This is a genomic window from Nonomuraea sp. C10 (genome assembly GCF_008017515.1).
Lineage (GTDB): Bacteria > Actinomycetota > Actinomycetes > Streptosporangiales > Streptosporangiaceae > Nonomuraea > Nonomuraea ferruginea.
Genome location: NZ_VPFF01000003.1, coordinates 1,526,925 through 1,639,776, shown reverse-complemented (window position 1 = coordinate 1,639,776; position 112,852 = coordinate 1,526,925). Strand labels below are relative to the sequence as shown.

The window sequence follows — 112,852 nt, the reverse complement described above, 5'->3', positions numbered from 1 at the left end:
CAGCTGGCTGTGGACGGCTTGTCTGCTGAGGCCCGCGGCGCAGCCCAGGGCCTCCAGGCGGGGCGGGACGTCGGCGGCCGTGTTGGCGTGGAGGGTGCCGCAGCCGCCCTCGTGGCCCGTGTTGAGGGCCGCGAGGAGGTCGACCACTTCCGCGCCTCTGACCTCGCCGACCACCAGGCGGTCGGGGCGCATGCGCAGGGCCTGGCGGACGAGGTCGCGCAGGCCCACGCCTCCCGCGCCCTCGACGTTGGCGGGTCTGGACTCCAGGCGGACCACGTGCGGGTGGAGCGGGCGGAGCTCGGCGGAGTCCTCGACCAGGAGGAGGCGTTCGCCGGGGTCGGCCAGGGACAGGAGGGCGGAGAGGAGGGTCGTCTTCCCCGTGCCGGTGCCGCCCGAGATCAGGAAGGCTCTCCTGGTGGTGACCAAGGTGGTGAGGATCGGGACGGCGGCAGGGGTGATGGTCCCCGCCGCCACCAGGTCGGGCAGGGTGAACGTGCGGCGGGGCGGCAGGCGCAGCGAGACGCAGGTGCCTCCCGAGGCGATCGGAGGGAGGATCGCGTGGAGGCGGACGCCTCCGGCGAGGCGGGCGTCCACGTACGGGGAGGCGTCGTCGAGGCGGCGGCCCGCCGCGGCGGCCAGGCGCTGGGCGAGCCTGCGGACCGCGGCGTCGTCGGTGAAGGTGACGGGGGTGAGGCGCAGGCCCCTGCCGTCGTCGACCCATACCTCGCGGGGGCCGTTGACCAGGACGTCCGTCACTTCGGGCGCGGCCAGGAGCGGCTCCAGCGGGCCCGCGCCGATGAGGTCGGCGCAGAGGGCCCGGGCGACGGCGAGGATCTCAGCGTCGCCGTAGACCGCCCTCTCGGCGCGGAGTGCCACGGCCACCTGGGCGGCCGTGGGTTCGGCTCCCGCTCTGGCGAGGCGTACGCGGACGGCTTCCACGAGCTCGGGGGTTACCTGCACGGTGGTCTCGATTCGGGTGGGATCGCGGGCGGTGGCCGAAGGGGTCACGCCGGGAGGAGGTCGTGGAGGAGCGTCGTGCAGAGGGCGCCGAGGGTGGTGCGGGGGCCCAGTCTGGGGAGTTCGCCGCGGTTGAGCGTGGCCGTCAGGCGGGGGTGGTCGGGCAGGTGGGCGGCGGCGGGGATGGACAGGGAGGCCGCCGCCGCGTCGGCGCCGAGGACGCCGGGGCGGATGACGGCGCGGATGTCGGAGGTGTGCTCGGCCGCCTGCCGCAGGACCTGGGCGGCGGACAGGACCCCGCGGACGTCGGCCGTGACCACCAGGAGGGTGGTGGTGGCCCTGCCCAGGGCTTCGGCGGCGGCCGCGTCGAGGTGGCGGGGAAGGTCGACGATCACCAGGTCGAAGCCCCGGCGGCCGGCTTCGAGGACCGAGCGCATGGCCTCCTTGGGGATGGGGCGGACCTCGCCCCGGTGGAACGACAGGACCGCGAGGTCGCCGAAGCAGGGAAGGGCTCCTTGAAGGGCCGAGGAGCTGATGCGGCCCTGCCTGGCCACCAGGTCGGCCCAGCGGGCCCCCTGCGTCTCCTCCTGGCCCAGAAGGGCGTCCAGGCCGCCGCCCAGCGGGTCGGCGTCGACCAGGAGGGTGCGGAGGCGGTCGCCGGAGGCTCTGAGCGCCAGGCACGCCGACAGGACGCTGGCGCCCGCGCCGCCCCGGCCGCCGATGACGCAGAGGACCGCGCCGGACCGCGGGTGGGGCTCCATGGCGTCGGCGAACTCCTCGACCAGGCGGCGCTCCTCGTCGGGGAGGGGCACGACGGCCTGGGCGCCGACCGAGACGCAGCGGCGCCAGGTGTCGGGGTCGTCGGGGGCGCGGGTGACGAGGAGCACGCGGTCTCTGGCGGGAGGGGCGCAGGCGGCGACGGCGTCGGCGAGGTCGGCGCCGACGACCACCAGCGGGGCGAGGCTCCAGAACGGGCGGGCGTGGGCCGGCGCGTGGGCCACGTCGATCTGGGCGCCGGCCGCGGCGGCGACGCGGACCAGGTCGTCGAGCAGGTCGCGGTCCTCGGTGATGACCAGTGGGCGATTCATCGGACTCCCTCGGGGTCGGGGAGGTCCGACCATGCCCGGGACGAGGCCGGGCGCGGGGAGGCGAACGCGGTTCTGGGGATGACGGCGCAGGCCGTGCACAGGCTGTGGACGACGGCTACGGGCGAAGTCCGGAAATGGGGCGACCCCCGCCGGGGGGGAGAGCGGGGGTCGCCTGTTCGGTCCGGCTCCGGGGGGGTAGAGCCGGTCCCGTTTCAGAAGAAAGCTTTCATCACTTCACCGGAGCATGGCAAGGGACTTGGAAACCCAACCCATGCGCAGTCACTCCAGTTTCTGGTGATACCACCGTATGCTGCCCGATCCACTCGAGTTTCGTCGAGGCGCAATCTGGTATTTCCGCCAAGTTTTTTCGTAATCGCATAACGATCACATAAAGCCGATCACGGACAGTGATCATCACGGCTTGATAACCACGCCCCGTACCGCGACGCCGATCCGCCACACCGGACACGCGGCCAACCTCCGGTAAAGGTCTTGCTCCCGGGGGTTCCCATCAGGGCTGATCCGTCATAGAAAGGTGTCACGGACCAGTGGTCCGGGTGCATCAACCGGGTACCCACGCGCGACCAGCCGCGGGAGGCGCGTCGTGACGGGCTTGACCCGCTCCGACGAATTGAGGTGCACGCTTGGTAACCCGGCGTGATGCACCGGCGGACGGCGTCTCTTGACAGAGGCGCCGTCAGCTACGTTTCTCAGCCTCTTTGCATGGCTTCGCAGATGGCGACCGCTTCCCGCACCCCCAGGCTTACCGCAGAGGCACATTGCTGTATCCACTGGGCCACGCCCTCGGGTGTGCCGCTCAGATAGGCCCGCAAGCCCTCGGCGTACGGCAGCTCCAGATGCCCCACCTCGACGGCCACCAGCGACTTGGGGTCGAGCCCGTACTCCACCAGCGTGAGCCGCTCGGCGGCGCGCGCCACGACGCCGTCGGCCGTGCCGAAGGGCCGCAGCACCGCCAGCTCGGCGTGCACGACGGCGGCCAGCACCAGCGCCGGGGCGGCCTTGGTGGCGCCGTCCATCAGCAAGATCAGGCGCTCCATCCGGGCCGCGGTCTCCTCGGCGGACGGCGCCGCGCCCAGGCCGAGCGGGTCGGGAGCGGAGTCGGCGGTCCGGGGCCGGCCCAGCGCCTCCTGGCCGGTCAGTCCGGCCGCGGCGACGGTGTGCAGGCGGGCCAGCACCTGCCTGGGGGCCTTGCGCCAGGTCGGCCCGAGGCGGCCCAGCTCCGCGGAGGCGCGCAGCGCCCCCTGGACGACCGGGTCGTGCGCCTCGTCCCTGCGCAGCGCGTCGAGCGGGACGTCCGCGCCCTCGATCGCGGCGGACGCGCGGGCGCCGCGCAGCGACGACTCGGTGGACACGGCCGGGCTCGCCCGGCGCAGGACGCGGTGGCGGTAGAGCCGGTCGACGGCCTCCCGTGCGGCGTCGACCGCTTCGGACACACCGGGAAGCCGCGCGAGGGCGGCCAATGGGTCACTCACGGATATCGACCATACCCGCGGGTAGAGGATCACCCTCGCGGGGCCCATAAAGCCGCCTCCAATTGGCGCGCTCCAAGCAGGACATTTCAGGATGACAACGTTTCAATAGCTTTTGTCATTCAAATCGGCAAGCTGTCGACTTCCTGCGCCGAACGGTACAGACCTGTCTAGACCTCTTGTGTGGGTGTGCTGTGACCTGGTGAAGTGGGACATGACCTACCCGATCTGGCCCTAGAAGGAGCGCGAAGGTGGCCCCGGAGACCCCTGGCAAAGAGAACCAGGCCCTGTCCAACTTGCTACAGGAGAACCGCCGGTTCGCGCCACCGGCCGAGCTGGCGGCGGCCGCGAACGTCACCGCCGCCGCTTACGCCGAGGCGGACGCGGATCGCCTCGGCTTCTGGGAGCGTGTCGCCGAACGGCTGACCTGGGCCAAACGCTGGGACACCACGCTCGAGTGGAACGCGCCCTTCGCGAAGTGGTTCGTCGGCGGCGAGCTGAACGTCGCCTACAACTGCGTCGACCGGCACGTCGAGGCCGGCCACGGCGACAAGGTCGCCTACTACTGGGAGGGCGAGCCCGAGGACGACTCCCGGGTGATCACCTACGCCGAGCTGCAGGACGAGGTCTGCAAGGCCGCCAACGCCCTGCGCGAGCTGGGTGTGGGCAAGGGCGACCGGGTGGCCGTCTACCTGCCGATGATCCCCGAGCTGCCGATCACCATGCTGGCCTGCGCGCGCATCGGCGCCGTCCACTCGGTGGTCTTCGGCGGCTTCTCCTCGGCGGCGCTGAAGAGCCGCATCCACGACGCCGACGCCAAGCTGGTCGTCACCGCCGACGGCGGCTACCGCCGCGGCGCCCCGTCGGCGCTCAAGCCGACCGTGGACGAGGCCGTCGCCGAGAGCCCCCAGGTGGAGAAGGTCCTGGTGGTCCGGCGCACCGGGCAGGACGTCGCGTTCGGCGACAAGGACCTGTGGTGGCACGACGTCGTCGACCGCCAGAGCACCGAGCACACCGCCGAGCCGCACGGCGCCGAGGACCCCCTCTACATCCTCTACACCAGCGGCACCACCGGCAGGCCGAAGGGCATCCTGCACACCACCGGCGGCTACCTGGCCCAGACGGCCTGGACGCACGACGCGGTCTTCGACCTGAAGCCCGAGACCGACATCTACTGGTGCACCGCCGACATCGGCTGGGTGACCGGCCACTCCTACATCGTGTACGGCCCGCTGGCCAACGGCGCGACGAGCGTGATCTACGAGGGCACGCCCGACACGCCCCACCGTGGCCGGTTCTGGGAGATCGTGCAGAAGTACAAGATCTCGATTCTCTACACCGCGCCCACGGCCATCCGCACGTTCATGAAGTGGGGCGACGACATCCCCGCCAAGTTCGACATGTCGAGCCTGCGCGTCCTGGGCTCGGTGGGCGAGCCGATCAACCCCGAGGCGTACGTCTGGTACCGCGCGAACATCGGCGGCGACCGCTGCCCGGTGGTCGACACCTGGTGGCAGACCGAGACGGGCGCCATCATGATCAGCCCGCTGCCCGGCGTGACCCACGCCAAGCCGGGCGCGGCCATGCGCCCGCTGCCCGGCATCGTCGCCGACGTGGTCGACGACCAGGGCAACAGCGTGCCCGACGGCGGCGGCGGGTTCCTCGTCATCCGTGAGCCGTGGCCGGCCATGCTGCGCACGATCTGGGGCGACGACCAGCGCTACATCGACACGTACTGGTCGAGGTTCGACGGGATGTACTTCCCCGGCGACGGCGCCAAGAAGGACGAGGACGGCGACCTGTGGCTGCTGGGCCGGGTCGACGACGTCATGCTCGTCTCCGGCCACAACATCTCCACCACCGAGGTGGAGAGCGCGCTGGTCAGCCACCCGAAGGTGGCCGAGGCGGCGGTCGTGGGCGCCACCGACCCGGTGACCGGCCAGGCCATCGTGTCGTTCGTCATCCTGCGCGGCACGGTCGAGGAGAGCGACGACATCGCGGCCGAGCTGCGCGCGCACGTGGCCAAGACGCTGGGCCCGATCGCCAAGCCCCGCCAGATCCTGGTGGTGCCGGAGCTGCCCAAGACCCGGTCCGGCAAGATCATGCGGCGGCTGCTGCGCGACGTGGCGGAGAACCGCAGCATCGGTGACGTCACGACGCTGGCCGACAGCACGGTGATGAACCTGATCTCGGAGAAGCTCCCGTCGGCCAAGGCCGAAGACTAGAAGCCCTCGTACGCGACCCCCTGCCCTGGATCATCCGGGCAGGGGGTCGCTCGTGTGCCGGACCGGCTCGGCGCTATGTTCTCGGATCGGGTAGATCTGGGAGTGATTGCGGGGCGCGTGGTGGGCAGGTTCCTGGGATGTTCGGCCGGGGCGGCGAGGCAGTCAGGCGGGCTCCACGGGTGGGACGCGGCGGTGGGGCCGGGTCCCATACGGTATGCGGGCGTCGCATCCCGCTGACGATGATTGACACGGCCGTCAGGCCTCGATAGGAGACGTTCATGCCGCAGACTCCCGAGGAAGAATCGCTGGGCTCGCTCGTCGCCCAGGCGAGCGATCACATCTCGACTCTGGTCCGTTCGGAGATCGAGCTGGCCAAGGCCGAGTTCAGGTTCGACGCCAAGCGGGTCCTCACGGCCGGGGGCCTGTTCGCCGCCGCCGCCTTCATGGCCCACCTGTGCCTGATCCTCGCCTCCTTCGCGATCGCCTTCGTGCTCGCTCAGTGGATGCCGACGTGGGTGGCCTTCCTCGCCGTGACCGTCTTCTACCTGCTTGTCGCGGGTTTGCTGGTCTACGTCGGAGTCCGCAAGCTGAAGGGGCTGGCCGGGATGAAGCGGACCGCCCGGTCGCTGAAGGGCCTCAAGGAGATCGCCCATCCGGACGAGGTCCCGGTGGCGGACGACCGACCGGTCCCGGTCAAGAGGCCGGTGACACCCGGTGGCGTCTGACGAGGCCGTCGTCCAGATCGAAGGCCCTTGGACGCACCGCACGGTGCACGCGGGGGGCACGCGGTTCCACGTCGTGGAGGCCGGCGACGGCCCGCTGGTGCTGCTGCTGCACGGCTTCCCGCAGTTCTGGTGGACGTGGCGGCACCAGCTCAGGTCGCTGCCCGAGGCGGGCTTCCGCGCGGTCGCGGTCGACCTGCGCGGCTACGGCGGCAGCGACAAGCCGCCGCGCGGCTACGACCTGCCGACGCTGGCCGCCGACGCGACCGGGCTGATCAAGGCGCTCGGCGAGACCGGCGCGATCGTGGTCGGCCACGACTGGGGCGGGCTGCTGGCCTGGACGATGGCGGTGCTCGACCCCAAATGCGTGCACCGGCTGGTGACCGTGTCCGCCCCGCATCCCCTGCGGCTGCGCAACGCGCTGCTGACCGACCCGTTCGGCCAGCTCAGGGCGAGCCGGCGGGCGTTCGGCTTCCAGCTTCCGCTGCTGCCCGAGCGCAGGCTGACCAGGCGCGGCGGCGCGCTGGTGGGCAGGCTGCTCGACGACTGGTCCGGGCCCGGGTGGCCGGACCAGGAGACCTCGCGTACGTATCGCGAGGCGTTCACGATCCCGGCCGTGTCCCACTGCGCGCTGGAGTATCACCGGTGGTTCGGCCGCTCGCAGCTCCGCCCCGACGGGCGGCGGTACGCCAGGGCCATGCGGACCGAGGTCGAGGCGCCGACGCTGCAGCTGCACGGGGCGCTCGACACCTGCACGCTGCCGCGCACCGCGCAGGGGTCGGGCCGCTACGTGGCCGCCCCGTACCGGTGGCGGCTGTTCGAGGGGGCGGGCCACTTCCCGCACGAGGAGATTCCCGACGTGTTCGACACCGAGCTGCTCGGCTGGCTCGACGACCCGGAGCCCGACCGATGAGAGACCGAGATCCGGAGGGCCGCCCGCGCAACGCCCGCCCGCGTGACGCGTTCGGCCGGCCGCTGCCGTACGGCTCGGAGGGCATGCCGAGGGTGCCCGACGACTACGCGCCCACCACCGGGCAGGCGCTCGCCGACGGCCGCCGGTTCCTGGAGGAGGGCCTGCCGTTCAGCGCGCACGAGGTGTTCGAGGGGCGCTGGAAGTGCGCCCCCGAGGAGGAGCGCGAGCTGTGGCAGGGCCTCGCGCAGATCTGCGTGGGCCTGACCCACCTGCAGCGCGGCAACGCGCGCGGCGCGCTGACGCTGTTCGCCCGCGGCGCTGCCCGGGTGCAGTCGTACGGCGACCCGTACGACGCGGTGGGCAGGGCGGCGTCCGGCCTGCACGACGACAGCGACGCCGCCGAGGCGGTCGCGCTGATCCTGGCCGAGCTGCCGGAGCCGGACGACCTGACCTAGTCGCACTGCTGGGTGTCGGCCGGGCTGGTGTCGTTCTTGCCCTGCTCGGCGTCCGGGCGGACCTCGTCGGCGGTCAGCGCGTAGCCGGTCTCCTCCTGGCTGACCGCGGCCGCGAAGATCACCCCGTACACCCGGCCGTCGACGGAGAGCAGCGGGCCGCCGGAGTTGCCGGGCAGCACCAGGCCGCGGATCGCGTACACCGAGCGGGTGACGTTGGTGTCGCGGTAGATGTCGGGGCTCTCGGCGTTGTTGATGCGGCTGCGGATGCGGGCCGGCTCGGCGGAGAAGCCCTGGCCCTTCGGGAAGCCGGCGATGATCGCGTTGTCGCCCTTCTCGGCCTCGCCGTTGAAGGCCAGCGCCGGGAGGTCGAGCCCCGGGACGCGCAGGACGGCGATGTCGCGGCGCGGGTTGTAGCGGACCACCGTGGCGGCGTGGCGCCGGCCGCTGTGGTCGACGATCTGCAGGTCGCGGGTCACCCCGGCGACCACGTGGGCGTTGGTCATGATGCGGTCGCGGGCATAGACGAAGCCGGTGCCCTCGATGTGCTTGTTGCAGCTCTCGGCGTTGCCCTGCACCTTGACGATGGCGCGGGTGGCCCGCTCCAGCTTGGCGCCCTTGAGGATGCTGCGGGGGGCCGGTTCGACGTCCACGAGCTGGCCCGCGCCGATCGCGTCGAACACCGGCGGGAACTCGGAGCGGTCGATGAACTTCTTGAACGGCTGCTGCCAGTTGCGCGCGGCCTGCGGGATCGCCTGGTCGACGGTGGTGAGCAGCAACGACCCTTTGACCTGGTCGACCAGCGGGGTGAACGAGGTCGAGACGATCAGCGACCCGATCAGCCACGCGATCACCAGCACCGACAGCGCGCTGGCGAACGTGCCCCCGACCGCGTCGGCCACCTTGGCGGGCTCCCACGTGACGTGCGAGCGCACCACGGCCCCGATGGTCGAGGAGGCGAACTGGCCGATCGTCGCGGCCAGGAAGACGATCACGATGGCGAGCAGCGCCTGCGGCGTGTCGCCGTCGACGACGGTGCGGGAGATCGGCGGCGCGATGAACACCCCCAGGACGGCCCCGCCCACGAACCCGACGAAGCTCATCACCCCGATGATGAAGCCCTGCCGGTATCCCGAGATCCCGAAAGCGATCACGAGGCCGATCAATATGAGGTCAAGCAGATCACCGCGCACGCTTCAAAGCTAACCAGGGTCTGGGTCAAGTGTGCATGTCTTCTGCCAGGACCGCCCGCGGCCCGTGGCTAACGTGATCCGCATGCCGCCGTTCGAGGGAACAGTTCGTGGTCTCATCGAGGCAGCTCTGCGCGACACCGACCCGGACGGGCCGGTGCGCTGGCAGATGATCAGCCGGCTGCGGGAGCGCGGCGATCTGGAGTGCTTCATCGAGGCCCGGCGGCTGTGCGCCGCCGACGGGACCGCCGAGCGGCTGCTGGGCGTCGACATCCTGGGCCTGCTGGGGGCGTACGTGGACCGCGCGTTGCCGATCCTGCGCTATCTGGCGGCCAGCGAGGACGACGCGGTGGTGCTGTACTCGGTGCTGATCGCCTTCGGTCATCTCGGGGACCCGCGCTCGCTGCCGTCGGTGATCGACCTGGCCGCCCATCGCGACCCGCGGGTGAGGTACGGGGCGGCCTACGCGCTGCAGCACGTGCTGGGCGACCCACCCGACCGTACAGGGCTGGCCGCGTTGCGTTCGCTGACCCTGGACGCCGACGCCGACGTGGCGGGCTGGGCCTCGCTCGGCGTGGCGCTAGCCACGGGCCGCGAGCTGTAGCACCTCGGGCGGGATCTCCTCCACCCGGTCGCGGTCCCACGGCAGCTCCAGCGCGCCCTCGCGCAGCAGCCCGTCGAGCACCGCCGCGGTGAACCCCCACACGAGCATCCCGCGCACCCGGAAGGCCGGCCCGGCGAGCCCGGCCCGGTGGCGCAGCATGAGGCGGTTGGCCGGGTCGGTCAGCTCGGTCACCGGCACCCGCTCGACGGAGTCGACCTCGTCGGGCGAGGCGGCGTGCACCGCGCACGGGTCGTGCCACCAGCCGAGCACGGGGGTGACCCGGTTGTCGCTGTGGGAGAGGTAGAGCTCGGGCATGGTGGCGAGGACGGTGACGCCGCGCGGGTCGAGGCCGGTCTCCTCCTCGGCCTCGCGCAGCGCCGCGCCGATCGGCCCGTCGTCCTCGGGGTCGACGCCGCCGCCGGGGAACGCCGGCTGGCCGGGGTGCCGCCGTCCGCGCGTGCTGCGCTGGATCAGCAGCACGTCGGGGCCGTAGGGGCCGTCGCCGAACAGCGCCAGCACCGCCGCCCTGCGTCCGCCCCGCACAGGCGGGCGCAGCCCCGGGGGGACACGGGTCTGTACGGCGTTCGCGGCGAGCTGGTCAAGCCAGTGGGGCACCTCGGTCACGACTTCTCCAACACCGCGGGGATCACCGAACTTCCCCGCTCAGGAGAAGGGACCAGAACGCACCAGTTTGCGCGCCTCCTCGACGGCGGTCGGGCCGGTGCCGTACGAGGGACAGAGCGCCGCCAGCGGGCAGACGCCGCACGCGGGCCTGCGGGCGTGGCAGATGCGGCGGCCATGCCAGATGATCCGATGGGAGAAGACGGTCCACTCGCGCTTGGGGATGAGCTCGCCGACCACCTGCTCGATCTTGACCGGGTCGGCCTCCTCGGTCCAGCCGAAGCGGCGCACCAGCCGCTGGAAGTGGGTGTCGACGGTCAGCCCCGGCACCCCGAAGGCGTTGCCGAGCACCACGTTGGCGGTCTTGCGGCCGACGCCGGGCAGCGAGACGAGATCGTCCATCTTGCGCGGCACCTCGCCGCCGAAGCGGTCGCGCAGCCCCTTGGCCAGCCCGATCAGCGAGCGGGTCTTCGCCCGGAAGAACCCGGTCGGCTTGATGATCGTTTCGAGGTCCTCGGGGTCGGCGGCGGCCATGTCGTCGGGCGTCGGATACTTGGCGAACAGCGCGGGCGTGGTCAGGTTGACCCGCACGTCGGTGGTCTGCGCCGACAGCACGGTGGCGACCAGCAGCTCGAACGAGTTGGTGAAGTCGAGCTCGCAGTGAGCGTCGGGGTAGGTGTCCGCGAGGATCCGGTTCATCTTCCTGGCCCGCCGCACCAGCCCCAGCCGGGTCTCCGGCTTGCGTCCGCGGGCGCCCGCCACGTTCGTCGCCATGCCGCAAGGGTATGGCCACCCGCCGCTTCCCGGGACATGACGCTTTCTTTCCGCGTACGAGGGAGCCAGCCATGAGAAGGAAGATCATAAATCCCCTCTTCGGGGGATTGGGCCGTTTTTATCGGTGTATGTAACGGACTGGAGGGCTCTGAGCGGGGGATGAGTAAGCATGTTGACGGTTTTGTTCGTACACTTCGGCAGGAGGATCGCACGGCTCGTCGTGGGGGGAACCATTTCGAGCCCGGCACGCGGTTCATCCAGCCGCTGAGCGGCACCCCCGGGCGAGCCTGGCTCGCCAGGTGTGCCGCCCGGAGTGGTGTGCGTCACAATGGCAGCAGAGGAGGCAGAGTGAACACCGAAGACGTGCTGGGCAAGGCCCCCCTGTTCGCCGCGCTCGACCGGGAGAGCGCCGCGGCGCTCAGGACGAGCATCACCGAGGTCCAGTTGTCCAAAGGGCAGACGATCTTCCACGAGAACGAGACGGGCGACCGGCTCTACGTCGTGCTCGAAGGCAAGGTCAAGCTCTCCCGCACCTCCCCCGACGGCCGGGAGAACGTCCTCAGCGTGCTCGGCCCGAGCGAGATGTTCGGCGAGCTGTCGCTGTTCGACCCGCGACCGCGCACGGCCACCGCGACCGCGCTGACCGAGGTGCGCCTGGCCGGGCTGGGCCACGACGACCTGCGCCCCTGGCTGACGGGCCGCCCGGAGGTGGCGCTCCACCTGCTGCGGGCGCTCGCCCAGCGGCTGCGCCGCACCAACGACGTGCTGGCCGACCTGGTGTTCACCGACGTGCCCGGCCGGGTGGCCAAGCAGCTGCTCGACCTGGCCGAGCGGTTCGGCACCAAAACCGACGACGGCATGCGCGTCCACCACGACCTCACCCAGGAGGAGCTGGCCCAGCTCGTCGGCGCCTCCCGCGAGACGGTCAACAAGGCCCTGGCCGACTTCGCGCACCGCGGCTGGCTGCGCATCGAGGCCAAGGCCGTGGTGATCCTCGACCACGACCGGCTCTACAACCGGTCCAGATAGTCGAGCTGGGCCCGCACCGACATCTCGGCCGCGGGCCAGAGCGACCTGTCGACGTCCGCGTACACGATCCGTACGATCTCCCGCGGCGTGCGCGCGCCCTGCCGCCGCGCCTCCCTGATCTGGTCGAGGCGCACCCGCCGGTGCGCGATGTAGCTGTCGAGCGCGCCGATCGGGTCGGGCAGCACGGGGCCGTGCCCGGGCAGCAGGGCCTGCGCCTCAAGGCTCTCCGCCGCCGCCCTGAGCCGGTCCAGGCTGCGCAGATAGTCGGCCAGGCCGCCGTCCCCCGCGATGATCGTGGTGCCCCGGCCGAGCACGGTGTCGCCGGTCAGCATGGCCCGGTCCTCCGGCAGCCAGAAGCAGAGCGAGTCCGCCGAGTGGCCGGGCGTGCCGTACACGTGGATCTCCAGCCCGTCCACGACGACCACGTCACCGTCGGCGAGCCCCTCGTCGCCCAGCCGGTGGCGCGGGTCCAGGGCGCGCACCGGCGCTCCGACGAGCCCGGCGAACCGCCTGGCCCCGCCGCTGTGGTCGAAGTGCCCGTGAGTGAGCAGGATCTGGGTCACCCGGCGATCCCCCAGGTGGTCGCGGACCCGGAGCAGGTGCGCCTCGTCGTCGGGCCCCGGATCGACCACGACGACCTCCCGGCCGCCGATCACCCACGTGTTGGTGCCGTCGAGCGTCATGATCGACGGGTTGGGCGCGAGGAGGTTCTCCGCGTGCGCGGTGCGCGACCCGTCGGGCGTGTCGAGCGGGATGTGCAGGCCGCTCATGCCGACTCCAGCCGGAACTCGCCGTCGACCTCCACGACCCTGGGCAGCACGGTGACGATCTCCCGCCGCTCGCCCAGCACCGACTCCACGCCGTCGTGGCGGGCCAGGTCGCCGAGGGTGCGGTACGTGGGGGGCATCAGGAAGATCTCGCCCCGGTCAGCCATGGCGAGGGCCTCGGCCGGGCGGCGCCACTCGACCTGGTCGGCCTCGCCGCCCACGTCGCGGGTGCGCTGGCCCTCGGGCAGCACGGCGACGAAGAAGCGGGTGTCGAAACGCCGCGTCTCGGCCTCGGGCGTGATCCAGTGGGCCCACGGCTTGAGCAGGTCGGACCGGAGCACCAGGCCGCGCTTGGCGAGGAAGTCGGCGAAGCCGAGGCTCCTGTCGATGAGGGCCAGCCGGTCGGCCTCCCAGTCGTCGCCCCGGGTGTCGGCGACCACGGATTCGGGGCCGGGCCCGGCGAGCAGCACCCCCGACTCCTCGAACGTCTCGCGTACGGCCGCGCACACCAGGCCCCTGGCCACCGCCTCGTCGGCGCGGAAGGCCCGCGCCCACTCGGCGGGCGACGGCCCCGCCCAGGCCACGGCCTGGTCGGTGTCGCGCGGGTCGACCGACCCGCCGGGGAAGACGTACGCGCCGGCGGCGAAGGCCATGGTCGCCTTGCGCCGCAGCAGGTAGACCTCGATGCCGCCCGCCCGGCCCGCGCGGAAGAGCGCCACGGTGGCGGCGTCCCGCGCGCGGACCGGGGCGACACGCCCGGACAGCACGTCTCTGATGTGTTCGGCGTGTTCCCGAGAGAACCGAAGACCAGCCACGATGACCTCCAACTAGAACATCACTCGGTCATAGTGACATATCCGGCTTTCAGGACACCTCGGCGATGAGCTCCACCTCGACCGGGACGTTCAGCGGCAGCGCCGCCACCCCGACCGCGCTGCGCGCGTGCTTGCCGGCCTCGCCGAACACCTCGCCCAGCAGCTCGCTGGCCCCGTTGGCGACCTGCGGCTGCCCGGTGAAGTCGGGGGCGCTGGCCACGAACACCACGGCCTTGACGATCCGCTTGACCTCGGCCAGGTCACCGACCTCCGCCTTCAGCGCGGCCAGCGCGTTGAGCGCGCAGATCCTGGCCGCCTCCTGGCCGTCCTCTACGGTGACGTCGGCGCCGAGCTTGCCGGTGAACCGCACCTCGCCCTTCACCACCGGGACCTGGCCCGAGGTGTAGACCAGGTTGCCGGTCCGCACGGTCGGCACGTACGCGGCCAGCGGCGCGACCACCTCGGGCAGCTCCAGCCCGAGGTCGGCGATCTTCTGCTCCGGAGTCACTGCTTCTCCCGCTTGAAGTAGGCGACCAGCTGCTCGGGCGTGGCGCCCTGAAGGATCTGGACCAGCTCCCAGCCGTCGGAGCCGAAGTTGTCGAGGATCATCTTGGTGTTGTGGATCAGCACCGGAGCCGTGAGGTACTCCCATTTCTTCATGGCCATCAGCGTAGTGTGAGCAATCTCCGGGGCACTCGTGGGCTTGCGTCAAATGACCGTTCGGTAGCCTCGAATCGTGGACTCTCGGGACACGGATTGGGACGGTGTGCGACTGCACGTCGTCACCGGCAAGGGCGGCACCGGAAAGACGACGGTGGCCGCCGCTCTCGCGCTCGCCCTCGCCTCGGGCGGGCGCAAGGTGCTGCTCGTCGAGGTGGAGGGCAGGCAGGGCATCGCCCAGATCTTCGACCTGCCGCCGCTGCCGTACGAGGAGCGCCGCATCGCGGTGGCCCCCGACGGGGGCGACGTCTACGCGCTGGCCGTCGACCCCGAGGAGGCCATGCTCGAATACCTGGAGATGTTCTACGGCATGCGCAGGGCGGGCCGGGCGCTGACCAAGATGGGCGTGCTCGACTTCGCCACCACGATCGCCCCCGGCTTCCGCGACGTCCTGGTCACCGGCAAGACCAGCGAGGCGGTGCGCCGGCGCGGCAAGGACGGCAAGCGGGTCTACGACGCGGTGGTCCTCGACGCGCCGCCGACGGGCCGCATCACGCGCTTCCTGAACGTCACGGAGGAGGTCGCGGACCTGGCGAGGGTCGGCCCCATCAAGAACCATTCCGATCTCGTACGAGGCGTCGTGAAAAGCCCGGAAACAGCGGTGCATTTCGTGACTTTGTTGGAAGAAATGCCCGTCCAGGAAACGCTCGACGGCCTCGCCGATCTTCAGGCGGCCGGCCTGCCCCCCGGCGGCGTCTTCATCAACATGGTGCGCGAGCCGCTCCTCCCCCAGCCGGTCCTCGACAAGGCGGTCAAGGGCCGCGTCGACACCGCCGAGCTCGTCGCCGGTCTGGAGGCCGCCGGCCTGGCCACCGGCGGCGACGCCAAGGCCCTGGCCGAGGCGCTCGCCGAGGAGCTCGCCGAGCACGCCCGCCGCACCGAGATCGAACGCGACGAGCGCGAGACCCTCACCGCCGCCGAACGGCCCAGCTACGAGCTGCCGCTGCTGGCCGACGGGGTCGACCTCGCGGGCCTGTACGAGCTGGCCGAGAGCATCCGCACCCAGGGAGCAGCGTGAGAAAGCCCGCCACCCTCGACATCGACGCCATCCTCGACGACAGCGGCACCCGCATCATCGTCTGCTGCGGCTCCGGAGGCGTCGGCAAGACCACCACCGCCGCGGCGCTCGGCCTGCGCGCCGCCGAGCGCGGCAGGTGCGCCGTGGTGCTCACCGTCGACCCCGCCAGGCGCCTGGCCCAGGCGATGGGGCTGAGCGAGCTCGACAACACCCCGCGCCGCATCGTCGAGTGCGAGAGCGGCGGCCAGCTCTTCGCGATGATGCTCGACATGAAGCGCACGTTCGACGAGATCATCGAGGCGCACGCCGACCCGGATCGGGCCCGCCAGATCCTGTCGAACCCCTTCTACCAGTCGCTGTCGTCGAGCTTCGCCGGCACCCAGGAGTACATGGCCATGGAGAAGCTCGGCCAGCTCCGCCGCTCCGACGAGTGGGACCTGATCATCGTCGACACCCCGCCGTCGCGCTCCGCGCTCGACTTCCTCGACGCGCCCGAGCGGCTCGGAAGATTTCTCGACGGGCGGTTCATCCGGCTGCTGACCGCCCCGGCCAAGGCCGGCGGGCGCAGCGCCTTCCGGATCTTCAACGCCGGGTTCGGGTTCGTCGCCGGCGCGCTGACCAAACTGCTCGGCGCCCAGGTGATCAAGGACCTGCAGACGTTCGTGTCAGCGCTCGACGCCGTCTTCGGCGGCTTCAGGCAGCGCGCCGAACTCACGTACAAGCTGCTGCAGGCGCCCGGCACGGCCTTCCTCGTGGTCGCCGCGCCGGAGCGCGACGCCATGCGCGAGGCTTCCTACTTCGTCGAGCGGCTGGCCGAGGAGCGCATGCCCCTCGCCGGCCTGGTCGTCAACCGGGTGCACGAGTCACCGGCCGCGACGCTCTCAGGAGTGAGGAGCGCCGCGGCCGCCGAGGACCTGCAATCACGGGGCGAGCACGAGTTGACCGCCGCTGTGCTGCGGCTGCACACCGGGAGGATGCAACTCGCCGCTCGCGAGCACCGGGAGCAGGACCGCTTCGTGACCGCGCACCCGACGGTGCCGGTCGCCCAGGTCGCCGCGATGTCCGAGGACGTGCACGACCTGGCCGGCCTGCGCCGCATCGGCGAGCTCATGGCGAAGGCATAAGAGTGCGGCCGGCGTCTTCGCCGGCCGCGCCTCGCCTGGACCGATCAGCCGGCGATCAGCTCGTTGGTCCGCTCGTACTCTTCCTTCGCGGACTCGAGCAGCTCACGCCACGAGTCCACGTCGGGTCGCCGCCGTAGCAGCGCACGCCGTTCGCGTTCGGTCATACCGCCCCACACCCCGAACTCGATGCGGTTGTCCAGCGCATCGGCGAGGCATTCGGTACGGACCGGGCATCCTCGGCAGATCAGCTTCGCCCTGTTCTGCGCAGCCCCTTGGACGAACAGCGCGTCCGGGTCCGCACCTCGACAGGCGGCACGGGAGGTCCAATCCGTGATCCACATTTTCGACCCCACTCCCCTTAGGTGGTCAGTCGTCATTTGGGGCCGACGGGCGCGGGCGCCGAGCCTCCGTATTCAGTTGCCGCAGGGAGAACGTACGCAACGAGACCTTCGGACCGACAGACCCCAGAGGACCAAATTCTCGCTGGACTCTTGACCGGGAATGACTAGTCACCCCTACCAGTCAAGGCGAAATGGTGTGGTGTTACCGTTAGCCTCACGCTTTCGACGTAGGCTTGGGACCGTGCAAGCTCAGGGCAAAGATCGTTTCGCGCCGATCCTGAACGTCATCAAACTGACGACGGCCGGCGTGGCCGCGGGCGTGCTCGCAGCCGCCGTCGCGCTGCCCGCCGTGGGCGGCGCGGGCGTCTCCGCCAAGTCGGCCGTGGGAGCGCTCGACCTCAAGCCCGAAGAGCTCGAAGAGCCACCGCTCTCCGAACGCACCAAGCTGGTCGACGCGAACGGCAAGCAGATCGCGCAGTTCTACTTCGAGAACCGCCAGTCGGTCAGCCTCGACAAGGTCGCCCCGATCATGCAGAAAGCCCTGATCGCGATCGAGGACTTCCGCTTCTACAAGCACGGGCCCATCGACATCGAGGGCACCGCCCGCGCTCTGATCAAAAACCTTACCACCGGCGGTGTCACGCAGGGCGGTTCTTCCATCACTCAGCAGTACGTCAAGCAAGTGCTGGTCAACGCCGCCGAGACCGACGAGGAGAGGGCCGCCGCCACCGCCACGACCGTCTCACGCAAGCTCAACGAGCTGCGCTACGCCATGGCGATCGAGCAGAAGTACACCAAGAACGAGATCCTCGAGCGCTACCTCAACATCGCCTACTTCGGCGCGGGCGCCCACGGCATCCAGGCCGCCGCCCGGCGCTTCTTCGACAAGCCCGCCTCCGAGCTCAGCCTCGCCGAGTCCGCCACCCTCGCCGGCGCGGTGCAGAACCCCGCCCGCACCGACCCCAACGTCGGCCCCAAGTCCAGGGCCCTGCTGCTGGAGCGGCGCAACGTCGTGCTCGACCGCATGGCCGAGGTCGGCGCGATCACCCGCCCGGAGGCCGACGAGGCCAAGAAGAAGAAGCTGGGCTGGAAGGACGTCGAGATGCCCGGCGGCTGCGAGGAGAGCTCATACCCGTACTTCTGCCTCTACGTGCAGAACGAGATCCTCCTCAACAAGGACTTCGGCAAGACCGCCGAGGAGCGCCTCAAGCTCCTCCAGCGCGGCGGCCTGACGATCAAGACCACGATCGACCCGAAGATGCAGAAGGCCGCCGAGAAGGCCATCAAGAAGTACGTGAGCCCCAAGGACAAGCCGGTGGCCGCCCAGGCGATGGTCGTGCCGGGCACCGGCGAGATCAAGGCCATGGCCGCCTCACGCAAGTTCGGCAACTCCAAGAAGAAGAACGAGATGTCCTACAACCTGGTCGCCGACGCCGCGCACGGCGGCGGCCGGGGCTTCCAGCAGGGCTCCACCGCCAAGGTCTACACGCTGACCGCGGCGCTGGCGGAGGGCATGAAGTTCGCCGACGGCTTCCCCGCCCCCAACGGCTACCGCGCCACCGGCTACAGCTCGTTCAAGGACTGCAAGGGCAACGGCGTCGGCGACCCCTCCCACACCGTCAACAACTCCAGCGAGGGCGGCGGCGGCTTCAAGACGCTGGAGAGCGGCACCTGGGGCTCGGTCAACACGTTCTTCATGAAGCTGCAGCAGTCCGTCGGCCTCTGCGACACCGTCAAGACGGCCAAGAAGATGGGGCTCAAGCGGGCCGACGGCGGGAAGCTGGGCGAGTTCGAGACCTTCACCCTCGGCATCAACGAGGTCGACCCGGTGACGGTCGCCAACACCTACGCGACCCTCGGCGCCCGCGGCAAATACTGCGCTCCGCTGGCCATCACCGAGGTCAAGGACCGCGACGGCAAGGTCACCCGGTTCAAGCCCAAGTGTGAGCAGGTCCTGGACGAGGAGGTCGCCGACGCGGTCAGCGCCATCCTGTCCGGCGTGTTCACCAAGGGCACGATGAGCGGGGTCGGCGGCATCGGCCGCGACGCCGCCGGCAAGACCGGCACCACCGACAACTACACCGCCGCCTGGTTCGCCGGCTACACGCCCAACCTCTCGTCGGCCGTCAGCATCGGCGACCCGCGCGGCGCCTTCAGCCACAACCTGATCGGCGTGACCATCGGCGGCCGCTACTACTCGTACGTGTACGGCGCCTCGATCTCCGGCCCCATCTGGAAGGAATCGATGATCTCCGCGCTCAAGGGCGTGGAGCCGGCCAAGTTCCACTCGGCCGACCGGTCCCGCTTCGGCGGCTGCAGCGACAAGTGCGCGCCCAAGCCGAAGAAGAAGGAGCGCGACGACCGCGGCGACCGCGACTTCGACGACCTGCGCGACCTGTTCGACCGCGACAACGACCGCGGCGACCGGGGACGCGGCGGCGACAACAACCGCGGCTGGGGCGACTGGAACGAGACCGGCCTGGTGCCGGCCGACTGACTGACGGACGGGCCCTCGCCACCGGAGGCCCGTCCAGCCACGACGTCAGCCCGCCAGCCTGGCGCGCACGGCGGCGGCCACCCGGCCACCCTCCGCCCGTCCGGCGACCTTCGGGTTGACCGCCTTCATGACCTGACCCATCGCCTGCGGGCCCGAGGCGCCCGTCTCGGACACGGCCTCGTCGACCAGCCTGCCCAGCTCCTCGTCGGACAACTGGGCGGGCAGATACTCCTCCAGCACCGCTTCCTCGTCGCGCTCCGCCTGCGCCTGCTCGGCGCGGCCGGCGTTGCCGAACGCCTCCGCCGCCTCCCGGCGCTTCTTGGCCTCCCGGGTCAGCACCTTGATGATCTCCGCGTCGGTGAGTTCTCTCGCCGCCTTGCCGGAGACCTCCTCGACGTTCACCGCCGCCAGGGCCATCCGGATGGTCCGCAGCCGGAGCTCGTCCCGATTCTTCATCGAGGCCGTCAGGTCGGCCTTCAGCTTGTCTTTCAGTCCGCTCATGCGGTCCATCTTGCCGCGTGCGCGGACGGCCCGTGCCGGATGTCGGGCATCATGAAGAGGTGAGGAAAGCAGTCGCAGTGCCGCTGTCAGTGCTCGGGCTCGGCGTGGCCGGCGTGGCCTACGCGTCGATCGTGGAGCGCAACTCGTTCCGGTTGCGCCGGTTCGACGTGCCGGTCCTGGCGCGGGGCCAGCGCCCCGTACGGATCCTGCACCTGTCCGACCTGCACCTGACGCCCCGGCGCACCATGCTGATCAACTGGGTGCGCTCCCTCGGCGCGCTGGAGCCCGACCTGGTGGTCAACACCGGCGACTCGATCGCCCACCCCGACGCCGTCCCGTCGCTCCTGCACGCCCTGGAGCCCCTGCTGCGCCGCCCCGGCCTGTTCGTGTACGGCTCCAACGACCTGTACGCTCCGCAGCCCAAGAACCCCCTGCGCTACCTCTGGCGCACCTCGCGCAACGAACGCCGCCAGCACACCCCGTCGCTCCCCTGGGAGGAGCTGGGCGCCGGCATGGCCACCGAGGGCTGGCTCGACATGAACAACACCACCGCCCGCGTCAAGGTCGGCGACCTCGACGTGGCGGTGGCCGGCATCCACGACTCCCACATCTCCCGCGACCGCTACGACCTCGTGGCCGGCCCCGCCCCCGCCGACGCCGACCTCCGCCTCGGCGTCATGCACTCACCCGAGCCGCGCAACATGACCCGCTTCGCCGACGACGGCTACCAGCTCCTCCTCGCCGGCCACACCCACGGCGGCCAGCTCTGCATCCCGTTCTACGGCGCCCTGGTCACCAACTGCGGCATCGACAGGAAGCGCGTCAAGGGCCTCAGCCGCCACGACTCCTCCTGGCTCCACGTGTCCGCCGGCCTCGGCACCAGCCCGTACGCCCCGGCCCGCTTCGCCTGTTTCCCGGAGGCGTCCCTGCTCACCCTCGTGCCCCGGCGCTGAGGCGGGGCCGAGTGGTCACAAGCACCCGCGAAGTCGGCTAGACTTTCCACGCACATGCAAGACGGTGTGCACCGGGGTGTAGCGCAGCTTGGCAGCGCGCTTCGTTCGGGACGAAGAGGTCGTGGGTTCAAATCCCGCCACCCCGACAGTGCAGTAGCAGGTCAAGGGCCTGATCGCTGGAGACAGCGGTCAGGCCCTCGATCGTTTGACCGTATGTCTGAACTCCGGGTTCCGCAGTCGGTAGTCACACGTGAGCCCGAAATTGAGGGTTGACCTGGGGGAAGGCGTGCAGGACCGTAGAGGGTCGTGTGCCTACGCCCTCCGCAGCCACGCGCCAGTCGGGTCAGGCCGGTTCGAAGACGGAGCCCCGGGCTGGCGGCGTGATGGAAAGTGTCTGTAGACGGCTCGTTGTACGGGTCGTAGCGGGGTCGTGTGGACGACGGTTCCAGCCGGTCCGGCGAGGGTTACCTGGGACAGACGGGACAATTCGCGGTTGATCCGGGGCTATCTTTACCCACATCCGCGCTCGGCGACCCGGGTCCGCAGCAGGGCCAGCCAGCAGATCAGCACGTGCGCGCGGATGCGGTGCTCGAGTCGGTGGAAGACCGGGCGCAGGAGCAGTTCGGATTTCATGCATAGAGTAATCAATAAACCACTCATTGTCAGGGCGCTTGATGGGTTCTAACGCTCGCCGGACAACTCCACGATCACGATGTCACCGTCCGCCGCGTGCGCTCCGATCTCCGGAGCCGCGGCGCTGTCGACCACGACCGTGACCATCGTCGTGCCGTTGCGCTGCTCGACCACGCTGTCCACCAGCGCGCTGGGCGCCAGAAGCCGGGCCTGCCACGTGTGGTGGGCGTGGATGATCTGCACCCGGTATCCCGGTTTCAACTCGCTCGGCACCTGACCCGGCTTCAGGGCCAAGCCCACCCGCGCCTTACCCGCGGCCAGTTTCTCGCTCGCCGTCGTGGTCATCGCCCGGGTGAGCAACGTGTGGGGAAGGATCGTCACCGCGGCCACCGTCCTGGCGATCTGCTCGCGTTCCGACCACAGCACGTACTCCCCGCCGGCGTCGGCGATCAGCGCTTCCTGCATGACCGCCGGCCGGAATCCCTCCCCCGAGCCGACCTGCTGATTGATCCGGATCACGGAGATCCGCTGATCAGCGCGCTGCACGAGCAGCGTGGTGGCCAAGGCACCCCCGAGCACGAGCAGGACCGCAAGGGCGGCGAGCCCCGGCCGTCGTGGACGTAGCATCGCAGGCAGCCCACGCTCCTTCGAAGCGGTGAACGGAGTCGCCTCACTCGTGGGACGGAACGGTCTTTCGGTCGTCGACACGATCCGCAAGTCTGGCGGAAGTAACAGGCCTTGCCCTCAGAGGATGGGGGAAGTCATCAAGAACGTCATCCTCAGGCGTATAAGTTTCTACCCGATCCTTCTGGTCACTCCACCCGCTACCTCTCCAGCCGTCGGCTTTCGCGGCGAATTTCATGCGGGAACATAAGAAAAGCGCTTATGACCTGGGATGATAGGACTCATCCATACATGCCGAAATCACAAGATTGAGGCTGGGCTCGTACGATGAGCGCCGGGAAGACCTTGGTCCTGTGGGACGTCGACCACACTCTGATCACCATCGGCGGCCTCAGCCACAACATCTACGCCGAAGACTTCCAAGCCGCGACGGGCCGGGCCATGCGGCAGCTCGCCGACATGACCGGCCGCACCGAACGTGCGAGCACGGCGGACACCCTGCGCCTGCACCACATCGAGGTTTCGGCTGAGCTGCTGCACTCGTTCGGCCTCGCCCTCGCCGAGTCCTTCCTGACCTTCGAGGAGGAGATCAGGAAACGCGGCCAAGCCCAAGCGCCGGGCGACGAACCGTCCCTCCAGATGATCGACCGCACCGTCGAGCGTGGACACCAGCCGGAGACCGGGCAGGTGTTCGGTCATGGTCTCGATGGACGGGCCCCCGCGTACATCCCCATGTGCCCCAGCCCTTCGCTGAAGAGCAGATCGCCGGGTTGCAGGGCGTCCAGCGGAACGCGCCGGTCGGCGCCCCAGCTCCATTGAGACCATGCGGTGCGGGGCTGCCGGAGGCCTGGCCGGTATAGACCATGCCCTTGCTGTTGGGGTCACCGGTGCGGAAGGCGCCGAGCCGCCGCAGGAGCTTGGTCTGCGCGTCGACCATCTTCTCTACCTTGGCCTTCCCCGCGCACCTTGTCGTGGGCTGTCTCGGTCTCTGCCGCGCCGCGCGTCAGGCGCAGCAAAACATACTATTCCACATAGTGAATGATTCGGTATTGTCGCTATGAGATACGCGTGGCCCGCCCGGAGCGTTCAGTGCGGCGGACAACGGGTGACGCCGTGAAGATCGTGCCCGCTCAGCAGGGCCGCCGTACCCGTGATGGTCAGGCCGGACCCGTCACTCAGCAGGGCCGCGCACGCCTTGAACAGCCCGGCCGGACCGTGCCCCACGACCTCGGCCGGCACGGCGAAGGCCGGCGCGGCCAGCACGACGGACGCGACCACCGAGGCGGCCGCCGCCTGCCACAGCGCGATCACCGCCCAGGCAGTGGCCCTGCGTCCTAACCGGGGGAGGTACACGGCGGCGGCGATCGTGTAGATCACCGGACGAGAGAGGCGATCAGGCCCGGCCACCCCGGTTCGGGAACACCTGCAAGGCCGCCTCAAGCGCTGCGGCTTCCTCCGGAGTGAGCCGTTCCAGGAAGTGGACGAGCGTGGCCGCCTGGTTGTCACTGCCCGCCAGCGCCTTGCGCATCAGCTCGGCGGTGTAGGCCTCTTTGGACGCGATCGGCTCGTAGACGTAGGCGCGGCCGACGGGCTGCCGCTTGAGCAGGCCCTTCTTGTGCAGGTTGTCCATCACGGTCATCACCGTGGTGTAGGCGATCGTCCGCTCCTGGCGAAGGCCCTCCAGCACCTCACGCACCGAGGCCGACCTGCGCCGGGCCCACATCCAATCCATGATCGTGGATTCGAGCTCGCCCAGGCCGCGCAACATGCCGTAATACTACTGGTGATCGTCGTCACACCGTTTCTTGAACGGTTCCTTCGGACCGTTCACCGCGACTGCTCCGGCCCGTCACAGGTGAGCCGGGGCTCCGCGTCGTACACGGTGTGGAACTTCTGCTTGCGTACGACCTTCCCGTCCTGCTTGAAGATCCGCCACACGTCGATGGTGAACCCCTCCGCGCCTCCCATCGGGATGCAGTCGGGTCCCGAGTCGGTCAGGCTGGGGACCGGCTTGACGTCGTAGCGCGCCGAGCTCTCGGACTCGATCTCGTAGCGCTTGGTGCTCCAGAACTGCACGGTGATGGAGGTGTCGGTGTACGAGGTCTTGATCAGCACGCCGTACGGTGAGTCGTTGCGCCAGCGGAAATCCGGCTGGGGATAGGAGACCGTGGACTCCCGCCCGGCCGGGTAACGGGAGATGTAGTACTGGTGCGGCCTGTGCTGGACGTCTTCGAAGCCGCCGAAGAAGACCGCGTTGAACATGGTGGTGGCGAACTGCGAGATGCCTCCGCCCACGTCGTTGACGAAGCGGTTGTTGAGGATCATCGGAGCTTCGACGAAGCCGCGCGCCTTGTCGCGCTTGCCGACCACGCCGTTGAGCGAGAACGTCTCACCGGGCTGCACCACATAACCGTCGAGGATGTCGGCGATGCGGTGGATGTTGGTCACGCGAGGAGCGCAGCACGGGTGCTGCGTGGTGTACGAACTGACCTTCTCCTTGACGCCCAGCTTCTTCGCCTCGGCGGTGGTCACCCGCGGCTGTCGTGCCACGGCGGGCAGCTCGACGGTGCGCTCTCCCGCTGCCACGGCCTCGGCGATCGCCGGGCCGATCGCCTTGGTGTCGACGCCCCGCCCCGGCCGGGAGGGGACGACCTGCGGCTTGCCCTTGACGATTTTGAAGGAGGCGTCCTTCGGTGGCGTCGCCAGCAGTGCCTTGCCCAAGGCCGGAGCGATCTCGGAAGCCTTGAAGGACGGGCGCAGACCACCCTGCCCGTCCGAGACGAAACGCAGGCCCGCGGCCAACTGCTCTCTGGACACGTCGGCTTCCTTGCCGCCACTGGTAAGCGTGAGCGGCGACGCGACCGCCGTGCGTCCGGTGGTCGTGGTGACACGACGGACCTCGGCGGCGGTGACCTTCGGCGGCGTCGCGCGGACGTCCAGCTCCACTGACGTACGGCCCTGCTCGAAGGCCGCCCGTACGGCTCGCGCCGCCTGGTCGAGGTCGAGCGCACGGCCGGGCTTGGGCAGGACAGCTCGCGGCTCCAGTCCCCGGTAGCGGACACTGCCTTCCCTGGGCTTCTGGTGCACGCTCTCGGCCAGCTCTCCGAGTGCGGCGGTGAGCCGCCCCTGATCCACGGTGACCTTGGGAGGAACCTCGCGACTGCCGAAGAGCGAGCGGGCGACGCCGACCGGGGTGACGGCGCCGTCCATGGCGACCTCGACCGTCGCCCCGGTGTCGAAGCCGAACCCCAGCTCGGTGGGCGTCACTTGTTCCCGCTTCTTCCCTGCGATCAGCGTCAACGGCTCCTCCACCCGCTTCCTCAGCTCCTCGTCCAGCCGGGAGCGGGCGGCCTCGGGTGACATTCCGCCGACGTCGACTCCGTCCACCCGCGTACCGGGTGGAACCTCGCCGGCGAGCAGAACGGCCGGCACGGCGTAGGCCAGTATCGCGACGAGGACGGCGACGGCCGGGATGAGCACGCGACGCGAGCGCAGGCGGCTCCGGTCCTGGCGCGGGTGATGATCGCTCATGTGCCCGCCGGTCGGAAGGCGACGGCGATGTCGCCACTCTTGGTCCGCGGCTCGTGGACAGTGCCGTCTTCGAGGGCGGCGAGCAGCCGGTTGCCGTCAACGGCGGCGAACGCGGCGGCCCGCCCCGCGCAGCCGGCCTGCCGGGTGCGCCCGCCGTCACAGCTGGTCTGAACGCGTCTCTCGGCGTCCACACCCACCGGCGGAGTCCAGCTCTCGCCGTCGCCGGGACTCGACCGTACCCGGCCGGTCCGGCTCTCGTGGGCGTACAGCTTGTCGCCCGCGGTTGCGGCACGAAGCCGTGGATCGCGCATGACTCATCCTACTAGCCAATATAGTAATTCAGCCCACGCCGTCGACCCTGCCGCCTGCATCGCGGGCTTTACTGGACCATACCTGCACCAATGGACCGATATGTGCGGCAGTAGTGGCGCAGGCCCCAGTACGGCGGGCTGGTGACGATGCAGTCCACCGAGCCTGCGGGCATCTCTGCGAGCACCTGGCGGGCGTCTCCCCGGTAGATCGCCATGCATCGTGCTGCTGCTCAGTTCGCTGGTTGCAGGCCGGCCAGAAGGTTGAAGGCCCCGGTCAGCAGGTTGAGTGTGACCACGCCGACGATCTCCGCGATGATGCGGTCGCTCCAGCCGTGCGCGCGGAGGTCTGCGACATCCGCGTCGGTGATGGAGGACGGCTCGGCCATCACCGTACGGCCACGGCGATCAGGGCTGCCTCTCTGGCGTCGGTGGACGTGCCCTGCCGGGCCAGGGCGATGTCGGCCTCGCTGAGCCCGGCCGCGCGCCCGGCCTCGACGTGCGCCTGCATGCAGGTGCCGCATCCGATCCACTCCTGGACGGCAAGCGAGACCTTCTCGCTGAGGGCGCGGGGCAGCTTGACCCGCTTCATGGCGCGAGAGAAGTTCAGGTAGCCCTCAAGCAGCGCCGGCGAGTGCGCCATGGTGGCGACCATGTCCCCCACGCTTCCTCTCCTGTCGAGGATGTCGTTCAGCAGTTCCTTGGACCTGCCCGGGGCGTCGGCAGGCTCAAGCGGGACGAGACGTCGCATATGTCCTCCTCAAGACTCTCGATGTACCATACCCCCCTACCGTATAAGGAGGAAGGTGTGGAGCGATGGCTCGTTGAGCATCTGTCCCACTGGCTCGGCGGCTGGCCCGCAGTGACCGAGCTGGACATCATCGGCGCGGACGTGCGCGATCATCCCGGCTGGGACGGCAAGATCCATCCCGCGATCGGAGTGTCCAGCCCCGAGGCAGGCGTGTTGTCGCTTCCTCCACACGCCGTCACGGCCGCGACGAAGCTGTACGCCGAGGACAGGGACCTCGCCGTGCTGGGGCCGCGGGTTCCCGCCCTGGCGGGCTTCCCCGAGCGCGGCTGGTTCACCGCCGTCTACCGCTGGACCACCCGCCCCGAGCCCTTGCCCGACGCCGGTACCTGGATGGCCGCGGACGCCCCCGGCGTACCGGACTGGCTGCTGCCCTTCGGCGGGGATGTCCTGGTGGCCATGGACCCCGCAACCGGCGAGCACCTGGCCGGGGTGGGAATCAAACGGCACGACGCCTACGGCCGCGAACTGGCAGTGGTGACCGCTCCCCCGGCCCGCGGCCGGGGCCTCGCCCGCCGCCTGGTCGCCCAGGCGGCCAGACGGGTGCTGGACGAAGGCGCCCTGCCCACCTACATGCACGACCCCGCCAACCGGGCCTCCGCGGCGGTGGCCGAAGCCGCCGGCTTCCCCGACCGGGGATGGTTCGCCTTCGGCGCCGCCGAAGCCCGTTGATCACACTGCTTCACGGCGGGGCACTCCGCCGCGTCAGAACAGATCGCGCTGCACCGCGCATGCTCATCTACGACCGTCACATCGCCGTCTTACAAGCCGATCCAGAGTCCCTGCAGGCCGGCACTGTGCTGATTCGCGGCGGCAGCCGACTCGGCTGGCTCGACCCCGGCTGACCGGTGAGCGGCGGAACCCTCCTCCCACGAGGTTCAGCCATTGACGTCGACGACGAACCCGCTGGCTGCCAGTTCGGTCAGGAAGGCGATCGGGTCCACCAACTGCTCGATGTGGCGGACGCCGACCGGCAGTCCGGGCAGGTCGCGGACGAGCAGCGCGGCCGCGCGGCCGGTCGCACAACTCTGTGAGTGCCCGCCGAACGACGCCTGAGCCGCTCCGGCGCTGACCGTCACCGCGAAGCCGTCGCTTCCGAGGTGGACCTTCGCCAGCGTCTTGAGCAGCAGCTCTCGTATCCGGGGACGGCGCAGCAGCCCTGCGATGGCAGGGCGCCGGGCGGCGGCCAGCAGCGTGGTGAACAGGCGGGAGTCGAGGCACAAGCCCGTGCGGGCGGACGGTACGGCGATCGTCCGGGGCAGCGTGTACTGGTCGGAGAAGGGGAAACGATGCACGATACGGGCACCGTACGGCTCGGGGAAGGCCATCGTCCACGAGCCTTCGAGCGCGCCCAGCCCGTCCAGTGTCCAGGCGATCGCCGCCGAGCCGTGCTGCTCCCCCGAGCCGAGCAGCACGCCGATGTGCAGGTCGCTGCCCGGTGACCGCTCGGCGACCACGCGCGCCAGCAGGTTAGTGACGCCGGGAACGAGGCCGACGCTCAGGACGGCGGTCGCGCCGCGCGCCGCGGCGAGATCGTCCAGTTCCTCGATCGCGGCCAGTACGTCATGGGAGGCCGACACGTCGGCATAGCCGATGCCGCGCTCCAGGCAGGCGCGGGCGACGGCGGCATTGTCGATCTCGGCGCACATAAGCACCGTCGTGATTCCCTCCAGTGACCTGGCCAGGTCAGCGGGGTCGGCGGCGTCCACGCGAACCGACGTCACACCGGCAATGGGCCGGGCACGGCCTGGATTGCGCCCAGCGACGATCACCTCTGTGTCGGGACGTCCTGACAGAGCCAGGGCGGCCTCGCGGCCGACCGCACCATATCCGCCGAGGATGAGGACGGCGCTCACCGACGGGCCCCTTCCGCGACCGGCCGCCCGAGAATGAACGTGGTGTTCACTGGTTCGCCACTTCGTAACCGGCCTCTTCGACGGCGGCGGTGATCTTCGCTGGGTCGACGGGGCCGTCGCTGTTCACGGTCAGCAGGCCGGTCGCCAGGTCCACCTCGACGTTGGTGACACCGGCCACTTCACTGACCTCCTCCTTGACGGAGCTGACGCAGTGGCCGCAGGTCATGCCCTTGACGGTGTAGGTGGCGGTGCTCATATCGATCTCCCTTTCAATCCGGTCGGTCAGGAACGAACAAGCCGTGCGATGGCGTCGGAGGCCTCCTTGACCTTGGCCTCCGCCTCGGGCCCGCCCTTCTGCGTGGCCTCGGCGACGCAGTGGGCCAGGTGCTCTTCGAGCAGCGCCAGGGAGAACGACTTCAGCGCGCTGGCCGCTGCCGACACCTGCGTCAGGATGTCGATGCAGTACTTGTCGTCCTCGACCATGCGCTGCAGGCCGCGGACTTGCCCCTCGATACGGCGCAGGCGCATCGCATGGTTCTGCTTGCTGTGGCTGTATCCGGCCATGTCCACTCCCCTCTGGTTCGGTTGTTCGGAATAACACCATACCCCCCTATGGTATTTCTGCCATTCGCGGGTGGCCCTTGTCGCCGGCCGTACACGATTGAAGGAGTCCATGCCGCACATGATCCGCAAGCCAGGCGTCCTCGGCGGGACGTCGCTGGCCGTTTCCTCGCCGGAGTTCATTTCGTCAATGACGCGATCACCGCGATGCTCGGAGCCCTGCTGCCGACGTTGCAGGATCGCTTCGGGCTCGGACCGGCCCTGCTGTCCGTGCTCGTGCCAGGGTCGCTCGATCGGCCCAGTCCGGTTCCGCACGACGATCTGACACCGCAGTACCGTCACCTCATGCCGGAGCACCATGATCTCGGCGTCCATGGCCGCCTCGCTTCGGCCCAGGAGGACCAACCAGCCGAATACCCGGACCACGATCAGATACAGGAGATGGGCTGACACCAGAGCCGATCTGGGCCGTTGGGTCGGGCACGGGCGAACTCATGAACTGGGGCGCCGAAAGGCCACCCCCGGCGGGAAGTGGCCCTCGGGGAAGAGCGGCGGTCAGGCTCGGGCGGTCACCAGGGTCACCGCGGTCTCCGAGTGGACGCCGGTCTCATCCGTGCAGTGCGCCAGATTCGCGCGTACGGCGGCCGCGAGGTCGGCGCGACGCGAACCGATGTACGGGCTGACCGCGGAGAAGTCGAACAGGCAGCAGATCGCGTCAGGCCCCCCGGGAAGGGTGGCCGGCAGCGTCCATTCGCGGAGTTCGATGTCCACGAAACCGGCCTCCTTCGCCAGCATGGCGACCTCGATCCCGGGCAGGGACCACGGTTCCTCGAAGAGGCCCGCCTTGTCGGGGCCGAGGACGGTGGCGACGGCGTCGTGCAGGGCGCGGAAGAGGGGGTTGCGGCGCAGCGGCTGCCACGTGGCGATGGCGATCCGCGCGCCGGGGCGGGCGGCCCGCCGCATCTCGGCCAGCGCCGCGCCGCGATCGGGAACGAACTGCAGGACCTGCTGCATGGTGATCAGGTCGAACGCTTGGTCGGAGACGTGCAGCGGGGTGGCACCGCATTCCACGTACTGGATGGGGGCGCCGTCGAGGGCAGGCAGTTCAGCGGCGAGGGCGAGCATGGCGGGGTTGAGGTCGGTGCCGACCACGGCGCCGGTGGGGCCGACCGCCTTGGCCAGCACCCTGGCGACAGTGCCGGGGCCGGTGCCGACGTCGAGCGCCTTGGTGCCGGGGGCCGGCGCCAGCGCCTCCACCATGTACTCCGCCCACGGCTGGAAGATCGACGGGAGCAGGATGTCCTGGTACTGCCGTACCAGGCTGACGTCGAAGGAGGTGCCCGCGGTCACGGCGGCCCGGGACCTCGTGGCCGTTTCGAGGGTCTCGGCGAGGATGTCGACCTCGTCGGGGGAGTTGTACAGGTAGAACGAGGCCCGGATCGCGGCGGGGACGCCGAATCGGCTGCACGCGAGCTGCGCGCAGTGGTTGCCGGACCGGACGGCGATGCCCGCCTCGTCCAGACTCGCGCGCATGCGCTGGAGCGGGATGCTGTCCACCACGAACGACAGGAGCGGCAGCCGGTTCGCGGTGTCGGTCGGGCCGATGAAGCGGATGCCGGAAACGTCGCCGAGCCGGTCCAGGGCGTACTCGATCAGGGCCTGGTCATGGGCGGCGATCGCGTCCATGCCGATGTTGCTCAGGAAGTCGCAGGCGGCGCCAAGGCCGACGGCCTGCGCGACCGGGGGTGTGCCGGCCTCGAACTTGAGCGGGGGCGCGGCGTAGTGCATGGCGTCCACCGCGACGTGCTCGATCATCTCGCCGCCGCCGAGGAAGGGCGGGAGCTCTTCCAGAAGTTCGTACCTGCCCCACAAGGCGCCGATTCCGGTCGGGCCGCACATCTTGTGGCCGGAGAACGTGACGAAGTCGGCTCCCAGCGCGGAGACGTCGATGCCGAGGTGCGGGACCGACTGGGCCGCGTCGACGACCATCAGGGCGCCGACCTCATGCGCGCGGGCGGCGATCGTTGCGACCGGGTTCACCGTGCCCAGGATGTTCGACGCGTGCACGACCGTGACGACCTTGGTCCGTTCGTTGAGCTTCTCGCTCAGGTCGGAGAGGTCCAGGCGGCCGTCGTCGGTGATGCCGAGATATCTGACCTTCGCACCCACCCGCTCGGCCAGCAGCCGCCAGGGGATCAGGTTGGAGTGGTGCTCCATCTCGGTCAGGACGATCTCGTCGCCGGGACCGACGCGGAGCCGTCCGTCCGCCCAGATGAATGAGTTGGCCAGCAGGTTGACGGCCTCGGTCGCGTTCTTGGTGAAAACGATCTCCTCGGCTCGCGGTGCGCGCACGAACGCGGCGATCTTGCTTCGCGCCCCTTCGTACAGGTCGGTCGCCTGTACGGCCAGCCGGTACACGCCACGGTGCACATTCGCATTGGTGCGGATGTAGTAGTGGTTCAACGCGCCCAGGACAAGGGCGGGTTTCTGCGTGGTGGCGGCGCTGTCGAGGTACACGGGTGGGCGGGAACCGTCAAGGGCGGTTTCGAAGAACGGGAATTCCTTCCGAATCGACTCGACGTCGATCGCCATCGTGGTCTCCTCCTGCCGAATGGTGTAGCGGCATTGTCGGCGGAGCCCGACCGGATAGATCCAACTGGAGTTGCTTCGTGGCGAACCCTTCAGCGTAACCCACATTTCACGAAGGTCGAGCGGCAAGGAGTCGCCGTCATTTCCGGCCACCGAGGGCCTCGAATTCCTCACTTAATGTGGCGGCATGGTCGGCGATTTCTTGGTTGACGGCGCGCGGATCATGGCCAGGCGCCGTTCGCGCGGCCTTACCCGGAGAATTCTGGCCGACCTGGTCGGCTGCAGCGAGGAATGGCTCCGCCTGGTCGAGAACGGGGTGAAACCCCTGGATCGGCTGTCGACCATCATGCGGATCGCCGAAGTGCTCCGCGTCGAGGATCTCTCCGAGTTCGTCGGCGGCCGGACGAAACTCCCGCCCGCCTGCGAGCACGGCGAATCCGACGAGGTCGGGAACGCGCTGCTGCTGCCCGGCCGGTTCACCGGCGAGGCGACCGAGAGCGTGCTGCGGGTGCAGCACCACGTGATGACGGCGTGGGAGATCTGGCAGCGCTCGCCCCACCGCTACACCGAGACGCGGCGCCGCCTGCCGCCGCTGCTGTCGATGGCCGACCTGTCGGCCAGGGGCTCCACCGGCGCGGACCGGGAAGCCGGTACGGCCGGCCTCACCCAGGTGTACCGGCTGTTCGCGGCGCTGCTGCGAAGCTGCGGCCAGCACGCGCTGGCCCTGGTCGCCGCCGATCGCGCGGTGGCCTCCTCGGCGGGTTCGGCGATCACGAAGGCTGAGGTGGCGGGCGTGCTCGTCTCGCTCGGCCGGTACGCCGACGCGCGCTGGCTGTGCCTGGCGGTGATCGACGAGCGGCCCGAGTCGCTGGAGGTCACCGGGCTCTGCTATCTGACGGCCGCGCTCGCCGCCGCCGAGGAGAGCGACGTGCTGCGGGCCGAGGAGCTGCTGAACCACGCCCGTAGGATCGGCGACCGGCTGGGCACGGAGTTCGCACTGGAGGTGGACCTGCACCGAGTCGCGGTCGCGGTCCGGATGGGCCGGTGCGCGCAGGCGATCCGCCTCGCCGCGGGTGTCGACGCCGACCGCCTCCCCGACAGGGACCGCCAGGCGCGGCACCTGCTGGCCGTGGCCACCGCGCACGCGATGGACGGCGACTCGAGCGCGGCCATGGCGCTGCTGTGGCGGATCGTCGAGGGCTGCCCGGAGGAGCTGCGATTCAACGCGGACGCCGGACCGGTGCTGGCCCGGCTGCGGGCGATGGACTGCGAGTCGACCCGAGGGGAACTTCGGCAGATGACCCGGATCACCTCTTGATGCATCAACGTCGGGGCATGGACGACGCGTTTCTCGGCCGTTCGGGATGACCACGCCCGTCGCCATCTCCGCGAACACCGACTTCCCCCTGCCGGATGAGGACACACCGCACGGCAAGACCTGGACGTACCTCAGCCTGAAGGGCGGGCCGTCGAGGCCGGGGTCTTGGCCGGATGGGGATGGGCTCCCAAGGCGACATACCAGCGCTGATCCTGGCGGGTGAGCACCAGGGTCTCTTGATACTGCCCGGAGATGCCGCGTCCGACGAGCCGGGCGGTCGCCATCTTCGGCGAGATCTCGCTGCTGATGTCGACGTTCTCAAGCCGGATCTGCCGGCCGCCGTGCGTCTCCAGCCGCCGCTGGATGTCGGCTGCCGGGTCGTTCCCGATCGGGGCCAGCAGGGCGAGCCGCTGCGCGTCGTGCTGGTTCAGCCCGGTCACGTAGGCGTCCACCGCGGCCCGGGGGCTGGCGGCTCCTCCGGGCGCCTCCGTGATGCCGCATCCGAGCAGCAGCGCGCATCCGGCGAAGGCTACGACAAGCCTCCGCCGGATGTCCGAGATGATGCTCATGTCTGCCGTGTCACGTCCGATGTGCGTAGAACCATGCATCGGGGGTCGCCGCGATGATGCTGCTCAGTCTCTTGTTCAGAGTATTGGTGCTGTGGTAGGTCATGTACAGTTCGTCGGCGTTCTGTCCTGAACCATCGCGGCCGGTGACGAACATGGAGTGGCTGATGTTGTCGTTCCGGTCGAAGTCGATTTGCAGGACGTCGCTGACGCCCATTTCCCAGATGTAGTCGAGCGGCTCCGTCCGGCCGGAATTGAAGGGGCTGGCGAACCAGTACCAGTTCTCGGCCGCCGCCCAGGTGTAGGTGGTGGTCCAGTTACCTTCGTGCCCGTAGTACCACTGGTCGGGGAGGGTCCGGTTCTCGCCTGGCCAGGAGCCCGTCTCCGCCCAGCCTCCGGCCTTGACTATCTGCGACAGGAAGTTGGTGCAGTCGCCGCCTTCACCGCCGTAGGTCCGGTAGTTCGGGTTGTAGTTGCTCCAGTATTGGAGGGCGTATCTCGTCATCGCGCCGTAGTCGTAGGCGAGTGTGGAGTTTCCGGGAGCACGATAGGTGGGGGACGATTTGTCGGGCACCGTGCCCTGGGACGTCGTCCGTGGCCGGGATGTGCTGCTGAGCTTCTTACTGGATGGAACGGCTTTGGACGGTACGGTTCCTGCGGTGCTCGGGTAGGTGTCGGGAGCGAGGTCTCCCACGCGGATATCCGGCGCGTCATGGCTGAGCACCCACTGGCTTCCCTCCAGGGTGTACGTCAGGGTGTGACGCAGCTGGTATTGCTCGGCCTCCGGACTGCCTGGCGTCGTGCGGGCGTAGAACAACGTGGTGTTCTCGGTCAGCTTGACCGTCGCGGTCTTGCCGCTGGTCGATATCTGCGTGTCGGAGACGGTGACCTCGCCCCGGCTGTGCCCGCCGTTGGCTGATCTCAACTTCTCGCGGCGTACGTCGATCGCGGCGGAGTCGGCTCGGAGCGTCTCCTTGAGCTGCTCGCTCGCCGGCATCGCGTGGAGTGCGGTGCCCCGCGAGTCGCCGGTCAGTTGGGCGACTCGCGATTTCAGGTACATCAGTGCGGTGGTTTCGAGGTCTTCGGCCGAACCGTGTGTGTCAGCCGAATACGCGGGCGTGCTGATTGCCATCAGACAAGCGGTGGCCGCGGCCACCCATAAGTGCCGTTTCCTTGAACGCACGATGCCTCCCCGTAACTATTGTCATGACAATTCGTTGATCGCTTCGCAAGGATCTCTTGCGAGGGGATATCCGTCAACACTGCGCATGCCGGAAAACACATGTCGGTGCCGCATGGACGAGTAACCGTCCGGGGCGGCCAGGGTGTCAGCTCCGGTGGTCAATCCTTGATCCGTGCCGCGCTAAGATCATCCATGCTTCCGGATGGTTTCTGGCGGGTTATCAGGATTGGATTAGTAGGCCTGGTTCTTGCGGCGACGGTCGCGGGCCTGCTGATCGGTGATGCCTGGCTCTGGGTGGCCGTCGAATGGGCGCCGCCGGCTTATGCGGGCTTCGCCGGGCGAGAAGGGTTCGACGCCCCGACGGTCGTGGCGCTGCTCGTGGCCGCCCCGGTGAAGGCCGCGTTCCTGTGGCTGATCCTGCGCGCTCCTGCGCGGGGACCGCTCGACCGCAGGGAGAAGGCGCTGCGCGGGGTGCTGTATCTGGCGGTGGCGGACGGCCTCGTGCTGTGGTACCCGATCGCGCTGCTCCCCGACGCGGTCGACATGGCCTTCCAGCTCGCGCTGTGGGCCGCGATCGATGTTCTCTTCCTGCTCGTCATCCGCTGGCGGTCCGGCATGCTGCGAGCGGCGGCCGGCGCGATGTTCGCCGTCGAGCTGGTCGTGATGACCGACGAGCTGCTCGACGACCTCGACCTCCCAGAGCTCGGCGCGGGCGGCATCGTCGCACCGATCTTTATGCTGGGCGGAGTGGCGGGGATCCTCATCACGGTCATCGGGCAGTGGCGCGACGGCCGATGGAGCCGTGGCACGCTGACCGCCGGTTGGCTGTCGGTGGGCGTCTACGCGCTGGTGCTCCCGCTCGACATTCTCCTCGACACGATCCCCGGCGACGGTCTGGCGGTGTCGGTCCTGATGGAGGCGGTGATCCTCGTCAGCACCGTGTGGATCGCGGCGACCGCCCGCGAAATGCCCAAGGAGGACCGCCTGGCGGACCTTCCGCCCGCGGGGCAGCGCGCGATCCGCGTCGCGGTGGCGGCCGTGGCCGTGCTGCCGGTCATCGCGCAGATCCACCCGGAGCAGGCCGCGCACCTCACCCACACCGGCTGGTCGATGGACTGCTATGACCGGCCCAGCTTCGGCGACCTGAAACCTGAGGAGCGCGACGCCGCGTTCCTGTGCCTGGCGCGGAGCAGAGACGGCGGGGTTCCACCCATCTTCCCGGACAGCCTGTCGGACCAGGGCGTCCTCTCGTACGCGCGAGCACTGTGCCGTGCGAAGGACCGCGGCGAGCAGACGGCGATCCTGACGCGGGCCGGGAGCGCGCGGCCCGCGTGGGGCGCGGACCCGTGGGACCTCGTCTACGTCTGCCCCGAGATCATCGGCGCGACCCATCCCGAGCTGCTGCGGTCGACCGCGGAGAAGAAGGCGGCGAGCGACGCCTACCTCGCCGAGAGGAACGCGAGTTGCCGCGACCCGTGGCCCCGGACGAAGGGTGTCGTCCAGGCCACGGCCACCTACTTCCTGTTCGCCGACGGCGATGCCGGATATCTGGTCCACGATCCCGGCGACCCGGCGGCCGGCGAGGCGGCGGAGCGGGCGACGGACAAGGTCTACGACGACAGCGCCGGCATCGGGGTGGCCCGCAGCGCGGTGCTCATCGGGCACATCGAGGACGTCATCGATCTGTGCCTCACCGTGAAGGCCCTCCGCACCGCGCCGCCCCGGCGGACGGCCGGGTGGGATCAGGTCAACGAGGTGCCGATCGTCAGCCGCAGCGGCCGGCTCACCGTGCCGGAGATGGGCGACGGAGAGGTGGGCGCGGGTGCCCCGATGCCGAACCTGGCGATCGCGGGGAAGGGCCGCTACCGGCTCCGCGTCTACGTGCGGGTCGGCGACGCGGGTGAGGAGCACCTGGTCGTGGTGTTCCCCGGCGCGTCGAGGAAGAGGGTCGAGCTGAAACGGTGGACAGCTCGGTGATCGCGATCTCCGGTGCGATGGCGCTGTCGACCACGTGGAAACGCCGAGATCTCGTCCATCGTCGTCAGGAGGTGTGCGGCATGCGGCCGATGCCGGGCAGGAAGCGGCCGACGCGCGCCGCGTACCACAGATAGGCGGCGCCGTGCACGCGCCGGAGATACGGTTCTTCGACGGCGCGGACCTGCAGCTCGATCGCCACGACGGCCAGAACCAGCGCGGCCAGGGAGATCAGGTTGGGGACCATGGCGGCCAGCCCGGCAGCGGTGGCGATCATGGCGGCGCCAGCAGGGCCCAGGCGAGATAGATGACCAACGCGGTGACGGGCATGTCAGTCTCCCGGGCAGGAGCAGCCGGGGGCGCAGGCCTGGGTGGTCACGCAGCAGGCGTGGCCGCGCCAGGCGTCGCGGCCTTCCTTGACCGCGACGGCGGCGATGACCAGGGCGGCGATCGGGTCGGCCCAGGACCAGCCGAAGGCGCTGTTGAGCGCCAGGCCCACGAGCAGCACGGCGGACAGGTACGTGCACAGCAGCGTCTGCTTGGAGTCGGCCACCGCGGAGGCGGAGCCGAGCTCGCGGCCGGTGCGGCGCTGCGCGGCCGACAAGAACGGCATGATCACCAGCGACAGCGCGGCCAGGACCAGGCCGGGGGTGGAGTGCTCGGCCTCGCCGCCGCCGAGCAGGGCGCGCCCGGCGTCGAAGGTGACGTAGGCGGCCAGCGCGAAGAACGAGACCGCGATGACGCGCAGCGCGGCCTTCTCCCGCTTCTCGTGGTCGGCGGCGGAGAACTGCCAGGCCACCGCGGCGGCGGAGGCGACCTCCACCACGGAGTCGAGACCGAAGCCGATCAGGGCGGCGGAGGAGGCGACGGCTCCGGCGGTGATGGCCACCACGGCTTCGATCACGTTGTACGTGATGGTCGCGGCGACCAGGAGCCGGACGCGGCGCCGCAGGACGTCCCGCCGCGCCGGGACGGTGACGTTCGGCGCGGTCACGACACCGTCTCCCCGGCCTCCCGTACGGGACACAGCGCCACGGCGTGGCCGGTGGCGGCCAGCAGCTGCTCGGCCGAGGCGAGCAGGTCCATCAGCTCGGGCCGGGTCAGGGAGTAGAAGGACTGGCGGCCTTCGGCGCGGTAGCCGACCAGGCCGCAGTCGCGCAGGCAGGCCAGATGCTTGGACACCGTGGACTGGGCCAGCCCGAGCTGGGTGGTCAGGTCCACCACGCGGGCCTCGCCGCGCGCGAGCCGCTGCACGATGCGCAGCCGGGTCTCGTCGGCCAGGGAGTGGAACATCGCCGCCGCCGGGGAGACGCCGGCGGCGATGTCCGCGCTGACACAACGGCCACCATCAGAATCAATCGCCATATGGCGATGTTAGCCCGATACCACGATGCATACGCAAGAGGCACGGGCTGCGCTCCTGAGCGGGCCGGTCAACCGGCTCGCCCGCGCGGCCGTACGACGGCGACCGGGCAGGAGGCGTAGTGAAGCACCCCGTGGCTGACCGAGCCGAGCACGGCTGAGCGGATCGCTCCCCTCCCCCGGGAGCCCACGACGACCAGGTCGGCACGCACGGACGCCTCGCACAGCGCCGCAACGGGATTGCCGCGGTAATCCGAAACGGTCACGGCCACGCCGGGATGCCGCTCCGACCATGGCGACAACATCCTCTGGACCTCTTCTCGCCGCGCCTCGGCGATGATGTCGAAATCCCGTGGGAAGCCCCGGCCCAACCTGCTCGACGGCAGATCCCAGGCGTGCACCACCCGCAGCCGGGCACCATGCGCCTCCGCCTCCTTGAAGGCGTAGTCGATGGCCGGGTGTTCGGGATCCTGAGGATTCAGGCCGGCCACGATCTCGCCCCGCATCATCGCGGGTGAGCCACGGACCACCACCACAGGACCCGCTGCGTGCCCGGCGAGGCCCAGGGCCACCGAGCCCAGCAGGAGCCCGGTGAATCCACCCAGGCCGCGACTGCCGACCACGATGGCCGAGGCCTCGTCGGCCTGCGCACGCAACACCTCGGCGGTATCACCGTAGAGCAGCTCGGTGCTCACGCGGACGGTGCCGCGGAACCCGGCGGCCACCGCTGCGGCCTCCTGCAGCTGCAGCTCACCTTCCTCACGCGCCGGGTCGTCGGCTGAACGCTCGTATGCCCGCCCGCCGTGGACGAACGGCTCTACGACGTGGACGATACGCAGGTCGCAATCGCGTCGGGCCGCGTCGTCGGCCGCCCACACCACCGCGGCCAGCCCTCCCCGGGAACCGTCCACCCCTGCGACGATCGGTTCGGCCATGTCATAGCCCCCTCCACTCGGTTCCGCCGACCGCCTCGGCAACCGGTCGAGCACGTACGCAACCGCCCCTCGCAGTCACCCTGACCGGAGGAACTCCAGCAGCCGGTCGACCGGCCAGGTGTTGATGACCCGTCCGGCCGTGAGCCAGCCCCGCTGCGCGGTACCGACGCCGTACCGCATGTTGCCCAGGTGCGGGACGGCATGCGCGTCGCTGCCGATGGCGAAGAGCGCGCCGAAGTCCAGCGCTCGCCGGACGAGGCCGGCGGGCAGGTCGAGGCGGTCGGGAAAGGCGTCGATCTCCAGAGCCGTTCCGGTGCGGGCACACGCCCGGAAAACCTCATCCCAGTCCGCGTCGACCGGTTCGCGGCCGCCGATGATCCTGGCGGTGGGATGGCCGATGATCTTGACGTACGGATTCTCGCAGGCCCGGACGATGCGCCGGGTCATCTCGGCCCGCGGCTGCCCGAAGTGCGAATGCACCGCCGCGAGGCACAGATCGAACTCCGCCAGGAATTCCGCCGGCCAGTCGACGTCTCCCTCCGGATCGATGTTCAACTCGGTGCCGTGCAGCAGTCGCAGCTCCGGGTAGTCGTCTGCCAGCCGGCGGACCCGTTCACGTTGAGCCAGGGCCTTCTCGCGGGTCATCCGCTGCATGTACAGGTTCGGGGCGTGGTCGGTCACCGCGTAGTAGCCGTAGCCGCGCTTGGCCGCCGCCGCGACCATCTCCTCCAGCGGCGCCACCCCGTCGGTGAGATCAGTGTGGGTGTGCAGGTCGCCGCGGATGTCGGCCTCGCTGACCAGCACGGGCAGTTCTCCCCGGAGCGCGGCCTCGATCTCGCCGCTGTCCTCCCGAAGCGTCGGCGGGATCCATGGCAGGCCGAGCCGGCCGTAGACCTCCCCCTCGTCGGCCGAGACGATCCTCTCTCCGGTCTCCACGTCGAACAGGCCGTACTCCGAGAGCTTCAGCTTCTGGTGCAGTGCGATCTCGCGGGTGTGGATGTTGTGGGGCTTGGAACCGGTGAAGTACTGCAGTGCCGCCCCCCAGGAGTCCTGGTGAACCACCCGCAGATCCACCTGGAGGCCGGCGGGGGTGCGGATCGAGCTCTTGGTGCCGCCACTCGCGATCACTTCGGCGGCGAGTGACGAGCCCGTGAACGCCGCCATCAAAGCCGCGGAGTCCCCGGACGTGGCCAGTACGTCGACATCGCCGATCGTGTCCTTCATGCGGCGCAGCGATCCGACGAACGAACACCGCCGGCAGCCGCCGACCGCCGACAGTTCCGCGACGACCTGCTCGGCGACGCCCATCGCGACATCGATGTGGACGCGCCGGCCCGTCTTGTTCATCAGCTCAATGCCGTGGAGCAGGTTCTCCTCCGTCTTCGCGCCGAATCCGCGCAGCCCGTGCAGGGTCCCGGCCCGGATCGCCTCCTCGAGCGCTTCGACCGAGCCGATCCCGAGTTCCCCGTAAAGGACCATGGCCTTCTTCGGACCGAGTGAGGGAATCGTCGTCAACCGGCGTACTCCGGCCGGCACCTTCACCCGGAGTTCCTCCAGTTGGTGAATGACACCGGTCTGGCGGAACTCCTCGATCTTCCCCGCGATCGACGTGCCGACATTGGGTATGTGGCGCAGTCCGGCCGCGTCGAGGTGGGTGATGTCCTGGGCGTACCCGCCGACCGACCGCGCCGCCTTCTCGTACACCCGGACCTTGAACGCGTCGCCCCCGGTGATCGCTATCAGGTCGGCGTACTCCTGCAACAGCGCGGCGACCTCGTCGTTGATCCGATCCATCTGAAGCACCTCGTTCCGTGCGGCCGGGTCTCATGGACCGCCGGCGCGGCGGGGCCGCCCGCGCGGACGCGGGCGGCCGCCGCGCGTCAGAGATCACCCTGGCGCAGCGGTTTCAGTGGGAGGTCGCCGAGATCGCTTCCACCAGTACGCCGACCTTGTCCTCGGGCAGCTTCGCCGCGAGATCGGCCTGGCTGATGATGCCGACCAGTTCCTCGTTCTCCAGCACCGGCAGCCGGCGGATCTTGTGCTCGGCCATCTGGTGCAGGACTTCCTCGATGTCCGCGCTCGCGTCGATCGACCACACCTGCTCTGCTTCGATGAGCTGCCCGGCGGCGAGCGTGGCCGGGTTCTCGCCTCTCGCGACGCACTTCACGACGATGTCGCGGTCGGTGATGATGCCCTTGAGCCGTCCCTCCTCACAGACCGGCAGCGCACCGACGTTCATGTCCGTCATCCGGCGCGCCGCCGTGTCGACGGTCTCGTTGATCTGAAGGCATTCACAGCCATGGTGCATGACATCACGCGCTGTCGTCATGTCGCTTCCTTCCCTGTGACGTCCCCTTCGATGTCGTGCTACTCAGCCCGCGGCCCGTGAAACCCGCCGAAAGCATCTTTGACCTGCAATTTCTGCAGCATCCCCATCAAATTTTTGCCGACCGGCCGTGGTGAAGGGGCGTCGAGGTGGGGAGGGTGGCAGCGAACTCAGGAGGTGGACCGGTGTTCGTCGATCGTCATGACGCGGGTGTCCGTCTGGCCGAACGAGTGAGGGAAGCCGTCAGCGACGAGAACGTGGTCGTCGTGGGGCTGCCCCGAGGGGGCGTGCCGGTGGCCTTCGAGGTGGCCCGGGCCCTGGGCGCGCCGCTGGACGTGATCGTGGTCCGCAAGCTGGGGGTGCCGTTCCAGCCCGAACTGGGGTTCGGCGCCATCGGGGAGGGGGGCGTACAAGTGATCAACGCGGGGGTTGTCCAGATGGCGCATCTGACGCGGGGGGAGATGGCCGGCGTAACCGAGGACGAGCAGGCCGAGGTCATGCGCCGCGCGAGCCGCTTCCGCCGTGATCGGGCGCCGGTCGACCTGGCGGGCCGTACGGTCGTCGTGGTGGACGACGGGATCGCCACGGGTGGCACGGCCCGGGCCGCCTGTCAGGTGGCTCGTGCGCACGGAGCCGGGCGGGTGATCCTGGCGGTGCCGGTCGGCCCGCCGGAGACGATCGAGAGCCTGCGCGCGGACGCCGACGAGGTGATCTGCCTGGAGACGCCGGCCGACCTGTTCGCCATCGGGTTCTGGTACCGCGATTTCACCCAGACCACGGACGACGAGGTGATCGAGCTGCTGGGGCGGTCCACAGGCGGGTGATCCTCAGGCTCGGGCGAGGAGTTCGGCCAGGTGCAGCGGGCGGTGCCGGGTTCCGGCGTGTTCGATCTGGGTGCGGCAGCTGAAGCCGTCGGCCAGGACGATCGTGCCCGGGTCGCTCTGCCGGATGGCGGGCAGCAGCTCGTGCTCGGCGCAGGCGAGTGATGTGCGCAGGTGACCGGCGGTGAAGCCGAAGTCGCCGGCCAGGCCGCAGCAGCCGCCGACCGTGCGCAGCTGGACCCCGGCCTGCCGGAGCACCTGCTGATCGGCCTCGTAACCGAGGACGGCGTGCTGGTGGCAGTGCGGCTGGGCGACGGCGGCGAGGTCGATGCGCGGCGGCCGCCAGCCGTCGGTGCCGGTGAGGAGCTCGGCCAGGGTCCTCGTCTGCTCGGCCAGCCGGGTGACGTCGCGGTCGCCGGGCAGCAGGTTCGCGGCGTCGTCCCGGAAGACGGCGGTGCAGCTGGGTTCGAGCCCGACGATCGGGATGCCGCGCCGGAGCAGGGGCGCGAGCGTGTCCAGGGTTCGTCGCAGCACGCGGCGGGCGATGCCGAGCTGCCCGGTGGAGATCCAGGTCAGCCCGCAGCAGAGGGTGCGCGGTGGGACGAGCACCCGGTAGCCGGCGCCTTCCAGGACGGTGACGGCCGCGGCCGCGATGCGCGGGGCCAGGTTGTCGGTGAAGGTGTCCGGCCACAGCAAAACCTCGCCGCGTTCGCCGCTGCCGTGCGGCCCCCGTCGGCGGTAGGCGTCGCTGAAGCGGATCCCCGCGAAGGACGGCAGGGGCCTGGACGGCTCCATCCCGCCCAGCCGCTTGACGAGCCGGGCCAGGCCGGGCGCGTGGGTCACGGTGTTGACCAGGCCCGGGGCGAAAGAGGCCAGCCGTGCCCACACCGGCAGCCAGCCCATGCTGTAGTGGGCGGCGGGCCGGAGCCGGCCCGCGTAGTGGTGGGCGAGGAACTCGGCCTTGTAGGTGGCCATGTCCACACCCACGGGGCAGTCATGCTTGCAGCCCTTGCAGGCCAGGCAGAGGTCGAGGGCGTCGTGCACGGCGGTGGAGCGCCAGCCGTCGGTCACGGCGGAGTCGCGGTGGCCGTTCAGCATCTCGAACAGCAGCCGGGCACGCCCTCGGGTGGAGTGCTCCTCCTCCCCGGTGGCCCGGTAGGAAGGGCACATGACGCCGCCCTGGTGGCTGCGGCACTGGCCGACGCCGACGCAGCGCATCACGGCCCGCTGGAAGCTGCCCTGGTCGTCGGGGTAGCCGAACTCGGTCTCGGGCTCGGCGGGCGTCCAGGCGCTGCCCAGCCGCAGGTTCGTGGTGATCCCGTACGGGGAGACGACCTTGCCGGGGTTCATCCGGTCATCGGGGTCGAACACCGCCTTGACCTGCTGGAAAGCGCCGACGACGGTGGGCCCGAACATCTTGGGCAGCAGCTCGGCCCTGGCCTGGCCGTCGCCGTGCTCGCCCGACAGGGAGCCGCCGTAGGAGACGGCCAGATCCGCGGCCCGGTCGAGGAAGGCGCGGAAGGCCGTCACGCCGTCGGCGGTGAGCAGGTCGAACGGTATGCGGGTGTGCACGCAGGCATGGCCGAAGTGGCCGTACAGTGCGGCGTCGCCATATCCGAACTCTTCCAGCAGGCGGCGCAGGTCACGCAGGTAGTCGCCGAGGCGGTCCGGGGAGACGGCCGAGTCCTCCCAGCCGGGCCAGGTGTCGGGCATGCCGGGGCCGCGCGCGGTGGCGCCGAGCCCTGCCTCGCGCAGCTCCCACAGTTGCTGCTCGGCGGCGGGGTCGTCGAAGAACGCCACGTCCGGGGCCTGCTCGCCGCGGCCGAGCTCCTCCACGAGGGCGCGTGCCCGCTGGTCGGCGTCCTCCTGGTCGTCGCCGGTGAACGACACCATCAGCCAGGCGCCGCCTTCCGGCAGACGGGCGACCGCCTGCCGGTGCATGTGCTTGCGGGTCTCGTATCCGACGAGCTTGTCGTCGATGCCCTCCAGTTGGAGCGGCCGGTGGGCGGTGATCCGCGGCACGGCGTCGGCCGCCGCCGCGATGTCGTGGTAGCCGAGCACGAGCAGGCTCTGCGCGGCCGGTACGGGCACGAGCGCCAGTTCGGCGCGGAGCACGGTGACCAGGGTGCCTTCGGACCCGACCAGGGCGCGGGCCAGGTCGAACGGGCCGTCTGGCAGCAGTTGGTCGAGGTTGTAGCCGGAGACCCGGCGTGGGATGTCCGGGTATCGGCGGCGGATCTCGTCCGCGTTCTCGCCGGCGATCTCGCGCAGCCTGCGCAGGATCTCGGCCGGGCGGCCTCCCTCCGCGATGATCCGGTCGTACTCCTCGTCGCTCGTGGGGCCCACCCACATGCGCGTCCCGTCGTAGGTGAGGATCTCCAGCCGGACGACGTTGTCGGCGGTCTTGCCGTACAGCTGGGCGGTGGATCCGCAGGAGTTGTTGCCGATCATGCCGCCGAGCGTGCAGTGGGAGTGCGTGGACGGGCGGGGGCCGAACATCAGGCCGGTCGGTGCGAGCCGCCGGTTGAGGTCGTCCAGCACGATGCCCGGCTCCACCACGCAGGTACGGGCCCGCTCGTCGACGGAGACCAGGCGGTCGCAGTACTTGGACCAGTCGATGATCACGGCGGTGTTGCAGGTCTGGCCGGCCAGGCTGGTCCCGCCGCCGCGTGAGGTGATCGGCGCCCGGTGCTCGCGGCAGACCGCCACCGCGACGGCCGCGGCCTCCACCGTGCGCGGCACGACGACGCCGAGGGGCACCTGCCGGTAGTTGGAGGCGTCGGTGGAGTAGGCGCCCCGGCTGCCGGGGTCGAAGCGGACCTCGCCGTCCACCTTGGCGGCCAGGTCCCGTTCCAGGTCGCGGACCCGCACGTAGGGCTGCCGGCTCCTGAGGCCGGAGTCGGGGCGTGTCATCACTTTGAGCGTTTCCGCGACGATACGGGTCACGCCTGCGGTCCTGCCCTGCCCGCCGGAGCGGAATGCTGACGAATGTGGAAAGACTTCGCACGGGTGTCAGAGGGCGGCCAGCGCGGCGGCGGTGTTGATGACGGACACGTGGCTGTAGGCCTGCGGGAAGTTGCCGATCTGCCGACGGCGGGCGGTGTCGTACTCCTCCGAGAGCAGCCCGACGTCGTTGCGCAGGCCGAGCAGCCGGTCGAACAGGTCGCGCGCAGGGCGGCGGCGGCCCAGCATCGCCAGCGCGTCGGCCAGCCAGAACGAGCAGGCCAGGAAGATGCCCTCGCGGCCGGGCAGCCCGTCCACGCCTTCGTGCTCGGGCCGGTAGCGGAGCACGAAGCCGTCCTCCACCAGCTCGCGCTGGATCGCGTCCACGGTCCCGGCCACGCGCGGGTCGTCCGCCGGCAGGAAACCGAGGCGGGGGATGAGCAGCAGCGCGGCGTCCAGACCGGTGGAGCCGTAGTACTGGGTGAAGGTGCCGCGGCCGGCGTCGTAGCCCTGCGCGCACACCTCGTCGTGGATCTCGCGGCGCAGCGCCCGCCACCGGTCCACCGGCCCGCCCAGCCCGAACGCCTCCACCGCCTGGACCATCCGGTCGGCGGCCACCCAGGCGAGGATCTTGGAGTGCACGAACTGCCGACGCGGGCCGCGCATCTCCCACAGCCCGTTGTCGGGCCGCCGCCAGACGCCTTCGAGATAGTCCATGATGCTCCGCTGCAGGTCCCACGCCTCCTCTACCACCGCGAGCCCCGACTGCCTGGCCAGGTGCAGACAGTCGAGGGTCTCGCCGTACACGTCGAGCTGGAACTGGCCGCTGGCGGCGTTGCCGACGTTGACGGGGGACGAGCCCTCGTAGCCGGGCAGCCAGTCCACGCTCCATTCGGGGATGCGCCGGGCCCCCTCGACCGTGTACATGATCTGCAGGGCGGCCGGATGCCCGGCGACGGCGCGAAGCAGCCAGTCCCGCCAGGCGCGGGCCTCGGCGTCGTAGCCGGCCGACATGAGCGCCTGCAGGGTGAACGAGGCGTCGCGCAGCCAGCAGTAGCGGTAGTCCCAGTTGCGGGAACCGCCGATCTGCTCGGGCAGTGACGTGGTGGCGGCGGCGACGATCCCCCCGGTCGGCGCGTACGTGAGGGCTTTGAGCGTCAGCAGGCTGCCGCGTACGGCGGCGCCGTCGTCGCCCCGGTAGCCGCAGCCGCTGATCCAGTCGCGCCACATGCGCTCGGCTCCGGTCAGGGACTCCTGCGCGTCGATGGCGTCCGGGCGCGGCAGCCACGAGTGCTGCCAGGTCAGGACGAACGGCACCCGGTCACCTGGCCCGACCGTGAACTCCGCGGTGGTGCGCCGGGCGTCCTCGTCGACGCACAGAGGGACGGGAGTGCGCAGCCAGGCGGCATCGGGCCCGGCCACGGCGGCGAAGAGGCCGTGCTCGTAGCGCAGCCAGGGCTCGTCGCGCCCGTAGTCGAAGCGGAGCATCAACTCCATGCGCATCCCGACCCGGCCGCGCACGCCCTCGACGATCCGGACCACGTCGGGCGCCTGCCCGCGCGGCGGCATGAAGTCCAGGATCCGCACCGCGCCGCCGTCGCACTCCCATGTGCTTTCCAGGACCAGCGTGTCGTCCAGGTAGCGGCGGGAGGAGCACGGGCCGCCGGACGCCGGAGCCAGCAGCCACCGGCCCGCACCGGGCTCGCCCAGCAGGGCGGCGAAGCAGGCGGGAGAGTCGAAGCGCGGCAGGCACAGCCAGTCGACGGACCCGTCACGGGCGACCAGGGCGGCGGTGTGCATGTCCCCGATGAGGGCATAGTCCTCGATCCGCATCCCGGTCACCTCCTGGTCCTACGCGGTGCGGTACGGCCGCGCGGCGTCGGCGCGCAGGGTCAGGCCGTGACCCGGTTCCCCGGTGACCGGGCCTGCCAGCCCGCCGGTGGGGTCGGCGGCCCCGTCGAACAGCTCGGCCTCGATGCGCTGGTGGTCGTGGAACCACTCGATGTGCCGCAGGTTGGGCGTGGCGGCGGCGGCCGGCAGGTGCAGGTTGGGCGCGCAGTGCGCGGAGACCTGCAGATTGTGCCCGGCCGCGACCGCGCAGGCGGCGAACCAGCCGGTGTAGCCGCCGCAGCGGGTGGCGTCGGCCTGGAGACAGTCGACCGCTTCCGCCTGGCACATGCGGGTGAAGTACGCCACGTCGCTCCCGTACTCCCCCGCGGCCACGTCGGCGGTGACCTGCCCCCTGACCAGCCGCAGGCCGGCCAGATCGTCGGAGGAGACCGGCTCCTCGAACCAGCGCACGTCGTGCTCGCGCATCTGCTCGGCCTGCCGGACGGCCTGCTTGGCGGTGTAGCCGCCGTTGGCGTCGACGTACAGCTCGGCGTCGCCGCCGATGACGCGCCGGGCCAGCGCGATCCGGTGCAAGTCGCGGTCGGGTCTGGCGCCGGACGACTCGCCGATCTTGATCTTGACGCGGCCGATGCCCAGCTCGTGGACCCAGTGGGTGAGCTGCGCGACGGTCGCGTCATCGTCATAGGTGGTGAAACCGCCCGACCCGTACAGCGGCACCCGCTCGCGGGCCGTCCCGAACAGCCCGGCCAGGGACGTCCCCAGCAGTCGCGCCTTGAGATCCCACAGCGCGACGTCCACGGCGGAGACGGCGTACCCGGCGACGCCGGGACGGCCGGCGTTGCGCACCCGGCGGATCATGGACGCCCAGATCGCCGGGATCGCCAGGGCGTCCGCCCCCGTGACCACCTCCGCCAGGACATCGCCGATGAATCCGGCCGCGGCCGCGGGCGCGTACGTCCATCCGGTCCCCGTCATGCCCTCGGCGCGGACCGTGGCGACGACCAGGGTCGTGGCGTCCCAGGCGAGGGTGCCGTCCCCTTCGGGCTGGTCGGTCGGCACCCGGTAGGCGGCGGCGGTCACCCCCTCGATCCTGCTCATGCGAGTGCGTGCTACCCCGTCCTACCTGGACAAACGGGCGTCAGCCGGTCCGCACGAGCTGCCACTGCTGGTTGTCGCCGCCCCAATCGTCGTACTGGACGATGTTGGCGTTGTCGGCGGTGGAGGCGCCCTGGACCTCCAGGGCCTTGCCGCTGTTGCGGTTGATCAGGCGGAGGTAGCCGCCGGAGTCAGCCGTCCGCCACTGCTGGTTGGCGCCGTTGTGGTCGGCCCACTGGACGATGGATGCGCCGTTGGCGGTCGACCAGTTGTAGACGTCCAGCACCTTGCCGGAATGGCGGGACTTCAGGCGGTAGTAGCCGCCGCCCGAGTCGACGAACTGCCATTGCTGCTGGTTGCCGTTGTTGCGGGTCCACTGGGTGATGCGGCCGCCGTCGGCGGTGGACAGGTTGTAGACGTCCAGGGCCTTGCCGCTGTTGCGGTTGACCAGGACGTACCAGGCACTGGTGTCGATCCCGCCAGGGGACCCGGTCACGCCCGTGACGAAGGTGGTCACGCTTCGGGCGGGGAGCGTGACGGTGAAGGAGCCGTTGGACACGCCGGTCGTGCCCTGGGGCGCGACGTTCCTGCTCGCGTCGGTGAGCCAGGACGAGACGCTGGACGCGGTGCCGTTCGCCAGGGTGAACTGCTGGCTCACCCCGGAGGTTCCCTTGTTGATGGCGACGACGACGACCGTGGAGTCACCGCCCCGGTAGGCCGAGACGTAGACGTTCGACGCCGGGTTCGCCGTGGCCTCGATCCGCACGTACCCGGGGCGGACGAACCTGGCGAACTGCGCCATGTTGGCGCCGCGCTTGCTGATCTGGCCGTCCTCCCGCATGGGGCCGTACCCGCGCCGGATGTACCACCAGATGTAGGCCTGGAACTCGGCGTCCACCATCGCGCGGTGGATGTGCTCCCCCACGTCGAGCGCCTGGGGCCAGAGGTCGGCCGAATCGCTGCTGTTGGGGTAGTAGACCTCGGTCATCCAGAGCTCCTTGCCCGCGCCCTTCTGCTTGAAGAGGGGGTACGGGAAGTTCGCGAACGACGTGCCGTAGAGGTGAGCGCCGATGATGTCCACGTTGGCGAGCGCCGAGGGGTCGTTGAGTATGGGGTCCGACATGTTCTTCAGGTACTGGAAGGACTCGGGCGCGATGACCCTGGTGCCGATCGAGCCGGCGTTCTCCCGCAGGAAACGCACCATTTCGGCGGGAGTCCACCACGTCCATTCGTGGGCGTAGTCGGGCTCGTTCTGCACCGAGATGCCGTACAGGTTCACCCCGTTGTTCCGCAGGAAGCCGTTGAAGTCGTTCAGGTGCTGGGCGTAGGCGCCGTACATGTCGTACCTGAGGCGCCGGGCGTTGGTCTGGCTGCCGCGTACGAAGGTCTCGACCATGTGGGCGGGAGGGTTCCACGGCGAGGCGATGACGGTCGCCCCGAGCTCGATCGCGCGCCGCGCCGTCGCCAGGTCACGGCTCCAGTCGGCCTGGTTCTCGGGGACGGGGATCCTGAGCACGGAGAACCCCAGGCGGCCCTCGCCGGTGCCGAACGCCGTGTCCCGCTGGGCGGACGTCAGGTCGCCGATCCAGGCGGAGTGGGTCATGCCGCCGAAACCGCGGATCGTCTGCCGCCCCGCCGACGGATCGATGACCGCCGCGGCGGCGGCCGTCGCCCCCGCGGGCCGCGCCGTGGCCGCGATGACGGGCAGGGCTCCCATCGTGGCCAGCATGGTCCTCCGGCTGACGGGTCCGTTCCGCATGTTGCCTCCTCTTTTGGGAGCGCTCCCAATTCGGCGTACGCACGTACATGTCGGGGAGGGAAGGACTATCTCGGAGCGCCGAGTGTTCGCGCTAACATCTCTGGCTGGAAGGTAGAGCCCTCGCCCCGGCGCGTCAACCGTTCACCGGGAAGAAACTTAACCAAGATCATGACCGGAGGGTGGCCGTGCTCTGGCGGACCACGAGCTCGGTCCCCAGCTCCACCCGTTTCTGCTGGAGCGTCTCCCCCTCGGCCAGGCTGATCAGCATGGTCGCGGCCGTGGCGCCCATCTCGCGCAGAGGCTGGTGGATGGTCGTGAGCGGCGGCTGCGCCCAGCGCCAGACCGGCATGTCGTCGAAGCCGATCACGCTCAGGTCGTCGGGAATGCGGAGTCGCAGCTCGTGGGCCGCGTGGTAGACGCCGATGGCCTGACCGTCGTTGGCGGCGAAGATCGCGGTGGGCGGCTCGGGTAATTTCATCAGCTGGTGAGTGTGGGCCACCCCGTCCTCGATCTGAAAGTTTCCCTGACGGATGAGAGCCGGGTCGATCGGCACACCCGCGGCGTCGAGAGCGGCGCGGTAACCGTCCAGCCGGGCCCGGCTGGAGAGCGCGAACGAGGGTCCGGTGATCATCGCGATGCGCCGGTGGCCGAGTTCGAGCAGGTGACGGGTGGCCTCCAGGCCGCCGCTCCAGTTGGTGGCGGCCACGGACGGCACGCCGAGCCCCGGATTGCCCGCCGGATCCAGCACCACCAGGGGGATCTCCTGGGTCGCGAGGCGCACGCGCTGATCCTCCGCCGGCCCGGAGAACACGGTGATCACACCGGCGGGACGGCGGGTGAGCAGGTCGCCGATCCATTTGGGCTCGGGAGTGTGCCGGCCGCCGAGCTCGGAGACCACCACGCTCAGGCCGTGGGTCCAGGCGACCCTCTGGACCCCCTTGACGATCTCTATCGGGTAGTCTCCGGCGAGCTCGTGGAAGACGACCTCGATGAGGCTCGCGGGTTTGATGCGACGGCGCTGCCGGCGGTAGCCGTGTTCCTCGATGAGCCTCTCGACCAGCGCGCGGGTCGTCGGGCCCACCTCCGAGCGACCGTTGATGACCTTGGAGACCGTGGCGGTGGACACTCCTGCCAGTTCGGCCAGCTGAGTCAGGGTCAGTGGTACCGAAGGTGCCGATTCGCCGATGGGGGGTTCTCCGGTCGAGGCCATATCCGGAGTTTATCCAGGTACTTTTCGGTCGCCTCTCGGAGAGGAATCAAGTTAACCCGGCGCCTTCGTGGTTCACGGGGGCTGTTCTCTGAAACTTTCACACATGGGTGTCCTGCCGTGTGCGCTTCTTTCCGGCGAATGCGCAGGCGAAGCGACATCCGGACGGCGACACCTCTGTGCGCGAGTGGTGGTCCCTCGTTGACGACGGACGGGGGCATCGGATGTACTCCGCGACAACGTACTCGTCGAAGAAGGCCGCGCGGTTTCACGCGGCAGAGTGTTAACGCTAACAAGTTTCGTGGTGATTTTCGTCCAGGCAAGCGGCCAACGGCTCTGGAGGTCTCTGTGAGGCGCGTGCTCGCGGTTCTCTCGTCACTGCTGCTGGTGGGCGTGTTCCTCACGCCACAGGCGTCGGCCGCGACGGTCGACACCAACGCCTGGTACGTCCTGGTCAACCGCAACAGCGGCAAGGCCCTGGACGTCTACAACCTGTCCACCGCCGACGGCGGCCGCATCACCCAGTGGACCCGCAACAACGGCAACCAGCAGCAATGGCAGTTCGTCGACTCGGGCGGCGGCTACTACCGCCTCAAATCCCGCCATTCCGGCAAGGTGCTGGACGTCTACAACTGGTCGACCGCCAACGGCGGCTCGATCGTCCAGTGGGCCGACCACAACGGCACCAACCAGCAGTGGCGGCTCGCCGACAGCCCGGACGGACACGTGCGGCTCATCTCCCGCCACAGCAACAAGGCACTCGAAGTCCAGAACGCCTCCACCGCCGACAACGCCAACATCGTCCAGTACGACGACTGGGGCGGCAACAACCAGCAGTGGCAGCTCGTCCCGATCGGGAGCGACCCGAATCCGGGCGGCACCTACACCAACCCGGTCGTCTGGCAGGACTTCGCCGACGGCGACATCATCCGGGTGGGCGACGCCTACTACTACTCGGCCTCGACGATGCACTACTCGCCGGGCGCGCCGATCCTGCGCTCCTACAACCTGGTCGACTGGGAGTACGCCGGGCATTCGGTGCCGAGGCTGGACTTCGGCTCGGGCGCCTACGACCTCAACGGCGGCCGGGCGTACGTGAAGGGCATCTGGGCCTCGACCCTGAACTACCGGCCCAGCAACAGCACCTACTACTGGATCGGCTGCGTCGAGTTCAACCGGACGTACGTCTACACCGCCTCCGCCGTGGACGGCACGTGGAGCAAGCGCTCGCAGATCAACAACTGCTACTACGACGCCGGCCTGCTGGTCGACACCGACGACACCATGTACGTCGCGTACGGCAACGGCACCATCAGCGTCGCCCAGCTCACGGCCGACGGGCTCGGCCAGGTCCGCGCCCAGCAGGTGTTCCAGACCCCGAGCAGCGTCGGCACCCTGGAGGGCGCCCGCTTCTACAAGCGGAACGGCTACTACTACATCTGGCTGACCCGCCCCGCCAACGGCCAGTACGTGCTCCGCTCCACGTCGCCGTGGGGTCCGTACGAGATGCGCCAGGTCCTGCTCGACATGCCCGGCCCCATCTCCGGCGGCGGCGTCCCCCATCAGGGCGGGCTCGTCCAGACCCAGAACGGCGCGTGGTACTACATGTCCTTCGTCGACGCCTACCCCGGCGGGCGGGTCCCGGCGCTCGCGCCGATCACCTGGAACGGCGACTGGCCGACCGTGCAGACCGTCAACGGCGGCTGGGGCGTCACCTACCCCAAGCCGAACATCCAGACCAGCCGGACCGTGGCATCCATGATCGGCCCCGACACCTTCACCTCGGGCAGCCTCGGGCACCGCTGGGAGTGGAACCACAACCCCGACACCAGCCGCTTCTCCACGGGCAACGGCCTGCGCCTGCAGACCGCGACCGTCACCGGCGACCTCTACAACGCCCGCAACACGCTGACCCACCGCATCCAGGGCCCGTCGTCGACGGCGACGATCGAGCTCGACTACTCGCAGATGAGCAACGGCGACCGCGCCGGGCTGGCCATGCTGCGCGACCAGTCGGCCTGGATCGGCGTCAAACGCGACAACGGCGTCAACCGGGTCGTGATGACCAACGGGCTCACCATGAACAGCTCGTGGCAGACCACGGGCACCGGCACCGAGGCGGCGAGCGCGAACATCTCGGGCGGCCGGCTCTGGCTGCGGGTCAGCGCCGACATCCGGCCCGGGTCCGGCAGGCAGGCCCGCTTCTCCTACAGCACGAACGGCAGCGACTTCGTGAGCCTCGGCCCGGCCTTCGCCCTGAACAACGCCTGGCAGTTCTTCATGGGCTACCGCTTCGGGATCTTCAACTACGCCACCCAGTCACTCGGCGGCGCGGTGACCGTGCGCCGCTTCGACCTCACCACCCCTTGACCTCGACCCCTTGACCTCGACCCCTTGACCTCGACGCAGAAAGGCGCGAACCCGTCCATGAAGAACAGATTCCTGGCCGTCCTCGCGACGGTGGCCGCCTTACTGGCGAGCCTGCTCGTCGCCCTTCCCGCCGCCCACGCCGCCACCGTGGACACCAACGCCTGGTACGTCCTGGTGAACCGCAACAGCGGCAAGGCCCTGGACGTCTACAACCTGTCCACCGCCGACGGCGGCCGCATCACCCAGTGGACCCGCAACAACGGCAACCAGCAGCAATGGCAGTTCGTCGACTCGGGCGGCGGCTACTACCGCCTGAAGTCCCGCCATTCCGGCAAGGTGCTGGACGTCTACAACTGGTCGACCGCCAACGGCGGTGCGATCGTCCAGTGGGCCGACCACAACGGCACCAACCAGCAGTGGCGGCTGGCCGACAGCCCGGACGGATACGTGCGGCTCATCTCCCGCCACAGCAACAAGGCACTCGAAGTGCAGGGCGCCTCCACCGCCGACAACGCCAACATCGTCCAGTACGACGACTGGGGCGGCAACAACCAGCAGTGGCAGCTCGTCCGGGTGGACGGCGGCGGCGGCGACCCGGGCCAGTGCGACCTTCCCTCGACGTACCGCTGGACGTCGACGGGCCCGCTGGCGCAGCCGAAGTCGGGCTGGGTCTCGCTCAAGGACTTCACCGTCGCCCCCTACAACGGCAGGCACCTCGTCTACGCGACGACGCACGACACGGGCACCAGGTGGGGCTCGATGAACTTCAGCCTGTTCACCAACTGGTCGGACATGGCCTCGGCCAGCCAGAACACGATGTCGTCCTCCACCGTCGCGCCCACGCTCTTCTACTTCGCCCCCAGGAACATCTGGGTGCTCGCCTACCAGTGGGGCAGGACCGCCTTCTCCTACAGGACGTCGAGCGACCCCACCAACCCGAACGGCTGGTCGTCGGAGCAGCCGCTCTTCTCCGGAAGCATCTCGAACTCCGGAACCGGCCCCATCGACCAGACGCTCATCGGTGACAGCACGAACATGTACCTGTTCTTCGCCGGCGACAACGGCAGGATCTACCGGGCCAGCATGCCCATCGGGAACTTCCCCGGCAATTTCGGCACCACCTCGACCGTGATCATGAGTGACACGACGAACAACCTGTTCGAGGGCGTCCAGGTCTACAAGCTCCAGGGCCAGAACAAGTACCTCATGCTCGTCGAGGCGATCGGCTCCCAGGGCCGCTACTTCCGCTCGTTCACGGCCACCAGCCTGAACGGTTCGTGGACGCCGCAGGCCGCCACAGAGGGCAACCCCTTCGCCGGCAAGGCCAACAGCGGCGCCACCTGGACCAACGACATCAGTCACGGCGAGCTGGTCCGCGCCAACGCCGACCAGACCTTCACCGTCGACCCCTGCAACCTGCAGCTGCTCTACCAGGGGCGCAGCCCCAACTCCGGCGGCGACTACGGGCTTCTGCCCTACCGCCCGGGTCTGCTGACCCAGCAGCGCTGATGGCGTGACCTCGAAGGCGGGCCCTGCACAAGGGCCCGCCTTTGACATGCCGTGCCGCTTCCCTGATGATAAGCGGCAATGAAAACGGTTTTCGTTCCTAAGCGGCCGTCCGAGGCACGCGAAGGCCCGCGCGTCGGCGTGATCGTCGTGTCGCTGGCCGTCGCCCTGGCGGTGTCGGTGCTGCTGGCGATCGGCTCGGGGGCCGCGGCCGTGCCTCCCGGCCAGACGCTGCGCCACCTGTGGGCGGCCGTCACCGGCGGTGCGATCTCCGCCGAGGAGATCACGGCCTACCAGATCATCTGGCAGGTCAGGACGCCGCGGGTGCTCCTGGCCGTGCTGGTGGGAGCCGGGCTCAGCGCGGTCGGCGTGGCGGTCCAGGCCATGGTGCGCAACGCGCTGGCCGACCCGTTCGTCCTGGGGGTCTCGTCAGGGGCGTCGGCCGGGGCCGTCCTGGTCACGGTGTCCGGCGGGCTGGCCGCGATGGGGATCTACGCGGTCTCCGCGGGCGCCTTCCTCGGCGCGCTGCTCGTCTCGGCCCTGGTCTACCTGGTCTCACGTCGAGGCGGCGGGCTGGAGCCGCTGCGCCTGGTGCTCACCGGGGTGGCGATGGCGTTCGGGTTCCAGGCGGTCATGAGTCTGATCGTCTACTTCGCCCCGGACGGCGAGTCGACCAGCACCGTGCTGTTCTGGTCGATGGGCGGCCTGGGCGGGGCGACGTGGGGAGCGCTGCCGGTGGTGACGGTCGTCACGACCGTCACCGTCGTGGTGCTGCGGCGGCTCGGCCGGAGCCTGGACGTGCTGGCTCTGGGCGACGAGACCTCGATGAGCCTCGGGGTGGACACCGAGACGCTCCGCCGCGGGCTGTTCGTCCTGACCTCGCTGCTCACGGGCGCGATGGTGGCCGTCAGCGGCGCGATCGGGTTCGTCGGGCTGGTGATGCCGCACGTGGTGCGGCTGTGGGTGGGGGCCGCGCACGTGCGCGTGCTGGCCGTCGCGCCGCTCGCCGGCGCCGTCTTCATGGTCTGGGCCGACCTCATGGCGCGGACCGTGGTGGCGCCGCGCGAGCTGCCGATCGGGGTGATCACCGCGCTGGTCGGCGTGCCGGTGTTCGTCACGCTGCTGCGCCGGCGCGGCTACCTCTTCGGGGGCCGGTCATGACGGCCGACCTGAAGGTGGACGGCCTGTCGGTGTCGCTGGGCGGCATCACCGTCGTCGAGAGTCTTTCGCTCGCCGTCGGGCCCGGCCAGGTCGTGGGGCTGATCGGGCCCAACGGCTCGGGCAAGACGACGGCGTTGCGGTGCGTCTACCGGGCGCTGCGGCCGTCGCGCGGCGCGATCTGGATCGACGGTCAGGACCTGTCCGCCATGACGCTGCGGGACAGCGCGCGCGTGGTCGCCGCGCTCACCCAGGAGGGCGGCGCGGATCTCGACTTCACGGTCGAGGAGGTGGTCGCCCTCGGCCGGGCCCCGCACGTACGGGGCAACCAGGCGCTCGGCCCGCGCGAGCGGGAGCTGTGCCGGCAGGCCATGGAGCGGATGCAGGTCCTCCACCTGGCGGGCCGGGGGGTGTTGTCGCTGTCCGGCGGTGAACGCCGGCGGGTGCTGGTGGCCCGCGCGCTCGTCCAGGAGCCGCGGATCCTCGTGCTGGACGAACCGACCAACCATCTCGACCTGCGCCACCAGATCCGGCTGCTGTCGATGCTCAAGGGCTCCGGCCTCGGCGTGCTCGTCACCCTGCACGACCTCAACCTCGCCGCCTCCGCCTGCGACCACCTGGTCGTGCTCGCCGCGGGCGAGGTCGTCGCCTCCGGCACGCCCGGCGAGGTCCTCACCGAAGCTCTCCTGCGCGACGTCTTCGACGTCGTGGCCAGCGTCGTCCCCCATCCACTCACCGGTGTGCCGCAGGTGCTCTACGACCTCGGCCCATGAAAGGAACCACCGCATGATCGCGCGTACGTCCCGCTCTTTCCGTCCGATGGCCGCCGTCCTGACCGGGACACTCCTGCTCGCCGGCTGCGGCGCGCGGATCCAGGACGGTACGGCGTCCGTACGGAAGGTGACCGTCAACCGGTGCGGCGAGCAGGTCGAGTACACGACGCCGGCCCGCGCCGTCGTGTACGAGGCGGGCAGCGCCGACAAGCTGTTCGCCCTCGGTCTCACCGAGCACGTGCACGGCTACGTCATGCCGCCCGCGAACCCTCCGGTCGAGGAGTCCCCTTGGGCCGCCGAGTACGCCGAGGTCGAGTTCCTCAGCGACGACCTGCTCAACCGCGAGCTCGTGGTGGACGCCAGGGCCGACTTCGTGGTCGCCGGCTGGCGTTCGGGCTTCAGCGACCAGCGCGGTATCACCCCGGCCATCCTCGACGGGCTGAAGATCCAGAGTTTCATGCACGCCGAGTCGTGCTTCAACTATCCCGGCCATCCCGAACGGGTCACCCCCTTCGAGGGCCTCTACACCGACCTGGAACGCCTCGGCCGGATCTTCGGCGTCGAGGACCGGGCACGGGCCCTGGTCGCCGGATACCGGGAGCGCGTCGAGGCGGTGCGGGCGCGGGCGCCGAAGGGCGACCCCGTGCCGGTCTTCCTGTACGACTCCGGCACCGACAAGCCCTTCACCGCGGGCGCCCAGGTGCCGCCCAACGACATCATCCGCTTCTCCGGCGGCCGCAACGTCTTCGCCGGGCTGGACGCCCGCTGGAGCGAGGTGACCTGGGAGGCGGTGGTCGAGGCGCGGCCGGAGGTGATCGTCATCCTCGACTACGGCGACAAGCCCGCCCGGGAGAAGATCGCGTTCCTGAAGGAGTTCCCCGCCACCAGCGCACTGCCCGCGGTGGTCCACGACCGCTTCTACGTCCTCGACTACAACGAGGGCATCAGCGGGCCGCGCAACATCGACGGTCTGGAAGGCTTCGCCGCCTACCTCCGCGACCTGGAACGGTGACCGGGCCCACCGTCGTCAGGGGCGCCCCGCCAGGGTCAGCCGCAGGGCGAACTCCGCGTAGGTGTCCGCGACCTCCTCGGGTTCGTACGGCATGGCGGAGTCGTACCAGTTGGCCACCCGCATCCCCATCCCGCTGATCGCCGTGACCGCCAGGAAGGCGTCGGGCACGTCGAAGACGCCCTCGCTGATGCCCTCGTCGAGGATGTCGATCAGCAGCTGGCGGCCGTCGGCGCGGAGCATGAGCGCGGGGCCGGCCAGCTCGGCGGAGAGGGCGTGCAGTTCGTTGTTGGCGACCACCGCGAGCATGGGGAACTCGGCGTGGACCAGGACGTGCGCGCGGGCCACGCGGCGCAGGCGCGCCTCGGGGTCCGCCGGCCCCGTGGAGGCCGCCTCGACGAGCCGGCGGTGGTGCTCCTCGTGACCGATGCGGACCAGCTCCGCCAGGACGTTCTCCTTGGCGGGGAAGTGGGAGTAGAGGGTCGCCGAGCGGATCCCGCAGGCCGTTCCGAGGTCGCGGATGGACGTGCCGTAGAAGCCCCGCTCGGCGAAGAGCAGCAGCGCCTCGCGCAGGATCCGGCCGGAGGTGCCCTCCAGCAGGACGTGCTCCGGGAGCCGGACCTGGGAGGCGGCGAACCGTCGCTGGGTCGCGAGTGCTGCCGATCGATCGTTAGTCACGACCTCATTCTGCCGTGAGGTCGCTCCGGCTGGTCTCCTTCAGCGCCAGCGTGCAGGCGAGCGACACCAGCAGCGAGGCGCAGACGTAGGCCGCGACGGCCCAGATCCCCCAGGCGGCGAGCAGGGCGGTGGCGATCAGCGGGGCGAGGCCGCCGCCGAGCACCGCGCCGATCTGCCCGGCGACCGAGGCGCCGCTGAAGCGCACGGCCGTCGGGAACTGCTCGGCGATGAAGGTGATCAGCGGCGAGTACATGATGGTCACCAGGCCGAAGGCGAGCGCGTAGGCCAGGTAGATCAGGGTGGCGCCGCCGGTGGCCAGCATGGCGAAGAAGGCGAAGCTGAACAGGGCGGTCAGGGCGGAGCCCGTCACGATCATCGGGCGGCGGCCGAAGCGGTCGGAGAGGCTGCCGCAGAGCGGGCCGAAGACGATCACCATGACCGAGCCGATGGCCACCGCGACCAGCGGCACCTGCGCCGGGTGCCCGAGCTGGGTGCCGGGGCGCGAACTCGGTGGTCATCAGCACCGCGCCGGTGACCTCGCCGCCGGACCAGGGCGGTCATGAAGCCGTAGAGCAGGAAGTCGTACTGCTCGATGACGGTGCCCACGAAGCTGCCGATGGTCACCCGCAGGAGGGCGGGTCTTGGCCGGCTTTCGACGGTCATGGGGGGTTCTTTTCCGAGCGATCGATCGGTAGGGCGAACGTAGCCTACCGATCGATCGGCAGGAAGATCAGCGGGGGACGCGGGCGTTGCGGCGGACGTCCGACCAGGTGACGCTGTCGACGCAGATGCCGCAGTTCGGCCCGTAGAACAGGGCGCGGGCCTGGAGGTCGTCCATGAGCTGGAAGCGCCACCAGGCGGTGGTGGGCGCGGCGAACGGGCCGGGGTCGCCGACGACGGTGAAGTGGTCGGCGCCGCGCACCTCGCCGTAGATCGCCGGGATGTGGTCGGCGGCGTTGTAGAACGCCTTGACCAGCGCGGGCCAGACGATGGAGTCACGCTGGCCGGCCATCAGGAACGCGGGGCCGTGGACGTCGTCGATGTCGGCCAGCGGGCCCGGCTGGATGGGCAGGATGGTGTCCACGCGGGAGTCCGCGCCGACGACGATGACGGCCGCGCCGCCCTGGGAGTGTCCCGAGGCGCCGATGCGGGTCAGGTCGACCTTGCGGTGGAAGACGCTCGACGGGTCGGCGTCGCGCTGGGCGAGGGCGTCGATCCCGGCGCGCATGGAGATGCCGAGGTTCGACATCGGGGTGTTGGCGGCGGAGACGATGAAGCCGTGGCTGGCCCACTGCAGGAGCAGGTCGCGGTAGACGAGCGGCGCGCCGCCCGTGCCGTTGCCCCAGACGATCACCGGGTGCCGGCGGTCGCTCCCGGCGATGTCGCGGGGGTAGTAGAGGGTGTTGACCGCGCCGATCTCGACGGCGGTGGCGTAGGGGCCGGGTGCGCCCCAGTTCGTGGTCGCGGCACTGGCGGGAGCCGTGCCGAGGGTGAGTACGAGGAGCAGGGGGATGAGCAGGCGTCTGAACAAGGCGGCCTCCTGGCTGGGGGTTCACCCGCCATCCTGGTTGCGCCGGGGGCCGCCGTCTTTGCGCACTTGGGGCAAGGATTGACGGTGCGGTTTGGGCAATGTGACGATCCCGGGATGTCCGACCTCCACAGCCGGATGGCCCCGAGGGTGCGGGAGCTCACTTCCGCGGTGGTCGCCCGGTGCGCCGCCGAGATCCCGTTCTACCGGGACCTGCCGCCGGAGATCCTGAGCGGTGAGGTGACCCGTTCGGTCTCGGCCGTCCTGGCGATGCTGCTGCGCACGCTCCGCAGGCACGACGCGGTGGGGCCGGGCGATCTGACGCGCATCATCGAGTGGTCGGCGCGCCGGGCCGAGGAGCGGCTGCCGCTGGAGGCGGCGGTGAGCGCCTACCTCATCGGCGCCGAGGTCTGGTGGCGGGCGCTGACCGAGGCGGCCGGGCCCGGCGAGCTGGCCGAGGCCGGTGAAGGGCTGCTCGGCTACCTGCGTACGGCGATGCCCGCCGTCGCCCTGGCCCACCAGCAGGCGCAGGAGGACATCAGGAGCGAGGACAAGCGGGTGCGACGGGCGCTCATCGGCGCGCTGCTGAGCGGCCGGCCGTACGAGAGCCTGGCCGAGGCGGCGGGCGTGGAGGTGGGCCAGGCGCACGAGGTGGTGCTCTTCGACTTCGGGCAGCCCGCGCCGCCGGCCCGGCTCGTGCAGTCGGCGATGGACGCGCACACCGGGTCGCTGGTGCTGATGGACCACGTCGACGGGGTCGCGCTGCTGCCTGACGGGTGCCCGCCGGAGCCGCTCGCGGACAGGCTGGCCGACGTCGTGGGACGGCCCCTGCTCGTCGCCGCGGCGCTGGCGGAGGAGCCCGCGCGCATCCCGGAGGCGGCGCGGGAGGCCCGCGCGGTGATGGAGCTGGTGCGCAGGCTCGGCAGGCCGCCGGGCCTCTACCGCTTCGACGACGTGCTGCTGGAGCACCAGCTCGCGCGGCCGGGCGCGGGCCTGTCACGGCTGGCCGCCAAGCTGGCGCCGCTCGACGGCCATCCCCACCTGCTGGAGACGTTGCGCGCGTTCGTCCACCGAGGGCACAACCGCCGCCGGACCGCGCTCGACCTGCACATCCACCGCAACACGCTCGACTACCGGCTGCGGCGGGTGAGCCTGCTGACCGGGCTGGATCTGGCGGTGCCCGCGCAGGCGCGGCTGCTGGAGGCGGCTCCGGCGTCGTCCACGCCCCCAGGGACGAGGAGCTCAGGATCTGGCTAGATCGCGAGCGGTGACCAGCCCGGCAAGTCGAAGACCATGACGGGCCGGGAGGAGTCCCACCGCTGCCAGCCCGGGTCGCCGGTCTTGGCGAAGGCGACCCAGGCCCGGTGCATGGCGTCGGCCAGCTCCTGCGGGGCGTCGTCGCCGGCCAGCTCACGGCAGTGCCGGAGGTTGTCGAAGACGAAGCCGATCTCCAGGCCGTGGCATGCGCCCAGGTCCATGACCGGTGAGCGCCAGGCGAACTCGTAGACGTGGGCCCGTTCCACGGAGTCGGCCAGGCGGTTGAGCGGGCCGCGCATGAGCAGGTCGGTGGCCATCTCGCCGAGGATCTCGCCGGGCCTGGCACCGGGCCGGGCGGACCTGTAGAGCCGGGCGGCGCGGGCGGGGATGCGGAACTTCAGCAGGGCCAGGCGCAGGGTCAGGCGGCTGACCCGGTCCACGGCGCCGGTGGGCACGAACCAGAGGCGGTACTCCTCCCGGTTGGCGCCGATGAGGAGGTCGGCCTCGACCGGGGCGGCCCCGGGCTCGGCCACGATGTGGAAGGCGGGGCCGCCGGTGATCGGGTTCGCCTTGCCGACGACCTCGGCCTGGGTGTCGAGCAGCCGCTCGCGGTCGACGGCGGCGAAGGCCCCGGCCGTGGCGGGGACGCCCAGCTCGGCCGCCATCAGCTTGACGATCTTGGCGGCCTCCTCGCGCGTGGCCGTGTGCGGGGGGCCGCTCTGCATGATCGCCCGGTGGAACAGCCTCTTCGCCCGCGGGCTGGTGAGCAGCGCCCCGATGCTGATCGCCCCCGCCGACTCGCCGAACACGGTGACGTTGCCGGGGTCGCCGCCGAAGGCCGCGATGTTGTCGCGTACCCATTCCAGCGCGGCGACCTGGTCGAGCAGGCCGCGGTTGTCCGGCGCGTCCGGGAAGACGCCGAAGCCCTCCACGCCGAGCCGGTAGTTGATCGAGACCAGCACCACCCCGTCGCGGGCGAAGGCGTGGCCGTCGTACAGCGGCATGCTCGACGAGCCGTTGCGCAGGGAACCGCCGTGGATCCAGACCATCACCGGGCGGGCGCCGTCGTCCACGCCCGGTGTCCAGACATTCAGGTTGAGGCACTCGTCGCCGGGGATCGGCTCCTCGGGGATGAGCCGGTCGAGCGGCGGCCGGTAGGGACGCTTGGGCGCGGTCGGCCCGAACCGCAGCGCGTCACGGACCCCCTCCCAGGGGCGCACGGGCGCGGGGGCGCGGAAACGTTCGGCCCCGAAGGGAGCGGCCGCGTAGGGGATGCCGCGGAAGACCGGGATCCCGTCCTGGAGATGGCCACGCACCTTGCCGTGCCGGGTGACCGCGATGATGTCCATGGCCCGAATCCTACCGATCGATCGGTCGGAAACAAGGCGCCTACAGGCCGGTCATCACGAGGCTCATGTAGTACCAGTAGCCGCTGCCGAAGATGTGCTGCGGGATCTCCTGGACCTCGCCCGTGGCGAGCGTGGCGCAGGTGAAGCCCCAGGCGGTGACCGAGCCGAGCACGTCGCCCTGGCCGACGACGGGCAGGGTGACCTCGCGCAGGCTGAACAGCGCCGACCCGGTGGTGCCGATGGTGGTGGCCGGGTTGGCGAAGTTGCCGGAATAGGCGCGGTCACCGTTGTTCATGGCGACGTACCGGCCGCCGCCGGGGTACATGTACCCGGCGAGGTTGATCCGGATCTCGTCGCCGTTGTTCTCGTCGGTGTCGTAGGCGTCGACGAAGTTCAGCTCCACCCGACAGGTGCCGGCCGTGCTCGTCGCGGCGGCCGGGGCCGCGGACACGGCCAGGCCCACCGTCAGCGCGAGCGCGAGGACGAGCTTGTGAGATCGCATGCCGTTACTCCCTCTGGTCGACCGGCGTTCCACGGCGAAACGCGGGCAACCTCAGGGTGCGGCAGGCGGTGTGGCAGGTCAGTGGCCGAATGCACACTCCGTCCGTGCCCTTCGGCGCGGTGAGCCGTGTCAGTGTGCGGTGAGCGCCTCCGGGCTGCCGGCGTACAGCTCCAGGTGCCGGCGGGCGCTGGCGGTCCACGTGTAGCGGTCGGCCAGGCTCAGGCCCGCGGTGCGGAGCCGGGCGCGGAGGGCCTCGTCGTCGAGCACGGCCGAGAGCGCGCCGGCCAGCGCTCCCGCGTCGCCGACGGGGGTCAGCAGGGCGTCGCGGCCGGGGACCAGCCACTCCCTGAACACCGGGATGTCGCTGGTGACCACGGGAAGACCGGCCGCCATCGCCTCCAGGGCGGCCAGGCCGAACCCCTCCTTCACGGAAGGGAACGCCAGCACGTCCGCCGCCGCGTACCACGCCGCCATCTCGCCCTCGGGCACGGTGCCGAGTTCGACGACGTCCTTGCCCAGGGTCAGGCCGAGGGCGTCCAGGCTCGCCAGCACCTTCTCCCTGTAGGCGCGGTGGTCCTGGAAGGAGTGGCCGCCGAGCACGGCCAGCACGGGCGGCGGCGTACGCTCGCCGACCAGCCTGGACAGCGCGGCCACCAGCGTGTCGCTGCCCTTGCGCGGCTCGATGCCGCCGACGGACAGCAGCAGCGGCCGGTCGGTCGCGCCGACCCGGGCCCGCAACCGTGCCACGACCTCCGGGGAGTGCCGGCTGTAGCGGGCCGGATCCACGCCGTTGGGCACCACGTCGGCCAGGACTCCGTAGTCCTCCCGCAGGATGTCCTGCCAGATCTTGGTGACCACCAGGATCTGGTCCGGCTCCAGGATGGCCTGGCGCTGGCAGTCCATCAGGATCTCGCTGTCGAAGTCGTCCACGTGGTGGACGGTGCGGACGACCCTGCTGGGGATCCCGGCGTCGCGCACGCGGGCCGCCGCACGGGCCGCGATGCAGTCCTGGGTGTGCAGGATGGGGTAGGCGGAGGCGAGGTCGGCCAGGGCCGCCTCCAGGGCGTCGATGTTCGCCGCGACCTTCTCCTCCAGCCCGCCGGTGGTGACGGGCGCGGTGACGACGTGGGTCGGGGCGGCGACCGGCCGGAAGAACCCCTTGCCCGGGTCACCGAGTCCGACGATCAGGACGTCCTGGCCGAGCGCGTGCATCGCCTCGCCCAGCGCCAGCGTGTGCGCGACGCCGCCCCTCGGCCGGGTGCTGTAGGTGATCAGGGCGACGGGAGGAAGGCGGAGGTGTTCTGTCACCGGTGGGACTCCGTTAGTTCAGGGCGGCGGCTCGCGATGGCCGCCGCCGTGTACGCGGCGCGCGCCGCGGTCTCGGTCACCAGGCAGCCGATCCCCTCCAGCGTCGCGCGCTGCCTGGCGTAGCCCTGGGGATCGGTGTCGGAGCCGAGGACGTACGCGACGACCTGCGGGCCGCCGTCGGCCATGATCTCGCCGAGCACCGGTGCGAGCTGCCCCGCCGGGTCCTCGTGCGAGCCGTAGCCGAGCACCACGTCGAGCAGCACCACCGCGACCTCGGGATCGCGGGCCTCCTGGCGGAGGATCTGAATGCGGTTGCCGGGGTCGATCATCGGATGCGGCCTGCCGACGGTGTACTCCTCCGCGCCCAGGTCGAGCAGCACGTTCGCGCCGGGCGGGGCGGGGACCGTGTTGCCGGGCAGGAGCGGCTCGTTGGAGTACACCTCGCCCAGCAGCTCGTTGATGATCACCTGGGCCTCGTAGCAGAGCGTTCCGCCGGAGTAGTAGCCGCGGACGGTGCGCCGCTCGTCGCCCAGGGCGCCGAGCCGCTCCTCCACCTGGGCGCGCAGGCCTTCGGAGGTGGCCGGGGGCGTCTTGCCTGCGAGCCGGGCGGCGGTGAGCGCGCCCTCCTCCAGCGTCCGCGCCATCCGCACCCCGGACGGCGGCTCCATCTCCGAGAGGCCGAGGAACGCGGCCACCGCCGGGGTGGACCCGCACTCTTCCAGCACGCTGTGGGCGACCGCCTCGCTCGGCGGCTTGGACACCAGCAGGATCACCTCGGTCTCGGGGTCCTCGTCGAGAGCGCGCACGGCCGCCTTGGCCATCCGCCCGCCGATGGCCTCGGACAGGTCACGGCCGCCGACGCCGATCACGTGCGAGACGCCGACGCCCCAGCGGTCGAGCAGGGCCGACACCTCCTGCGCCCCGGTGCCGGCGGCGGCGACGACGCCGACCGGCCCGCGGCGTACCGCGTTGGCGAACCCGAGACCGGTGCCGGAGATCACCGCGGTGCCCGCCCCCGGCCCCATGACCAGCAGGCCGAGCTCGTTCCCCCGCTTCTTGAGCTCCGCTTCCTCGTCCAGCGAGACGTTGTCGCTGAACAGCAGGACGTGCAGCCCCTGGGAGAGCGCGTGGTGGGCCTCCAGCGCCGCGTAACCACCGGGCACGGAGACGATCGCCACGGACGCGTCCGGCATCTGCGCGACGGCTCCGCTGACGGTGCGGGGCGCGGCGGCGGCGGCCTCACCGGACTCGGCGCGGGCGTCCTCGAACGCGGCCTGCTCGCCGGCGGCGAGCGCGGCCTCCGCCGCGGCCTCGTCACCGGCGCGCACGGCGAGTACGAGGTCGTTCGCCCCGGCCTGGCCGACGGACTCCGCGCCGAAGCCCTCGGCCTCCAGGTTCTCCCGGCCTGAAGGCGTCGCCATCACGGCACCCGCCCAGGTGACGCCGCCCTGTTCGGCCATGACCGAGGTGGCGACGAGCAGCCGGAGCGAGTCGAGGTAGGTGTCACGGACGACGCGGACGCGGGCGAGGTTGTCGTGGGTGCTCATGCGATGCTCATTGCTTCTTCGCTCATTGCTTGCTCGGGAACGATGTGCGTGCCGACACGGTTCTGCGGGTCCAGGGCTTCGAGCATGCGCTCCGCCGAGGTGATGACGGTGGTCCCGCCGCTCTCCCGTACGAAGTCGGTGGCCGCCCGGATCTTGGGCCCCATGCTCCCGGCCGGGAACTGGCCCTCGGCGAGATACCGCTCGGCCTGCGCGAGAGACAGCTCGTGGACGGCGCGGGCCCGCGGGGTGCCGTAGTCGACCATGACCGCGTCGACCCCCGTCACCAGGATCATCATCGTGGCCTTGAGTGATCCGGCGAGGCGTGCGGCCGCCGAGTCCTTGTCGATCACGGCGTCCACGCCGTGATAGCGGCCCTGATCGTCACGGGCCACGGCCACTCCGCCGCCGCCGGCGGCGAGGACCACCTTGCCGGCCGCGAGCAGGGGCGTGACCGCGGACAGCTCCAGCATCTCGGTGGGATGGGGCGAGGGGACCATCCGCCGGAAGCCCCGCCCGGCGTCCTGTCTCATCTCCCAGCCGCGCCGCTCGGCCATGGCCGCGGCCTCCGTCTCGGTGAAGAAGGGGCCGATGGGCTTGGTGGGCGTACGGAAGGCGGGATCGTGCGGGTCGACGACCATGTGCGAGATGAGGCCGACGGCCGTGCCCGGCCCCCGGATGGTGTCGATCGCGCGCACCAGGACGCTGCCGAGCTGCCCTTGTGACATCGCGTTCAGCGAGTACAGCGGCTGCGGTGGCACCAGATCGACGCTCCCCTCCTGTTGGATCGCCAGATGGCCGACCTGCGGGCCGTTGCCGTGGACGACGACCACCGACCAACCCGCCTCGCATAGGTTCGAGATCCCCGACGCCATCTGGGCGGCGTTGCTCTCGATCTGCTCGGCTGTACCCGGCTGATCCGCGCGGGTCAGGGCGTTACCGCCGACAGCCACCACAGCTACGTTGCTCACTGCTTGGTCGCCCCTACCTCAATATCCGATACTAGATGTAACGTTTAGTATAGTGAACTGTCCAGGAGGAAATATCAAATGTCCGAGACTGAGGGTGTGCGTGACCCAGGACCCGCACCCGACGCCCGGCAGGCCGCGAGCGAGCTTCTCCGCCTCTGGACCGCGGCCGCGGAGCGGGCCTTCGCCGGAAGCGCCCACCAGCCGGACATCTACCTCAGGACCACGCGCCTGGTCGGCGCGGTCGCGCAGCGGCTCCGCGAGTCCGGGCGGGGCCTCGAACCGCTGGTCGAAGCCTGGGCCGAGCACCGCGAGCTGGTGCGCCGGGTGGTCGAGTCCAGCGAGCTGCTGACGTCCGACGGCCTGGACGTCGAGGCCGTCGCGGGCGCCGCGTTCGCGATGCGTTACCGGGAGGCGCTCGAGGAGGTCACGCTGGACGACCGCCTGGCCGCCCTCGCGCAGGCCGCCCCGGGCGCCGGATGGCTGGTGCTGGAGGAGTCCGGCTACCGTCCCGGGGACCCGTTCGTCCCGTACCGGCGGCTGGAGGTCGACCCCGCCACCGGGCGGGCGCTGCTCGTGACGACGCGACCGGACGAGACGTTCACCGTCTGCGTGCACACCGTCGAGCGGGGGCGCATCGACCTGGAGACCGGCCGGCTCGCCTCAGGCGAGCCCGGCGACGGGGGACACGTCCTTCACGAGGCCGCCTCCGCGGAGGAACGGGAGGTGTGGGTGACCCGGCTCAAGGACTCCTGACGAGACACGCCACAGACCGGGCGATTGTGGGCATACCCGGTCATTCACTGACGCCTAGTTGCCACTCCCTACATTCTTTCTATAGTAGTCAAAGAGTAGTTTCCTATAGTAAATGCGTCATCCTTCATGGCGGTCTAGCCGAGCACCGTTAAGAGTCGGCCCGGACAAGGAGCCACATCATGACCGAGGCACCCGACACCCACCGGACCCTCGACCAGGAGGAACTCGCCGAGTTGATCGCCCGGTTGCAGAGCCGGGGGTTGCGGACCGAGATCTCCATGGAGGCGCGGAAGGGCGGCGCCGGTCCCGCCGACGCGGGGATGCTGTGGATCGACGGAAGCCCGGCCACGGTTCCCACCACGGCCGACTACGTGCGTGACTCCCCGTATGCCCTGCGGCAGGAGGACGACGGTTTCGGCATCTACGAGGGCTCGGTCCGGTTGGCGGACGCGGCGTTGGCTCCCCGGCCGAAGTACTACGACTTGAAGACGGCCGACGGCGTCCCCTACTGGCAGATCGCGCTCATGCACCTGGACTCCATGGCCAGCACGGTGCTGCAGACCTGCGCCTACTGGGGCAACTCCGACCAGTGCACGTTCTGCGGGATCGGGGTCTCCCTCGCGGCCGGTCGCACGATCGCCAAGAAGACGCCCGAGATGCTCGCGGAGGTGTCGGTGGCGGCCCGCGACCTGGACGGCGCCGTCGACGCCACGCTCACCACCGGCAGCACCGCCACCCCGGACCGCGGCGCCCTCTACGTCGGCAGGTGCGCCCAGGCCGTGAAGGAGGCGTCCGGGCTGCCGGTGCAGGTCCAGTTCGAACCCCCGTCCGACCTCGACGTGATCAACCGGGTCCGCGGCATGGGCGTGGACTCCGTCGGCATCCACGTGGAGACCTTCGACCCCGAGGTGCTCGCGCGGGTCGCGCCGGGCAAGGCGCGCTGGGGCATCGAGGCGTACTTCTCCGCCTGGGAACGCGCGGTCCGGGTCTTCGGCGAAGGACAGGTCTCGACGTACGTGATCCTCGGCATGGGCGAGGACCCCGACCTCACGGTGGACATGTGCCGCCGGGCGGTGGACATGGGCGTCTACCCGTTCATCGTCCCGCTGCGCCCGGTCCCGGGCAGCCTCATGGAGGACGAACGGCCCCCGTCAGCGGACTACGTCGAGGGGATCTACCGGCAGGTCGTCCCGCACATGCTGCGACGCGGGCTCACCGCCACCGGGGTCATGGCGGGATGCGCACGCTGCCAGGCGTGTTCGGGGCAGGCCGCCCTGGAACGTGCCGGTTCTGGTTCGACGAAGGGTGGGGTGCCCGATGGGCGCGTCTCTCTCCCGCTCGTTTTCTGACCAGGCCGCGCCGCATCACGTCTGCCGTACGGTGACGGCGGCGGAGGAGCTGGAGGAGCACCTCCGGATCCGGCGATCGGTCTTCGTGGCGGAACAGTCGCTGTTCGAGCAGACCGACCAGGACGAGTTCGACCGCGATCCCAGCGTCCACCACGTGCTCGCGTTCGCCGACGGCGTGCCGGCCGGCACGGTCCGGCTGTACCGCTACCCCGCGCCCGACGGCGAGAGGCTGTGGAAGGGGGACCGGCTCGCGGTGCTCCCGGAGTATCGGCACCTGTGGCTGGGGGGCCCGCTGGTCAGGTACGCGGTGGAGACCGCCGCGGCCGCCGGCGGCGCGCGCATGATCGCGTACGTCCAGCTCGGCAACGTGAGCTTCTTCCGGCGGCTCGGCTGGTCGAAGGTGGGCGGCCCGGTCGCCTACGTCGGCGTGCCCCACCAGCAGATGAGCATCGACCTGACGTGATCACTTCGTACGTCAGGAAGGCCGGGCATGTGTCAGCGGCCCAGCCGGGTGACGGACTCCTCGTTCAGGTCGAAGACCACCACCGAGCCGGAGGCGTCGCGCAGGCGCACCTCGCCGGTGTCGTCGAGGGTGCCGAGCCGGCGCGCGGTCAGCCCTCGCGCGGTGAAGGCCTTGGCGCACTCCTCGACCCGGTCGTCAGGCGTCGTGAGCAGGAAGGCGAAGCAGGGGAAGCAGGACAGCCAGTCGGCGACCGGCACGCCCTCGGGCACGGGGAGCTCGTCCATGTCCACCTGGACGCCCAGCCTGTTGGCCTCCAGCAGCATGGCCAGCGAGCCGATCATGCCGGCCATGCTGACGTCCTTGGCGGCCACCGCCGCGCCCGACTCCGCCACCTCGGCGAGGGCCCGGACGTCGCCCGCCAGGCGGTCGCCCCGCTCGTCGAACGACGGGAAGAACAGGAAGTCGTCGCGCATGCGCCCGTCGAGGCAGCAGGCGAGCATCAACGCCTGGCCGGGGGCGGCGTGCGTGGCCGACAGCACCTTCTCCGCGGTGCCGAGACCGAACGCCGACAGGCTCGGCGGGCCGTCGCTCTCGGTGAGGTGCCCGCCCACCACGGGCACCTGGTAGGTCTCGCCGGCCCACTTGAGGCCCTCCAGGATCTTCCTGGTGACCTCGCGCGGGCCGACGATCGTGTCGACGATCGCGAGAGGACGGGCGCCCATGGCGGCGAGGTCGTTCACGTTCGCCAGGACGGCCGCCACCCCGGCGCCGTAGGGGTCCTTCGCGACGAAGGAGGGCAGCATCGCCTCCCCGCCGACGATCAGGTTGCGCCCGCGATCGTGCACGACGGCTCCGTCGTCGCCGGGACCGGACCACCAGTCACCGCCGCCGAACACGTCGGTGACCGCCCCGATGGCGCTCTTGGCCGTCACGCCCGGAAGGCCGCGCAGCCGTTGTGCCAGGTGGTCGAGGTCGTTGATCGGCACGATGAGTTCTCTTCCATGCGGTGGGTGGCGCCGGCAGACAGAGCAGGCGCTGAAGACGTCATTCTAGTGAGGAAGCCTTTCCCGTGACAGGACACCCCGTTCGCTACCGTGAAGCGTCGCGCGGCCAGACATCGCAGGTCGCCGGCTTTCTCACCCTTCCGGAGCGCACGACCAAGCCCCGCCGGCGCGGCATCTCGCACGTCCTCGACAACGGCATGTCGGTGGCCGAGGCCGAGCTCCGGCTGTCCTCCGCCGCCGCGAGCATCGACGTGTGGAAGTTCGGCTGGGGCACCGCCTACATCGATCCGGCGCTGGACGCCAAGCTCGACCTGCTGGCCGCGCACCAGGTGCTGGCCTGCACCGGGGGGACCCTGCTGGAGGTGTCGTGGCAGCAGGGCGTGCTCGACCGGTTCATGGACTGGGCCGAGTCGGTGGGGTTCCCGTGCATAGAGGTGTCGTGCGGCTCGGTGGCCATCCCGCGCGACGACAAGAACGCGATGATCAGCGCGGCGGCGTCCCGGTTCGTCGTGCTCTCGGAGATCGGGGTCAAGAACCCCGACACGCCTCCTTCGGCCCGGCAGTGGGGCGCCGACGCGCGGGCCGACCTGGAGGCGGGCGCGCGCTGGGTGGTGACCGAGGGGCGCGAGAGCGGCACCGTCGGGCTGTACGACCCGGCCGGCGAGGTGCGCACGGAGATCGTCGACGCGGTCGTCTCGGCGGTGGGCCTGGAGAACGCCCTGTTCGAGGCGCCCCTTCGCGCGCAGCAGGCCTGGCTCATCCGGCGTTACGGCGCGAACGTGAACCTCGGCAACATCGCTCCGGCCGACGCCCTGGCGGTCGAGACGCTCCGGCTGGGGCTGCGCTCCGACACCATGGGAACTTTCCCTCTCCCTCCGCACGACGCAGGACTGGAGGATTCACCATGATCCCGCATCAGTATCGAACCGTGGCGTTCACCGACGTCCCGGTGGATCTCGACGAGCGTTCCCTGCGGGAGTTCTTCCTGAGCCGCCAGGTGTACCGCAGGACCCGGTTCGTGGTGGCACGCAACGACGACGGACTGGCCCTGGTCGAGGTCACCAAGGCAGGCGAGGAGGAGCTGTTCGTCGACGTCACCGACGTGCGCGTGCTGGCGTCGCCCCAGGAGACGATCCTCGTGGACCGGGCCGACATCGACACCGCCGTGCCCAGCCAGCTGCTGCGCGCGGCGTCCGGGATCGCCGACGCCCCGCGCTGCGTGGTCGTCCGCGGCCGTTACGGGCACGTCAACTTCATGCTGGACGCCGTCCCGCGCCGGGTGCACGTGCTCGACGTCGCCCCGCCCTGGCCGGCCAAGCTGGTCGACCAGGTACGGCGCGTCCTCGACACCGCCGAGGAGCTGCCGGCGACCGAGTGCGTGTCAGAGGTCGTCGACCTGGAGGAGATGGCCGCCCGCGAGCCGGCCGGCCACTACCTGCTGCCGTGCCGAGGGGGCGGCATCACGGTCCCCGGGGCGGAGGTCTCCTATCTCGACGAGGTGCCGCCCGAGGCGGACTGGCTGCTGCTGGGCTGCGCCCGCTCGCGCGCCATCCACGACCACTTCTATCCGGATCGGGCGGCGGGCGTGACCCAGGTCGACATCTGCCCGGCCGCGCTGGCGGCCAGCAGGCCGCTCCCTCCCGGCGAGGCCCGGCTCACCAAGTGCTGCCTGCTGGAGGAGCACATCGAGACCCGCGGCGACACGGTGGTGGTGCCCTGGGGAGCGTCGTTCACCCTGGTCTCGGCGGGGCTGGCCGCCGCCTCGGACCTGGCCGAGGAGCTTCGTACCACCGAGGAAGGGCGGGAGAACGCGACGTGAGCGCGCGCATCTCGGACTCGACGGTCTACTCGCACCTGTGGGGCACCGACGAGCTACGGCAGATCTTCGACGAGCGGGGCCGCCTGCAGGGGTGGCTCGACGTGCTGGCCGCGCTGGCCAGGGCGCAGGCGGCGGAAGGGCTCATACCCGCAGGGGCCGCCGAGACCATCACCGCCGAGCTGCGCGTCGACCGGCTCGACCTGGACCGGGTCGCGCGCGGCACCCGCGAGACCGGCCACTCGACCCTGGGCCTGATCCACGAGCTGCGCCGGGTGCTGCCCGAGCCGGCCCGCGAGCACGTCTACGTCGGCGCGACCGTCCAGGACGTCACCGACACCTGGACCTCGCTGGCGACGCGCGCGGTCGGCGGCATCGTCTGGCGCGACCTGCGCCGGATCGAGGACCGCCTGCTCGACCTGGCCGTGGAGCACCGCGACACCCCGATCGCGGGCCGGACGCACGGCCAGCCGGGAGCGCCGGCCACCTTCGGCTGGAAGGCGGCGTCCTGGGCGGACGAGATCCGGCGGCATCTCGACCGGCTGCGCGAGGGCGCGCCGCGGTGGCTCGTCGGGCAGCTCGGCGGCGGCATCGGGACCCTGGTCGCGTACGGCGACCGCGGACTCGCCGTACGGGCCCGCTTCTGCGCCGACCTCGGGCTGGCCGACCCGGTCATCTCCTGGCTGAGCGCCCGCGACCGGATCGCCGAGTTCGGCGGCCTGCTCGCCCTGGTCACCGGCACGCTTGCGCGGATCGGCGAGGAGGTGTACGAGCTGCAGCGCCCCGAGATCGGCGAGCTGGGCGAGCCGCGTCCCGAAGGGGTGGTCGGCAGCATCACGATGCACCACAAGCGCAACCCCGAGGGCAGCGAGCACCTGAACACGCTGGCCCGGCTGGTCAGGGCCAACGCCGGGGTGCTGCTGGAGTCGGTCGTCAGCCAGCACGAACGTGACGGGCGGGCCTGGAAGGCCGAATGGGTGGCGCTGCCCGAGGTGTGCCTGCTGTCGGGCACGGCGCTGAGGCTCGGGGTCCAGCTCGTCGAGGGACTCGAGGTGCGCTCGGACCGGATGGCGGCCAACCTGCGCACCCACCTGGGCGGCACCCAGAACCCGTCCGACGCCGGCGCGGCCGCCGCCATGGTCGACCTCGTGGTGGCCCGCGCCCGCCGCGCCAGGTCGGAGGAGTCGCCCTCATGGCCGTGACACCGGATCACCGGGAGAACCAGGGGGTGGCGCCGCCCCGGGCCGAGCTGGCCGTGCTGCCCACTCCCCTGGTGGAGGCGCCACGGCTGGCCGAGGCGCTGGACGTGCGCGGGCGGATGCTGCTCAAGCGCGACGACCTCACCGGCTTCGCGGTGGCCGGGAACAAGGCGCGTCAGCTGGAGATGCTGATCGCGGCCGCCCGTGAGTCCGGTGCGCGTGTGCTGGTGACCGGCGGGACGCCCGGTTCGAACTTCTGCCAGGCCGCGGCGGCGGCCGCCGCCTGGGCGGGCCTGCGCTGCGTACTGATCTACGCCGGATCGCCTCCCCAGACCTCGCACCCCAACCTGCTGGCGGCCCGCCACTGGGGCGCGGAGATCCGATGGACCCACGACCCGGACCGCGCCTTCGTCGACGTCGCGATCGAGAGAGCGGCCGGCGAACTCGGCCAGACCGCCTTCGCCGTACCACGCGGCGGCGCGACCCCACTCGGTGCGACCGGCTTCCACCTGGCAGCCCTCGAACTGGCCACCCAACTCGTACCCCAAGCCGCGCCCCAGCCCGGGGAGCAAACCGCGGCCCAGCAAGGGCCTCACTCTGAGGGCCGGTCCGGGGCACAAGCCGGGGCTCACGTTGAGGGCCGGCTTGTGGGGCCCGTTGTGGTTGTCGTGGCGGCGGGGTCTGGAGGGACGCAGGCCGGGCTGGTGTCCGGGGCCGTGGCGTCGGGGCGCAGGATGCTGATTCGTGGCGCCTCGGTCAGCCGGCCGCCGGATGAGACCGCCCGGCGGATACTCGAGCTGGGCGAAGGATGCGCCCGGCTGATGGGGACCGAGATCCCGGAGGCGTCCGATGTCGTGGTCGAGGACGCCCGCGGCCCCGGGCACGCCCGCCCCTCGGAGGAGGGCGAGCGCGCCGCGCGGCTGGCGTTGCGCGCCTCAGGGGTCGTCCTCGACCCGGTCTACACCGCGAAGGCGCTGGGCGCCCTCCCGCGCATCCTCGGCGAACGACGCCACGACCCCGACCTGACCACAGTTCTCTGGCACACCGGCGGCCTGCTCGACGCCGTCGCCGGATGGGAGGCACGATGATCGACGACGGACTGCCGTCCGCACCCTCGGCGCACCACCGGGGCGGGCTCGACCGCCTGGGCCCACCGGTGGAAGGCCCGGCCCAGGAGCTGATCGACAGCGGGTTCGCGCTGGAGAACGCCGACTCGCCGCTGCTGCACGCGGGCCTCAACCTCGCCGACCTCGCGCACCTCGTCGATCTGCACGAACGCGGGGTGGTCCCCTACAGCGCCGCCGAGCAGCTCATGCGGGTGCTGCTCCGGGCCGTGCGCACCCCGGCCGAGGACTTCCCCTACGACCCGGCGTTCGGCGAGCCGTACAACTCGCGGGAGCGGTACTTCACCGCCCAGATCGGTGACGACGCCGGGTGGCTGCACGCCGGCCGGCCGCGGCGCGAGGCCGTGCGCATCGCCCTGCGGCTGCACGTGCGGAGCGTCCTGGAGGACCTGATCGAGGCGTCGGCGGAGCTGGCGCAGGCCATCGCGAAGGTCGCGGCGGGCAACAGCACGACGTGGCTGCCCGACCAGACCTACCTGCAGCACGCGCAGCCCTCCACGTTCGGCCACTACCTGGTCAGCTTCGCCTACCCGGTCCTGCGCGACGCCGAGCGGCTCATGGACGCCCTGGCCTGGGTCAACACCAGTCCGGGCGGGGCGGGCTGCGTCAACGGGAGCCGGCTGCTGGCCGACCGGGGCAGGGTCGCCGAACTGCTCGGCTTCGAGGGTTTCATCCAGCACACGCGCGACGCCATGTGGCAGATCGACGGGCTCATCGCGGCGCTGTCGCACGCGTCCAGCCTGCTGACCACGCAGAGCAAGCTGGCCGAGGACCTGGAGATCTGGGCCAGCAACGAGTTCGACTACATCACCATCGCCGACGGGTTCAGCCGTTCCAGCGTGCTCATGCCGCAGAAGCGCAACCCGTACGCCCTCTCGATCATCCGCGGCGCCTCCGGCACCCTGATCGGCCGGCTCACCGGGTTCCTCGCCGTCAGCAAGAGCCCGTCGGCCCGCAGCGACAACCTGATCTACGCGTACGGCGAGATCCCCCGCGCGCTGGACCTGGCGCTGCGTACGACGAGGCTGACCAGCGGGGTCATCCGCAGCATGACGGTGAACGCCGACCGGATGTGGGAGGCCCTGGAGTCGGGCTTCAGCCAGGCGACCGACCTGGCGGAGTTCGTCATGCAGACCTGCCGGGTGGACTACCGGACCGCCTACCAGGTGGTCGGGATCGCCGTGCGGGAGGCGAGCAGGGAAGGGCTGCGCGGCATCGACCTCGACGCGGCCCGGCTGGAGTCCGCCGCCCAGCAGTACGCCGGGATCTCCCTCGGGCTGGAGGGCCGGGACCTCACCGAGATCCTCGACCCCCGGCACATCGTGGAGACGCGGACGCTGGCCGGCGGGGCGGCCCCGCCCGTGGTCGAGGCGATGGCCGCCGACTGTCTCGCGGAGGCGACCGCGTTGCTGGGCCGCGCGCGGGCGGCGCGCGCCTCGTTCGAGCACTCCGAGGCCGCGCTGGTCGCGCTCGCGGAGAACTTCATCAAGGGGGACCCCGCCGAGGGGAACGACATCAAGGGAGAAACCGATGAACGCCACTGATACCGCCACCCCGGTGCGCCTTCCCGGGGAGGTGAACGTCGTCAACATCGGCCTGCCGCTGTTCGCCGAGGCGATCGCCGAGCAGAAGCGCCCGGTGGTCCAGGTCGACTGGCGGATTCCCGGTGGCGGTGACGCCGAGGTGGTCGCGGCTCTTCGCCGCCTCTACGGCCGGCACGCGGCGACGATCGACGCCGCCAACAAGGAGGTCTTCCGGCGGCTGGACCGGGGCGCGCCGCAGCTGGTCGGCGTGCGGACCGCAGGCGAGGTGATCCCGATCCTGGCCGAGGGCCGGGTGCTCCTGCACTGCGGGCCGCGCATCGCGATCGAGGACACGGTCGACCCGCTGCGCCGTTCGATGCGCGCCGCGGTCTGCGCCGAGGGGTGGGCGCGCGACCCCGATGAGGCCGACGCCCTGCTCCTTGACGGTTCCGTACGGCTGGAGCCGGCCAACGCGCACGGCGTGGTCGTGCCGATGGCGACGGCGATGGGGCCGGGCACGCCCGTGTGGGCCGTCGAACTCGCCGACGCCGGCGTCACCACCTACGCGCCGATCGGCCAGGGGCCCGGCGACGTGGCGTGGTTCGGCCGCGACACCCCCGGCGCGATCGACCGTCTGGTGCTGCTGCGCGAGGTGGTCGGCCCGGTGCTGGCCGCCGCCCTGGCCGAGGCCGGGCCGGTCGACGTGATGTCGCTGGCGGCGCAGGCGGTCGCCATGGGCGACGACGTGCACGTCCGCACGCAGGCCGCGACCAACCTGCTGCTGCGCAACCTGCTGCCCGCGCTGGTGTCGGGCGACCACCCCCGCCGGACGGAGGCGGCGACGTTCCTCTCGGGCAACCACCTGCTGTTCCTCACGCTGGCCATGGCCGCCGCCCGGGCGCTGACCGCCTGGGCCGCCGAGGTCGAGAACAGCTCGGTCGTGACCGGCATGGCACGCAACGGGACCGACTTCGCCGCCTGGCTGGCCGGGCCGTCCTCCGACTGGCACCTCGCGCCCGCGCCGATGGTGGAGCGCGCGCTCTACCACCCGGGGCGAAGTGAGGCGGACGCCGCCCCGGACATCGGGGACAGCTCGGTGCTGGAGCTCGTGGGCCTCGGCGGCGCGGCCGCGGCCGGTTCGCCGGCTGTGGCCCAGATCGTCGGGGGGACCATGGCCGCCGCCGCCGAGCTGACCACGCAGCTCGACCAGGTGTGCGTGGGCAACTCCAGCCGGTTCATGATCCCGGTGTGGGGGATGAAGGGCTCACCGGTGGGCGTCGACGTGCGCAAGGTCGTCGAGCTCGGCATCACCCCGCAGGTGACGACGGGGATCCTGCACAACGCCGACGGCAGCGGCCAGGTCGGCGCCGGTGTGGCCACGGCGCCGGTCCAGGCGTTCGTCGACACGATGATGGCGCTGGACGCGAAGCTGGGGGGCTGACCCGGAGGCGAGGCGTGCTCCGCGCGGGGCGCGCCTCGCCTCAGGCGCAGATGTCGGCCTGCCGTACGTCGATCTTGGGGACGTGGGCGAGCGTGTTGGAGACGTAGCAGACCCGGGAGGCCGGGGCGAGCAGCGGTTCCAGCTCCTCGATCGGCAGGCTGGTGTTCACGGTCAGCCTGATCTCCTTGAAGCGCGGGCCGTCGTACTCGCCGACCGCCGACACCTGGAGGTCGGGCAGTTCGATGCCGCGTTTGCGCGCCGACCACGCCAGCGCCAGCGCGTAACAGGACGCGAGCGACCCGAGGAAGTAGTCGGTCGGCATCGGGCCGGTGTCGGTTCCGCCGGCCTCCGGGGGCTCGTCCACCGGGAACGAGAACGCCCCGGCCGTGACGGTCGCCCGCCAGTCGCCCTCCCACTTGGCGATGACTTCTTGCGATTCTCCGGATCTTGCCAAATCTGCTCCCTTGGTGCAGCGCATAGATGAGAGACCGCGGGCCCCGGGGCGGCGCCCCGGGACCCGCGGCCCCCTGTGAGTCAGCTGTACAGGCGGTCGAAGTTCTCGTTGAAGACGAGGTCCGCCAGCTCACCGTCGCCGACGGCTTCGATCATGCGGTGGTACTCACCCGCGAAGTCGCCCCACGGCAGGTCGGAGGCGAACAGCACGCGGTCGCCGCCGATCCCGCGCCGCTCGATCTCCTGCGCGAGCCAGTACGGAGCGAACCCGACGGACCAGGTGAGGTCGGTGTAGACCTTCTTGCCGGCCTCGATCCAGTCGAAGAACCTCGTGCCGATGAGCTTGATGTGGCCGCTCACCCCGCCACCGAAGTGGACCAGGTGGACCGGCGTCTCGTCGGCGTACCGGTCCACCAGCTGGCCGACCTTGTCGATGTCCGACTGCGCACCCGGCGAGGTGTGCACGTGGACGACGAGGTTGTTGGCCTTGGCGGCGGCGAAGATCTTGTCCAGCTGGACCTGGCACTCGGCGTCCTCGACGGACCCGCCGAGCAGGAAGCTGATCTTGAGAGCCTTCACCCCGGTCTCGCCGACGAGCGTCAGCGCCTTCTCGGTGAGCTCGGCGTCCTGCGGTCGCGGAGACGCCCACACCGCGGCGCGGAGCCGGTCGTCCCTTGCCGCCGCCTCGACGACGAGCTCGTTGAGCTCGAACGAGTGCTTGGGATCGGGGACCCCGTAGTTCGGGATCACCAGCGCCCGCTCGGTGCCCTCCGCGTCCAGGTCGGCGAGCAGTTCGTCGACGGTGGCGCGGGCCTTCACGTCCGGGTTGACGGGCGGTCCGCCGTAGAACGGGAAGGCGGGCAGAACTCCGATGTGCCGGTGGGCGTCAGAGTGCCGCGATGGTGCTTTCGTCATCACATGGTCCAAGTGTTGAGCTGGAAGTGGCCCTCCCGCCATGCCGTCAGGGCGGAGTCCAGGACGTCGAGCGGGTTGAACGCCTTGATCCCCGGGATCAGGTCGTCCTCCCGCATGCCGTACAGCGCGCCCATGGCGAAGCGGCAGGCGTAGATCGTGGCGCCCTCGTCCAGGAGAGTCTGGAGCTGCCTGTTGACCGCCAGGTTCCCCGGGAACCCCTCCTTGCCGACCGCGGGGTAGCCGCGACCGGCGGCGCCGAGCAGCACGGCGGGGCCGTAGAGGACGACGGTCAGCTTGAACCCCTTGCGCTGCAGGCGCGTGGACGTCATCAGGTTGACGAGGGAGACGGACCCTTCGAAGGGCACCGAGTGGATGAAGACCGTGGCCTTCTGACCCTCTTCGGCCCGGATGTCTTCGAAGACCTTCTCGCTGGTGTCCCAGAGAACGTCGCCTTCGGCGGGAGTCGCGACGGTTACCGTCTTGGTGGACATGTCACTCCTTTGTGAATAACTCGCTCTATGGTTGTCGGCCTATGCGGTCAGACCGCGGGTCCTTTTCGTGGCGGTTGCTGCTTCCACTGCTTCTGGTGACTCCCCGGCATGCGCGCGATGACCGCGTTGCGCAGCTTCAGAGGCAGCCGGTGGAAGACCGGGACGTAGATCCGGCGCCAGAAGATCTCGACGCCGCGGGGCGGCAGAGGACGGGTGGCACCGAGACGGGCGGCCACCTTGTCCTGCGCGTCGATCATCAGGTAGTGCTCGGACGTCTGGCGTACCCAGCGAGTCAGCCCCATCTCACTTCCCCAGCTTCGACAGGGCGTTCTGCGCCGCGAGCGAGATGGGCTCGTTGAGCGCGCCGATGGGCGGGCTGTAGACGTTCTCCATCGTCGCCAGGTCGTTGATCGTGATCCCGGTGCGCACGGCCATGGCCAGGAAGTCGGCGCGTTCCTTGATGCCCTCGCCGCCGACGAGCTGGGCTCCGATGAGCCGCAGATGCTCGGGCTCGGCCAGGAGCTTGACCTTGACCGGCTTCACGTCGGGGTAGTAGCGCGCCCGGGAGATGCCCTGCGCGTTGCCCACGACGAAGGGGACGCCGAGCGCGGTCGCCAGCGTCTCGCTGAAGGAGACCCCGCCGATCATCCACTTGCCGGCCACCATGCCCCAGGGCACGTAGACGGCCTGGTACTCGCGGGTGCCGCCTGCCGCGTTCACCCCTGCGACCTTGCCCTGCGCGTAGGCGTGGCTGCCGGAGAGCCCCTGGATCGGCACGTTGGAGACGCCGTGCGGGATCTCGGTGCAGTCGCCGGCCGCGTACACCCCGCTCACCGAGGTGCGCATCCGGCCGTCGACGATGAGGCCGCCGCTCATGCCGGTCTTGAGACCCGCGGCGGTGGCGAGCTCGACGTTGGGGACCTTCTTCGTGGCGACGACCACCAGGTCCGCCTGGATGCCGCCCTGCGACGTGGTGACCTCGCGCAGCTTGCCGCCGTCGCCGACGAAGCCGGTGACCTTGGTGTTGAAGTGGAGCTTGGCCCCCATCTCGATCCAGGACTCCTGGACCGGCTCCATGATGTCCGGGTCGGTCGCGGACGACATGGCCCAGGGGGCGGGGTCGACCAGGTGGGTCTCGATGCCGCGGTGGGCGAGCGCGGTGACCATCTCGGCTCCCAGCGGCGTCGCCTCGTCGACGACCGCGGTCTTCACCGTGTCGAGGACCTTGTCCCACTCCATCGCCTGGCGGATGTTCTTGACGTAGTAGATGCCGCCCAGGTCGCTGTTCGGCACGTCCGGGTCGGCGTAGTCGAAGCCGGTGGCGAGCACGAGCGAGTCGTAGCGTTCGACGGTGCCGTCGGTCGTGGTCACCGTCTTGGCCTTGACGTCGATGCTCGCGACGGTCGTCTCGTAGCGGATGTCGATGCCCTGGTCGACGTACTGCTGCTTGGTCGCCATGAACAACGACTCGAAGCTCGCGATCTCGCGGCCGTGGACGTAGGGAATCCCGCAGGGGCTGTACGCAGCGTCCTCGTATCCGGTGAAGACGATGACCTCCGCGCTCGGGTCCGTGCCCTTGGCGGCACCCGCGGCACCCATCCCAGCGGCTCCACCGCCTACAACAACGATTCGCCTGGTCATCTCCCGCTCGTCTCCCATCGGAACGCACCGCGTTGAGCATGCTCAAATTTCTATTCACCATACTTGACGTAGCTCTGAGGTACCGTCAAGGTGTGTACAAGGACTGGTTGAGAACCCGAGAAACGCGTGAGTTTGGCGGAGGGTCTGCGTGATCGCACGAGTGGCCGAAGTCGTCTCCGGTATCGGCCCGAAGATCAAGTCACTCCGCAAGCAGAACGGCTACTCGCTTCAGTCACTTGCCGAGCGCGCCGATGTGTCGGCGGCGACGATCCACAAGATCGAGCAGTCGGACATGGTCCCCACCATCACGACCCTGCTCAAGATCGCCGGAGCGTTCGAGCTCCCCGTGTCCTACTTCGTCGAGGACGACGACGACCACCTGCCGACGGTCCACACCCGGGCCGCCAACAGGCGCCCGATCTACACCTCCCACGCGGGGCTCGATCTGGCCGGGATCACCGGCCCGTACGGCGACTTCCTGATGGCGGCGGCCGTCGCGACGGTCCTCCCCGGCGCGAGCAGCGGCAGCAAGCCGATGGGACACCCCGGCGAGGAGCTGCTCTACGTGATGTCGGGCAAGCTGGCGTTCACGGTCGCCGACACCGCTTACATGCTGGGCGCCGGCGACTCGCTCCACTTCCGCACCCAGCAGCCCCACTCCTGGCGCAATCCGGCGGAGGAAGACTGCGTGGTCCTCTGGATGGCGCTGCGCCCGCAGCAGTGAAGCCGTGCGTCTCCTCCCTGGAGACGCACGGCTTCCGTCGTGCTGGTGACGTCAGGCGTAGCCCCACGCGCCGGCGTACTTGGCGAGCCGGGGCGAGAGCGTGGCGGTGCCGAAGGTGCGGGCCGGCTGGATCCGGCCGGACTTGATGTTGTCGCTGCGGTCGCCCAGGTTCGGCAGGTACCTGCCGTGGTCGTGCTTGCCGTAGTCGAGCATCTCCGGCTCCCACGGCACGCCCAGGTAGTCGCAGACCTCGCGGGTGACCCGCTCGGGCTCGGCGGTCAGCTCCTCGTAGCGGAGCGTCAGGCCGTCGAGGGTGGTGCGGGCCTTCTCCAAGGGCTTGAAGTACTTCAGCGCGTTGGCTTCCAGGGCTTCGCGCGAGCTGGTGTTGCCCTTGCGGTTCTCCAGGGAGGAGACCACGCCCTCCGGGTGGCGCAGCAGGAAGAGGAACTTCGCCTTCGGCCAGGCGTACTTCAGCCGCTCCCAGGTGAAGACGTTGCCCGGGGTCTTGTCGACGATGACGTCCTTGCCGCTGCGCTGCAGCTCCAGGTGGAGGATGCGGTCCCACAGCACGTGCTCCAGCTCCACCTGGTCCAGGCCGAGCTCCAGCATGGACTCCTCGGAGAAGCCGGGGGCCGGCTGCACCCTGAGCGTGCGCAGGTGCAGCTCGTGCGGGGCGCGGACGCGGGAGTGGCTGTTGAGCAGGCTGCGCAGGAGCGTGGAGCCTGAGCGGACCGAGGCGATCACGAAGACGGGTGACTCCACCTGGCGCGGCATGATCGGGACGCTGTAGTCGACGACCTGCACGCGTTTCGGCGGGCGGGGGGAGTCGGCGCTCCTGGGCCTGTTCGCGTCCATCGCCTTGGCCGGTTTCGGGGGACGCAGCGCCTCACCCAGAAGCCGAACCCTTCGCCTGATGCCGGTTTTCACGACGCTCATGCGCGACCTGCCGCCTTTCCGTCCGCGTGCTTCCCTCTCCCCCGATTCGGGCGTCCGGAACAAGAGTTACGGTCGCCGTAGTGCGACAAACGTAACTTAAACGGTAGATAACGGCAAAAATCCCCCATGATGGCCCCGCTCGTCCGCGGGGAGATCGGCGGCGGCGTCTGGGCCGGCATCACATACGTCCTTACCTGGGGAGGGGTCCCGACAACCTATCTCCGCACCCCCCGCGCGGCTATCCGAACGGCTACTACTCCCAGGGAACCTGGAGCCGCCGCTAGCATGCCGGTACGGCGATCAGAAGGAGATCAGCGATGCCCCAGCACTCCCCGGTCCGTCGCACCCCCCTCGACGCGGCGGAACGGGCCCGCGCCGAGGCCGGCTTCGCCTCCCTGGTCACCGAGCACCTCCTCACGAGCGGCCGGTTCAGGGTGAGCGCCGACACCCCGGAGATGGTCGGCCTCTTCCAGGGCGTGGCCCGCAGGGTGGGCGAGCGGCTCGGACGGCCCGTGGTCAGCTACGCCAACGGCCGATACATCGTGATCGCCTTCAGCCAGGAGGAGACCGCCGCCCTGGCCTGAAAGTTTCACCTCCACGACGGGCGTCGTCGCAGGTCGCGGGCTCTGACCTGCCGCGGTCGTTGAGGTCTCGCGCCACCGGTGCCTACGGTGCTGGCGTCCGCATACGACGATCCCGCCAAGGAGCCCGTCATGCGCGCCCGTCTCGTCCCCGCGCTCGTCATGGCGCTGGTCGCCCTGGTCCTCACCGCCCCCGAGGCGCGCGCCCAGGTGGTCGGCGGGTTCGACTTCGATCGGGCGGAGGTGTCCGTCACGGGGCTGCAGGTGCCGTGGGGGCTGGCCTTCCTGCCCGACGGCAGCGGGCTGGTCTCCGAGCGCAACACCGGGCGCATCATGCGGGTACGCCCCGGCCAGGCGCCCACGCAGGTCGCCACGGTCGCCGGGGTGAGCGCCTCGGGTGAGAGCGGGCTGCTCGGCATCGCGGTCAGGGACGGCTGGGTGTACGCGTACTTCACCAGCACCGCCGGCGACAACCGCCTGGTCAGGTTCGAGCTGACCGCGCCGCAGACGCAGACCGTGATCCTCTCCGGGGTGCCCAGCGCGGCGATCCACGACGGCGGCCGCATCGCGTTCGGTCCCGACGGCATGCTGTACGTGGCGACCGGCGACGCCGGCACCACCTCGAACGCGCAGAACCTCAACAGCCTCGCGGGGAAGATCCTGCGCATCACGCCCACCGGCGCGATCCCCGCCGACAACCCGTTCCAGGGCTCCCGGGTCTGGAGTTACGGTCACCGCAACGTCCAAGGGCTGGCCTGGGACGCGCAGGGCAGGATGTACGCGACCGAGTTCGGCCAGAACACCTGGGACGAGGTCAACCGGATCGTCGCGGGCGGCAACTACGGCTGGCCCACCTGCGAGGGCGCCTGCGGCAGCGGTTCCTTCCGCAGCCCGATCGTCACCTGGACCACGGCCGAGGCGTCGCCGAGCGGTCTCGCGTACGCCAACGGCACGCTCTTCGCGGCGGCGCTGCGCGGCCAGCGGCTGTGGGCCGTGCCGCTGAACCCGGACGGCACGGCGGGCACCCCGCAGGCCGAGTTCACTTCGGAGTACGGGCGGCTGCGCGCGGTCGCGGTGGGCCCCGACGGCTGGCTCTGGGTGGCGACCAGCAACCGCGACGGCCGCGGCAACCCGGTCGCCCAGGACGACCGGATCGTCCGCGTCCCACCGGCCTCGACCGGGGGCGACACCACCCCGCCGACCGCCCCGGGCAACCTGACCGCGACGGGCACGACGGCCACCGCGACCACCCTGACGTGGGCCGCCTCCACCGACGACACCGGCGTCACCGGTTACGACGTGCTGCGCGCGCCGGGCTCGTCGGGCGGGTCGTTCGCCCAGGTGGGCACCTCCGCGACCACGACCTTCACGGCCACCGGACTGGCGCCGCAGAGCACGTACCGCTTCCAGGTCCGCGCCCGCGACGCGGCGGGCAACCTCTCCCCCGTCTCCGGCACGGTCACCGTCACCACCACCACGGGCGGCACCACGGGCGGATGCGCGGCGGTGGCCACCACCCAGACGCAGTGGCCCACCGGTTACGTCGTCCAGCCCGTCACGGTGACCAACACCGGGACGTCCCCCATCACCGGCTGGCGGGTCACGGTCACCCTGCCGGCCGGGCACCAGATCACCGGCTCGTGGAACGCCGCCAGGTCCGGCGCGGTCTTCGAGAACGCCCCCTACAACGGCGCCCTCGGCCCCGGCCAGAGCACCACGTTCGGCTTCCAGGCCACCCGGTCAGGCGCCGACGCCGGGCTGCCCTCCGGCTACGCGTGCGAAGTGCGCTAGCTTGCCCGGATGGAACGGACACCACCCATCTTCACCGGTGACGAGCGCGCCGTGCTCAACAGCTGGCTCGACTGGCAGCGCGAGACGCTCGCCGCCAAGTGCGCCGGGCTGAGCGAGGAGCGGCTGCGCGAGCGCGCCGTGCCGCCGTCGGGCCTGTCCCTGCTCGGCCTGGTCAGGCACATGGCGCACGTCGAGCGGGCCTGGTTCCGCCAGATCATCGACGGCGAGGACGTGCCGCGGCTGTGGGGCAAGGACACCCGCCAGGACGCCGACTTCGACGAGGTGGACACCGCCTCGGCCGAGGAGGCGTTCGCCACCTGGCGGGCCGAGATCGCGCGGGCCCGGGAGATCTCGGCCGCCCTGCCGCTGGACGCGCTCGCCAAGCGGCAGCGCCACGGCCAGAACGTGTCGCACCGGCGCACGCTGATCCACCTCATCCAGGAGTACGCCCGCCACAACGGCCACGCCGACCTGCTGCGCGAGCGGATCGACGGCACGACCGGGGAATAGCGCGTTGGCCTCGGCCCCGGGGAACCGCAAGAATGGCGCGATGAGCGTGGCTGACAGCACGGAGACCGACTGGGTGTCCAGGTTCGCGGATGAGGTGATCTCCGAGGCGGAGCGCCGCGCGCCGGGCGAGCCCATCGTGTGCGCCTCGGGCCTCAGCCCGTCGGGGCCGATCCATCTGGGCAACCTGCGCGAGGTGATGACCCCTCACCTGGTCGCCGACGAGATCCGCAAGCGCGGGCACGCGTGCGTGCACCTGCTGTCGTGGGACGACTACGACAGGTTCCGCAGGGTGCCGGCGGGCGTCGACCCGTCGTGGGCCGAGCACGTGGGCAAGCCGCTCAGCTCGGTGCCCGCGCCTCCGGGCAGCGACCACGCCTCGTGGGCCGACCACTTCAAGGCGCCCATGATCGAGGCGCTGGCCGAGCTGGGCGTCGACTACCGCGGCATCAGCCAGACCGAGCAATACACCTCGGGCGCGTACCGCGAGCAGATCCTGACCGCCATGCGCGAGCGCGAGAGCATCGACGCGGTGCTGGCGCGCTACCGCACCAAGCAGGGCGAGGAGCGGCCGGGCGCCTATTACCCCTATCGCCCGTACTGCGAGATGTGCGAGCGCGACCTGACCACGGTCACCGCCTACGACGACGACACCACGGAGCTCGCCTACTCCTGCGCGTGCGGGTTCGGGGAGACGGTGCGGCTGGCCGAGCACGACCGCGGCAAGCTGGTGTGGAAGGTCGACTGGCCGATGCGCTGGGCGTACGAGGGCGTGGTGTTCGAGCCGTCGGGCGTCGACCACCACTCGCCCGGCTCGGCCTGGGTGGTCGGCGGGGAGATCGTCGGCCCGGTGTTCGGCGGCGAGCGGCCGATCGGGCCGATGTACGCGTTCGTCGGCATCACCGGCATGGCCAAGATGAGCAGCTCGAAGGGCGACGTGCCGACCCCGGCCGACGCGCTGCGCATCATGGAGGCGCCGGTGCTGCGCTGGCTCTACGCCCGCCGCAAGCCGTCCCAGTCCTTCAAGGTCGCCTTCGACCAGGAGATCCAGCGGCTCTACGACGAGTGGGACGCGCTCGGCCGCAAGGTCGCGCAGGACGCGGCGCAGCCGGCCGAGCTGGCCGCGCACGCCAGGGCCGTGCGCACCTCGCGCGGCCCGCTGACCGCCACCCCCCGGCCCGTGCCGTACCGGACTCTCGCCTCCATCGCGGACGTCACGACCGGCGACACCGGCCAGATCGGGCGCATACTCGGCGACCTCGACGGCGTCGCCGCGCTCGACGAGGTCCGGCCGAGGCTGGACCGGGCGCAGGCGTGGATCGACACGCACGTGCCCGCCGACCAGCGCACGCGGGTGCGCGAGTCGCCCGACGAGGAGCTGCTGGGCTCGCTCGGCGAGGACGAGCGCGAGTCGCTGCGCATGCTGACGGAGGGCCTCGACGAGCACTGGTCGCTGGAGGGGCTGACCACGCTGGTGTACGGGGTGCCGAAGCTGCGGGCCGGGCTGGCGGCCGACGCCAAGCCGACGCCCGAGGTGAAGGCGGCGCAGCGGGCCTTCTTCGCGCTGCTCTACCGGCTGCTGGTGGGCCGCGACACCGGGCCGCGGCTGCCGACGCTGCTGCTGGCGGTGGGCGCCGAGCGGGTCCGCAAGCTGGCCGGCGTGTGAGCGCCGTCTACCTGATCACCGGCATCCAGGCGGCGGGCAAGTCGACCGTGGCGCAGGCGCTCGCCGAGCGGCTGCCCAGGGCCGCGCACGTGCGGGGAGACGTGTTCCGCCGCATGGTGGTCACCGGCGGCGTGCCGATGACCCCCGGCGCCGGCGAGGAGGCGGTGCGCCAGCTCCACCTGCGCTACCGCGTCGCGGCCGCCGCGGCCGACCTCTACGCCAGTGAGGGGTTCACCGCCGTGGTGCAGGACGTGGTGCTCGGCCCCGACCTGGAGCTGTTCACCCGGCTGGTGACCACCCGCCCGCTGATGGTGGTGGTGCTCGCGCCGGACGCCGCCACCGTGGCGCGACGGGAGGCGGACCGCGCCAAGACCGCCTACGGCGCATGGACCGTGGCCGAGCTGGACGCGGGGCTGCGCCGCGACACGCCGCGCATCGGTCTCTGGCTCGACACCTCCGCGCAGACCCCCGCCGAGACGGTCGACGAGATTCTGGCGCGTACGAACGAAGCCTCGATCTAGCGCATGGGACGGCTCGTTGTCAAGCTGTCATGACCGGATGGACGATCGCCGGTAAGAACACCTTTTTCCGTATATGTTCGCAGGTCACGGAGTGGTCACCGACACAGAGATCCGCGACTGATGCAAGGCGTCGTCAAGTGTCTTGCATGCGCGTGAAGGGATCTTTGCCTGCATGAACGAGCAGCCCTTCCCCGCCACCGTCAGCGTCATCGTCCCGGCGCTGAACGAGGCAGACAACCTCCCCCACGTCTTCGCCACCCTACCGGCCTGGATCGACGAGGTGATCCTGGTCGACGGCGACTCGACCGACGACACGGTGGCGGTCGCCCGCCGCCTCCGCCCTGACCTGCGCGTGGTCGCGCAGACCCGGCGCGGCAAGGGCAACGCCCTGATCGAGGGAGCGGCGGCGGCGAAGGGCGACATCATCGTCATGATGGACGCCGACGGATCGACCGACGGCCGCGAGATCCGCTCGTTCGTCAACGCGCTCGCCGCCGGCGCCGACTTCGCCAAGGGCTCGCGGTACGCGCCGGGCGGCGGCTCCGACGACCTCAGCCCGTTGCGCTCACTCGGCAACCGGGCGCTCACCGTCCTGACCAACCTGATGTACGGGACGCGCTACACCGACCTGTGTTACGGCTACAACGCGTTCTGGGCACGCCACCTCGACGCGCTCGCCCTCGACTGCGACGGCTTCGAGATCGAGACCCTGATGAACATCCGCGCCGCGAGGGCCGGGCTGGTCACCAGGGAGGTGCCCAGCCACGAGCGCTGCCGCATCCACGGCGAGAGCAACCTGCACGCGCTGCGCGACGGCTGGCGGGTGCTGAAGACCATCTTCCGGGAGCGATTTCGCGCCTCCACGGCCTCCCCGGCCGAGGTGGCGCTCGCCAAATGAAAGGTGACACCTCCTAACATGCGATATATCGTGATCGGCGCGGGAGCGGTGGGCGGCACCATCGGGGCCCGGCTCCACCAGGGCGGCCACGACGTGCTGCTGGTCGCACGCGGAGCCCACTACGAGACGCTGCGCGAACGCGGCCTGCGCCTGATCACCCCCGGCTCCGACCAGGTCATCGACATCCCCGCGACCGACGGCCCGGTGCCGGCGCGCGACGGCGACGTGCTGATCGTGGCCACCAAGTCGCAGGACACGGTGGCCGCGCTCGACCCGTGGCCCCGCCACCTGCCGGTGGTGTGCGCGCAGAACGGCGTGGCCAACGAGCGGACCGCGCTGCGCCGGTTCGAGAGGGTCTACGGCATGTGCGTGTGGCTGCCGGCCCTCCACACCGAGCCCGGCGTCGTGGCCGCCTACGGGTGGCCGCGCTCGGGGCTGCTGCACGTCGGCCGCTACCCGTACGGCTCCGACGAGCTGGCCAAGCAGATCGCCACCGACCTCGACCGCAGCCACCTGGTCGGGGTGACCTCCACCGAGGTCATGCGGTGGAAGCACGGCAAGCTGCTGACCAACCTGACCAACGCCGTCGAGGCGCTGTGCGGGCCCGACCCCGCCGCCCGGCCCCTGCTGGACCAGGCCAGGGCCGAGGGCGTCGCGGTGCTGGAGGCGGCCGGGATCCCGTACTCGACGCCGCGGGAGGAGCGCGAGCTGCGCGGCGACCGCGTCGACATGCGCCCGATCGGCGGCGAGGCGCGCGGCGGCGGCTCGTCCTGGCAGAGCCTGGCCAAGGGCTCGGGCTCCATCGAGGCCGATCACCTCAACGGCGAGATCGTCCTGCTGGGGCGCGAGCTGGGCCTGCCGACCCCGGTCAACGAGGTGCTGCAGCGCGAGGCCAACCGGTTCGCCCGCGAGCGGCGGCGGCCGGGCTCGATGACGGTCGAGGAGCTGACCGCGCTCATCGGCGCGCGTTCCGCATACGGATTCCGCTGAACTCCAGGCTGCTGCCGATCACCTCCTCCCAGAACGGCCAGAGGCTGTCGAGCAGCCGGAGCTGGATGCCCGCCCGCTCGTGCAGCTCGACCAGGTCGCCCACCGGCTCGGGCGGGCCGAGCGGCGTCACGGGCACCGTGGACACCACGGCGTGCGGCGGGTCGCCGATCGGCGCGAAGCCGTCCGCGGGCAGCCGGTAGGCGTAGAGCCTGGTCTCCAGCATGGGCCTCAGCCAGCCGTACTCGATGGCGTGCACTCGGTCACCGCAGCCGGCGCCGATGATCCGTACGGCGTCCTCCGCGGTGGTCCCGGGCCCCGTCCAGGCCAGCGCCCGCGGGCAGGCGCGCGGAAACCAGTAGTCAGGGCACCGGTCGGCCCCCACCGCCCACACGTACGGCTCGCTCTGCCTGGACGTCGGCGCCACGTGAGGGACGAACCGCTCGATCGTCGGATCCTCCGAGAAGTGCAGAACCTCGCCGGGATCGGGTCTCATTCCTTGATCCTCGCGCATATCCCCACGCTCCTTGGGCAGTTGGACGTCGCTTTGACGACAAGGGGTGAGTGCAGATGATCTTCATGGGTCTGTTACTGGTGATTCTCGGCGTCGGCGCGGCCATCCTGGTCCTCGCCGAGGAAGGCACGAGCTACAACCTGTTCGGCTACACCTTCCAGCCGAACCACGTCGAGATGTTCCTCGCCGGCGCGGCCGCGGCCGCCGTGCTGCTGCTCGGGCTGTGGCTGATCGCGCTCGGTTCGCGCAGGTCCGCCAGGCACCGCCGCGCGCTCCGCGGCGCGCGGGCCGACGCCTCCCACCGGGTGGCCGAGCTGGAGAGCGAGAAGCGCCGGCTGCAGGAGAAGCTGGAGAAGGAGCACGCGGCCAACCAGCGCACCGCCGCCGACGAGCGCGCGGCGGACCGGCGCACCACCGCGGACGAGCGCGCGGCGGACCGGCGCACCGCCGCCGAGGAGCGCGCGGCCACGGCCGAGCGCGCCGAGGACGACCGCCTCGTGGCCGGCCGTCCCGAGCAAAACCAGGCGATGACCGCTCCGGGCGCGGGGGCGTCGAGCCCCCGCGCCGGCGCATGACCCCGGATCGCGCTGGGGTGTAATCTGCGAGGCGCCCGCACATGCCTCCGGAGGTCGCATGCCCCCCACACGTGGCCGTCCCATCGCGATCAAGCTGCTCATCCTCCTGCTCGTCCCGCTGACCTCCCTGGTCGGGCTCTGGGCGTTCGCGGCGGGTCTGACGGCGGGCGACGGCATCCAGATGCTGGAGACCGACAGGCTGACCACCAACCTGGCCGAGCCCTCCAGCGAGCTGACCACTCACCTGCAGAACGAGCGGCTGTCCTCGATCCAGTTCATCTCGGCCAAGCGCAATCCGGAGACCCTGTTCCTCCAGCGCACGCTGACCGACGGAGCGGCCAAGGAGCTGCGCGAGCTGGCCGGGCGGCAGGACGACCTCACCCCCGCGATGAGCGCCCAGCTCAACGCGCTGTTCAGGCAGCTCGACCGGCTCACGCAGATCCGCCGCGACGTCGACGCGCCCAACCCGTCCCAGCTCGACCTGATCAACGGCTACAACCAGATCGTCGACGCCTCCTTCCGCATGTACGACGCCCTGGTCCTGGTGCCCGACCTGGCCCTCTACCGCAACGTACGGGCGCTGGCCATGCTGGCCGAGGGCAAGGAGATGCTCTCCAGGGAGCGCGCGATGATCGCCGTGGTGCTCAGCCGGGGCCGGGTGACCAGCGCGGAGCGTGAGGCGTTCGCCGAGTGGGCGGCGACCAGGCGGCTGCTCTACTCGCAGGCCCTGACGCAGCTCGACGGCGAGCTGCGCACCCCCTACCAGGAGCTGATCAGCTCTCCCCTCTACCAGGAGTTCCTGGAGGCGGAGGACGCGATGCGGGGCCAGGCCGTCGTCAACGGCCTGCCCGCGGAGGCGGCCACCTGGCCGGTCGACGCCAACAACCTGTGGAAGGCCGTCGAGGCCAACCAGCGCACCACCAGCGCCGCGTACGCGCAGCGGCTGGCGCCCGCGGCCACCGGCATCCTGATGAAGATCGCGGTTGCGGGCGGGGTGGGCCTGCTGGCGGTGCTCGCCTCGATCCTGCTGTCGCTGCGCTTCCGCAAGCGGCTCGTACGCGAGCTCGCCGGGCTGCGCGACGCCGCCACCCACCTGGCCCAGGTCCGCCTGCCCGAGCTGGTCGAGCAGCTGCGCACCAGCGCCAAGCCGCCGGTCGGCACCTCGGTGGAGCCGCTGGAGGTCAAGGCGGAGACGTCCGAGGTGCACGACATCGTGCACGCGTTCAACGACGTGCAGTCGACCGCCGTCAACGCGGCGCTCAGCCAGGCCAACCTGCGCCACGGCGTCAACCAGGTCTTCGTCAACCTCGCCCGCCGCAACCAGTCGCTGCTGCACCGCCAGCTCATGCAGCTCGACGGCATGGAGCGGGGCACCGAGGACCCGGTGATGCTGGAGGACCTGTTCAAGCTCGACCACCTGACCACCCGCATGCGCCGCCACGCCGAGAGCCTGATCATCCTCTCCGACCAGCAGCCGGGCCGGGGCTGGCGCAACCCGGTGCCGATCGTCGACGTGCTGCGGGCGGCCGTGGCGGAGGTCGAGGAATACCAGCGGGTCGAGGTGCTGCAGCCGCCGCCGGTCTCGCTGCTGGGCACGGCCGTGACCGACGTGGCCCACCTGATGGCCGAGCTGGTCGAGAACGCGACGCTGTTCTCGCCGCCGCGCACCCGCGTCGACCTGCGCACCACCTCGACCCCTCACGGTCTGACGGTCGAGGTGGAGGATCGCGGGCTCGGCCTGCCCCGCGAGGAGCTCGACCAGCTCAACACGCGGCTGGCGGAGAAGCCGGAGTTCGACCTGGCGCAGAGCGACCGGCTGGGCCTGTTCGTGGTCGGCCGGCTGGCGTCGCGTCACGGCATCAAGGTGACGCTCGCGCCCTCGCCCTACGGAGGGCTGACCGCGCGGGTGATGCTGCCGGCGAGCCTGCTGGCCGATCAGCCGGTGCTCGCCGGCCGGTAGATCACCTTCAGAGCCGTACGAACGGCTCCTCGAAGTGGGCGGTGGCCAGCAGCGCCCGCTCGGCCCGCAGCCCGGCCAGCACCTCGGCCCGGGTGGCGGCCGCGCGCTCCTGGTCGTCGTCGTAGACGTAGCGCACGGCCGGGTCGGCGAGCTGCGCGGGGTGCAGCACGAGGTCGCCGGTCATCGCCAGGTCGCCGAGCCGCACGATCTGGTGGCCGGGCGTGTGGCCGGGGGTCAGGTGGACACGCACGCCGGGCGCGACCTCGGCGTCGCCGTCGACCACCTGGAGCTGGCCCTTGATCACGTCGATCACCTGGCGGAGCATGGCGCCGCCGGCGGCCTCCAGCTCGGCGTCCTGGAGCACGTAGCGGGCGTTCTCGAACACGGGCCGGCCGTCGGCGACGGCCCCGCTGGCATGGTCGCTGTGGAGGTGCGTGAGGATCACGGTGCCGACGTCGGCGGGCGCGACGCCCGCGGCGGCCAGTTCCCCGGCCAGCGAGCCGGGGACCGGCGCCCAGCTGGACGCCGGTGAGTCGGTGCCGCCTATGCCGGTGTCGACCAGGGTCAGGCGGCCCGCGCGGTCGCGGAGCAGGTAGCAGTGGAAGTGGAGGATCCACGGCTCTTCCGGGAGGTCTGCTCCCGGGAACGTCTCGGCGAGCGGGCGTCTGATCGCCTCGCCCATGGGGCCGACGGCGTCGCAGAGGGGTGTCACCTCGACGCCGGCCACGTGCAGCGGTTGGTGGGGCATACGCCCCAGATTAGGCGGCCACGGGCTGGCGCGGAACGAACTCGTTCTCCAGGTCCGCGGCGAAGACCGCGCGCCGGCAGGTGGCGCACCGGTACATGATCGGGCCCTCGTCGAGCTCGTTGTGGCATCGCGGGCAACGGGTGCTGTTCATGTCATCCCCCAAGGATCGTCTGCGTATAGGTAACCTCGCCGTCATTGCAAAGGTCCTGCAGGGCGCTTGCGGAATCCATGTCCGGATCGGACAGGACGGCGAGAAGAACATTGTTACGGTCCACGGCGCGTTTCACGCGCGAAGACACGAGAATGCCCCGGGAATAGCCCGAGAGGGCTAGACGTTTCATGGGCAGCGACGTGTGGTACGTTGCCGGTGGCGTTCGAGCTCAAGCTCCGCCGCTCTCCTCCCTCCCGATCTGCCCCTTCCGCGGGCCTCGGGTTTCCTCACCTACGCGCGCCGGTGCTTCTCTTACCGGCATGCCCTCAAAGGGGTTCATCATGTCTGTTCACGTCATCAGCGGCTTGCTGGACGTGCGGGACAAATCCGCATTCCTCCGCACCCGCCATCTACCCAGCTCCGGTGACCTGCGGCTGACCGCCGACCGGGTCAAGCAGCTCGGGCTCCGTCCCGGCGACCACGTGACCGCCAAGGCCGACGGCGGCAGGCTCGTCGAGGTCGAGACCGTCAACGGCGAGAGCCACTGGCGCGACCGGCCGCGGTTCGCCGAGCTGACGCCGGTGCATCCCGACGAACGGCTCCACCTGGAGACCGAGTCGCTCAGCACCCGGGTCATCGACCTGTTCGCGCCCATCGGCAAGGGCCAGCGCGGGCTCATCGTGGCCCCGCCCAAGGCCGGCAAGACCATGGTCCTCCAGGCCCTGGCCGCCGCCGTCACACGGAACCATCCCGAGGCGCACCTCATGGTCCTCCTGGTCGGCGAGCGGCCCGAAGAGGTCACCGAGATGCGCGCCGGCATCCAGGGCGAGATCTTCGCCTCCACCTTCGACCATCCCGACCGCGACCACACCGCGATCGCCGAGCTCGCCGTCGAGCGCGCCAAGCGCCTGGTCGAGCAGGGCCGCGACGTGGTGCTGCTGCTCGACTCGCTCACCCGCCTGGCCCGCGCCTACAACAACACCGCGCCGGGCAACGGCAAGACGCTCAGCGGCGGCCTCGACGCCGCCGCCGTCTACGCGCCCAAGCGGTTCTTCGGCGCCGCGCGCAACGTGGCGGGCGGCGGCTCGCTCACCATCCTCGCCAGCGCGCTCGTCGACACCGGCTCGCGGCTGGACAACAGCCTGTACGAGGAGTTCAAGGGCACCGGCAACATGGAGCTGCACCTGGTGCGCGACCTGGCCGAGCGCCGCGTGTTCCCGGCCGTCGACCTGGACGCCTCCGGCACCCGCCGGGAGGAGATCCTGCTCCCCGCGCGGGAGCGGCAGGTGGTCTGGCGGCTGCGCCGCTCGCTGACGGGCCTGGAGCGCCACCAGGGCATGGAGATGCTCGTCGGCAAGCTCCGCGAGACCGCGTCCAACGCCGACTTCCTGGTCCGGGCCGCCGCCACCGTCTGACGGCGCTGTCTGACGGCCCCTCGGCGCCCAGGCGCGACAGTAGGCCGCGACAATGGGCCGCATGCTGGCCGACATCGCCGAACACCTCGCCTGCCCCGTCTGCGGGCAGTCAATGCGGCTCGACCCCGGCGCGCTGCGCTGCCCCCGGGGCCACTCCTTCGACGTGGCCAGGCAGGGTTACGTGAGCCTGCTCGTCGGGTCCCGCCCGCCCGGCACGGCCGACAGCGCGGAGATGGTCGCCGCCCGCGACGCCTTCCTGTCCGCCGGTCACTTCGCGCCGCTGGAGAGCGCGCTGGCGGAGGCGGTCTGGAGCGCCCATGCCGAATCGTTCTCACACTCGCCTGACGGCGGGCGCGCGAAGGCGTACGGTGGTTCTGGCCATGGGGCCGAGCCGGTCATCGTCGACGCCGGCGCGGGCACCGGCCACTACTCGGCGGCCGTCCTCGACGCGGCGGGACGCGGCGTCGTGATGGCGTTCGACGTGTCCAAGCACGCCGTGCGGCGGGCCGCCAGGGCGCACCCAAGGGTGGGGGCGTTCGTGGCCGACGTGTGGCGGCGCCTGCCCATCGGAGACGGGGTCGCCGACGTGGTGATGAACGTGTTCGCGCCCAGGAACGGGCCCGAGTTCCGGCGGATCCTGCGGCCCGGTGGGCGCGTCGTCGTGGTGACGCCCGCGCCCGGCCACCTCAGCCCGCTGGTGGAGGAGCTGGGGCTGCTGTCCGTCGACGCCGGCAAGGAGCAGCGGGTGGCGCGGAGCCTGGAGGGGTTCGCCGAGGTGGAGCGGCGGGTGGTGGCGTTCGACATGGCGCTCGGGCCTGACGAGGTCCGGGCCGTGGTGGGGATGGGGCCGAGTGCGTGGCACCTGGGCGAGGAGGAGCTGGCGGAGGGGATAACGCGAGTTTTCTCCCGCAATAACGCGAAAAGGCTAGAAAAAGTGGTTACGAAGGCAGAGTTCCACCTATCTACCTTCGAAGTGACACCTGGCGCAAGGTCACCCTCTTGACGGGCATCTGAGACTGGTGTTACTGATGGGGCGTTTAGTACCAAATTCCCCCACATTTCCGGAGTATTTCCGCGACGCAAGCGCAATACTGGACGGCAACCCGTTGCCGATGAGGACGGCGAGGGGCGCCCATGGGAGGGGAGCGCGGCGGATGAAGGCCGAGGAACGCTGGCAGGCCAGGTTCCGCGCGTCGCGCATGTCGCTGCCGTCCTACGCCCCCCTGGCCCCGAACCGCTCGATCTACCGCTCGAACGCCACCGGCACGTGGGAGGTCTACGCCTGGGACCGCGCGAGCGGCGCCACCCGCCAGGTCACCGACCGGCCTCTGGGCACGGCCCACGCCGCGATCGACCCCGCCGGCCAGTGGATCTACTGGTTCGACGACACCGACGGCGACGAGTTCGGCAGCTGGCGGCGCCAGCCCTTCTTCGGCGGCCCCGACCAGCCCGTCGCTCTGGGAGCGCCGCCCGGCCAGCCGGCCGGCATCGCGCTCTCGTCCACCGGCCTGGCCGCGATCAGCCTCGCCAGCGAGGGCACGTTCCGCATCCACCTGGTGCGCGACGGCGAGCACGTCAAGATGCTGTACGAGCACGGCGAGGCCGCCTGGGCGGCCGGCATGTCCATGGACGGCGAGCTGATCGCGATCAACCACGGCGAGTACGGCGACTTCCGCCACCCCGCGCTGCGCGTCGTGCGCCAGTCCGGCCAGGTGGTCGGCGAGCTGTACGACGGCCCCGGCATGGGCGTCGTCGGGCTCAGCTTCGCCCCGGCGCCGGGCGACTCCCGCCTGCTCGCCCTGCACGAACGCCGCCGCCGCCAGGAGCCGCTGGTCTGGAACCCGGTGACGGGCGCGCGCCGGGAGATCTGGCTGAAGGACGACGGCGAGATGACGGCCGAGTGGTACCACGACGGCCGCGGCCTGCTCATCCAGCGCGGTCACCGGGCCCGCAGCCACCTCCTCCGCTACGACCTGGCGGGCGGCGGGCTGACGCTCATCGAGACACCGCAGGGCGTCATCGAGGAGGCGCGCCCGCGCCCCGGCGGCCATGTGGAGTACTCCTGGTCCAGCGCCTCGCGCCCGCCGGTCATCCGCTCGACCAGCGGCCAGGTCGTGCTCAACCCCGGCGGCCCGGCCGCGCCGCCGAGCGTCCCCCTGGAGGACCTGGACGCCGAAGGGCCGGGCGGGCGCATCCACGCCCTGGTCTCCCGCCCGGAGAACGGCGCCGCCCCGTTCCCCTCCGTCTTCCTGCTGCACAGCGGCCCGACGAGCCACGACAGGGACGCCTTCTCCCCCGAGGTGGCGGCCTGGGTGGACGCCGGGTTCGCGGTCATCCGGGTCAACTACCGCGGCTCGACCGGCTACGGCTCGGCCTGGCGCGACGCGCTGCACGGCGACGTCGGCCAGATCGAGCTGGCCGACGTGAACGCGGTGCGCACCGCCGTGGTCGAGGCCGGCATCGCCGACCCCGACCGGCTCGTGCTGGCGGGCACCGCCTGGGGCGGCTACCTCACGCTGCTCGGCCTCGGCACGCAGCCCGGCCTGTGGGCCGCCGGCATCGCCGCCGTACCCATCGCCTGCCACCGGACGTCGTACGAGGACGAGGCCGAGAGCCTGCGCGCCTACCACCGCGCGCTGCTCGGCGGCTCGCCCGAGGAGCAGCCGGAGCGCTACGCGGCCAGCTCCCCCATCACCTACGTCGACCAGGTGAAGAGCCCCGTGCTGATCCTGGCCGGCGAGAACGACACCCGCTGCCCGCCGCGCCAGATCCAGAAGTACGTGGCCCAGCTCGAACGGCACGGCCACGAGCACGAGGTCTACACCTACGACGCCGTACGGAGCAACCTGGTGGTCGCGGAGCGGATCGCGCAGACGGCGCTGCAGCTCGACTTCGCCCGCAAGCACCTGGGCCGGCGTTAACGGGCGCGCAGCACCAGGATCGCCAGGTCGTCGGCGCTGGGCTCGGTGGCGAAGTCGGCCGCGCCCCGGCGGATGCGCTCCGCCACCGCCTTGGCCGACAGCCCCGCGCACTCGGCCAGCATCTTGGCCAGCCCGCCCTCGTCGTCGAGCAGCCGGCCGCCTGAGCGTCGCTCGGTGACGCCGTCGGTGACCGCCAGCAGCACGTCGCCGGGGTCGAGATGGACGACGTCGACCTCGAAGACCACCTCGGGGAAGACGCCCAGGAGCGACTGCGGGGTGGTGATCGACTCCACGACGCCGCTGGGCTTGAGCCGCAGCGCCTCGGGGTGGCCCGCCGAGACCAGCCGGACCTCCAGTCCGTCGTCGGCCGGGGTGATGTCGCCGTGCAGCAGGGTCAGGAAGCGGGCCCGCTCGCCCTCTTCGAGGATGGCCTGGTTGAGCCTGCCGAGCACGGCCGCGACCCCGTAGCCCTCGCGGGCCAGCAGGCGGAGCGTGTGGCGGGCCAGGCCGGTGACCGCGGCCGCTTCCGGGCCGGTGCCGCAGACGTCGCCGATGGCGAAGCGCCACGAGTCGTCGCCGGCCTTGAACACGTCGTAGAAGTCGCCGCCCACCTCGTTGACCTCGCCGGCGGGCTCGTACACCACGCCGTAGTCGAGGCCGGGCACCTCGGGCTCGTTGGGCGGCAGGAGGCTGCGCTGCAGGGCGCGGTTGGCGGCGGCCTGCTGGGCGTAGACGCGGGCGTTGTCGGCGGCCAGCGCGGCGCGCCTGCCGATGTCCTCGGCGAGCTGGATGGCCTCGTCGGGGAACCGGTCGGGCCGGCCCAGGCACATCACGCCGAGACCTCGGCCGCGGGCGCTGAGCGGGACCGCGAGCACCTCGTTGTCGCCCAGGTGGAAGGTGGAGCTCATCCGGGTGCCGACGGCGCCGACGTCCAGATCGCTGAGCTGCTCGCGCAGCCCGTCGATCCTGGCCTCGTCGGCGTGCCACAGGTAGACGAGGCGGAGCGGCGAGGAGGCGGCGTCGGCGGTGTAGACGGCGCACCAGCTGCTCAGCCGCGGCACCACGACCTGGGCGATGATGGCGGGGACCATGTCGGGGTCGAGGGTGCCGGCGAGCAGGTCGCTGGCGTCGGCGAGGAATCCGAGCCAGTGGGGCCCGCGCCCGCTCTGCCGCTGCCACTCGACGGCTCCCGAGCTGTCGTGCGCGCCAGGTAGCGTGAGTCTGGCCCAATGGACACGGGAATCACCCGAGAAGGTGATCCCCCACTCGTCGACACGGACGGAGGGAGCTTTCTGATCACCATGTGAGGTGTTCCGCTGCTTCACCTCCACCTGGACGGAGCCGCCCAGGTGTCGCCAGAGCATCTCGAAAGGCTCGTCCACGACCTGCCCCGCGAGATCGCCGGCGATCTGCTCGGCGACATGGAGCATGCCGCCGGTGGCCCACGCGGTCATCACCTCGCGCGTGAACCTCATCGCGTCGGTCACAGCCGACTCGCCCGCCGCGAACGTCGCAGCTAGCACCGCATGGGGAGAAGCAGTCATCCTCTCGTGCCTACCACACTTCCCGTTGACTTGGGGTAAATCCAAGGACAGGACTACGAGCTACTCATCGTGACAGACTTGAATCACTCGCCGGAGTCCCCCGCGAGTGAAGGAGGCCCCATGACCACGGCCAAGGCCGCGCCAAGTCCTGAGGAGAGGACATATACCGAGGCGGATCTCGTCCCGATCCTGGAGACCCTGTTCTCATGGCGTGACGGCGACTTCCGGCGCCGGGTCCCGTATGCCCCTCCGGGCATCCTCAGTGAGGTGCGGTTGCTGCTCAACGAGGTGGCCGACCGCCGCGAGCACCTCGCCAACGAGCTGACCCGGGTGCGCAAGGAAGTGGTCAAGGAAGGCCGGTTCGGCGAGCGGCTGACGCCCGGCCCCGGGGTGGGGGCCTGGGCGGAGAGCGTGGAGTCGGTCAACATGCTGATCGACGCGCTGGTGAGCCCCGTGAGCGGCGCGGCCGACGTCATCGACGCGGTCGCGAAGGGTGACCTGTCGCGGCGGATCGACCTCGACCGCTCGGCCCGCGGCGAGGTGCGCCGGCTGGGCAAGGCGATCAACGGCATGGTCGACCAGCTCGCCCTGTTCAACTCCGAGGTGACCCGGGTGGCCAGGGAGGCCGGCACGGAGGGCCGGCTGGGCGGCAGCGCCAACCTGCGCGGCATGTCCGGCAGCTGGCGCGACCTCACCGAGGCGGTCAACACCATGTCGTCCCGCGTGGCCGCGCAGGTGCGCGACATCGCCGTGGTGACCACGGCGGTGGCCAAGGGCGACCTGAGCCGCAAGGTGACGGTCGACGCGGTGGGCGAGATGTTCGAGCTGAAGAACACCGTCAACACCATGGTCGACCAGCTCTCGGCGTTCGCCGAGGAGGTCACCCGCGTGGCCCGCGAGGTCGGCACCGAAGGCCAGCTCGGCGGCCAGGCCCAGGTGCGCGGCGTGTCCGGGGTCTGGAAGGACCTGACGGACAACGTCAACTTCATGGCCAACAACCTGACCTCGCAGGTGCGCAGCATCGCCACCGTGGCGACGGCGGTGGCCCAGGGCAACCTGTCGAAGAAGATCACCGTCGACGCGCAGGGCGAGATCCTCCAGCTCAAGGACACCCTCAACACGATGGTCGACCAGCTCTCGTCGTTCGCCGACGAGGTCACCCGCGTCGCCCGCGAGGTCGGCACCGAGGGCAAGCTGGGCGGCCGGGCCGAGGTGCAGGGCGTGTCGGGCGTCTGGAAGGACCTGACCGACAACGTCAACTCCATGGCCAGGAACCTGACGTACCAGGTCCGCAACATCGCCCAGGTGACCACCGCGGTCGCCAACGGCGACCTCACCCGCAAGATCGACGTGGACGCCCAGGGCGAGATCCTGGAGCTCAAGTCGACCATGAACACCATGGTCGACCAGCTGTCCTCGTTCGCCTCCGAGGTCACCCGCGTCGCCCGCGAGGTCGGCACCGAGGGCCAGCTCGGCGGCCAGGCCCAGGTACGCGGCGTGTCCGGGGTCTGGAAGGACCTGACCGACAACGTCAACTCCATGGCCAACAACCTGACCTCTCAGGTGCGCCAGATCGCCGCGGTCTCCTCGGCGGTGGCCCAGGGCAACCTGTCGAAGAAGATCACCGTCGACGCGCAGGGCGAGATCCTGCAGCTCAAGGACACCCTCAACACGATGGTCGACCAGCTCTCGTCGTTCGCCGACGAGGTCACCCGCGTCGCCCGCGAGGTCGGCACGCAGGGGCAGCTCGGCGGCCAGGCCCGCGTCCAGGGCGTGTCGGGCGTCTGGAAGGACCTGACCGACAACGTCAACTTCATGGCCAACAACCTGACGTACCAGGTCCGCAACATCGCCGAGGTGACCACCGCGGTCGCCAACGGCGACCTCACCCGCAAGATCGACGTCGACGCCCAGGGCGAGATCCTCGCCCTGAAGACCACCATCAACCGGATGGTCGACCAGCTGTCCTCGTTCGCCTCCGAGGTCACCCGCGTGGCCCGCGAGGTCGGCTCGGAGGGCCAGCTCGGCGGCCAGGCCCGGGTCGAGGGCGTCGAGGGCACGTGGAAGCGGCTCACCGAGAGCGTCAACGAGCTGGCCGGCAACCTGACCACCCAGGTGCGCGCCATCGCCACCGTCACCAGCGGCGTGGCTCGCGGCGACCTGACCCGCTCGATCGCCGTCGAGGCGCAGGGCGAGCTGGCGGAGCTGAAGGACAACATCAACTCGATGGTGGCCAACCTCCGCGAGACCACCCAGGCCAACCAGGAGCAGGACTGGCTCAAGTCCAACCTGGCCCGCATCTCCCGGCTCATGCAGGGCCACCGCGACCTGTTCGAGGTGGCCAAGCTGACGATGAGCGAGCTGACGCCGCTCGTGTCGGCACGGTACGGCGCCTTCTACTCGGTCGATCCGGAGAACGAGCGCGAGCTGCTGCTGATCGGCGGCTACGGCGTCCGGCCCGACCGCGGGCCGCGGGCGAAGTTCGCCTTCGGCGAGGGCATCGTCGGCCAGGCCGCCGCCGAGGGCCGCCACATCGTCCTCGACGACGTGCCGCCGAAGTTCATCACCATCGACAGCGGCCTCAGCCAGTCGACGCCCGCACAGATCGTGGTGCTGCCGATCCTGTTCGAGAACCGCGTGCTCGGCGTGCTGGAGCTGGCCTCCTTCAGCCCGTTCGGAGAGGTCCACCTCGACTTCCTGACGCAGCTGGTGGAGAACATCGGCGTCACCATGAACACGATCATCGCCAACTCCCGCACCGAGGACCTGCTGACCGAGTCCCAGCGCCTCACCCGCGAGCTGCAGGAACGCTCCGACGAGCTGCAGCGCCAGCAGGAGGAGCTGCGCCGGTCCAACGCCGAGCTCGAGGACAAGGCGGCGCTGCTGGCCAAGCAGAACCGCGCCATCGAGATCCAGAACTTCCAGATCGAGCAGGCCCGCCGCACCCTGGAGGAGCGCGCCGAGCAGCTCGCCGTCTCCTCCCGCTACAAGAACGAGTTCCTCGCGAACATGTCCCACGAGCTGCGCACGCCGCTCAACAGCCTGCTCGTGCTGGCCAAGCTGCTGACCGAGAACGCCGAGGGCAACCTGACCCCACAGCAGGTCGAGTTCGCCCGCACCATCCACGGGGCCGGGTCGGCGCTGCTCCAGCTCATCAACGACATGCTCGACCTGTCCAAGGTCGAGGCGGGCCGGATGGACATCCACCCGACCCAGGTGTCGCTGCCCAAGACGATCGACCTGCTGGAGGCGGCGTTCGGGCCGCTGGCGGCCGACAAGGGGCTGGAGTTCAGCGTCGAGGTCGACCCCGACCTGCCGCAGGAGCTGCGCGCCGACGAGCAGCGGCTCCAGCAGGTGCTGCGCAACCTGCTGTCCAACGCGGTCAAGTTCACCCCCAAGGGCGAGGTGAAGCTGCGGGTCGTCCCGGCCTCCCCGGACGTCGACTTCGACGACGACTCGCTGCACATCGCGCACGACCTGCTCGCCTTCCAGGTGATCGACACCGGCATCGGCATAGCGCCCGACAAGCGCGACGTCATCTTCGAGGCGTTCCGTCAGGCCGACGGCACCACCAGCCGCAAGTACGGCGGCACCGGTCTGGGCCTGTCGATCTGCCGCTCGATCGCGCGCCTGCTCGGCGGCGAGATCCACGTCGACAGCGAGCTCGGCAAGGGCAGCACGTTCACCCTCTACCTGCCGGCCACCTACATCGGCCCGCTGGCCGTCAGCGCCGCCGAGGGGCCGCGCAGCAGCGGGCAGCAGGTCGTGACCGCCTCCGTCGAGGAGCCGCCCACGATCCCCGAGGCGCCCGGCCTGCCGCTCGACCTGCCGCTGCCCGAGCTGGTCGAGGCGCCCGTCGAGACCAGCCAGTGGCAGGGCGACGACCCGCTCAGCGGCGCCAAGATCCTCATCGTCGACGACGACATCCGCAACGTCTTCGCGCTGACCAGCGTGCTGGAGCGACACGGCTCCACGGTCGTCTACGCTGAGAACGGCCGCGAGGGGATCGAACAGCTCGAACGGAACGAGGACGTCGCGCTCGTGCTGATGGACATCATGATGCCGGAGATGGACGGCTGGGCGACGACCTCCGCCATCCGGCGCATGCCCCAGTTCGCCGACCTGCCGATCATCGCGCTGACGGCCAAGGTCATGCGCGGCGACCGGGAGAAGAGCATCGCCTCCGGCGCCTCCGACTACGTGCCCAAGCCCGTCGACGTCGACCGTCTGCTGGAGCGGCTGCGCGGGTGGCTCAGCCGAGGCCGGGCCGCCGACTCTCCGGCCGAAGGGGCGTGACGATGCCAGACCGGGCCAAGATCCTGCTGGTCGACGACCGGGAGGAGAACCTCATCGCGCTGGAGGCGATCCTCAGCTCGCTCGACCTGGTGCCGGTGCGCGCCAGGTCGGGTGAGGAGGCGCTGAAGGCGCTGCTCAACACCGAGTTCGCGCTGATCCTGCTGGACGTGCGGATGCCCGGCATGGACGGCTTCGAGACGGCCGCCCACATCAAGCGCCGCGAGCGCACCAGAAACATCCCGATCATCTTCCTGACGGTCGTCGACAGCGCCCCCGACTACGCCTTCCGCGGCTACGCGGCGGGCGCCGTCGACTACCTCACCAAGCCCTTCGACCCGTGGGTGCTGCGGGCCAAGGTGTCGGTGTTCGCCGAGCTCTACAACATGAACAAGCGCCTGGCCGAGCAGGCGGCGCTGCTGCGCGAGCGGCTCGGCCACGAGCTGCCGCCGGGAGCCGGCGACCAGGCGTCGGTCCTGCCGGAGCTGTCCCGCCGCCTGCTGGCGGTCGAGGAGGAGCTGTCCCGCGTGCGTGAGCTCGCCCAGCAGTCCGACGCCTCCGCGCTGCGGGCCCCCCTCACCGACCTCACGGACCGCGTCACCCGGCTGCGCGCCGGCTTCGACGCCCTGACCTGACCGGTCAGCTGCGGGCGCGCTCCAGCGCGTCCCAGAACCCCCTGCGCAGGGCGTGACGGACCTCGTCGTGCAGCAGGAAGTCGATCGGCAGCGACGACCCCTGCAGCAGCCTGGCCTCCAGGTCGGACGGCATCCGGGGCTTGCGCGCCAGCACCGCCTCCAGCCAGAGGGCGGGCGCGTCGCGGGCCACGGACTCGCCGAAGTCGTGGCCCTCGCGGTGGGCCGCCTTGACCGCGTCGGCCAGCGTCGTGGCTCCCGAGGAGGACGAGGCCGGCTGCTGGGTCACCGGCGCCGGCTGCGGCCCGGTGTAGGGGCCGAGCTGCTGATAGGTGCCCGCGCTCGACGGCGAGGAGAACTGCCCGGTGGTCGGCGACTGCTGCGGCAGCTGCCCGGTCGCCGGCGCGGCCGGCTGCTGCGGCACGGGCGGGTCGGCGGGGAAGGTGTACGAGGGCAGCGACGGAGGCTGCGACTGGGCCCGGCTGGGCGGGGGACTCGCCGGCTGGGGCTGGCTCGCGGAGGAGTGCGGGGCGGCGTGGCTGCCGGTGCTGGCCGGGGCCGGCGGCAGCGAGCCGGTCGAGGAGGCCGGGGGCAGCGACGACGGCGCGGGCGCGGCGGGCAGCGAGTGTGAGCCGTGGCCGTTGCTCATCGGCTGGTGACCGTTGACGGCCTCCGACGACCCGGTCACCAGCGTCACGTACGGCCGCAGATGACCGGCGCCAAGCTCGATGAGGTCGTCGCACTCCTGGCGCAGGGAGCGCGAGGCGGCCCAGCTCCCGTCGGCGGCGATGTGGACCACGGTCAGCCGGACGCCGAGGTCCTGCGCGTCGCAGACGACCTGGGTGAGGTCCTCGTCGCCGCTCACCACGACCGCGTCGCAGATGGCGTTGTTGCGCGCCAGCGTCATCAGGTCGCGGTGGACCTGCGCGTCGACGCCCTCACGGCGGCCGGGCCTGATGCGGGACAGGCGGAGCTTGAGACCGGGGATGTCGGCCAGCACGTCGTGCTCGGAGGTGCGGCGCCCCTCGATCGTGGCCTCGTACCAGTAACAGCGCAGCAGCGGCAGGCCGGTCCGCTCGCGGGACAGGCTGGACATCAGCTGCAACAGCCCGGGATAGTCCCACGACACCGACTCGCGATGGCGGGTGCCATGCACGGCCATCGCGCCGTCCGCCAGCAGATAGCCGGCGTCGACGAACAGCGCGCAGCGATCCACTGACACCGCCCCTTTCGTGGTGGTCCGACGTGCTGGCTCTGCACCGTCAGAGCCGGACTCGGCGGCCCTGTCCCAGGGTAATGAAAGCGGGTGATCGCGCGAGGGTGAATCCCGACGATTCGCCCCTCGACCGGCGTTAAGCCAGACCCGTTAGGCGAACCGTACCAGTTTGTCCTGGTCACCGTCACGGTCGCGCACGAACGCTCACCGCAACGACCCCGAACAGCACCACGCCCTCCTTCCCCGTGATCGTCAAGCTGGGACGGTGCCCCAGGACGTGGCTCACCGTGTCGACATCGACACCGAACGTCGTGCCGACCGAGGCGTCGCCCGCGTCACGGTCGCGGACCTCCGGCATGACCCGGCCGCCGCCCGCGCCGCGGCTGCCGCCTTCCGGCGTGACCGGGCCGTGTCCCGCATCGCGGTCGCCGCCCTCCGGCGTGCCGGCCGAGCCGCTGCCTGCGTCGCGGTTGCCGCGCTCCGGCGTGACCCGGCCGTTGCCCGCGTCGCGATTGCCGCCTTCCGGCGTGACCGGGCCGTGTCCCGCATCGCGGTCGCCGCCCTCCGGCGTGCCGGCCGAGCCGCTGCCCGCGTCGCGGTTGCCGCGCTCCGGCGTGACCCGGCCGTTGCTCGGCGACGCCCGGTCGCCGCGCAGACCAGCGTCGCCTGCCCAGGCGACCAGTTCCACCCGGGCGGGGGCGCCGGCGGGCTCCAGTCCGCCGAGCGGCAGCCGCAGCGCCGGGCTGTCGCCGCCGACGATCCGGGCGTCGTCGAGGACGACCGCGTTGCCGTACGGGGCGGCCGGGTCGGTGGTGACGACCACGAGGCTCCATCCGGCGTGACCCCGCGTGCCCATCGGCGGGTCCGCCGCCCACCACTCGCCGTTCTTGGCTGCGCTCGCCGCCAGCCCCGTGACGTCGGCGTACGCCTGGTAGGCGGGGCCGTGGGGCAGTTTCTGCCAGGCGACCCGGCTGGGCCGTACGGTCACGTAGCGGCCTCTGCCGGGCGGCTTCAGCTTGATCGGCCCTGCGCCCTCGGCGGTGGCCGACCAATAGAGCCCCGCCCAGAGGATCCGGCCACCCTGGGGCAGGTCGAGCCGGGCGGCGCTGGAGGCTTTCGTTTTCCGGAACCTGTCGAGGTCGAGCGGCTCCAGGTCGCCATCACGGTGCTCACCCCTGGGCCGCTCCGCGCACCCCTGACCCTTGTCCGGGCACGTCAGCAACCCGTTCCCCACCGCCCTGACCGTCACCCTCCCGTCGGCGGCGAACCTGGCCGGCGCTCCCCCTTCCCGAACCCCCACCGGCGCCCGCGCGCTCAACCTGAGCGCGCCCGCCTCCACCCGCAGCCTGGGCCCCTCCCCCTCCGGAGCGTCCCGCGCCACCCGCACCCTCAGGAACACCGACGCGGCCTTCCCCGCCGCCAACGGCGCCCTGGCACACCGCACCCCACCTCTGACGGCCCGGCACGCCCACCCACCGGCCCGCCCTTCCCTCACATCCCCCACCCACTGAACCGCCATCCGGTCCTGGCTCTCCGCTTTGTCCCCCCACTGAACCGCCGCCCGGTCCTGGGTCTCCGCCTCGTCCACCACCCACTGAACGGCTGCCCGGTCTTCGGTCTTCGCTTTGTCCACCTTCCACTGGACCGCTGCCCGGCCCTGGGTCTCCGCCTTGTCCCCCCACTGGACCACTGCCCGGTCCTCGGCCTCCGCCTCGTCCACCACCCACTGGACCGCCGCCCGGTCCCCGATCTCCGCCTTGTCCCCCCACTGAACCGCCGCCTGGTCGCCAGCCCCGGTGGCACTCCCCCACAGCCGTCCCAGCGAACCGGCCCTCTCCTGTGAAGGCTCGCGCGGGGCAGCGGGTGGTAGGACGCCTCCGCCCACGTCGGTGCCCGCACGATCCGCGGCGCCCTCCTGCGCACGCACGAGTCCGCTCGCTGCCTCACCTTCGTGCCAGCGCATGGCAGCAGGTAGAAGAACACCTCCGGCGAGGTTGGTGACCTCACGATTCACGGCAGAGCTTTCCTGCACCTGGCTCGCATATCCATCCGCCAGAGAACTTGCTGAACGCCCGCGCATTACGGCGAGTGGGAGAACAGTCCCGCCTCTACCTGCGCTTACGTCGACGCCCCCACCCGCCTCGGCCGTGCCCTCCTGCGCCCTCACGGATCCACCCGCAGGAGAACCGGCCGTCTCCGGTGGAAGTTCGTGCAGTGCGGCGGGGAGGAGAACACCCCAGCCCACTGCGCCCAGGTCGGCGGCTACCCCGCGCGTATGCATAGGGATGGCGTTTCCTGGGGTGAGCGTGCCGTCATCACGGGGCGATACCTCGGAGGTGTCCCATCCTTCGGTGTCCGTGTCTGTCGAGCTCTGAGAGAGCCGGGAGGCGGCATGCCTTTCCGCCGCCACCCACTGGACCGCGCCGGGCTTTCCCGGGACGGTCCATGGGGTTTCCGCGATCGGGCTCGTCTGGGGGACGAGGGTGACGCCCGGAGGCAGCTCGATGGCGGCGTAGATGTCCCGGGTCGGCGCATTGCCGATGTTGCGGACGCGCATGGCCACGATGCCGTCCTCGCCGCGTACCAAGGAGCCCATCGCCGCTACGGAGGCGCGCAGGCGGGCCGTCCTGCGCTCACTGGACGCCCCCACCCGCTCACGCTCCGGACGGCTGGCGCGTTCCCCGCCAGCCTCGTCCGAGGAGGACCGGGCGCGGTCCCTCCTCGGCTCCCCGGACGAGGAGCCATCGCGATCCCTTCTGGCCTCACCGGACGAGGAGCCGGCACGCTCCCGATCAGGCATGCGTGACGAGGACCCGGCGCGATCCCTTCTCGGGTCACGGGACGAGGAACCACCGCGATCCCGATCAGGCATGCGTGACGAGGACCCGGCGCGATCCCCTCTCGGCTCACCGGATGAGGAACCGCCTCGCTCCCGATCAGGCCCACCGGGTGAGGAACCACCGCGATCCCTTCTCGGCTCACCGGAGGAGGAACGACCTCGATCCCGGTCAGGGTTGCCGGACGAGGAACCGGCACGCTTTCGGGCAGGCCGGCCGGGTGAGGAACCGTCGCGGTCCGCGCCGGCCTCGCTGGACGAGGAACCCGCGTGCTCTCGGTCAGGCGGGCCCGTACGGTCGCGGCTCGCCTCGCCGGGGGAGGCACCGGTGCGGTCCCCGCTGGCATGGTCGGGCGGGGAGCCGGTGTGGTTCCCGTCGGGGTCGTGGGGTGGGACGAGGGCGGGTGGGCGGCCCGAGGGGACGCCTGCGCGGGACGGGCCGTGCGGGCCCATCGCTGACGGCCGGTCAGCGGTGCCTGCCTCGCCGTTCAAGCCCACGGCCTTGGAGTCCGACGGCGAGGAGGCGGCTGGGGGCCCCGAGCCTTGCGTGCCCGTGTCCTGGGGGGCCGCGTCCGACGGGCCGGCGGACTCCGAGCCTTGGGAACCCGTACCGCTGGAGGACTGCGCTTGCGCACCAGGGCCGTCCGCGTCGGAGCCGCCTGGGTCGGATCCGTCTCCATCCGAGTCTGGGCCGTCCGCGCCTGACCTGTCGCCGCCGGAACCGTCCGAACCCGAGCCACCCCCAGTGGAGCCGTCCGAACCCGAACCGCCCGTACCGCCCGCACCCGTATGGGAGAGGTTCTCGCCGTACGGGCCGACGTGGTCGTACTGGTCGGCGGCGGAGCGGGGGTGGGCGTCGGGGCGGGCTCCCACGTCCTGGCCCGACACCACGGCGAAGGCCGCCGCCACCGCCATCACCGTGGCCGCCCCGCCCGCCACCGCGACGTGCGTCCGCCGCATCCTGCCCAGCGTCCGCCGGGGAGCGGGGGCGGGCCGGGACAGAGCCTCCAGATAGCCGGCGGCCGCGTCGCCCAGCACCAGGGGCCCGATGACCGTGCGCAGCCCCCGGTTGACGTCGGTGAGCTCCCGCAGGACGGTGTGGCAGTTGGGGCAGTCGCGCACGTGCTCGTCGACCGACCGCGAGTCGCGCCGGGTCAGCCCGCCGCGCACGTACGCGCCCAGCTTGCCGATCACCGCCTTGCACTCGGGCGGCGGCGACCCCGTCAGGTAGAGCTGCAGGTACGCCTGCCGCAACCCCTCACGAGCCCGGTAGGCCAGCGCGGAGACCCCGTTGGCCGACAGCCCGAGCAGCGGCGCCACGTCGGCGGACCGGGCGTTCTCCACCTCGGTGTGCCACAGCACCGCCCGCCACCGCTCCGCCAGCGACAGGTAGGCCTGGGCGATCAGCGACCCCTCCAGGCGGGCCGACGCCGGGTCGGCGGGCATGGCGGTGTCGGACAGCTCGATCTCGCCCGTCACGCGGGTGCGGTCGTGGACGGTGCGCCGGACCACGATCAGCAGGTAGGTGCGGAAGGCCGACGCCGGCCCGCCGCCACGGCCCACGTGGTCGAGCACCCTGGTGAACGACTCGGCGACGACGTCCTCGACCTCCGCCTCGCCGTACACGAGCTGCCCGGCCAGGGCGCGTGCGGCGGCCACGTGACGCTCGTAGAGCTGCCCGTACGCGGTGGCATCACCCCCTCTGACGGCATGCAGCAGGTATGCGTCGCTCTGCGGTGTTTCCACACTCATGGTGACCTCGCGGTTACGAACCGTTGCCCGTGCAGTCATTCCGCACTCACGCCCATGGCTAAACCGAGCGCGTCTCTTTGCCGTCGAGGACCGGCTCTAAGCTGAACCCATGAGCGACCGTGACAGACTGCTGGCCGAGATCGAGAAGAAGGCCGTCGTGCACGGCCGGGTGGTGCTCTCCTCAGGGCAGGAGGCCGACTTCTACCTCGACCTGCGCCGCATCACGCTCGACGCCGCGGCGGCCCCGCTGGTCGGCGGCGTGCTCCTCGACCTGACGTCCGACCTCGACTACGACGCGGTGGGCGGGCTCACGCTGGGCGCCGACCCGGTGGCGACGGCCATGCTGCACGCCGCGGCGGCGCGCGGGCGTTCGCTGGACGCGTTCGTGGTGCGCAAGGCGCAGAAGGCCCACGGGATGCAGCGCCGGATCGAGGGCCCCGAGGTGAAGGGCCGCCGGGTCCTCGTGGTCGAGGACACCTCGACGACCGGCTCGTCCCCGCTGACGGCAGTGGAGGCGCTGCGCGAGGAGGGCGCCGAGGTGGTCGCGGTGGCCACGATCGTCGACCGGGGCGCCGCGGCCAGGATGGCCGAGGAGGGCCTCGACTACCGCTCCGCCTTCACTCTGGCGGACCTCCGACTGTGAACGCCTCCCGTTCTCCCTGCTCGCCCCGCGGCCGGAGGGTGCCGTTCTCGGTGACGCGGACGGTGCCGGCGTCGGAGATCACCACGTCCAGCTCGGGCTCGAAGTAGCTGACCTCCTCGCCCTCGGTCATCTCTCGGTGCTGCAGCACGTCGCCGCCGGGGACCCGTACGGTGACGAGCGGGCAGGTGGCGGCCACGCACTCGATGCGCACGGTCGGCACCGGAGCGGTGACCGTGGGCGTGGCGGACGTCCGCTCGGGCGCGGCGTCCTCTGTGTCGAGCGAGTCGAACAACGCCCGCCCGCCGATGACCAGCAGCACCACGAGGGCCGCTGCCGCCAGGACGGCGAGCGCCAGTCGGGCGAGGCCCATCGGATCTGACCTGTGGCGTCCCACGCGCCGAGACTATCCAATGGTAAGACGGCTTTCCCGATGTGTTTCGAATGCCGACGGCCGACACCGAGACCGGGATGGTCAGCTTCTCGGCCGTGAACGACCGAGCTTGCGGCTCCTCACCGTCCATGGCTTCGACGGTTCAGCCGCTTCAGCGACCGCTTAGCCGATGTGGTCTGCTTGGCCTGCAGGCGGCGGCGCAGCCGCCCTCCCAAGCTGCCGTTTCCTCCCGGACGTGAACGCCCGCGGGGTTCCATGCCGGATTATGCTGAACAGCGCGAAGCCGTTACTTCTAGGGAGATGACTCATGCCCATCGCGACTCCTGAGGTCTATGCGGAGATGCTCGATCGAGCGAAGGCAGGCGGGTTCGCCTATCCGGCGATCAACGTGACCTCTTCCCAGACGCTGAACGCCGCTCTTCGCGGCTTCGCCGAAGCGGAGAGCGACGGCATCATCCAGGTGTCCACGGGCGGCGCCGAATACCTGTCCGGTCCGACGGTCAAGGACATGGTGACCGGTGCGACGGCGCTCGCCGAGTACGCCCGGGTGGTGGCCGCGAAGTATCCCGTCACGGTGGCGCTGCACACCGACCACTGCCCCAAGAACAAGCTCGACGGTTTCATGCGCCCGCTCGTCGACATCTCGCTGGAGCGGGTGTCGAAGGGCCTCGACCCGCTGTTCCAGTCCCACATGTGGGACGGCTCGGCCGTGCCCCTGGAGGAGAACCTGGAGATCGCCAAGGAGCTCCTCGACAAGTGCGCCCGCGCCCGGATCATCATGGAGATGGAGATCGGCGTCGTCGGCGGCGAGGAGGACGGCGTCGTCGGCGAGATGAACGAGAAGCTCTACACCACGACCGGTGACGCGCTGGCCACGGCGGAGGCCGTCGGCCTGGGCGAGCAGGGCCGCTACATGCTCGCCGCCACGTTCGGCAACGTCCACGGGGTCTACAAGCCGGGCCACGTCAAGCTGCGGCCGAGCGTGCTGAAGGAGATCCAGGAGGCGGTGGGCGGCAAGTTCGGCAAGGAGAAGCCGTTCGACCTGGTCTTCCACGGCGGCTCCGGCTCGGCGCTGGAGGAGATCCACGAGGCGATCTCGTACGGGGTCGTCAAGATGAACGTCGACACCGACACCCAGTACGCCTTCACCCGGCCGGTGGCCGACCACATGTTCCGCAACTACGACGGCGTGCTGAAGGTCGACGGCGACGTCGGCCAGAAGAAGACGTACGACCCGCGTTCGTGGGGCAAGTCGGCCGAGACGGGCATGGCCGCCCGCGTCACCGAGGCGTGCGAGCACCTCAAGAGCAGTGGGACGAAGCTCTCCTAGCCACGAAGACGGCCCGGCGGGTATGACTTGTCCTATGGATAACCTTCTCGCCGGGCCGCCCCCGACGCAGCTGCCGGACACGCCCGAGGCCAGGGAGGCCCTCGATTCCGGCGTCAAGGCCTCCGACGTGGCCGCCCGTTTCCC

At 70.8% G+C, this 112,852-nt stretch carries 108 protein-coding genes and 1 tRNA gene (2 of these 109 only partly in view); 49 read left to right on the top strand and 60 right to left on the bottom strand.

All coding sequences use genetic code 11. The features are described 5' to 3' along the window. From FR742_RS39410 to FR742_RS39400, 3 genes are all read right to left on the bottom strand, one after another. Window positions 1-972, bottom strand: partial view of a TadA family conjugal transfer-associated ATPase gene (locus FR742_RS39410; protein ID WP_148037238.1) — the 5' portion only. 282 nt of this gene lie to the left of the window's left edge; only the first 972 of its 1,254 coding nucleotides appear in the window; the start codon lies at window positions 970-972; the stop codon falls past the left edge of the window. 32 nt (window positions 973-1,004) lie between these two features. Continuing rightward, the gene (ssd, locus tag FR742_RS39405) at window positions 1,005-2,045 is read right to left on the bottom strand and encodes a septum site-determining protein Ssd (RefSeq protein ID WP_148036296.1); all 1,041 of its coding nucleotides are present in this window, start codon (window positions 2,043-2,045) and stop codon (window positions 1,005-1,007) included. Window positions 2,046-2,755: 710 nt separating this feature from the next. Continuing rightward, window positions 2,756-3,538: a Fic family protein gene (locus tag FR742_RS39400; protein WP_261809027.1), complete on the bottom strand. Its 783-nt coding sequence runs from the start codon at window positions 3,536-3,538 to the stop codon at window positions 2,756-2,758. A gap of 248 nt (window positions 3,539-3,786) precedes the next feature. On the opposite strand from FR742_RS39400, the gene acs reads away from it, so the two are divergent. From acs to FR742_RS39380, 4 genes are all read left to right on the top strand, one after another. Further along, window positions 3,787-5,760, top strand: a complete 1,974-nt coding sequence (gene acs / locus FR742_RS39395; RefSeq protein ID WP_148036294.1) for an acetate--CoA ligase — start codon at window positions 3,787-3,789, stop codon at window positions 5,758-5,760. Window positions 5,761-6,038: 278 nt separating this feature from the next. Then, a complete protein-coding gene (locus FR742_RS39390) occupies window positions 6,039-6,485 on the top strand; it encodes a phage holin family protein (protein WP_148036293.1) in 447 nt (148 codons plus the stop codon). Then, window positions 6,475-7,395 (top strand): alpha/beta fold hydrolase, encoded by a 921-nt coding sequence (locus FR742_RS39385; protein ID WP_148036292.1) that lies wholly within the window; start codon window positions 6,475-6,477, stop codon window positions 7,393-7,395. Before FR742_RS39390 ends, FR742_RS39385 begins: the two co-directional genes overlap by 11 nt. After that, on the top strand, window positions 7,392-7,850 hold the full coding sequence (locus tag FR742_RS39380) for a DUF309 domain-containing protein (RefSeq protein WP_148036291.1): 459 nt from the start codon (window positions 7,392-7,394) through the stop codon (window positions 7,848-7,850). Before FR742_RS39385 ends, FR742_RS39380 begins: the two co-directional genes overlap by 4 nt. Here the strand turns inward: FR742_RS39380 and FR742_RS39375 are convergent. Next, window positions 7,847-9,040 carry a MarP family serine protease gene (locus FR742_RS39375; protein WP_148036290.1) on the bottom strand — a complete coding sequence of 398 codons (1,194 nt, stop codon included), beginning with the start codon at window positions 9,038-9,040 and terminating at the stop codon, window positions 7,847-7,849. The genes FR742_RS39380 and FR742_RS39375 overlap by 4 nt on opposite strands. An 82-nt stretch (window positions 9,041-9,122) precedes the next feature. Between FR742_RS39375 and FR742_RS39370 the strand changes: the two genes are divergently transcribed. Then, window positions 9,123-9,641, top strand: coding sequence for a HEAT repeat domain-containing protein (locus FR742_RS39370; RefSeq protein WP_148036289.1), 519 nt, complete (start codon window positions 9,123-9,125; stop codon window positions 9,639-9,641). On the opposite strand, the gene FR742_RS39365 is transcribed toward FR742_RS39370, so the two are convergent. Both FR742_RS39365 and nth read right to left on the bottom strand, forming a co-directional pair. Then, window positions 9,618-10,265 carry a CoA pyrophosphatase gene (locus FR742_RS39365; protein ID WP_148036288.1) on the bottom strand — a complete coding sequence of 216 codons (648 nt, stop codon included), beginning with the start codon at window positions 10,263-10,265 and terminating at the stop codon, window positions 9,618-9,620. The genes FR742_RS39370 and FR742_RS39365 overlap by 24 nt on opposite strands. A 39-nt stretch (window positions 10,266-10,304) precedes the next feature. Beyond that, the gene (gene nth, locus FR742_RS39360; protein ID WP_148036287.1) at window positions 10,305-11,036 is read right to left on the bottom strand and encodes an endonuclease III; all 732 of its coding nucleotides are present in this window, start codon (window positions 11,034-11,036) and stop codon (window positions 10,305-10,307) included. Between the two features lie 348 nt (window positions 11,037-11,384). On the opposite strand from nth, the gene FR742_RS39355 reads away from it, so the two are divergent. After that, complete coding sequence (locus FR742_RS39355; RefSeq protein WP_148036286.1) at window positions 11,385-12,065, top strand: Crp/Fnr family transcriptional regulator; 681 nt, start codon at window positions 11,385-11,387, stop codon at window positions 12,063-12,065. Here FR742_RS39355 and FR742_RS39350 read toward each other — a convergent pair. The 4 genes from FR742_RS39350 to FR742_RS44920 are packed head-to-tail and all read right to left on the bottom strand — an operon-like array spanning window position 12,047 to window position 14,307. Continuing rightward, a complete protein-coding gene (locus FR742_RS39350) occupies window positions 12,047-12,835 on the bottom strand; it encodes an MBL fold metallo-hydrolase (protein ID WP_148036285.1) in 789 nt (262 codons plus the stop codon). The genes FR742_RS39355 and FR742_RS39350 overlap by 19 nt on opposite strands. Then, a complete protein-coding gene (locus FR742_RS39345) occupies window positions 12,832-13,647 on the bottom strand; it encodes an NUDIX hydrolase (RefSeq protein WP_261809026.1) in 816 nt (271 codons plus the stop codon). The genes FR742_RS39350 and FR742_RS39345 overlap by 4 nt, the downstream gene beginning before the upstream one ends. A gap of 49 nt (window positions 13,648-13,696) precedes the next feature. Then, window positions 13,697-14,155 carry a RidA family protein gene (locus FR742_RS39340; protein ID WP_148036284.1) on the bottom strand — a complete coding sequence of 153 codons (459 nt, stop codon included), beginning with the start codon at window positions 14,153-14,155 and terminating at the stop codon, window positions 13,697-13,699. Next, a complete protein-coding gene (locus tag FR742_RS44920; RefSeq protein WP_090945153.1) occupies window positions 14,152-14,307 on the bottom strand; it encodes a hypothetical protein in 156 nt (51 codons plus the stop codon). The genes FR742_RS39340 and FR742_RS44920 overlap by 4 nt, the downstream gene beginning before the upstream one ends. A 76-nt stretch (window positions 14,308-14,383) precedes the next feature. On the opposite strand from FR742_RS44920, the gene FR742_RS39335 reads away from it, so the two are divergent. Next, window positions 14,384-15,385: an ArsA-related P-loop ATPase gene (locus FR742_RS39335; protein WP_187281586.1), complete on the top strand. Its 1,002-nt coding sequence runs from the start codon at window positions 14,384-14,386 to the stop codon at window positions 15,383-15,385. Continuing rightward, entirely contained in the window at window positions 15,382-16,509 is a 1,128-nt protein-coding gene (locus FR742_RS39330; protein WP_148036283.1) for an ArsA family ATPase, read from the top strand. Before FR742_RS39335 ends, FR742_RS39330 begins: the two co-directional genes overlap by 4 nt. Before the next feature lie 44 nt (window positions 16,510-16,553). On the opposite strand, the gene FR742_RS39325 is transcribed toward FR742_RS39330, so the two are convergent. Next, window positions 16,554-16,850 (bottom strand): WhiB family transcriptional regulator, encoded by a 297-nt coding sequence (locus tag FR742_RS39325; protein WP_148036282.1) that lies wholly within the window; start codon window positions 16,848-16,850, stop codon window positions 16,554-16,556. Window positions 16,851-17,091: 241 nt separating this feature from the next. Between FR742_RS39325 and FR742_RS39320 the strand changes: the two genes are divergently transcribed. Next, on the top strand, window positions 17,092-19,347 hold the full coding sequence (locus FR742_RS39320) for a transglycosylase domain-containing protein (protein WP_261809025.1): 2,256 nt from the start codon (window positions 17,092-17,094) through the stop codon (window positions 19,345-19,347). Between the two features lie 45 nt (window positions 19,348-19,392). Here the strand turns inward: FR742_RS39320 and FR742_RS39315 are convergent, their stop codons facing one another. Continuing rightward, complete coding sequence (locus FR742_RS39315; protein WP_148036280.1) at window positions 19,393-19,848, bottom strand: GatB/YqeY domain-containing protein; 456 nt, start codon at window positions 19,846-19,848, stop codon at window positions 19,393-19,395. Between the two features lie 59 nt (window positions 19,849-19,907). Between FR742_RS39315 and FR742_RS39310 the strand changes: the two genes are divergently transcribed. After that, window positions 19,908-20,801 carry a metallophosphoesterase gene (locus tag FR742_RS39310; RefSeq protein WP_148036279.1) on the top strand — a complete coding sequence of 298 codons (894 nt, stop codon included), beginning with the start codon at window positions 19,908-19,910 and terminating at the stop codon, window positions 20,799-20,801. A 72-nt stretch (window positions 20,802-20,873) separates the two neighbouring features. Further along, window positions 20,874-20,947: transfer RNA gene (locus tag FR742_RS39305), tRNA-Pro, on the top strand. Between the two features lie 364 nt (window positions 20,948-21,311). On the opposite strand, the gene FR742_RS46235 is transcribed toward FR742_RS39305, so the two are convergent. Both FR742_RS46235 and FR742_RS39300 read right to left on the bottom strand, forming a co-directional pair. Then, entirely contained in the window at window positions 21,312-21,434 is a 123-nt protein-coding gene (locus tag FR742_RS46235; RefSeq protein WP_261809024.1) for a hypothetical protein, read from the bottom strand. A gap of 48 nt (window positions 21,435-21,482) precedes the next feature. Continuing rightward, window positions 21,483-21,998, bottom strand: a complete 516-nt coding sequence (locus FR742_RS39300; RefSeq protein ID WP_148036278.1) for a hypothetical protein — start codon at window positions 21,996-21,998, stop codon at window positions 21,483-21,485. Window positions 21,999-22,385: 387 nt separating this feature from the next. Between FR742_RS39300 and FR742_RS46455 the strand changes: the two genes are divergently transcribed. Next, complete coding sequence (locus FR742_RS46455; protein ID WP_315970664.1) at window positions 22,386-22,877, top strand: hypothetical protein; 492 nt, start codon at window positions 22,386-22,388, stop codon at window positions 22,875-22,877. Between the two features lie 267 nt (window positions 22,878-23,144). On the opposite strand, the gene FR742_RS39285 is transcribed toward FR742_RS46455, so the two are convergent. The 6 genes from FR742_RS39285 to FR742_RS39260 form a co-directional block, all read right to left on the bottom strand. Beyond that, on the bottom strand, window positions 23,145-23,435 hold the full coding sequence (locus FR742_RS39285; protein WP_148036276.1) for a hypothetical protein: 291 nt from the start codon (window positions 23,433-23,435) through the stop codon (window positions 23,145-23,147). Window positions 23,436-23,451: 16 nt separating this feature from the next. Continuing rightward, window positions 23,452-23,826 (bottom strand): BlaI/MecI/CopY family transcriptional regulator, encoded by a 375-nt coding sequence (locus tag FR742_RS39280; RefSeq protein WP_148036275.1) that lies wholly within the window; start codon window positions 23,824-23,826, stop codon window positions 23,452-23,454. Between the two features lie 59 nt (window positions 23,827-23,885). Then, complete coding sequence (locus FR742_RS39275) at window positions 23,886-25,589, bottom strand: VanW family protein (protein ID WP_148036274.1); 1,704 nt, start codon at window positions 25,587-25,589, stop codon at window positions 23,886-23,888. After that, window positions 25,586-25,900 (bottom strand): hypothetical protein, encoded by a 315-nt coding sequence (locus tag FR742_RS39270; RefSeq protein ID WP_148036273.1) that lies wholly within the window; start codon window positions 25,898-25,900, stop codon window positions 25,586-25,588. The genes FR742_RS39275 and FR742_RS39270 overlap by 4 nt, the downstream gene beginning before the upstream one ends. Window positions 25,901-26,130: 230 nt before the next feature. Beyond that, window positions 26,131-26,286, bottom strand: coding sequence for a hypothetical protein (locus tag FR742_RS46225; protein ID WP_261809023.1), 156 nt, complete (start codon window positions 26,284-26,286; stop codon window positions 26,131-26,133). Continuing rightward, entirely contained in the window at window positions 26,286-26,648 is a 363-nt protein-coding gene (locus FR742_RS39260; RefSeq protein ID WP_261809022.1) for a carboxymuconolactone decarboxylase family protein, read from the bottom strand. Before FR742_RS39260 ends, FR742_RS46225 begins: the two co-directional genes overlap by 1 nt. 57 nt (window positions 26,649-26,705) lie before the next feature. Between FR742_RS39260 and FR742_RS39255 the strand changes: the two genes are divergently transcribed. Continuing rightward, on the top strand, window positions 26,706-27,377 hold the full coding sequence (locus tag FR742_RS39255) for a GNAT family N-acetyltransferase (RefSeq protein ID WP_222709265.1): 672 nt from the start codon (window positions 26,706-26,708) through the stop codon (window positions 27,375-27,377). A 206-nt stretch (window positions 27,378-27,583) separates the two neighbouring features. On the opposite strand, the gene FR742_RS39250 is transcribed toward FR742_RS39255, so the two are convergent. The 4 genes from FR742_RS39250 to FR742_RS46450 all read right to left on the bottom strand — a co-directional run bounded on the left by FR742_RS39250 (window position 27,584) and on the right by FR742_RS46450 (window position 31,714). After that, window positions 27,584-28,561, bottom strand: a complete 978-nt coding sequence (locus FR742_RS39250) for a saccharopine dehydrogenase family protein (protein WP_148036271.1) — start codon at window positions 28,559-28,561, stop codon at window positions 27,584-27,586. 46 nt (window positions 28,562-28,607) lie between these two features. Beyond that, window positions 28,608-28,817: a heavy-metal-associated domain-containing protein gene (locus FR742_RS39245; protein ID WP_148036270.1), complete on the bottom strand. Its 210-nt coding sequence runs from the start codon at window positions 28,815-28,817 to the stop codon at window positions 28,608-28,610. Window positions 28,818-28,843: 26 nt separating this feature from the next. Continuing rightward, window positions 28,844-29,125 (bottom strand): metal-sensitive transcriptional regulator, encoded by a 282-nt coding sequence (locus FR742_RS39240; RefSeq protein WP_148037235.1) that lies wholly within the window; start codon window positions 29,123-29,125, stop codon window positions 28,844-28,846. A gap of 552 nt (window positions 29,126-29,677) precedes the next feature. Next, complete coding sequence (locus FR742_RS46450) at window positions 29,678-31,714, bottom strand: SufS family cysteine desulfurase (protein WP_148036269.1); 2,037 nt, start codon at window positions 31,712-31,714, stop codon at window positions 29,678-29,680. A 184-nt stretch (window positions 31,715-31,898) separates the two neighbouring features. Between FR742_RS46450 and FR742_RS39230 the strand changes: the two genes are divergently transcribed. Further along, the gene (locus FR742_RS39230) at window positions 31,899-33,029 is read left to right on the top strand and encodes a helix-turn-helix domain-containing protein (protein ID WP_148036268.1); all 1,131 of its coding nucleotides are present in this window, start codon (window positions 31,899-31,901) and stop codon (window positions 33,027-33,029) included. 131 nt (window positions 33,030-33,160) lie between these two features. Here FR742_RS39230 and FR742_RS39225 read toward each other — a convergent pair whose 3' ends face one another. Together FR742_RS39225 and FR742_RS39220 are read right to left on the bottom strand one after the other, a co-directional pair. Then, on the bottom strand, window positions 33,161-33,598 hold the full coding sequence (locus FR742_RS39225; protein ID WP_148036267.1) for a hypothetical protein: 438 nt from the start codon (window positions 33,596-33,598) through the stop codon (window positions 33,161-33,163). Between the two features lie 10 nt (window positions 33,599-33,608). Continuing rightward, window positions 33,609-34,727, bottom strand: a complete 1,119-nt coding sequence (locus FR742_RS39220) for an amidase domain-containing protein (RefSeq protein ID WP_148036266.1) — start codon at window positions 34,725-34,727, stop codon at window positions 33,609-33,611. A 345-nt stretch (window positions 34,728-35,072) separates the two neighbouring features. Here FR742_RS39220 and FR742_RS39215 point away from each other — a divergent pair, with 345 nt between their 5' ends. Next, window positions 35,073-36,755: a hypothetical protein gene (locus FR742_RS39215; protein WP_148036265.1), complete on the top strand. Its 1,683-nt coding sequence runs from the start codon at window positions 35,073-35,075 to the stop codon at window positions 36,753-36,755. 64 nt (window positions 36,756-36,819) lie between these two features. Here the strand turns inward: FR742_RS39215 and FR742_RS39210 are convergent, their stop codons facing one another. The 6 genes from FR742_RS39210 to FR742_RS39185 form a co-directional block, all read right to left on the bottom strand. Beyond that, on the bottom strand, window positions 36,820-37,029 hold the full coding sequence (locus tag FR742_RS39210) for a hypothetical protein (protein ID WP_222709264.1): 210 nt from the start codon (window positions 37,027-37,029) through the stop codon (window positions 36,820-36,822). A gap of 54 nt (window positions 37,030-37,083) precedes the next feature. Next, entirely contained in the window at window positions 37,084-37,746 is a 663-nt protein-coding gene (locus FR742_RS39205; RefSeq protein ID WP_148036264.1) for a cation transporter, read from the bottom strand. Beyond that, window positions 37,743-38,117, bottom strand: coding sequence for a metalloregulator ArsR/SmtB family transcription factor (locus FR742_RS39200; protein WP_148036263.1), 375 nt, complete (start codon window positions 38,115-38,117; stop codon window positions 37,743-37,745). Before FR742_RS39200 ends, FR742_RS39205 begins: the two co-directional genes overlap by 4 nt. 68 nt (window positions 38,118-38,185) lie before the next feature. Continuing rightward, window positions 38,186-39,049: a universal stress protein gene (locus FR742_RS39195; RefSeq protein WP_148036262.1), complete on the bottom strand. Its 864-nt coding sequence runs from the start codon at window positions 39,047-39,049 to the stop codon at window positions 38,186-38,188. Between the two features lie 75 nt (window positions 39,050-39,124). After that, window positions 39,125-40,843: a DNA polymerase/3'-5' exonuclease PolX gene (gene polX, locus FR742_RS39190; protein WP_148036261.1), complete on the bottom strand. Its 1,719-nt coding sequence runs from the start codon at window positions 40,841-40,843 to the stop codon at window positions 39,125-39,127. A gap of 112 nt (window positions 40,844-40,955) precedes the next feature. Beyond that, window positions 40,956-41,378, bottom strand: a complete 423-nt coding sequence (locus FR742_RS39185) for a CBS domain-containing protein (protein ID WP_148036260.1) — start codon at window positions 41,376-41,378, stop codon at window positions 40,956-40,958. 182 nt (window positions 41,379-41,560) lie between these two features. On the opposite strand from FR742_RS39185, the gene FR742_RS39180 reads away from it, so the two are divergent. Beyond that, the gene (locus tag FR742_RS39180; RefSeq protein WP_148036259.1) at window positions 41,561-42,199 is read left to right on the top strand and encodes a phosphoribosyltransferase; all 639 of its coding nucleotides are present in this window, start codon (window positions 41,561-41,563) and stop codon (window positions 42,197-42,199) included. A 3-nt stretch (window positions 42,200-42,202) separates the two neighbouring features. On the opposite strand, the gene FR742_RS39175 is transcribed toward FR742_RS39180, so the two are convergent. The 5 genes from FR742_RS39175 to FR742_RS39155 all read right to left on the bottom strand — a co-directional run bounded on the left by FR742_RS39175 (window position 42,203) and on the right by FR742_RS39155 (window position 51,054). Further along, window positions 42,203-45,109, bottom strand: coding sequence for an FAD-binding and (Fe-S)-binding domain-containing protein (locus FR742_RS39175; protein ID WP_148036258.1), 2,907 nt, complete (start codon window positions 45,107-45,109; stop codon window positions 42,203-42,205). 99 nt (window positions 45,110-45,208) lie between these two features. After that, the gene (locus FR742_RS39170) at window positions 45,209-46,972 is read right to left on the bottom strand and encodes a glycoside hydrolase family 15 protein (protein ID WP_148036257.1); all 1,764 of its coding nucleotides are present in this window, start codon (window positions 46,970-46,972) and stop codon (window positions 45,209-45,211) included. An 18-nt stretch (window positions 46,973-46,990) separates the two neighbouring features. Then, a complete protein-coding gene (locus tag FR742_RS39165; RefSeq protein WP_148036256.1) occupies window positions 46,991-48,088 on the bottom strand; it encodes an enolase C-terminal domain-like protein in 1,098 nt (365 codons plus the stop codon). Between the two features lie 40 nt (window positions 48,089-48,128). Then, window positions 48,129-49,844, bottom strand: a complete 1,716-nt coding sequence (locus FR742_RS39160) for an RICIN domain-containing protein (protein WP_315970663.1) — start codon at window positions 49,842-49,844, stop codon at window positions 48,129-48,131. 166 nt (window positions 49,845-50,010) lie between these two features. Beyond that, window positions 50,011-51,054 (bottom strand): LacI family DNA-binding transcriptional regulator, encoded by a 1,044-nt coding sequence (locus tag FR742_RS39155; RefSeq protein WP_148036255.1) that lies wholly within the window; start codon window positions 51,052-51,054, stop codon window positions 50,011-50,013. A gap of 345 nt (window positions 51,055-51,399) precedes the next feature. Here FR742_RS39155 and FR742_RS39150 point away from each other — a divergent pair, with 345 nt between their 5' ends. The 5 genes from FR742_RS39150 to FR742_RS39130 all read left to right on the top strand — a co-directional run bounded on the left by FR742_RS39150 (window position 51,400) and on the right by FR742_RS39130 (window position 57,870). After that, a complete protein-coding gene (locus FR742_RS39150) occupies window positions 51,400-53,421 on the top strand; it encodes an RICIN domain-containing protein (RefSeq protein ID WP_261809021.1) in 2,022 nt (673 codons plus the stop codon). Between the two features lie 57 nt (window positions 53,422-53,478). Next, window positions 53,479-54,930: a non-reducing end alpha-L-arabinofuranosidase family hydrolase gene (locus tag FR742_RS39145; protein WP_148036254.1), complete on the top strand. Its 1,452-nt coding sequence runs from the start codon at window positions 53,479-53,481 to the stop codon at window positions 54,928-54,930. Window positions 54,931-55,008: 78 nt separating this feature from the next. Next, window positions 55,009-56,088, top strand: coding sequence for an iron ABC transporter permease (locus FR742_RS39140; RefSeq protein WP_148036253.1), 1,080 nt, complete (start codon window positions 55,009-55,011; stop codon window positions 56,086-56,088). After that, window positions 56,085-56,858, top strand: coding sequence for an ABC transporter ATP-binding protein (locus FR742_RS39135; protein ID WP_148036252.1), 774 nt, complete (start codon window positions 56,085-56,087; stop codon window positions 56,856-56,858). Before FR742_RS39140 ends, FR742_RS39135 begins: the two co-directional genes overlap by 4 nt. 13 nt (window positions 56,859-56,871) lie before the next feature. Then, window positions 56,872-57,870 carry an ABC transporter substrate-binding protein gene (locus FR742_RS39130; protein WP_148036251.1) on the top strand — a complete coding sequence of 333 codons (999 nt, stop codon included), beginning with the start codon at window positions 56,872-56,874 and terminating at the stop codon, window positions 57,868-57,870. Between the two features lie 15 nt (window positions 57,871-57,885). Here the strand turns inward: FR742_RS39130 and FR742_RS39125 are convergent, their stop codons facing one another. The 4 genes from FR742_RS39125 to FR742_RS39110 form a co-directional block, all read right to left on the bottom strand. Beyond that, window positions 57,886-58,545, bottom strand: a complete 660-nt coding sequence (locus tag FR742_RS39125) for a TetR/AcrR family transcriptional regulator (RefSeq protein ID WP_148036250.1) — start codon at window positions 58,543-58,545, stop codon at window positions 57,886-57,888. A 4-nt stretch (window positions 58,546-58,549) separates the two neighbouring features. Continuing rightward, on the bottom strand, window positions 58,550-59,014 hold the full coding sequence (locus FR742_RS39120; protein ID WP_148036249.1) for an MFS transporter: 465 nt from the start codon (window positions 59,012-59,014) through the stop codon (window positions 58,550-58,552). After that, window positions 58,975-59,208: an MHS family MFS transporter gene (locus tag FR742_RS39115; RefSeq protein WP_148036248.1), complete on the bottom strand. Its 234-nt coding sequence runs from the start codon at window positions 59,206-59,208 to the stop codon at window positions 58,975-58,977. Before FR742_RS39115 ends, FR742_RS39120 begins: the two co-directional genes overlap by 40 nt. Before the next feature lie 67 nt (window positions 59,209-59,275). Then, entirely contained in the window at window positions 59,276-60,076 is an 801-nt protein-coding gene (locus tag FR742_RS39110; RefSeq protein ID WP_148034951.1) for an acetylxylan esterase, read from the bottom strand. A 114-nt stretch (window positions 60,077-60,190) separates the two neighbouring features. Here FR742_RS39110 and FR742_RS39105 point away from each other — a divergent pair, with 114 nt between their 5' ends. Beyond that, window positions 60,191-61,330: a CdaR family transcriptional regulator gene (locus FR742_RS39105; RefSeq protein ID WP_148034950.1), complete on the top strand. Its 1,140-nt coding sequence runs from the start codon at window positions 60,191-60,193 to the stop codon at window positions 61,328-61,330. On the opposite strand, the gene FR742_RS39100 is transcribed toward FR742_RS39105, so the two are convergent. The 5 genes from FR742_RS39100 to FR742_RS39080 form a co-directional block, all read right to left on the bottom strand. Beyond that, window positions 61,327-62,679, bottom strand: coding sequence for a carboxylesterase/lipase family protein (locus FR742_RS39100; RefSeq protein ID WP_148034949.1), 1,353 nt, complete (start codon window positions 62,677-62,679; stop codon window positions 61,327-61,329). The two genes, FR742_RS39105 and FR742_RS39100, sit on opposite strands and share 4 nt — an antisense overlap. A gap of 40 nt (window positions 62,680-62,719) precedes the next feature. Beyond that, window positions 62,720-63,181, bottom strand: coding sequence for a hypothetical protein (locus FR742_RS39095; RefSeq protein WP_148034948.1), 462 nt, complete (start codon window positions 63,179-63,181; stop codon window positions 62,720-62,722). A gap of 129 nt (window positions 63,182-63,310) precedes the next feature. After that, window positions 63,311-64,489, bottom strand: a complete 1,179-nt coding sequence (locus tag FR742_RS39090) for an MSMEG_0565 family glycosyltransferase (protein WP_148034947.1) — start codon at window positions 64,487-64,489, stop codon at window positions 63,311-63,313. Continuing rightward, a complete protein-coding gene (locus tag FR742_RS39085) occupies window positions 64,486-66,036 on the bottom strand; it encodes a protein FdrA (protein WP_148034946.1) in 1,551 nt (516 codons plus the stop codon). The genes FR742_RS39090 and FR742_RS39085 overlap by 4 nt, the downstream gene beginning before the upstream one ends. Next, complete coding sequence (locus FR742_RS39080) at window positions 66,033-66,986, bottom strand: carbamate kinase (RefSeq protein ID WP_222709210.1); 954 nt, start codon at window positions 66,984-66,986, stop codon at window positions 66,033-66,035. The genes FR742_RS39085 and FR742_RS39080 overlap by 4 nt, the downstream gene beginning before the upstream one ends. 114 nt (window positions 66,987-67,100) lie before the next feature. Here FR742_RS39080 and FR742_RS39075 point away from each other — a divergent pair, with 114 nt between their 5' ends. From FR742_RS39075 to FR742_RS39065, 3 genes are all read left to right on the top strand, one after another. Then, window positions 67,101-67,757 carry a hypothetical protein gene (locus FR742_RS39075; protein WP_148034944.1) on the top strand — a complete coding sequence of 219 codons (657 nt, stop codon included), beginning with the start codon at window positions 67,101-67,103 and terminating at the stop codon, window positions 67,755-67,757. A 179-nt stretch (window positions 67,758-67,936) separates the two neighbouring features. Next, window positions 67,937-69,106 (top strand): MSMEG_0568 family radical SAM protein, encoded by a 1,170-nt coding sequence (locus tag FR742_RS39070; RefSeq protein ID WP_148034943.1) that lies wholly within the window; start codon window positions 67,937-67,939, stop codon window positions 69,104-69,106. Further along, on the top strand, window positions 69,075-69,569 hold the full coding sequence (locus tag FR742_RS39065) for an MSMEG_0567/Sll0786 family nitrogen starvation N-acetyltransferase (RefSeq protein ID WP_148034942.1): 495 nt from the start codon (window positions 69,075-69,077) through the stop codon (window positions 69,567-69,569). Before FR742_RS39070 ends, FR742_RS39065 begins: the two co-directional genes overlap by 32 nt. 32 nt (window positions 69,570-69,601) lie before the next feature. On the opposite strand, the gene FR742_RS39060 is transcribed toward FR742_RS39065, so the two are convergent. Further along, window positions 69,602-70,555 carry an AIR synthase related protein gene (locus tag FR742_RS39060; protein ID WP_148034941.1) on the bottom strand — a complete coding sequence of 318 codons (954 nt, stop codon included), beginning with the start codon at window positions 70,553-70,555 and terminating at the stop codon, window positions 69,602-69,604. Window positions 70,556-70,638: 83 nt separating this feature from the next. On the opposite strand from FR742_RS39060, the gene FR742_RS39055 reads away from it, so the two are divergent. From FR742_RS39055 to FR742_RS39030, 6 genes are read left to right on the top strand one after another with little or no spacing between them, the layout of a single operon-like run. After that, window positions 70,639-71,481: a phosphosulfolactate synthase gene (locus FR742_RS39055; protein WP_148034940.1), complete on the top strand. Its 843-nt coding sequence runs from the start codon at window positions 70,639-70,641 to the stop codon at window positions 71,479-71,481. After that, entirely contained in the window at window positions 71,478-72,392 is a 915-nt protein-coding gene (locus FR742_RS39050) for a hypothetical protein (RefSeq protein WP_148034939.1), read from the top strand. The genes FR742_RS39055 and FR742_RS39050 overlap by 4 nt, the downstream gene beginning before the upstream one ends. Next, on the top strand, window positions 72,389-73,591 hold the full coding sequence (locus FR742_RS39045; protein ID WP_148034938.1) for an adenylosuccinate lyase family protein: 1,203 nt from the start codon (window positions 72,389-72,391) through the stop codon (window positions 73,589-73,591). Before FR742_RS39050 ends, FR742_RS39045 begins: the two co-directional genes overlap by 4 nt. Beyond that, window positions 73,582-74,676, top strand: a complete 1,095-nt coding sequence (locus tag FR742_RS39040) for a 1-aminocyclopropane-1-carboxylate deaminase/D-cysteine desulfhydrase (protein ID WP_148034937.1) — start codon at window positions 73,582-73,584, stop codon at window positions 74,674-74,676. Before FR742_RS39045 ends, FR742_RS39040 begins: the two co-directional genes overlap by 10 nt. Further along, entirely contained in the window at window positions 74,673-76,256 is a 1,584-nt protein-coding gene (locus FR742_RS39035) for an argininosuccinate lyase (RefSeq protein ID WP_148034928.1), read from the top strand. The genes FR742_RS39040 and FR742_RS39035 overlap by 4 nt, the downstream gene beginning before the upstream one ends. Next, a complete protein-coding gene (locus FR742_RS39030) occupies window positions 76,243-77,676 on the top strand; it encodes a DUF1116 domain-containing protein (protein WP_148034929.1) in 1,434 nt (477 codons plus the stop codon). Before FR742_RS39035 ends, FR742_RS39030 begins: the two co-directional genes overlap by 14 nt. Before the next feature lie 40 nt (window positions 77,677-77,716). Here FR742_RS39030 and FR742_RS39025 read toward each other — a convergent pair whose 3' ends face one another. The 5 genes from FR742_RS39025 to FR742_RS39005 form a co-directional block, all read right to left on the bottom strand. Beyond that, the gene (locus FR742_RS39025; RefSeq protein ID WP_187281463.1) at window positions 77,717-78,130 is read right to left on the bottom strand and encodes an OsmC family protein; all 414 of its coding nucleotides are present in this window, start codon (window positions 78,128-78,130) and stop codon (window positions 77,717-77,719) included. A gap of 80 nt (window positions 78,131-78,210) precedes the next feature. After that, window positions 78,211-79,044, bottom strand: a complete 834-nt coding sequence (locus FR742_RS39020; RefSeq protein WP_148034931.1) for an amidohydrolase family protein — start codon at window positions 79,042-79,044, stop codon at window positions 78,211-78,213. Next, entirely contained in the window at window positions 79,044-79,535 is a 492-nt protein-coding gene (locus tag FR742_RS39015) for an MSMEG_0572/Sll0783 family nitrogen starvation response protein (RefSeq protein ID WP_148034932.1), read from the bottom strand. The genes FR742_RS39020 and FR742_RS39015 overlap by 1 nt, the downstream gene beginning before the upstream one ends. A 47-nt stretch (window positions 79,536-79,582) precedes the next feature. After that, entirely contained in the window at window positions 79,583-79,837 is a 255-nt protein-coding gene (locus FR742_RS39010) for a hypothetical protein (RefSeq protein WP_148034933.1), read from the bottom strand. Window position 79,838: 1 nt separating this feature from the next. Beyond that, complete coding sequence (locus FR742_RS39005; RefSeq protein ID WP_148034936.1) at window positions 79,839-81,176, bottom strand: FAD-dependent oxidoreductase; 1,338 nt, start codon at window positions 81,174-81,176, stop codon at window positions 79,839-79,841. Window positions 81,177-81,324: 148 nt separating this feature from the next. On the opposite strand from FR742_RS39005, the gene FR742_RS39000 reads away from it, so the two are divergent. Next, on the top strand, window positions 81,325-81,900 hold the full coding sequence (locus FR742_RS39000; protein WP_148036247.1) for a helix-turn-helix domain-containing protein: 576 nt from the start codon (window positions 81,325-81,327) through the stop codon (window positions 81,898-81,900). Window positions 81,901-81,951: 51 nt separating this feature from the next. Here FR742_RS39000 and FR742_RS38995 read toward each other — a convergent pair whose 3' ends face one another. Continuing rightward, window positions 81,952-82,836: a sulfotransferase gene (locus tag FR742_RS38995; RefSeq protein ID WP_148036246.1), complete on the bottom strand. Its 885-nt coding sequence runs from the start codon at window positions 82,834-82,836 to the stop codon at window positions 81,952-81,954. 317 nt (window positions 82,837-83,153) lie between these two features. On the opposite strand from FR742_RS38995, the gene FR742_RS38990 reads away from it, so the two are divergent. The 7 genes from FR742_RS38990 to FR742_RS38960 all read left to right on the top strand — a co-directional run bounded on the left by FR742_RS38990 (window position 83,154) and on the right by FR742_RS38960 (window position 89,790). After that, complete coding sequence (locus tag FR742_RS38990; protein WP_148036245.1) at window positions 83,154-83,420, top strand: hypothetical protein; 267 nt, start codon at window positions 83,154-83,156, stop codon at window positions 83,418-83,420. A gap of 129 nt (window positions 83,421-83,549) precedes the next feature. Then, the gene (locus FR742_RS46210) at window positions 83,550-85,208 is read left to right on the top strand and encodes a PQQ-dependent sugar dehydrogenase (protein ID WP_148036244.1); all 1,659 of its coding nucleotides are present in this window, start codon (window positions 83,550-83,552) and stop codon (window positions 85,206-85,208) included. A gap of 9 nt (window positions 85,209-85,217) precedes the next feature. Next, the gene (locus FR742_RS38980) at window positions 85,218-85,718 is read left to right on the top strand and encodes a DinB family protein (RefSeq protein ID WP_148036243.1); all 501 of its coding nucleotides are present in this window, start codon (window positions 85,218-85,220) and stop codon (window positions 85,716-85,718) included. Window positions 85,719-85,758: 40 nt separating this feature from the next. Further along, window positions 85,759-87,381, top strand: coding sequence for a lysine--tRNA ligase (gene lysS / locus FR742_RS38975; protein ID WP_187281585.1), 1,623 nt, complete (start codon window positions 85,759-85,761; stop codon window positions 87,379-87,381). Next, a complete protein-coding gene (locus FR742_RS38970; RefSeq protein WP_148036242.1) occupies window positions 87,378-87,902 on the top strand; it encodes an AAA family ATPase in 525 nt (174 codons plus the stop codon). Before lysS ends, FR742_RS38970 begins: the two co-directional genes overlap by 4 nt. Before the next feature lie 172 nt (window positions 87,903-88,074). Then, on the top strand, window positions 88,075-88,800 hold the full coding sequence (locus tag FR742_RS38965) for a glycosyltransferase family 2 protein (protein ID WP_148036241.1): 726 nt from the start codon (window positions 88,075-88,077) through the stop codon (window positions 88,798-88,800). Between the two features lie 18 nt (window positions 88,801-88,818). After that, entirely contained in the window at window positions 88,819-89,790 is a 972-nt protein-coding gene (locus FR742_RS38960) for a ketopantoate reductase family protein (RefSeq protein WP_148036240.1), read from the top strand. Here FR742_RS38960 and FR742_RS38955 read toward each other — a convergent pair. Continuing rightward, window positions 89,756-90,283, bottom strand: a complete 528-nt coding sequence (locus FR742_RS38955) for a DUF6886 family protein (protein WP_148036239.1) — start codon at window positions 90,281-90,283, stop codon at window positions 89,756-89,758. The genes FR742_RS38960 and FR742_RS38955 overlap by 35 nt on opposite strands. Before the next feature lie 83 nt (window positions 90,284-90,366). Between FR742_RS38955 and FR742_RS38950 the strand changes: the two genes are divergently transcribed. Further along, window positions 90,367-90,876 carry a hypothetical protein gene (locus tag FR742_RS38950; RefSeq protein ID WP_148036238.1) on the top strand — a complete coding sequence of 170 codons (510 nt, stop codon included), beginning with the start codon at window positions 90,367-90,369 and terminating at the stop codon, window positions 90,874-90,876. A 58-nt stretch (window positions 90,877-90,934) separates the two neighbouring features. Then, complete coding sequence (locus FR742_RS38945) at window positions 90,935-92,836, top strand: nitrate- and nitrite sensing domain-containing protein (protein WP_148036237.1); 1,902 nt, start codon at window positions 90,935-90,937, stop codon at window positions 92,834-92,836. A gap of 7 nt (window positions 92,837-92,843) precedes the next feature. Here the strand turns inward: FR742_RS38945 and FR742_RS38940 are convergent, their stop codons facing one another. Together FR742_RS38940 and FR742_RS44915 are read right to left on the bottom strand one after the other, a co-directional pair. Further along, the gene (locus FR742_RS38940) at window positions 92,844-93,584 is read right to left on the bottom strand and encodes an MBL fold metallo-hydrolase (RefSeq protein ID WP_261809020.1); all 741 of its coding nucleotides are present in this window, start codon (window positions 93,582-93,584) and stop codon (window positions 92,844-92,846) included. Window positions 93,585-93,594: 10 nt separating this feature from the next. Further along, window positions 93,595-93,735 carry a hypothetical protein gene (locus FR742_RS44915; RefSeq protein ID WP_187281584.1) on the bottom strand — a complete coding sequence of 47 codons (141 nt, stop codon included), beginning with the start codon at window positions 93,733-93,735 and terminating at the stop codon, window positions 93,595-93,597. Between the two features lie 341 nt (window positions 93,736-94,076). Here FR742_RS44915 and rho point away from each other — a divergent pair, with 341 nt between their 5' ends. The 3 genes from rho to FR742_RS38925 all read left to right on the top strand — a co-directional run bounded on the left by rho (window position 94,077) and on the right by FR742_RS38925 (window position 98,071). Beyond that, window positions 94,077-95,150 (top strand): transcription termination factor Rho, encoded by a 1,074-nt coding sequence (gene rho / locus FR742_RS38935; RefSeq protein WP_261809019.1) that lies wholly within the window; start codon window positions 94,077-94,079, stop codon window positions 95,148-95,150. A 61-nt stretch (window positions 95,151-95,211) separates the two neighbouring features. After that, the gene (locus tag FR742_RS38930) at window positions 95,212-96,153 is read left to right on the top strand and encodes a putative RNA methyltransferase (RefSeq protein ID WP_148036235.1); all 942 of its coding nucleotides are present in this window, start codon (window positions 95,212-95,214) and stop codon (window positions 96,151-96,153) included. A 151-nt stretch (window positions 96,154-96,304) separates the two neighbouring features. Then, window positions 96,305-98,071 carry a prolyl oligopeptidase family serine peptidase gene (locus FR742_RS38925; RefSeq protein WP_148036234.1) on the top strand — a complete coding sequence of 589 codons (1,767 nt, stop codon included), beginning with the start codon at window positions 96,305-96,307 and terminating at the stop codon, window positions 98,069-98,071. Here the strand turns inward: FR742_RS38925 and FR742_RS38920 are convergent. Then, window positions 98,068-99,558: a PP2C family protein-serine/threonine phosphatase gene (locus FR742_RS38920; protein ID WP_261809018.1), complete on the bottom strand. Its 1,491-nt coding sequence runs from the start codon at window positions 99,556-99,558 to the stop codon at window positions 98,068-98,070. The genes FR742_RS38925 and FR742_RS38920 overlap by 4 nt on opposite strands. 177 nt (window positions 99,559-99,735) lie before the next feature. Here FR742_RS38920 and FR742_RS38915 point away from each other — a divergent pair, with 177 nt between their 5' ends. Together FR742_RS38915 and FR742_RS38910 are read left to right on the top strand one after the other, a co-directional pair. Next, window positions 99,736-103,911 (top strand): HAMP domain-containing protein, encoded by a 4,176-nt coding sequence (locus FR742_RS38915; RefSeq protein WP_148036233.1) that lies wholly within the window; start codon window positions 99,736-99,738, stop codon window positions 103,909-103,911. 2 nt (window positions 103,912-103,913) lie between these two features. Continuing rightward, complete coding sequence (locus FR742_RS38910) at window positions 103,914-104,543, top strand: two-component system response regulator (RefSeq protein ID WP_148037228.1); 630 nt, start codon at window positions 103,914-103,916, stop codon at window positions 104,541-104,543. 4 nt (window positions 104,544-104,547) lie between these two features. Here the strand turns inward: FR742_RS38910 and FR742_RS38905 are convergent, their stop codons facing one another. Next, window positions 104,548-105,756 (bottom strand): NYN domain-containing protein, encoded by a 1,209-nt coding sequence (locus tag FR742_RS38905; protein WP_148037229.1) that lies wholly within the window; start codon window positions 105,754-105,756, stop codon window positions 104,548-104,550. 184 nt (window positions 105,757-105,940) lie between these two features. Then, window positions 105,941-110,344 (bottom strand): zf-HC2 domain-containing protein, encoded by a 4,404-nt coding sequence (locus tag FR742_RS44910; protein ID WP_187281583.1) that lies wholly within the window; start codon window positions 110,342-110,344, stop codon window positions 105,941-105,943. Between the two features lie 109 nt (window positions 110,345-110,453). Here FR742_RS44910 and pyrE point away from each other — a divergent pair, with 109 nt between their 5' ends. Then, a complete protein-coding gene (gene pyrE, locus FR742_RS38885; RefSeq protein WP_148036232.1) occupies window positions 110,454-110,987 on the top strand; it encodes an orotate phosphoribosyltransferase in 534 nt (177 codons plus the stop codon). Here pyrE and FR742_RS38880 read toward each other — a convergent pair. Further along, the gene (locus FR742_RS38880; protein WP_148036231.1) at window positions 110,962-111,357 is read right to left on the bottom strand and encodes a hypothetical protein; all 396 of its coding nucleotides are present in this window, start codon (window positions 111,355-111,357) and stop codon (window positions 110,962-110,964) included. The two genes, pyrE and FR742_RS38880, sit on opposite strands and share 26 nt — an antisense overlap. Before the next feature lie 328 nt (window positions 111,358-111,685). Between FR742_RS38880 and fbaA the strand changes: the two genes are divergently transcribed. Next, window positions 111,686-112,708, top strand: a complete 1,023-nt coding sequence (gene fbaA, locus FR742_RS38875) for a class II fructose-bisphosphate aldolase (protein ID WP_148036230.1) — start codon at window positions 111,686-111,688, stop codon at window positions 112,706-112,708. A 34-nt stretch (window positions 112,709-112,742) separates the two neighbouring features. Next, a protein-coding gene (locus FR742_RS38870) for a DUF3151 domain-containing protein (protein WP_148036229.1) crosses the window boundary here: on the top strand, window positions 112,743-112,852 show its 5' portion. Its footprint extends 301 nt past the window's final position; 110 of the gene's 411 nt are visible here — the first part of the coding sequence; it begins with the start codon at window positions 112,743-112,745; the stop codon falls past the right edge of the window.

Coding starts and splice junctions, on each gene's coding strand:
- ssd (WP_148036296.1), bottom strand. CDS start 2,045: ATGAATCGCCCACTGGTCATCACCGAGGACCGCGACCTGCTCGACGAC.
- FR742_RS39390 (WP_148036293.1), top strand. CDS start 6,039: ATGCCGCAGACTCCCGAGGAAGAATCGCTGGGCTCGCTCGTCGCCCAG.
- FR742_RS39380 (WP_148036291.1), top strand. CDS start 7,392: ATGAGAGACCGAGATCCGGAGGGCCGCCCGCGCAACGCCCGCCCGCGT.
- FR742_RS39370 (WP_148036289.1), top strand. CDS start 9,123: ATGCCGCCGTTCGAGGGAACAGTTCGTGGTCTCATCGAGGCAGCTCTG.
- nth (WP_148036287.1), bottom strand. CDS start 11,036: ATGGCGACGAACGTGGCGGGCGCCCGCGGACGCAAGCCGGAGACCCGG.
- FR742_RS39350 (WP_148036285.1), bottom strand. CDS start 12,835: ATGAGCGGCCTGCACATCCCGCTCGACACGCCCGACGGGTCGCGCACC.
- FR742_RS44920 (WP_090945153.1), bottom strand. CDS start 14,307: ATGAAGAAATGGGAGTACCTCACGGCTCCGGTGCTGATCCACAACACC.
- FR742_RS39325 (WP_148036282.1), bottom strand. CDS start 16,850: ATGTGGATCACGGATTGGACCTCCCGTGCCGCCTGTCGAGGTGCGGAC.
- FR742_RS39315 (WP_148036280.1), bottom strand. CDS start 19,848: ATGAGCGGACTGAAAGACAAGCTGAAGGCCGACCTGACGGCCTCGATG.
- FR742_RS46235 (WP_261809024.1), bottom strand. CDS start 21,434: ATGAAATCCGAACTGCTCCTGCGCCCGGTCTTCCACCGACTCGAGCAC.
- FR742_RS46455 (WP_315970664.1), top strand. CDS start 22,386: ATGAGCGCCGGGAAGACCTTGGTCCTGTGGGACGTCGACCACACTCTG.
- FR742_RS39280 (WP_148036275.1), bottom strand. CDS start 23,826: ATGTTGCGCGGCCTGGGCGAGCTCGAATCCACGATCATGGATTGGATG.
- FR742_RS39275 (WP_148036274.1), bottom strand. CDS start 25,589: ATGAGCGATCATCACCCGCGCCAGGACCGGAGCCGCCTGCGCTCGCGT.
- FR742_RS39270 (WP_148036273.1), bottom strand. CDS start 25,900: ATGCGCGATCCACGGCTTCGTGCCGCAACCGCGGGCGACAAGCTGTAC.
- FR742_RS46225 (WP_261809023.1), bottom strand. CDS start 26,286: ATGGCCGAGCCGTCCTCCATCACCGACGCGGATGTCGCAGACCTCCGC.
- FR742_RS39260 (WP_261809022.1), bottom strand. CDS start 26,648: ATGCGACGTCTCGTCCCGCTTGAGCCTGCCGACGCCCCGGGCAGGTCC.
- FR742_RS39245 (WP_148036270.1), bottom strand. CDS start 28,817: ATGAGCACCGCCACCTACACCGTCAAGGGCATGACCTGCGGCCACTGC.
- FR742_RS39240 (WP_148037235.1), bottom strand. CDS start 29,125: ATGGCCGGATACAGCCACAGCAAGCAGAACCATGCGATGCGCCTGCGC.
- FR742_RS46450 (WP_148036269.1), bottom strand. CDS start 31,714: ATGGCGATCGACGTCGAGTCGATTCGGAAGGAATTCCCGTTCTTCGAA.
- FR742_RS39230 (WP_148036268.1), top strand. CDS start 31,899: ATGGTCGGCGATTTCTTGGTTGACGGCGCGCGGATCATGGCCAGGCGC.
- FR742_RS39225 (WP_148036267.1), bottom strand. CDS start 33,598: ATGAGCATCATCTCGGACATCCGGCGGAGGCTTGTCGTAGCCTTCGCC.
- FR742_RS39220 (WP_148036266.1), bottom strand. CDS start 34,727: ATGGCAATCAGCACGCCCGCGTATTCGGCTGACACACACGGTTCGGCC.
- FR742_RS39210 (WP_222709264.1), bottom strand. CDS start 37,029: ATGATCGCCACCGCTGCCGGGCTGGCCGCCATGGTCCCCAACCTGATC.
- FR742_RS39200 (WP_148036263.1), bottom strand. CDS start 38,117: ATGGCGATTGATTCTGATGGTGGCCGTTGTGTCAGCGCGGACATCGCC.
- FR742_RS39195 (WP_148036262.1), bottom strand. CDS start 39,049: ATGGCCGAACCGATCGTCGCAGGGGTGGACGGTTCCCGGGGAGGGCTG.
- polX (WP_148036261.1), bottom strand. CDS start 40,843: ATGGATCGGATCAACGACGAGGTCGCCGCGCTGTTGCAGGAGTACGCC.
- FR742_RS39185 (WP_148036260.1), bottom strand. CDS start 41,378: ATGACGACAGCGCGTGATGTCATGCACCATGGCTGTGAATGCCTTCAG.
- FR742_RS39175 (WP_148036258.1), bottom strand. CDS start 45,109: ATGACACGCCCCGACTCCGGCCTCAGGAGCCGGCAGCCCTACGTGCGG.
- FR742_RS39170 (WP_148036257.1), bottom strand. CDS start 46,972: ATGCGGATCGAGGACTATGCCCTCATCGGGGACATGCACACCGCCGCC.
- FR742_RS39165 (WP_148036256.1), bottom strand. CDS start 48,088: ATGAGCAGGATCGAGGGGGTGACCGCCGCCGCCTACCGGGTGCCGACC.
- FR742_RS39160 (WP_315970663.1), bottom strand. CDS start 49,844: ATGCGGAACGGACCCGTCAGCCGGAGGACCATGCTGGCCACGATGGGA.
- FR742_RS39155 (WP_148036255.1), bottom strand. CDS start 51,054: ATGGCCTCGACCGGAGAACCCCCCATCGGCGAATCGGCACCTTCGGTA.
- FR742_RS39145 (WP_148036254.1), top strand. CDS start 53,479: ATGAAGAACAGATTCCTGGCCGTCCTCGCGACGGTGGCCGCCTTACTG.
- FR742_RS39140 (WP_148036253.1), top strand. CDS start 55,009: ATGAAAACGGTTTTCGTTCCTAAGCGGCCGTCCGAGGCACGCGAAGGC.
- FR742_RS39135 (WP_148036252.1), top strand. CDS start 56,085: ATGACGGCCGACCTGAAGGTGGACGGCCTGTCGGTGTCGCTGGGCGGC.
- FR742_RS39130 (WP_148036251.1), top strand. CDS start 56,872: ATGATCGCGCGTACGTCCCGCTCTTTCCGTCCGATGGCCGCCGTCCTG.
- FR742_RS39115 (WP_148036248.1), bottom strand. CDS start 59,208: ATGACCGTCGAAAGCCGGCCAAGACCCGCCCTCCTGCGGGTGACCATC.
- FR742_RS39105 (WP_148034950.1), top strand. CDS start 60,191: ATGTCCGACCTCCACAGCCGGATGGCCCCGAGGGTGCGGGAGCTCACT.
- FR742_RS39100 (WP_148034949.1), bottom strand. CDS start 62,679: ATGGACATCATCGCGGTCACCCGGCACGGCAAGGTGCGTGGCCATCTC.
- FR742_RS39095 (WP_148034948.1), bottom strand. CDS start 63,181: ATGCGATCTCACAAGCTCGTCCTCGCGCTCGCGCTGACGGTGGGCCTG.
- FR742_RS39085 (WP_148034946.1), bottom strand. CDS start 66,036: ATGAGCACCCACGACAACCTCGCCCGCGTCCGCGTCGTCCGTGACACC.
- FR742_RS39070 (WP_148034943.1), top strand. CDS start 67,937: ATGACCGAGGCACCCGACACCCACCGGACCCTCGACCAGGAGGAACTC.
- FR742_RS39065 (WP_148034942.1), top strand. CDS start 69,075: ATGGGCGCGTCTCTCTCCCGCTCGTTTTCTGACCAGGCCGCGCCGCAT.
- FR742_RS39050 (WP_148034939.1), top strand. CDS start 71,478: ATGATCCCGCATCAGTATCGAACCGTGGCGTTCACCGACGTCCCGGTG.
- FR742_RS39040 (WP_148034937.1), top strand. CDS start 73,582: ATGGCCGTGACACCGGATCACCGGGAGAACCAGGGGGTGGCGCCGCCC.
- FR742_RS39035 (WP_148034928.1), top strand. CDS start 74,673: ATGATCGACGACGGACTGCCGTCCGCACCCTCGGCGCACCACCGGGGC.
- FR742_RS39030 (WP_148034929.1), top strand. CDS start 76,243: ATGAACGCCACTGATACCGCCACCCCGGTGCGCCTTCCCGGGGAGGTG.
- FR742_RS39020 (WP_148034931.1), bottom strand. CDS start 79,044: ATGACGAAAGCACCATCGCGGCACTCTGACGCCCACCGGCACATCGGA.
- FR742_RS39015 (WP_148034932.1), bottom strand. CDS start 79,535: ATGTCCACCAAGACGGTAACCGTCGCGACTCCCGCCGAAGGCGACGTT.
- FR742_RS39010 (WP_148034933.1), bottom strand. CDS start 79,837: ATGGGGCTGACTCGCTGGGTACGCCAGACGTCCGAGCACTACCTGATG.
- FR742_RS39005 (WP_148034936.1), bottom strand. CDS start 81,176: ATGACCAGGCGAATCGTTGTTGTAGGCGGTGGAGCCGCTGGGATGGGT.
- FR742_RS38995 (WP_148036246.1), bottom strand. CDS start 82,836: ATGAGCGTCGTGAAAACCGGCATCAGGCGAAGGGTTCGGCTTCTGGGT.
- FR742_RS38990 (WP_148036245.1), top strand. CDS start 83,154: ATGCCCCAGCACTCCCCGGTCCGTCGCACCCCCCTCGACGCGGCGGAA.
- FR742_RS46210 (WP_148036244.1), top strand. CDS start 83,550: ATGCGCGCCCGTCTCGTCCCCGCGCTCGTCATGGCGCTGGTCGCCCTG.
- FR742_RS38980 (WP_148036243.1), top strand. CDS start 85,218: ATGGAACGGACACCACCCATCTTCACCGGTGACGAGCGCGCCGTGCTC.
- lysS (WP_187281585.1), top strand. CDS start 85,759: ATGAGCGTGGCTGACAGCACGGAGACCGACTGGGTGTCCAGGTTCGCG.
- FR742_RS38965 (WP_148036241.1), top strand. CDS start 88,075: ATGAACGAGCAGCCCTTCCCCGCCACCGTCAGCGTCATCGTCCCGGCG.
- FR742_RS38960 (WP_148036240.1), top strand. CDS start 88,819: ATGCGATATATCGTGATCGGCGCGGGAGCGGTGGGCGGCACCATCGGG.
- FR742_RS38955 (WP_148036239.1), bottom strand. CDS start 90,283: ATGAGACCCGATCCCGGCGAGGTTCTGCACTTCTCGGAGGATCCGACG.
- FR742_RS38950 (WP_148036238.1), top strand. CDS start 90,367: ATGGGTCTGTTACTGGTGATTCTCGGCGTCGGCGCGGCCATCCTGGTC.
- FR742_RS38945 (WP_148036237.1), top strand. CDS start 90,935: ATGCCCCCCACACGTGGCCGTCCCATCGCGATCAAGCTGCTCATCCTC.
- FR742_RS38940 (WP_261809020.1), bottom strand. CDS start 93,584: ATGCCCCACCAACCGCTGCACGTGGCCGGCGTCGAGGTGACACCCCTC.
- FR742_RS44915 (WP_187281584.1), bottom strand. CDS start 93,735: ATGAACAGCACCCGTTGCCCGCGATGCCACAACGAGCTCGACGAGGGC.
- rho (WP_261809019.1), top strand. CDS start 94,077: ATGTCTGTTCACGTCATCAGCGGCTTGCTGGACGTGCGGGACAAATCC.
- FR742_RS38930 (WP_148036235.1), top strand. CDS start 95,212: ATGCTGGCCGACATCGCCGAACACCTCGCCTGCCCCGTCTGCGGGCAG.
- FR742_RS38925 (WP_148036234.1), top strand. CDS start 96,305: ATGAAGGCCGAGGAACGCTGGCAGGCCAGGTTCCGCGCGTCGCGCATG.
- FR742_RS38915 (WP_148036233.1), top strand. CDS start 99,736: ATGACCACGGCCAAGGCCGCGCCAAGTCCTGAGGAGAGGACATATACC.
- FR742_RS38910 (WP_148037228.1), top strand. CDS start 103,914: ATGCCAGACCGGGCCAAGATCCTGCTGGTCGACGACCGGGAGGAGAAC.
- FR742_RS44910 (WP_187281583.1), bottom strand. CDS start 110,344: ATGAGTGTGGAAACACCGCAGAGCGACGCATACCTGCTGCATGCCGTC.
- pyrE (WP_148036232.1), top strand. CDS start 110,454: ATGAGCGACCGTGACAGACTGCTGGCCGAGATCGAGAAGAAGGCCGTC.
- FR742_RS38880 (WP_148036231.1), bottom strand. CDS start 111,357: ATGGGCCTCGCCCGACTGGCGCTCGCCGTCCTGGCGGCAGCGGCCCTC.
- fbaA (WP_148036230.1), top strand. CDS start 111,686: ATGCCCATCGCGACTCCTGAGGTCTATGCGGAGATGCTCGATCGAGCG.